The 112,657-nt window shown below is 64.6% G+C and carries 102 protein-coding genes (2 of these 102 cut by a window edge); 27 read left to right on the top strand and 75 right to left on the bottom strand.

Going from position 1 to position 112,657, the window contains the following annotated elements:
- The 5 genes from ACFPN5_RS18990 to rpsF all read right to left on the bottom strand — a co-directional run.
- Positions 1 to 408, bottom strand: the beginning of a protein-coding gene (locus ACFPN5_RS18990) for a replicative DNA helicase (protein WP_379785351.1). Its footprint begins 978 nt before the window's first position; the window shows 408 of its 1,386 coding nt (coding positions 1–408); it begins with the start codon at positions 406 to 408; its stop codon lies off the left edge, out of view.
- Positions 409 to 537: 129 nt separating this feature from the next.
- A complete protein-coding gene (rplI, locus tag ACFPN5_RS18985; protein ID WP_379785350.1) occupies positions 538 to 990 on the bottom strand; it encodes a 50S ribosomal protein L9 in 453 nt (150 codons plus the stop codon).
- Between the two features lie 38 nt (positions 991 to 1,028).
- Positions 1,029 to 1,319: a 30S ribosomal protein S18 gene (rpsR, locus tag ACFPN5_RS18980; RefSeq protein ID WP_379726590.1), complete on the bottom strand. Its 291-nt coding sequence runs from the start codon at positions 1,317 to 1,319 to the stop codon at positions 1,029 to 1,031.
- Between the two features lie 37 nt (positions 1,320 to 1,356).
- The gene (gene priB, locus ACFPN5_RS18975) at positions 1,357 to 1,650 is read right to left on the bottom strand and encodes a primosomal replication protein N (protein WP_379785349.1); all 294 of its coding nucleotides are present in this window, start codon (positions 1,648 to 1,650) and stop codon (positions 1,357 to 1,359) included.
- Between the two features lie 33 nt (positions 1,651 to 1,683).
- Positions 1,684 to 2,079, bottom strand: coding sequence for a 30S ribosomal protein S6 (gene rpsF, locus ACFPN5_RS18970; protein ID WP_379785348.1), 396 nt, complete (start codon positions 2,077 to 2,079; stop codon positions 1,684 to 1,686).
- Between the two features lie 242 nt (positions 2,080 to 2,321).
- Here rpsF and lexA point away from each other — a divergent pair, with 242 nt between their 5' ends.
- Positions 2,322 to 2,963: a transcriptional repressor LexA gene (lexA, locus tag ACFPN5_RS18965; RefSeq protein WP_379785347.1), complete on the top strand. Its 642-nt coding sequence runs from the start codon at positions 2,322 to 2,324 to the stop codon at positions 2,961 to 2,963.
- An 87-nt stretch (positions 2,964 to 3,050) separates the two neighbouring features.
- On the opposite strand, the gene ACFPN5_RS18960 is transcribed toward lexA, so the two are convergent.
- From ACFPN5_RS18960 to ACFPN5_RS18865, 20 genes are all read right to left on the bottom strand, one after another.
- The gene (locus tag ACFPN5_RS18960; protein WP_379785346.1) at positions 3,051 to 3,791 is read right to left on the bottom strand and encodes a tetratricopeptide repeat protein; all 741 of its coding nucleotides are present in this window, start codon (positions 3,789 to 3,791) and stop codon (positions 3,051 to 3,053) included.
- 26 nt (positions 3,792 to 3,817) lie between these two features.
- Entirely contained in the window at positions 3,818 to 5,059 is a 1,242-nt protein-coding gene (locus ACFPN5_RS18955) for a cystathionine gamma-synthase family protein (protein ID WP_379785344.1), read from the bottom strand.
- A 19-nt stretch (positions 5,060 to 5,078) separates the two neighbouring features.
- Positions 5,079 to 6,605 (bottom strand): amidophosphoribosyltransferase, encoded by a 1,527-nt coding sequence (purF, locus tag ACFPN5_RS18950; protein WP_379785343.1) that lies wholly within the window; start codon positions 6,603 to 6,605, stop codon positions 5,079 to 5,081.
- 50 nt (positions 6,606 to 6,655) lie between these two features.
- Positions 6,656 to 7,144, bottom strand: a complete 489-nt coding sequence (locus ACFPN5_RS18945) for a CvpA family protein (protein WP_379785342.1) — start codon at positions 7,142 to 7,144, stop codon at positions 6,656 to 6,658.
- A gap of 45 nt (positions 7,145 to 7,189) precedes the next feature.
- Positions 7,190 to 8,182 (bottom strand): SPOR domain-containing protein, encoded by a 993-nt coding sequence (locus ACFPN5_RS18940; protein ID WP_379785341.1) that lies wholly within the window; start codon positions 8,180 to 8,182, stop codon positions 7,190 to 7,192.
- Positions 8,183 to 8,192: 10 nt separating this feature from the next.
- Positions 8,193 to 9,491 (bottom strand): bifunctional tetrahydrofolate synthase/dihydrofolate synthase, encoded by a 1,299-nt coding sequence (gene folC, locus ACFPN5_RS18935; protein ID WP_379785340.1) that lies wholly within the window; start codon positions 9,489 to 9,491, stop codon positions 8,193 to 8,195.
- Between the two features lie 78 nt (positions 9,492 to 9,569).
- Positions 9,570 to 10,442 (bottom strand): acetyl-CoA carboxylase, carboxyltransferase subunit beta, encoded by an 873-nt coding sequence (gene accD / locus ACFPN5_RS18930; protein WP_379785339.1) that lies wholly within the window; start codon positions 10,440 to 10,442, stop codon positions 9,570 to 9,572.
- An 82-nt stretch (positions 10,443 to 10,524) separates the two neighbouring features.
- Positions 10,525 to 10,812, bottom strand: a complete 288-nt coding sequence (locus ACFPN5_RS18925) for a hypothetical protein (protein WP_379785338.1) — start codon at positions 10,810 to 10,812, stop codon at positions 10,525 to 10,527.
- A gap of 127 nt (positions 10,813 to 10,939) precedes the next feature.
- Positions 10,940 to 11,755, bottom strand: coding sequence for a tryptophan synthase subunit alpha (gene trpA / locus ACFPN5_RS18920; protein ID WP_379785337.1), 816 nt, complete (start codon positions 11,753 to 11,755; stop codon positions 10,940 to 10,942).
- A gap of 133 nt (positions 11,756 to 11,888) precedes the next feature.
- Entirely contained in the window at positions 11,889 to 13,169 is a 1,281-nt protein-coding gene (trpB, locus tag ACFPN5_RS18915) for a tryptophan synthase subunit beta (RefSeq protein WP_379785336.1), read from the bottom strand.
- Positions 13,117 to 13,854, bottom strand: a complete 738-nt coding sequence (locus ACFPN5_RS18910) for a phosphoribosylanthranilate isomerase (RefSeq protein WP_379785335.1) — start codon at positions 13,852 to 13,854, stop codon at positions 13,117 to 13,119. The genes trpB and ACFPN5_RS18910 overlap by 53 nt, the downstream gene beginning before the upstream one ends.
- 20 nt (positions 13,855 to 13,874) lie before the next feature.
- Positions 13,875 to 14,675, bottom strand: a complete 801-nt coding sequence (gene truA, locus ACFPN5_RS18905; protein ID WP_379785334.1) for a tRNA pseudouridine(38-40) synthase TruA — start codon at positions 14,673 to 14,675, stop codon at positions 13,875 to 13,877.
- 8 nt (positions 14,676 to 14,683) lie between these two features.
- Entirely contained in the window at positions 14,684 to 17,731 is a 3,048-nt protein-coding gene (locus ACFPN5_RS18900; protein ID WP_379785333.1) for a motility hub landmark protein FimV, read from the bottom strand.
- A gap of 322 nt (positions 17,732 to 18,053) precedes the next feature.
- A complete protein-coding gene (gene asd / locus ACFPN5_RS18895) occupies positions 18,054 to 19,181 on the bottom strand; it encodes an aspartate-semialdehyde dehydrogenase (RefSeq protein WP_379785332.1) in 1,128 nt (375 codons plus the stop codon).
- A 61-nt stretch (positions 19,182 to 19,242) separates the two neighbouring features.
- Positions 19,243 to 20,316, bottom strand: coding sequence for a 3-isopropylmalate dehydrogenase (gene leuB / locus ACFPN5_RS18890; protein WP_379785331.1), 1,074 nt, complete (start codon positions 20,314 to 20,316; stop codon positions 19,243 to 19,245).
- A gap of 13 nt (positions 20,317 to 20,329) precedes the next feature.
- Positions 20,330 to 20,977 (bottom strand): 3-isopropylmalate dehydratase small subunit, encoded by a 648-nt coding sequence (leuD, locus tag ACFPN5_RS18885; protein WP_379785330.1) that lies wholly within the window; start codon positions 20,975 to 20,977, stop codon positions 20,330 to 20,332.
- Positions 20,978 to 21,014: 37 nt separating this feature from the next.
- Entirely contained in the window at positions 21,015 to 21,137 is a 123-nt protein-coding gene (locus tag ACFPN5_RS18880) for a lipoprotein (RefSeq protein WP_379785329.1), read from the bottom strand.
- A 40-nt stretch (positions 21,138 to 21,177) separates the two neighbouring features.
- Complete coding sequence (gene leuC, locus ACFPN5_RS18875) at positions 21,178 to 22,578, bottom strand: 3-isopropylmalate dehydratase large subunit (RefSeq protein ID WP_379785328.1); 1,401 nt, start codon at positions 22,576 to 22,578, stop codon at positions 21,178 to 21,180.
- 252 nt (positions 22,579 to 22,830) lie between these two features.
- On the bottom strand, positions 22,831 to 24,714 hold the full coding sequence (locus ACFPN5_RS18870; RefSeq protein ID WP_379785326.1) for a chemotaxis protein CheA: 1,884 nt from the start codon (positions 24,712 to 24,714) through the stop codon (positions 22,831 to 22,833).
- Complete coding sequence (locus ACFPN5_RS18865) at positions 24,714 to 25,559, bottom strand: protein phosphatase CheZ (RefSeq protein ID WP_379785325.1); 846 nt, start codon at positions 25,557 to 25,559, stop codon at positions 24,714 to 24,716. Before ACFPN5_RS18865 ends, ACFPN5_RS18870 begins: the two co-directional genes overlap by 1 nt.
- Before the next feature lie 434 nt (positions 25,560 to 25,993).
- On the opposite strand from ACFPN5_RS18865, the gene ACFPN5_RS18860 reads away from it, so the two are divergent.
- From ACFPN5_RS18860 to ACFPN5_RS18850, 3 genes are all read left to right on the top strand, one after another.
- Positions 25,994 to 26,461: a universal stress protein gene (locus ACFPN5_RS18860; RefSeq protein WP_379785324.1), complete on the top strand. Its 468-nt coding sequence runs from the start codon at positions 25,994 to 25,996 to the stop codon at positions 26,459 to 26,461.
- Between the two features lie 83 nt (positions 26,462 to 26,544).
- Complete coding sequence (locus ACFPN5_RS18855; protein ID WP_379785323.1) at positions 26,545 to 27,189, top strand: response regulator; 645 nt, start codon at positions 26,545 to 26,547, stop codon at positions 27,187 to 27,189.
- A 471-nt stretch (positions 27,190 to 27,660) separates the two neighbouring features.
- Positions 27,661 to 28,461, top strand: coding sequence for a Crp/Fnr family transcriptional regulator (locus tag ACFPN5_RS18850; RefSeq protein WP_379785743.1), 801 nt, complete (start codon positions 27,661 to 27,663; stop codon positions 28,459 to 28,461).
- 96 nt (positions 28,462 to 28,557) lie between these two features.
- On the opposite strand, the gene ACFPN5_RS18845 is transcribed toward ACFPN5_RS18850, so the two are convergent.
- The 23 genes from ACFPN5_RS18845 to ACFPN5_RS18735 all read right to left on the bottom strand — a co-directional run bounded on the left by ACFPN5_RS18845 (position 28,558) and on the right by ACFPN5_RS18735 (position 59,765).
- Entirely contained in the window at positions 28,558 to 29,688 is a 1,131-nt protein-coding gene (locus tag ACFPN5_RS18845; RefSeq protein ID WP_379785322.1) for a glycine zipper 2TM domain-containing protein, read from the bottom strand.
- 82 nt (positions 29,689 to 29,770) lie between these two features.
- Positions 29,771 to 30,442 carry a ligase-associated DNA damage response endonuclease PdeM gene (gene pdeM / locus ACFPN5_RS18840; protein ID WP_379785321.1) on the bottom strand — a complete coding sequence of 224 codons (672 nt, stop codon included), beginning with the start codon at positions 30,440 to 30,442 and terminating at the stop codon, positions 29,771 to 29,773.
- Entirely contained in the window at positions 30,439 to 32,907 is a 2,469-nt protein-coding gene (locus ACFPN5_RS18835) for a ligase-associated DNA damage response DEXH box helicase (RefSeq protein ID WP_379785320.1), read from the bottom strand. The genes pdeM and ACFPN5_RS18835 overlap by 4 nt, the downstream gene beginning before the upstream one ends.
- A gap of 8 nt (positions 32,908 to 32,915) precedes the next feature.
- On the bottom strand, positions 32,916 to 34,553 hold the full coding sequence (locus tag ACFPN5_RS18830) for an ATP-dependent DNA ligase (protein WP_379785319.1): 1,638 nt from the start codon (positions 34,551 to 34,553) through the stop codon (positions 32,916 to 32,918).
- The gene (locus ACFPN5_RS18825; protein WP_379785318.1) at positions 34,546 to 35,595 is read right to left on the bottom strand and encodes a ligase-associated DNA damage response exonuclease; all 1,050 of its coding nucleotides are present in this window, start codon (positions 35,593 to 35,595) and stop codon (positions 34,546 to 34,548) included. Before ACFPN5_RS18825 ends, ACFPN5_RS18830 begins: the two co-directional genes overlap by 8 nt.
- A 109-nt stretch (positions 35,596 to 35,704) precedes the next feature.
- Complete coding sequence (locus ACFPN5_RS18820) at positions 35,705 to 37,393, bottom strand: RecQ family ATP-dependent DNA helicase (RefSeq protein WP_379785317.1); 1,689 nt, start codon at positions 37,391 to 37,393, stop codon at positions 35,705 to 35,707.
- Positions 37,394 to 38,237: 844 nt separating this feature from the next.
- The gene (locus ACFPN5_RS18815; RefSeq protein WP_379785316.1) at positions 38,238 to 39,794 is read right to left on the bottom strand and encodes a hypothetical protein; all 1,557 of its coding nucleotides are present in this window, start codon (positions 39,792 to 39,794) and stop codon (positions 38,238 to 38,240) included.
- Positions 39,795 to 39,961: 167 nt separating this feature from the next.
- The gene (ahpF, locus tag ACFPN5_RS18810; RefSeq protein ID WP_379785315.1) at positions 39,962 to 41,554 is read right to left on the bottom strand and encodes an alkyl hydroperoxide reductase subunit F; all 1,593 of its coding nucleotides are present in this window, start codon (positions 41,552 to 41,554) and stop codon (positions 39,962 to 39,964) included.
- 116 nt (positions 41,555 to 41,670) lie between these two features.
- Positions 41,671 to 42,234, bottom strand: coding sequence for an alkyl hydroperoxide reductase subunit C (gene ahpC / locus ACFPN5_RS18805; RefSeq protein ID WP_379785314.1), 564 nt, complete (start codon positions 42,232 to 42,234; stop codon positions 41,671 to 41,673).
- A 299-nt stretch (positions 42,235 to 42,533) separates the two neighbouring features.
- Positions 42,534 to 43,751 (bottom strand): hybrid sensor histidine kinase/response regulator, encoded by a 1,218-nt coding sequence (locus tag ACFPN5_RS18800; protein WP_379785313.1) that lies wholly within the window; start codon positions 43,749 to 43,751, stop codon positions 42,534 to 42,536.
- Positions 43,748 to 44,356 carry a chemotaxis protein CheB gene (locus ACFPN5_RS18795; RefSeq protein WP_379785312.1) on the bottom strand — a complete coding sequence of 203 codons (609 nt, stop codon included), beginning with the start codon at positions 44,354 to 44,356 and terminating at the stop codon, positions 43,748 to 43,750. The genes ACFPN5_RS18800 and ACFPN5_RS18795 overlap by 4 nt, the downstream gene beginning before the upstream one ends.
- A gap of 5 nt (positions 44,357 to 44,361) precedes the next feature.
- Complete coding sequence (locus tag ACFPN5_RS18790) at positions 44,362 to 45,192, bottom strand: CheR family methyltransferase (protein WP_379785311.1); 831 nt, start codon at positions 45,190 to 45,192, stop codon at positions 44,362 to 44,364.
- Positions 45,193 to 45,200: 8 nt separating this feature from the next.
- The gene (locus ACFPN5_RS18785) at positions 45,201 to 48,683 is read right to left on the bottom strand and encodes a response regulator (RefSeq protein ID WP_379785310.1); all 3,483 of its coding nucleotides are present in this window, start codon (positions 48,681 to 48,683) and stop codon (positions 45,201 to 45,203) included.
- A gap of 99 nt (positions 48,684 to 48,782) precedes the next feature.
- Entirely contained in the window at positions 48,783 to 51,374 is a 2,592-nt protein-coding gene (gene uvrA / locus ACFPN5_RS18780; protein ID WP_379785309.1) for an excinuclease ABC subunit UvrA, read from the bottom strand.
- 74 nt (positions 51,375 to 51,448) lie between these two features.
- Complete coding sequence (locus ACFPN5_RS18775; RefSeq protein ID WP_379785308.1) at positions 51,449 to 52,711, bottom strand: glycosyltransferase; 1,263 nt, start codon at positions 52,709 to 52,711, stop codon at positions 51,449 to 51,451.
- A 23-nt stretch (positions 52,712 to 52,734) separates the two neighbouring features.
- Complete coding sequence (locus ACFPN5_RS18770; protein WP_379785307.1) at positions 52,735 to 53,802, bottom strand: SDR family oxidoreductase; 1,068 nt, start codon at positions 53,800 to 53,802, stop codon at positions 52,735 to 52,737.
- Between the two features lie 103 nt (positions 53,803 to 53,905).
- Entirely contained in the window at positions 53,906 to 54,292 is a 387-nt protein-coding gene (locus ACFPN5_RS18765; RefSeq protein ID WP_379785306.1) for a VOC family protein, read from the bottom strand.
- A 39-nt stretch (positions 54,293 to 54,331) separates the two neighbouring features.
- Positions 54,332 to 54,868 carry a pyridoxamine 5'-phosphate oxidase family protein gene (locus ACFPN5_RS18760; protein ID WP_379785305.1) on the bottom strand — a complete coding sequence of 179 codons (537 nt, stop codon included), beginning with the start codon at positions 54,866 to 54,868 and terminating at the stop codon, positions 54,332 to 54,334.
- 87 nt (positions 54,869 to 54,955) lie between these two features.
- Entirely contained in the window at positions 54,956 to 55,390 is a 435-nt protein-coding gene (locus ACFPN5_RS18755; RefSeq protein WP_379785304.1) for a GFA family protein, read from the bottom strand.
- 79 nt (positions 55,391 to 55,469) lie between these two features.
- The gene (locus tag ACFPN5_RS18750; protein ID WP_379785303.1) at positions 55,470 to 55,919 is read right to left on the bottom strand and encodes a MarR family winged helix-turn-helix transcriptional regulator; all 450 of its coding nucleotides are present in this window, start codon (positions 55,917 to 55,919) and stop codon (positions 55,470 to 55,472) included.
- Positions 55,916 to 56,797, bottom strand: coding sequence for an alpha/beta hydrolase family protein (locus tag ACFPN5_RS18745; protein WP_379785302.1), 882 nt, complete (start codon positions 56,795 to 56,797; stop codon positions 55,916 to 55,918). Before ACFPN5_RS18745 ends, ACFPN5_RS18750 begins: the two co-directional genes overlap by 4 nt.
- Positions 56,798 to 57,008: 211 nt before the next feature.
- Positions 57,009 to 57,476, bottom strand: a complete 468-nt coding sequence (locus ACFPN5_RS18740; protein ID WP_379785301.1) for a cyanophycin metabolism-associated DUF1854 family protein — start codon at positions 57,474 to 57,476, stop codon at positions 57,009 to 57,011.
- A 3-nt stretch (positions 57,477 to 57,479) separates the two neighbouring features.
- Positions 57,480 to 59,765, bottom strand: a complete 2,286-nt coding sequence (locus tag ACFPN5_RS18735; protein ID WP_379785300.1) for a cyanophycin metabolism-associated ABC transporter — start codon at positions 59,763 to 59,765, stop codon at positions 57,480 to 57,482.
- A gap of 305 nt (positions 59,766 to 60,070) precedes the next feature.
- Here ACFPN5_RS18735 and ACFPN5_RS18730 point away from each other — a divergent pair, with 305 nt between their 5' ends.
- Genes ACFPN5_RS18730 through ACFPN5_RS18720 form a run of 3 tightly spaced genes read left to right on the top strand, consistent with a single transcriptional unit; the run spans position 60,071 to position 65,511 of the window.
- On the top strand, positions 60,071 to 62,245 hold the full coding sequence (locus ACFPN5_RS18730; protein ID WP_379785299.1) for a cyanophycin synthetase: 2,175 nt from the start codon (positions 60,071 to 60,073) through the stop codon (positions 62,243 to 62,245).
- Between the two features lie 45 nt (positions 62,246 to 62,290).
- On the top strand, positions 62,291 to 64,873 hold the full coding sequence (gene cphA / locus ACFPN5_RS18725) for a cyanophycin synthetase (RefSeq protein ID WP_379785298.1): 2,583 nt from the start codon (positions 62,291 to 62,293) through the stop codon (positions 64,871 to 64,873).
- 11 nt (positions 64,874 to 64,884) lie between these two features.
- Positions 64,885 to 65,511 carry a LysE family translocator gene (locus ACFPN5_RS18720; RefSeq protein ID WP_379785297.1) on the top strand — a complete coding sequence of 209 codons (627 nt, stop codon included), beginning with the start codon at positions 64,885 to 64,887 and terminating at the stop codon, positions 65,509 to 65,511.
- Here the strand turns inward: ACFPN5_RS18720 and ACFPN5_RS18715 are convergent.
- The 3 genes from ACFPN5_RS18715 to ACFPN5_RS18705 all read right to left on the bottom strand — a co-directional run bounded on the left by ACFPN5_RS18715 (position 65,508) and on the right by ACFPN5_RS18705 (position 69,752).
- Positions 65,508 to 66,143 (bottom strand): PEP-CTERM sorting domain-containing protein, encoded by a 636-nt coding sequence (locus ACFPN5_RS18715; protein WP_379785296.1) that lies wholly within the window; start codon positions 66,141 to 66,143, stop codon positions 65,508 to 65,510. The two genes, ACFPN5_RS18720 and ACFPN5_RS18715, sit on opposite strands and share 4 nt — an antisense overlap.
- A 139-nt stretch (positions 66,144 to 66,282) precedes the next feature.
- On the bottom strand, positions 66,283 to 69,279 hold the full coding sequence (locus ACFPN5_RS18710; RefSeq protein ID WP_379785295.1) for an ATP-binding protein: 2,997 nt from the start codon (positions 69,277 to 69,279) through the stop codon (positions 66,283 to 66,285).
- Between the two features lie 92 nt (positions 69,280 to 69,371).
- Positions 69,372 to 69,752: a response regulator gene (locus ACFPN5_RS18705; RefSeq protein WP_379785294.1), complete on the bottom strand. Its 381-nt coding sequence runs from the start codon at positions 69,750 to 69,752 to the stop codon at positions 69,372 to 69,374.
- A gap of 246 nt (positions 69,753 to 69,998) precedes the next feature.
- Here ACFPN5_RS18705 and ACFPN5_RS18700 point away from each other — a divergent pair, with 246 nt between their 5' ends.
- The 3 genes from ACFPN5_RS18700 (at position 69,999) to ACFPN5_RS18690 (ending at position 74,017) form a co-directional block, all read left to right on the top strand.
- Positions 69,999 to 70,229, top strand: coding sequence for a hypothetical protein (locus ACFPN5_RS18700; protein WP_379785293.1), 231 nt, complete (start codon positions 69,999 to 70,001; stop codon positions 70,227 to 70,229).
- A 159-nt stretch (positions 70,230 to 70,388) separates the two neighbouring features.
- On the top strand, positions 70,389 to 73,052 hold the full coding sequence (mutS, locus tag ACFPN5_RS18695) for a DNA mismatch repair protein MutS (protein ID WP_379785292.1): 2,664 nt from the start codon (positions 70,389 to 70,391) through the stop codon (positions 73,050 to 73,052).
- A gap of 8 nt (positions 73,053 to 73,060) precedes the next feature.
- Positions 73,061 to 74,017 (top strand): hypothetical protein, encoded by a 957-nt coding sequence (locus ACFPN5_RS18690; RefSeq protein ID WP_379785291.1) that lies wholly within the window; start codon positions 73,061 to 73,063, stop codon positions 74,015 to 74,017.
- An 80-nt stretch (positions 74,018 to 74,097) separates the two neighbouring features.
- Here the strand turns inward: ACFPN5_RS18690 and ACFPN5_RS18685 are convergent, their stop codons facing one another.
- Positions 74,098 to 74,643: an FKBP-type peptidyl-prolyl cis-trans isomerase gene (locus ACFPN5_RS18685; RefSeq protein ID WP_379785290.1), complete on the bottom strand. Its 546-nt coding sequence runs from the start codon at positions 74,641 to 74,643 to the stop codon at positions 74,098 to 74,100.
- 79 nt (positions 74,644 to 74,722) lie between these two features.
- Between ACFPN5_RS18685 and ACFPN5_RS18680 the strand changes: the two genes are divergently transcribed.
- The 3 genes from ACFPN5_RS18680 (at position 74,723) to ACFPN5_RS18670 (ending at position 76,902) form a co-directional block, all read left to right on the top strand.
- Positions 74,723 to 75,844 carry a JmjC domain-containing protein gene (locus ACFPN5_RS18680; RefSeq protein ID WP_379785289.1) on the top strand — a complete coding sequence of 374 codons (1,122 nt, stop codon included), beginning with the start codon at positions 74,723 to 74,725 and terminating at the stop codon, positions 75,842 to 75,844.
- Between the two features lie 16 nt (positions 75,845 to 75,860).
- Positions 75,861 to 76,343: a DUF7931 domain-containing protein gene (locus tag ACFPN5_RS18675; protein WP_379785288.1), complete on the top strand. Its 483-nt coding sequence runs from the start codon at positions 75,861 to 75,863 to the stop codon at positions 76,341 to 76,343.
- A 268-nt stretch (positions 76,344 to 76,611) separates the two neighbouring features.
- Complete coding sequence (locus ACFPN5_RS18670; RefSeq protein WP_379785287.1) at positions 76,612 to 76,902, top strand: hypothetical protein; 291 nt, start codon at positions 76,612 to 76,614, stop codon at positions 76,900 to 76,902.
- Between the two features lie 137 nt (positions 76,903 to 77,039).
- Here ACFPN5_RS18670 and bamC read toward each other — a convergent pair whose 3' ends face one another.
- The 7 genes from bamC to ACFPN5_RS18635 all read right to left on the bottom strand — a co-directional run bounded on the left by bamC (position 77,040) and on the right by ACFPN5_RS18635 (position 83,133).
- On the bottom strand, positions 77,040 to 78,236 hold the full coding sequence (gene bamC / locus ACFPN5_RS18665; protein ID WP_379785286.1) for an outer membrane protein assembly factor BamC: 1,197 nt from the start codon (positions 78,234 to 78,236) through the stop codon (positions 77,040 to 77,042).
- Between the two features lie 44 nt (positions 78,237 to 78,280).
- Positions 78,281 to 79,177: a 4-hydroxy-tetrahydrodipicolinate synthase gene (dapA, locus tag ACFPN5_RS18660; protein WP_379785285.1), complete on the bottom strand. Its 897-nt coding sequence runs from the start codon at positions 79,175 to 79,177 to the stop codon at positions 78,281 to 78,283.
- Positions 79,178 to 79,238: 61 nt separating this feature from the next.
- Positions 79,239 to 79,808, bottom strand: a complete 570-nt coding sequence (locus ACFPN5_RS18655; protein WP_379785284.1) for a class I SAM-dependent methyltransferase — start codon at positions 79,806 to 79,808, stop codon at positions 79,239 to 79,241.
- On the bottom strand, positions 79,808 to 80,461 hold the full coding sequence (locus ACFPN5_RS18650; protein ID WP_379785283.1) for a site-2 protease family protein: 654 nt from the start codon (positions 80,459 to 80,461) through the stop codon (positions 79,808 to 79,810). The genes ACFPN5_RS18655 and ACFPN5_RS18650 overlap by 1 nt, the downstream gene beginning before the upstream one ends.
- Before the next feature lie 184 nt (positions 80,462 to 80,645).
- Positions 80,646 to 81,269: an L-threonylcarbamoyladenylate synthase gene (locus ACFPN5_RS18645; protein WP_379785282.1), complete on the bottom strand. Its 624-nt coding sequence runs from the start codon at positions 81,267 to 81,269 to the stop codon at positions 80,646 to 80,648.
- Positions 81,266 to 82,171, bottom strand: coding sequence for a protease HtpX (gene htpX / locus ACFPN5_RS18640; RefSeq protein WP_379785281.1), 906 nt, complete (start codon positions 82,169 to 82,171; stop codon positions 81,266 to 81,268). Before htpX ends, ACFPN5_RS18645 begins: the two co-directional genes overlap by 4 nt.
- 128 nt (positions 82,172 to 82,299) lie before the next feature.
- Entirely contained in the window at positions 82,300 to 83,133 is an 834-nt protein-coding gene (locus tag ACFPN5_RS18635) for a 3',5'-nucleoside bisphosphate phosphatase (RefSeq protein ID WP_379785279.1), read from the bottom strand.
- 125 nt (positions 83,134 to 83,258) lie between these two features.
- Here ACFPN5_RS18635 and ACFPN5_RS18630 point away from each other — a divergent pair, with 125 nt between their 5' ends.
- Positions 83,259 to 83,657: a GFA family protein gene (locus ACFPN5_RS18630; protein WP_379785278.1), complete on the top strand. Its 399-nt coding sequence runs from the start codon at positions 83,259 to 83,261 to the stop codon at positions 83,655 to 83,657.
- Positions 83,658 to 83,669: 12 nt separating this feature from the next.
- On the opposite strand, the gene ACFPN5_RS18625 is transcribed toward ACFPN5_RS18630, so the two are convergent.
- The gene (locus tag ACFPN5_RS18625) at positions 83,670 to 84,548 is read right to left on the bottom strand and encodes an alpha/beta fold hydrolase (protein ID WP_379785277.1); all 879 of its coding nucleotides are present in this window, start codon (positions 84,546 to 84,548) and stop codon (positions 83,670 to 83,672) included.
- A gap of 174 nt (positions 84,549 to 84,722) precedes the next feature.
- Here ACFPN5_RS18625 and ACFPN5_RS18620 point away from each other — a divergent pair, with 174 nt between their 5' ends.
- From ACFPN5_RS18620 to ACFPN5_RS18605, 4 genes are all read left to right on the top strand, one after another.
- Entirely contained in the window at positions 84,723 to 85,247 is a 525-nt protein-coding gene (locus ACFPN5_RS18620) for a gamma carbonic anhydrase family protein (protein ID WP_379785276.1), read from the top strand.
- Positions 85,248 to 85,250: 3 nt separating this feature from the next.
- Positions 85,251 to 86,204 (top strand): Hsp33 family molecular chaperone HslO, encoded by a 954-nt coding sequence (hslO, locus tag ACFPN5_RS18615; RefSeq protein ID WP_379785275.1) that lies wholly within the window; start codon positions 85,251 to 85,253, stop codon positions 86,202 to 86,204.
- A gap of 171 nt (positions 86,205 to 86,375) precedes the next feature.
- Positions 86,376 to 86,882 (top strand): Dps family protein, encoded by a 507-nt coding sequence (locus tag ACFPN5_RS18610; protein ID WP_379785274.1) that lies wholly within the window; start codon positions 86,376 to 86,378, stop codon positions 86,880 to 86,882.
- A 246-nt stretch (positions 86,883 to 87,128) separates the two neighbouring features.
- The gene (locus ACFPN5_RS18605) at positions 87,129 to 87,764 is read left to right on the top strand and encodes a DUF1294 domain-containing protein (RefSeq protein ID WP_379785273.1); all 636 of its coding nucleotides are present in this window, start codon (positions 87,129 to 87,131) and stop codon (positions 87,762 to 87,764) included.
- Positions 87,765 to 87,774: 10 nt separating this feature from the next.
- Here the strand turns inward: ACFPN5_RS18605 and ACFPN5_RS18600 are convergent, their stop codons facing one another.
- The 7 genes from ACFPN5_RS18600 to ACFPN5_RS18570 form a co-directional block, all read right to left on the bottom strand.
- The gene (locus ACFPN5_RS18600; protein ID WP_379785272.1) at positions 87,775 to 88,254 is read right to left on the bottom strand and encodes a VOC family protein; all 480 of its coding nucleotides are present in this window, start codon (positions 88,252 to 88,254) and stop codon (positions 87,775 to 87,777) included.
- Between the two features lie 128 nt (positions 88,255 to 88,382).
- Positions 88,383 to 88,787: a DUF3224 domain-containing protein gene (locus tag ACFPN5_RS18595; protein WP_379785271.1), complete on the bottom strand. Its 405-nt coding sequence runs from the start codon at positions 88,785 to 88,787 to the stop codon at positions 88,383 to 88,385.
- A 243-nt stretch (positions 88,788 to 89,030) separates the two neighbouring features.
- Positions 89,031 to 89,300, bottom strand: coding sequence for a helix-turn-helix domain-containing protein (locus tag ACFPN5_RS18590; protein WP_379785270.1), 270 nt, complete (start codon positions 89,298 to 89,300; stop codon positions 89,031 to 89,033).
- A 5-nt stretch (positions 89,301 to 89,305) separates the two neighbouring features.
- Positions 89,306 to 89,674: a cell division protein FtsB gene (gene ftsB / locus ACFPN5_RS18585; RefSeq protein ID WP_379785269.1), complete on the bottom strand. Its 369-nt coding sequence runs from the start codon at positions 89,672 to 89,674 to the stop codon at positions 89,306 to 89,308.
- An 82-nt stretch (positions 89,675 to 89,756) separates the two neighbouring features.
- Positions 89,757 to 91,040: a phosphopyruvate hydratase gene (gene eno, locus ACFPN5_RS18580; protein ID WP_379785268.1), complete on the bottom strand. Its 1,284-nt coding sequence runs from the start codon at positions 91,038 to 91,040 to the stop codon at positions 89,757 to 89,759.
- A gap of 101 nt (positions 91,041 to 91,141) precedes the next feature.
- Positions 91,142 to 91,999 carry a 3-deoxy-8-phosphooctulonate synthase gene (gene kdsA, locus ACFPN5_RS18575; RefSeq protein ID WP_379785267.1) on the bottom strand — a complete coding sequence of 286 codons (858 nt, stop codon included), beginning with the start codon at positions 91,997 to 91,999 and terminating at the stop codon, positions 91,142 to 91,144.
- On the bottom strand, positions 91,996 to 93,681 hold the full coding sequence (locus tag ACFPN5_RS18570; protein ID WP_379785266.1) for a CTP synthase: 1,686 nt from the start codon (positions 93,679 to 93,681) through the stop codon (positions 91,996 to 91,998). Before ACFPN5_RS18570 ends, kdsA begins: the two co-directional genes overlap by 4 nt.
- Positions 93,682 to 93,946: 265 nt before the next feature.
- Between ACFPN5_RS18570 and ACFPN5_RS18565 the strand changes: the two genes are divergently transcribed.
- Entirely contained in the window at positions 93,947 to 95,662 is a 1,716-nt protein-coding gene (locus ACFPN5_RS18565; protein ID WP_379785265.1) for a methyl-accepting chemotaxis protein, read from the top strand.
- Between the two features lie 86 nt (positions 95,663 to 95,748).
- Here ACFPN5_RS18565 and ACFPN5_RS18560 read toward each other — a convergent pair whose 3' ends face one another.
- Both ACFPN5_RS18560 and ACFPN5_RS18555 read right to left on the bottom strand, forming a co-directional pair.
- Entirely contained in the window at positions 95,749 to 97,347 is a 1,599-nt protein-coding gene (locus ACFPN5_RS18560) for an FAD-dependent oxidoreductase (protein WP_379785264.1), read from the bottom strand.
- A 196-nt stretch (positions 97,348 to 97,543) separates the two neighbouring features.
- On the bottom strand, positions 97,544 to 98,878 hold the full coding sequence (locus tag ACFPN5_RS18555) for an amidohydrolase (protein WP_379785263.1): 1,335 nt from the start codon (positions 98,876 to 98,878) through the stop codon (positions 97,544 to 97,546).
- Positions 98,879 to 99,126: 248 nt separating this feature from the next.
- Here ACFPN5_RS18555 and ACFPN5_RS18550 point away from each other — a divergent pair, with 248 nt between their 5' ends.
- Positions 99,127 to 100,821, top strand: a complete 1,695-nt coding sequence (locus tag ACFPN5_RS18550; RefSeq protein ID WP_379785262.1) for a methyl-accepting chemotaxis protein — start codon at positions 99,127 to 99,129, stop codon at positions 100,819 to 100,821.
- 334 nt (positions 100,822 to 101,155) lie between these two features.
- On the opposite strand, the gene ACFPN5_RS18545 is transcribed toward ACFPN5_RS18550, so the two are convergent.
- Positions 101,156 to 101,533, bottom strand: a complete 378-nt coding sequence (locus ACFPN5_RS18545; RefSeq protein WP_379785261.1) for a COG4315 family predicted lipoprotein — start codon at positions 101,531 to 101,533, stop codon at positions 101,156 to 101,158.
- 177 nt (positions 101,534 to 101,710) lie between these two features.
- Here ACFPN5_RS18545 and ACFPN5_RS18540 point away from each other — a divergent pair, with 177 nt between their 5' ends.
- Both ACFPN5_RS18540 and ACFPN5_RS18535 read left to right on the top strand, forming a co-directional pair.
- Positions 101,711 to 102,085 (top strand): response regulator transcription factor, encoded by a 375-nt coding sequence (locus ACFPN5_RS18540; protein ID WP_379785260.1) that lies wholly within the window; start codon positions 101,711 to 101,713, stop codon positions 102,083 to 102,085.
- Positions 102,086 to 102,171: 86 nt separating this feature from the next.
- Positions 102,172 to 102,381, top strand: a complete 210-nt coding sequence (locus tag ACFPN5_RS18535; RefSeq protein ID WP_379785742.1) for a LysR substrate-binding domain-containing protein — start codon at positions 102,172 to 102,174, stop codon at positions 102,379 to 102,381.
- On the opposite strand, the gene ACFPN5_RS18530 is transcribed toward ACFPN5_RS18535, so the two are convergent.
- On the bottom strand, positions 102,351 to 103,280 hold the full coding sequence (locus ACFPN5_RS18530) for a LysR family transcriptional regulator (RefSeq protein WP_379785259.1): 930 nt from the start codon (positions 103,278 to 103,280) through the stop codon (positions 102,351 to 102,353). The genes ACFPN5_RS18535 and ACFPN5_RS18530 overlap by 31 nt on opposite strands.
- A 120-nt stretch (positions 103,281 to 103,400) precedes the next feature.
- On the opposite strand from ACFPN5_RS18530, the gene ACFPN5_RS18525 reads away from it, so the two are divergent.
- Positions 103,401 to 104,252 (top strand): pirin family protein, encoded by an 852-nt coding sequence (locus tag ACFPN5_RS18525; protein WP_379785258.1) that lies wholly within the window; start codon positions 103,401 to 103,403, stop codon positions 104,250 to 104,252.
- Between the two features lie 2 nt (positions 104,253 to 104,254).
- Here the strand turns inward: ACFPN5_RS18525 and ACFPN5_RS18520 are convergent, their stop codons facing one another.
- Positions 104,255 to 104,548 carry a hypothetical protein gene (locus ACFPN5_RS18520; RefSeq protein WP_379785257.1) on the bottom strand — a complete coding sequence of 98 codons (294 nt, stop codon included), beginning with the start codon at positions 104,546 to 104,548 and terminating at the stop codon, positions 104,255 to 104,257.
- Positions 104,549 to 104,718: 170 nt separating this feature from the next.
- The gene (locus tag ACFPN5_RS18515) at positions 104,719 to 105,459 is read right to left on the bottom strand and encodes an SDR family oxidoreductase (protein ID WP_379785255.1); all 741 of its coding nucleotides are present in this window, start codon (positions 105,457 to 105,459) and stop codon (positions 104,719 to 104,721) included.
- A 130-nt stretch (positions 105,460 to 105,589) separates the two neighbouring features.
- On the opposite strand from ACFPN5_RS18515, the gene ACFPN5_RS18510 reads away from it, so the two are divergent.
- Both ACFPN5_RS18510 and ACFPN5_RS18505 read left to right on the top strand, forming a co-directional pair.
- Entirely contained in the window at positions 105,590 to 106,522 is a 933-nt protein-coding gene (locus ACFPN5_RS18510; protein ID WP_379785254.1) for an AraC family transcriptional regulator, read from the top strand.
- 155 nt (positions 106,523 to 106,677) lie between these two features.
- Positions 106,678 to 107,103, top strand: coding sequence for a DoxX family protein (locus ACFPN5_RS18505; RefSeq protein WP_379785253.1), 426 nt, complete (start codon positions 106,678 to 106,680; stop codon positions 107,101 to 107,103).
- A 93-nt stretch (positions 107,104 to 107,196) separates the two neighbouring features.
- On the opposite strand, the gene ACFPN5_RS18500 is transcribed toward ACFPN5_RS18505, so the two are convergent.
- On the bottom strand, positions 107,197 to 108,402 hold the full coding sequence (locus tag ACFPN5_RS18500) for a DUF819 family protein (RefSeq protein ID WP_379785252.1): 1,206 nt from the start codon (positions 108,400 to 108,402) through the stop codon (positions 107,197 to 107,199).
- 288 nt (positions 108,403 to 108,690) lie between these two features.
- Here ACFPN5_RS18500 and ACFPN5_RS18495 point away from each other — a divergent pair, with 288 nt between their 5' ends.
- Positions 108,691 to 109,857 (top strand): YjgN family protein, encoded by a 1,167-nt coding sequence (locus tag ACFPN5_RS18495; protein ID WP_379785251.1) that lies wholly within the window; start codon positions 108,691 to 108,693, stop codon positions 109,855 to 109,857.
- 4 nt (positions 109,858 to 109,861) lie between these two features.
- Positions 109,862 to 110,947, top strand: a complete 1,086-nt coding sequence (locus tag ACFPN5_RS18490; RefSeq protein ID WP_379785250.1) for a M48 family metallopeptidase — start codon at positions 109,862 to 109,864, stop codon at positions 110,945 to 110,947.
- Here ACFPN5_RS18490 and ACFPN5_RS18485 read toward each other — a convergent pair.
- On the bottom strand, positions 110,944 to 112,657 hold the 3' portion of the coding sequence (locus tag ACFPN5_RS18485; protein WP_379785249.1) for an error-prone DNA polymerase. The gene runs 1,463 nt beyond the window's last position; 1,714 of the gene's 3,177 nt are visible here — the last part of the coding sequence; its start codon lies off the right edge, out of view; the stop codon is at positions 110,944 to 110,946. The genes ACFPN5_RS18490 and ACFPN5_RS18485 overlap by 4 nt on opposite strands.

The following is a 112,657-nucleotide window of genomic DNA, read 5'->3' as shown; positions in this document are numbered from 1 at the left end:
ATTGAACGCATTGCCCGAGATTTCGTCGGCAACGGTAATGAGTTTGCGCAGGATGCCGCGGTCACGCACGATTTCGGCGTAACGGCGGATGTTGGCGGCGGACGGCGTGTTCTGCGCCATCGCGTTCAGGTATTGCAGGCCGCCTACGTCCTCGGCCTTGCCAAGCGACACCATGGCCTCATAGACGGTAATCACGTCGGCCGGCTTGCCGCTGTTAATCAGGCGCACCATCTGTTCGAAGATGATGCGGTGGTCGTAGCGGTAGAAATCGTCCGCGTGCATGAAGTCGGCAATGCGGTCCCACGCCGCATTATCGCGCAGGAGGCCGCCGATGACGGACTGCTCTGCTTCGATGGAATGCGGGGGAATGCGTAGCGACTCGATCTGCGGATCTGCGGGGGTATTCATGACCGGCATTATAACCTCTCCTGTCATGCGACTGAAATAATTGGGAAGTTTCCGGGCGTAAAAAAAGCCGGGCGAACCCGGCTTTTCCCTTTAAACAACAGCCCTTGACGAGCGTGTTATCTGACCTGCTTAAGCTGCTTCGCCAACAACCGCGATGGTGATTTCGACCACGACGTCGGTGTGCAGTGCGACGGCAACAGGGTGCTCGCCGGTGGTCTTCAGCGGACCGGTCGGCAGGCGAACTTGCGCCTTTTCAACTGCGAAACCTTGCTTGGTCAGCGCTTCGGCGATGTCGAAGTTGGTGACCGAACCGAACAGGCGGCCGTCAACGCCGGCTTTCTGGCCGATGGTGATGGTCATGCCGTTCAGCTTTTCGCCCTGGGCTTGCGAAGCCGACAGCTTTTCAGCTGCTGCTTTTTCCAGCTCGGCGCGCTTGACTTCGAACTCGGCGACAGCCGACGAGGTCGCGCGGCGGGCCATCTTTTGCGGAATCAGGAAGTTACGTGCGTAACCGTCCTTGACCTTCACCACGTCGCCCAGGTTGCCGACGTTAACAACTTTTTCCAAAAGGATAACTTGCATATTTTTCTCCAGAAAATTCTGACTGTACGGCGCTTGAATTAAGCGTTGTGCAGGTCGGTGTACGGCAGCAGCGCGAGGTAGCGTGCGCGCTTGATCGCGGTGTCAACCTGGCGCTGGTAGTGCGCCTTGGTGCCGGTCAGGCGTGCCGGCATGATCTTGCCGTTTTCCTGGACGAAGTCCTTCAGGGTGTCGACGTCTTTGTAGTCGACCTGTTCCACGTTTGCAGCGGTGAAGCGGCAGAACTTCTTACGCTTGAACAGCGGGTTTTGCTGTTTGCGCTTCTCTTTGAGCTTTGCTTTGTTTTTGTCGAACTTTTTACCGAATGCCATTTGAGGCTCCTGTATCTAAAAGGTGGGCCGCTAATTCTTAAGCGGCGGCACTGAAATCAATGATGTGAAACACCAGGGCTTTGCTGTTGCGATTCTTCCTGGCCAAAAATCCCGTGAACTGGTGCGCGGCGCCCAACTCGGCGCTGGCGAAGCGGCCCGAAATTTCTCCCGCGGCGAACGCGGTGATTTCGAACTCGACCAGTCTCGAGACACCTGCCTCGACCTGCTGCGAACTGTGCATCAGGATTGCCGAAACGACCGGCACGCCGGCGGGGGTGTAGCGCAGTACGTCGCGTTCAGCGATGGTAGCGACGACTTCTAACTGGTTCACTTCAAGCTGTTCAGGATTCCTGGCGAAAGAAAATCAAGCAGCAGCTGGGGCCGGGGCTGCAGCAGCAGCCGGGGCTTCCGAGCGGTGGCTCTTGGCTGCGTCTTCGCGCTGGACCGACTTCATCATTGGCGACGGAGCGGTTTCAGCCTTCTTCATTTTCACGGTCAGGTGACGCAGCACGGCATCATTGAACTTGAATGCGGTTTCCAGCTCGACCAGGGTCTCGTTGTCGCACTCGATGTTCATGCAGATGTAGTGTGCCTTCGGCAGCTTCTGGATCGAGTAAGCCATCTGGCGACGGCCCCAGTCTTCGACGCGATGGATGTTACCGCCGCGTGCGCTGACGCTGGCCTTGTAACGCTCGATCATCGCCGGGACTTGCTCGCTTTGGTCCGGGTGGACGATAAAAACGATTTCATAATGACGCATGCAACACTCCTTAAGGACGTTTAAACAAATGCCCACCTCGGCGTCAAGACGAGTGTGGGAAGGGAAAGCCGGCAATTATAGCGCGATTGGGGCGGCAACACAATGACCCATGGCCTTGGCCGGGGCGTCGCCCCGGCGCCACAGGCTCCTGACGGGAAATCGTTAAATTTTGGCGATTTCCCTTGCATTCGCCGAAATACTGTACAAAAATACAGTCTGAATCATTAACCCGTGGCAGATCCATGCTCAAGCTCACTGCAAGGCAACAACAGATCCTTGACCTGATCAAGGAAGCGATCGACAACACCGGCTTCCCGCCCACGCGCGCCGAGATCGCCAAGGAATTGGGCTTCAAGTCGGCCAACGCCGCCGAGGAACACCTGCAGGCTCTCGCCCGCAAAGGCGCCATTGAAATCGTCTCCGGCACCTCGCGCGGCATCCGCTTGATTGGTACGTCGGTACATGCACCCGCGCCGGTGCCCCACGTTCCGGCAGCCCTCCTCATGTCGCTGCCGCTGGTCGGCCGCGTCGCCGCCGGCTCGCCGATCCTGGCGCAGGAACACGTCGAGGCCACCTACAACGTCGACCCGGCCATGTTCGGCGCCCGTCCCGACTTCCTGCTGAAAGTACGCGGCTGGTCGATGCGCGACGCCGGCATCATGGACGGCGACTTCCTCGCCGTGAAGAAGATCGACAGCGCCAAGAACGGGCAAATTGTCGTCGCCCGCATCGGCGAAGACGTGACCGTCAAGCGCTACCGCAAGACGGGCGAACTGATCGAGCTGCTGCCGGAAAATCCGGACTTCAAGGTCATTCGCGTGGAACCGGGCGACGAGTTCGCGCTCGAGGGACTGGCGGTAGGACTGATGCGCAGCTGGCACTGAGTTGCGACTCAGGTGCCACTAGGCAGGAATGAAAAAGGCCGCCGATGCGGCTTTTTTTGCATGTGTCGCGTCAAGGAGAGGACAACCTTACTTGGTACGCACCGAATCGTCCTTTGGCATCTTCTGGATGATTGCATTGTGCTCGCCGACATACGCCTCGGTCGCGCTGCGCCAGACGCCGACGTCGGCCAGCACCAGCTTCGCGCCCACCTTCGCCTCTTGCGAGATGTTTTCCTGCACCTGCGCCAGGTGCTTCTTGGCGCGCTCCAGCTCGGATGCGTTCATGAGCTTGGCGATGTCGGCAGGAATGCGCTCGCTCAGGGGCGACACGGCGTTCAGGTTGTTCACGAAGCCGTTATAGCAGTCCTGCCATTTGGCGATGGCGTTCGACACGCGTTCGATCTCTGCGGTCTGCTTCGAGATCGCGGGAATCCGCGGGGCCGGGCAATGGAATTTGCCCGACTTCAGGTCGGCCCCGTCGTAGCGGCTGACCCAGTGGTCGATTTCCGCGCGGCGCTCGCCGCGCTGCTTCATGATGTCGAGCGATGCGGCCGCTACCTTGTTGCCCTTGCCTGCAGCCTTCTGGAACCACAGCTGCGCCTTCGCCTCGTCGACCGCGCCGGCCTCGCCGTACCAGTACATCTGGCCCAGGTGTTGCTGGGCCTCGGGGTTGCCGGCATTAGCCAGCTTCGTGTACAGCTTGAGCGCTTCCGGATACTTCTTCTGCTCGAACAGCGCCTTCGCGTCTTCGAGTTCGCCTGCGTGGACGCTACCTGCCAGCAGCAGGCCAAGCAGCACGCCGTACAGCACCTTCGTGTTCTTTTTCATGGGTCCCCGTTATTCAAAACGCCTGCTCAGGAAGACAGGGCCGCCCGGAAGTCTTCCAGCAAATCGTCCGTATCCTCGATGCCGACCGATACCCGGATCAGCGACTCGGCGATGCCCATGCTGGCGCGGCGCTCGGCACCCATCTCGAAGAAGATCGTGTGCGCCACCGGAATGACGAGGGTGCGGGTGTCGCCGAGGTTACTGGCCGGAATCGCCAGCTTCAGGCGGTTCAGGTAATCGAAGCAGTCTATCCCATCGTTGAGCTCAAAACTCAGCAGCGAGCCGCCTGCCTTGAACAATTCGCGGGTGATGCCGTGCTGCGGATGGGATGCCAGTCCCGGGTAATGGACGGCCGCGACGCGCTCATCGGCTTCGAGCATGGTCGCCAGCGCCAGCGCGTTCGCACAGGTGCGCTCCATGCGCAGCGCCAGTGTCTCGGCGCCGACGGCGATGTGGTGCGCCGCTTCCGGGCCGAGCGCCGCGCCGAAGTCGCGCAGCGCTTTCGCCCGCAGTTGCGCCATGCCCTGGGCCTGGGACGGCTGCTTGCGGAAGTTGTCGGCGATGTTCGGGAAGGCGCTCCAGTCGAACAGGCCGGTATCGGTCAGGGCGCCACCGAGCGCAATGCCGTGCCCGCCGATCGATTTGGTGAGCGAGTTCACGACCAGGCCGGCGCCCACCGCCTTCGGGCGGAACAGCCAGGGCGTGGTCATGGTGTTGTCGACCACGTACAGGATGCCGCGCTCGCGGCACAGCTGGCCGATGCGCGCCAGGTCGGCGACCTGGGTGCGCGGGTTGGCGACCGTCTCGACGAACACGAGACGCGTTTCCGGGCGCAGCGCGGCCGCAACCGCGGTAACGTCGGTGGCGTCCACCATGTCGACCGCGACGCCCTGCCCCGCCGCCGTCTGCCACAGGCTGTTGGTGTTTCCGAACAGGAAGGAGGACGACACGATATGATCGCCTTCGCGCAGCAGCGCCTGGAACAGCGCGCCGATGGCGGCCATGCCGGTGCCGAAGCACAGGCTGGCAACGCCGTCTTCCATCTTCGTGATCTTGTCTTCCAGCGCCGCGACCGTCGGGTTGCCCTGGCGGCCGTAACGGAAGCCCGGTTCCTTGCCCTGGAACACGGAGGCGAGCTGGCGCGCGTCGCCGTAGCCGAAGGCCACCGAAGTGTGGATCGGCTTGTGCAGCGAGCCCTGCTCGATCGCCTTGCGGCGGTCGTTGTGCAGGATGGTGGTGGTGAAACCGTAGTTTCTCTGTTCGCTCATGGGTAGGCGCAAGGATGCGTTATTCGGCGGCGACCGCCGGATTCAGGTTCAACTGGGTGCGTACGACGTCCTCCTGCGAGACACCCTTGCCGCCATTGTGACGCGCCGTCTCCAGGTTGTCGAGGTAAGCCGGGGTCACGTCGCCGGTTACATAGATACCGTCGAAGCAGGAGGCCTCGAAATTGGTCAGCGCCGGATTCACGTCCGAGATCGAACGCTTCAGCGCATCGATGTCCTGGTACACCAGGCGGTCGGCCGTAATTTCCGCGCACACCTCTTCCACCGTGCGGCCGTAGGCGATCAGTTCCTCGCGGGTCGGCATGTCGATGCCGTACACGTTCGGGAACAGCACCGGTGGCGCGGCCGAGGCGAAGAACACCTTGCGCGCGCCCGCTTCACGGGCCATCTGCACGATTTCGCGGCTGGTCGTGCCGCGCACGATCGAATCGTCCACCAGCAGCACGTTCTTGCCCTTGAACTCGGAGCCGATGGCGTTGAGCTTCTGGCGCACGGATTTTTTCCGCATCCCCTGCCCCGGCATGATGAAGGTGCGGCCGATGTAGCGGTTCTTGATGAAGCCTTCGCGGTACTCGACGCCGAGTTTCAGCGCGAGCTGGATCGCCGCCGGGCGCGAGGAATCGGGAATCGGCATGACGACGTCGATTTCCTCGACCGGGATTTCCTTGCGAATCTTGTCGGCCAGGTACTCGCCCATTTTTAGGCGCGTCGCGTACACCGAGGCGCCGTCGATCACCGAGTCGGGGCGCGCGAGATACACGTACTCGAAGGCGCAGGGGTTGAGCGACGGGTTCTCGGCGCACTGGCGCTCGTGGAAACTGCCATCCTCGCCGATGAAGACCGCCTCGCCCGGCGCGATATCGCGCACGAAGCGGAAACCGATGCCTTCCAGGGCGACCGACTCGCTGGCGACCATGTATTCGACGCCGTTCTCGCCCTCGTTCATGCCCAGGCACAGCGGACGGATGCCGTACGGATCACGGAAGGCCAGCATGCCGTGGCCGGCGATCTGGGCGACGACGGCATAGGCGCCGCGCACGCGGCGGTGCACAATACCGACCGCCTTGAACACGGCCTCGGCGTCGAGCGAATAACCGTTCGCCGCTTCCTGGATCTCGTGGGCCAGTACGTTAAGCAGCACTTCCGAGTCGGAATTGGTATTGATGTGGCGGCGGTCGTTACGGAACAGCGCCTCTTTCAATTCGGCCTGGTTGGTCAGGTTGCCGTTGTGCGCCAGGGTGATGCCGAACGGGGCATTGACGTAGAAGGGCTGCGCCTCTTCCTCGCTCGACGAGCCGGCGGTCGGATAGCGGCAGTGGCCGATGCCGGTATTGCCCTGGAGGGAACGCATGTTACGGGTGCGGAACACGTCGCGCACAAGGCCATTGGCCTTGTACATCGAGAACATGCTGCTGTGATTGGTTGCAATGCCCGCAGCGTCCTGGCCGCGGTGCTGCAAGAGCAGCAACGCGTCATACAACAGCTGGTTGACGGGAGTTTGCGAGACGACGCCGACGATGCCACACATGGTGCGCTCCTAAGAACTGAATGCAGTTACAAAATGTAAAAAATGAGACTTCAAAACTTTACATGCTGCGCGAAGGCAGCAGGAAGAAAGGGCTTGACAGTGCGCGCTCCGGTCTCGGCCAGCGGGGACAATAGCGCGTCTTTCCAGAATGCTTGTTGGGGGATGGAGGTCATGGAACACAATATGACGGCGGCGAGCACGATGACAACTCCGCGCGCCAGGCCGAACACGCCACCGAGGCCGCGGTCAGCCAGCGACAGGCCGGATGCCTCGACCAGTGCGCCGATCGCCAGCGAGAGCAGGCCCATCAGGATACGCACGCCAAGGAACAGGGCGATGAACGCCACGATCAGGCGGACTGTCTCGCCGGGGATCATCTCCGGCAGCATTGGCCCGAGCTGCGCGCCATACATATTGGCCACGACGAAGGCCACGATCCAGCCCAGCAGCGACAGGATCTCCTTGACCAGGCCGCGCAAGGTGCTGATCACGACCGAGGACACCAGCACGAACAATACCAGATAATCGAAAATCGTCACGTCGCCTCAGTTACTTGACCCAACCACCCGCCTCGACCATCGGGCTCACTCCGCCACCAGGTTGCCGCCGAACTTGGCGCGCGTCTTTTCGGCTTCTTCGCGGCTGGCGAAGGGGCCGACGCGGACACGGATCAGGGCGCCCGACTTCTGGGTGTACGAGCTGACGCCGGCAGCGCGCAGGCGCGACTGGAGCTCCGCCACCTTTTCCTGGGTCGCCAGGGCGGCAACCTGCACCACGTAGCGCTGAGCAGCTTCCGGCTTCTTCTCCGGCGGCTCCGCCTTCTCGACTGGCTTGGCAGTGTTCTTGCCCTCGAGCAGCGCCAGCGCGCGGGCGGCTTCCGTCGCCTTCGGGTGCGTCGTGTCCGGCTTGGCTTCAGGTTTCTTCGGCGCCGGCTTGTCGACCGGCTTTTCAACCGGCTTTTCAACCGGTTTTTCGGCGACCTTGCGCTCGGGCTTGGATTCTGGCTTCGGTTCAGGCTTGCGCGCGGCCGGCTTCGTTTCCGGCAACGTGCGCTTGACTTGCGGTTCCGTGTACAAAGGCGCGTCGTCCGTCATGATCGCCACCGGTCCAGGGTCTTTTGCCGGCGGCGTCACGGTGGAAGCACGCGGCGCAGGCGCGCCCAGCGGCGGGGCGGTGATGACTTCTTCGTCCTCGTCGACGCTGTCGGCCGGCACCGGGCTTGCCGGCATCGGCAGCGGGGGCGCTTTTTCTTTCGAAGGGATCTGGATGGCGATGTCGCCGGCCAAAGGACGTGGCTCGGAGTCGAGCAGCATCGGCAGGCCGACGGCGGCAGCGAGGGCCAGCGCGATGGCGCCGACCAGGCGGCGGCGCGCGCGCTTCTTCTCCGGCAGCATCGGGTCGCCGCCGCTGCGGCTGCGGCGAGACCCTCCACCGCCGCTGCTCCCCGCTTCGTTCGCATGCGACGCGCGCTTGGCGCGGGCCTGCTGCCCGAAGTCGTCATCGTCGCGGGAAAAACGGCCACTGTCCTGGGCGGTGCTGTCTTGCTTGTTTTTACTAAAAATCGAGAACAAGCCCATGCGTCTTATGTCAGTGAAGTGAGTTTTTTCGGGCCGCCATCACGCCGGCGACGGTGTAGAACGAACCAAAGACCACAATTCTATCATTCTCCTCAGCACGGCTCACCGCATTTGCGAACGCCGCGGCCGGGTCAGGGAAAGCGGTGACCGAAAAATCGCCCTCTTTCGCCCCCGCGGGACGCAGCGCGGCGACTTTTTCGGCCAGGTTCGCGCTGGCCGCCGAGCGTGGGGAATCCAGGTCGGCCACGCACCAGTGGTCGATCAGCCCGGCCATCGGGGCGAGCACGCCGTCGATGTCCTTGTCTTCCATGATGCCGAATACGGCATAGGTGTAGCGGTGAAAGCCCATGTTGCCGAGGTTCTGCGCCAGCGTGGCGGAAGCATGGGGATTGTGGGCGACGTCGAGCACCGTCGTCGGGCGGCCCGGCAACACCTGGAAGCGGCCCGGCAGTTCGACCAGGGCCAGGCCGGTGCGTACTTCCTGGGCGCCGGCCGGCAACTGCATGCGCAAGGCTTCCAGCGCGGCCAGCGCGGCCGAAGCATTCAATAGCTGGTTCGCGCCGCGCAGCGCCGGATAGGCCAGCGAATTGCGGCGCTGGGTGCGCCCGCCATAGCTCCACTGCTGCTGGTCGCCCTGGAAGTTGAAGTCGCGCCCGATCAGCCACAGGTCGGCGCCGATGTCGGCCGCGTGCTGGATGAGCGACTGCGGCGCCAGCGGATCGCTGCAGATCGCCGCTTTGCCCGGCCGGAAGATGCCGGCCTTCTCAAAACCGATCGCTTCGCGCGTGTCGCCCAGGTAGTCGCTATGGTCGATATCGATGCTGGTGACGATGGCCACGTCGGCATCGACCACGTTCACCGCGTCCAGGCGCCCGCCCAGGCCCACCTCGAGGATCGCCACGTCGACGCCGGCCTTCGAGATCAGGTGCATGATCGCCAGCGTCGTGAACTCGAAATAGGTGAGCGACACGTCGCCGCGCTGCGCTTCCACATAATCGAAGGCCTCGACCAGCATGGCGTCGCTCGCCATCTCGCCATTGATACGGGCACGCTCGTTGAAGTCGAGGAAATGCGGCTTGATGTAGAGGCCGACGCGGTAGCCGGCGTGCAGCAGGATCGACTCGAGCATCGCGCAGGTCGAGCCCTTGCCGTTGGTGCCGGCGACCATGATGACCGGGCATTCAAATTGCAGCTGCATGCGCTCCTTGACGGCGCGTACGCGGTCCAGGCCCATGTCGATATGGGTTTCGGCATGGCGCGACTCGATCAGCGCCAGCCAGTCGGGCAAGGTGGTGGGGAGATTGGGCATGGTCAGTGTGAAGCTTGAAAAAAGAAAGGCCGGCGACCCGCAGTGCGGACGGCCGGCCGGAGCCTATTCAGACGACAATCAGGCGATGACTTCGGCTGGCTGGTTCTGCAGCAGCGCCAAGAGACGGGCGATTTCTTCGCGCATCTTGCGGCGGTCGACGATCATGTCAACGGCGCCCTTTTGCACCAGGAATTCGGCGCGCTGGAAGCCTTCCGGCAGCTTTTCGCGCACGGTGTTCTCGATCACGCGCGGACCGGCAAAGCCGATCAGCGCCTTCGGTTCCGCAATCACGACGTCGCCCATGAAGGCGAACGAGGCCGACACGCCACCCATGGTCGGGTCGGTCAGCACGCTGATGAAGGGTAGTTTCTTTTCCGACAGCTTGGTCAACATGGCCGTGGTCTTGGCCATCTGCAACAGCGACAGCAGGCCTTCCTGCATGCGGGCGCCGCCGGTAGCGGTGATGCAGATGAACGGCACTTTCTGTTCCAGTGCGACCTGGGCGCCACGGGCGAAGCGTTCGCCGACGACGGAACCCATCGAGCCGCCCATGAATTCGAACTCGAAGCAGGCGACGACGACCGGCAGGCTCATGATCGAGCCGCCCTGGACGATGAGCGCGTCGGTTTCGCCGGTGGCCTCCATTGCCGCCTTGAGCCGGTCAGGATACTTCTTGCTGTCCTTGAATTTCAGGGTATCGACCGGCAGTGCTTCCTGGCCGATTTCATAGCGGCCGCCTTCGTCGAGCAGGCCGTCGAGGCGGCTGCGTGCGCGGATGCGCATGTGGTGGTCGCACTTCGGGCAGACATGCAGGTTCGATTCGAGGTCGGCGCGGTACAGTACCACTTCGCATGATGGGCACTTGACCCACAGCCCTTCGGGCATGGTCTTGCGGTTGGCGACATCGGAGCGCTGGATTCGGGGGGGCAGCAGTTTTTCCAACCAACTCATGTTCTCTCCTTTGCGGCAATTCTTGAATGGGGCGTAGTGTAGCCGCTGGCGCCCGGCTTGTCACCGCTTGTGTGTCTGGCAATCAATCCTTATGGACAACGCCATCGACCTCGCTCGTTGTGAACTCGAATCCGCCGACGCGCGCTGCAATCCCGTTATACACCCAAGCGCCAAACAGCGTGAGCACGAATCCAAACGCCAAGTAGAGCACGGGCAGCAGGATCACGAGCAGCAACGAAGCGCCTGCCCCCTCCTGCATGAGCGTGGGAATAGTCATCAGAATGACCAGGGGAATGGAGATGACGAAGTAAAGGGCCGCCATGAGTTTGGCGTTATGCAGGACCGATACGCTGACGATTTGCTTTTTCACGATGTGTCTTCCATGCAAGATTAATTGCGCTTAATGTACCGCACCGATAGCAAGGCGACAAGCAAGAAGTAAGAAAGCCGGCAGCGCATAAATCCGCTGCCGGCTTCCCTGTGAAGGCGCAGGCGCTTTATCGCACCTCTTGCTCCCGGCTGTCGAGCGCGGCCCGGATACCGGCCACGAAGGACTGCACGGCCGGCACCGCCGCCTGCGGGCCCGCGTTCTCGATCTCCTGGATGATGCGGCTGCCGATCACGACCGCATCAGCCACCGAGGCGACCGCCCTGGCCGTCTCGGCGTCGCGAATGCCGAAGCCCACGCCGATCGGCAGGCTGACGTGCTCGCGGATGGCGGCCACACGGCGCGCCACATCGGCCGTATCGATGGTGCCGGCGCCGGTCACGCCTTTCAGCGAGACGTAATAGCTGAAGCCGCTGCCATAGCGCGCGACCTGCCGGATGCGCTCGACCGTGGAGGTCGGCGCCAGCAGGAAGATCAGGTCGAGGCCGTTGTCGCGCATGGCGTCGGCAAAGGCTTCGCACTCTTCCGGCGGATAGTCGACGACGATGGCGCCGTCGGCGCCGGCGTCTTTGGCGCAGCGAATGAAGTTGTCGGGGCCGATGCGCTCGATCGGATTCGCGTAGCCCATCAGGACGACCGGCGTATCGGCGTTCGTCTTGCGGAACTCGCGCACATAGTTGAAAACGTCGGGCAGGCCGATGCCGAATTTCAGGGCGCGTTCACAGGCGCGCTGGATGACCGGGCCCTCGGCCATCGGGTCGGAAAACGGGACGCCCAGTTCCAGGACATCGGCGCCGCCCGCGACCAGCGCGTGCATCAGCGGGACGGTGAGGTCGGGGCCGGGATCACCGGCGGTGATGAAGGTGACGAGGCCGGTCTTGCCTTGCTGGCGCAGGGCGGCGAAGGTGGATTCGATTCGGGACATGATGTGTTCGTTATTTGAATGTCAAATGTGAGGTCGCGGTTTGCATGAATCCGTTGAACGCGTGGACGGGGTAATTTCGGCCAATGGCCGGAATTACGTCCACGCGTTCAACCTGCATGTGCCTACAAAAGGATCAGCTGAAATCCAGCCCCATGCGCTGCGCCACCGTATGCATGTCCTTGTCGCCGCGGCCCGACAGGTTGACCAGGATGAGCTGGTCCTTGGGCAACGTGGCCGCCAGTTTCACGCCGTAGGCAATCGCGTGCGAGGATTCGAGCGCCGGGATGATGCCCTCGATGCGGCAGCAGTCGTGGAAGGCCTGCAGCGCCTCGTCGTCGGTGATCGACACGTATTCGGCGCGCGCCGAATCCTTCAGCCAGGCGTGCTCCGGGCCGACGCCGGGATAGTCCAGGCCCGCCGACACCGAATGGGTCTCGATGATCTGGCCGTTCGCATCCTGCAGCAGATAGGTCCGGTTGCCGTGCAACACGCCCGGGAAACCCGCCGTCAGCGAGGCCGAGTGCTTGCCCGAATCGAGTCCCTCGCCGGCCGCCTCGACGCCCACGAGCTTGACGCCCGGCTCGTCGATATACGGATAAAAGATGCCCATCGCGTTCGAGCCGCCGCCGATGCAGGCCACCACGTAGTCGGGCTGGCGCCCGGTCATCTGCGGCATCTGCACCCGGCATTCCTCGCCGATCACCGACTGGAAGTCGCGCACCATCATCGGGTAAGGATGCGGGCCGGCCACGGTGCCGATGATGTAGAAGGTGTTTTCGATGTTGGTGACCCAGTCGCGCATCGCTTCGTTGAGCGCGTCCTTCAGGGTCTTCGAGCCGGATTCGACCGGGACCACGGTCGCGCCCAGCAGCTTCATGCGGTAGACGTTCTGGGCCTGGCGCTTGACGTCCTCGCTGCCCATGTAGACCACGCACTCGAGGCCGAAGCGCGCGCAGATGGTGGCAGTGGCCACGCCGTGCTGGCCGGCGCCGGTTTCGGCGATGATGCGCTTCTTGCCCATGCGCCGCGCCAGCAGCGCCTGGCCGATGACGTTATTGATCTTGTGGGCGCCGGTGTGGTTCAGGTCTTCGCGCTTGAGGAAAACCTGGGCGCCGCCGGCCAGTTCCGACCAGCGCTTGGCGTGGTAGACCGGCGACGGGCGGCCGACGAAATGGGCCAGCTCGTAGCGGAATTCTTCGAGGAACTCGGGGTCGACGGAATAACGGGCGTAGGCTTCGTTCAGCTCGGCCAGCGCATGGGTCAGTGTCTCGGCAACGAAACTGCCGCCGTAGGGGCCGAAGTGGCCCCGGGCGTCGGGGAACTGGTATTCAAGGGTCTGGAACAAGGCGGCAGGGCCGCGCTCAGCTTGTGCTTCCTGGGTGACTTCCAGGGCTGCTTCCTGAATCGGTTTCATGGGTTTGGCTTTCAATGGTGGCATCGGCGGTGGTATCGGCAACCCTGACCGCCGCAATGAAACCGGCGATCTTGCGGGCGTCCTTGATCCCCTTGGCCGCTTCGACACCACTGCTGATGTCGACGGCCCAGGGGCGTACGCGTGCTACCGCCTCAATGGCGTTTTGCACGCTCAAGCCACCACTCAAAACGACCCGAGGCGCGAGCTCTTTTGGAATAACTGACCAATCGAAGACCTTTCCGGCGCCGCCGTAGGCGTCCACATGGGTGTCGAGCAGGAGGCTTGAAAACCAGGGACTGGCGGCGCGGTATGCGAGTTCGCATTCTAGCAGTTCAAAAGGCGTCGTGTCCGGCTTGACGCGGTAGGCGCGCACGAACGGGCGCTTCACCGCGGCGGCGATCCGTGCGCACTCTTCCATTGTTTCGTCGCCGTGGAACTGCAGCAGCGCGACCGGGGCCGCGTCCGTCACCGCCCTCACCTCTTCCAGGCTGGCGTTGACGAACAGGGCCACCGAACTGACATACGGCGGCACCAGGGCGCCGAGCGCGGCAAATTGTTCCGGCGCGAGGTAGCGCGGGCTTTTCGGGTAGAACACGAAGCCGAGCGCGTCGGCTCCGAGCGCGACGGCTGCGCGCAGGTCTTCCTCGCGGGTGATGCCGCAGATTTTAATACGGGTACGATTCATAAGGATTCCCAGGACCTGCCTTACAGCCAGGGCAGCGGCGGGGCCGCCTCCTGCGGCAGTCCCCACCGTGGATCGTAATCGATTTTGGCGAGGTACAGGCCATCGGGCATGAAGGTGGGCGCGGCGGCGTCGCGGTCGCGCGCCAGCAGCACCTCGGCCATCCATTCCGGCTCCTGGCGCCCGAGGCCGACATAGACCAGCGCCCCGACCAGGTTGCGCACCATGTGGTGCAGGAAGGCGCTGGCGCGCACGGTGAAGACGATGATGTCGCCGCGCCGCTCGATGCTCAGCTCCTGCATGTCCTTGATCGGGGTATTCGCCTGGCAGCTGGCGGCGCGGAACGAAGAAAAGTCGTGGGTGCCGATCAGGTGGCGCGCGGCGGCGCGCATGCGCTCGACATCGAGCGGGCGAAACACCCAGCCGGCGCGCCCGGCCAGCAGCGCCGATGGATTCGGATTGTTGTACAGGACGTAATGATAGGTGCGCGCCCGGGCCGAGAAGCGCGCGTGGAAGTCCTGGCCGTCGAGGTTCGGCGCGACTTCCAGCGCCCAGCGCACGGTGATCGAATCGGGCAGGAAGGCATTCGTGCCGCGTACCCAGCTTTGCGCGGGGCGGTTCAATTCGGTGTCGAAATGGACCACCTGCTCGACCGCATGCACGCCGGCGTCGGTGCGGCCGGCGCAGGTGGTGGCAAGCGGGGTGCAGGCGAATTTTTCGAGCGCGATTTCAAGCGCGTCCTGGACGGTGTCGCGCGAAGGCTGTTTCTGGTATCCGCTCCAGTCAGTGCCGATGTACTGGAGCCCGAGTGCGATTCGGGTCACGTGCGGCGTCACGCCAACTGCGCGCGCATGGCGCTGGCACGGCTGGACTGTTCGACGTTACCACCCTTGATGACTTCGTCGAGCAGCTCGCGCGCACCCTCCTTGTCGCCAATCTCCTGGTAGGCGATCGCCAGGTCCAGTTTGGTCTCCATCTCCATCTGCGCGGCCGTCAGCTCGGCGCTGCCGCTGCCCGATTCATCCGCCACCGCATTGGCCGAATCGTTGCCCGACTCATTGGACAACTCATTGGACAATCCCTGGAGCGGCTCGGCCGCCAAGTCGAACTCGTGCGCCGGCAGGTCGAGGTCGAGGCCGGACATGTCGAACTGCGGCGCCGGGGTGCCCGGGGTCGGGGTCGCCGGCCGCACCGACTGGCCGAAGTCCATCATGTCGAGGTCGAACAGCGGGTCCTTGTCGGTCTGGGCCGCCGCAGCCGGGGCGCTCAGGTCGAGGTCGGTCGAGCCGAAGTCGAACACCGGCTCCTCGCGTACGGCAACCGGGGCTGCAGGCGTCGTATCGACCAGGCCGAAGTCCATTGCGTCGAGGTCGAACAGCGGATCCTTGAGGTCGCTGGCCGGCTCGGTGGCGGACTGGACCGCAGGCGCCTCCGGCAGCGGCGGCAGCTCGAATTCACGGGCCAGCTGGGCCATGTCGATATCGGTGTTCGGGCCGGTCTTCGACAGGTCGAGGACAAACGCGTCGTCTTCGTCGACCGGTTCGAGTGGCGTGGTCGCCGACGCAGCGTCAGGCGCCGTATCGGATGCCCCAAAATTCATGTCGAAAGCAAGGTCGTCCAGGCTGTCGCTGGACACGGGCTCGGTTGCCAGCGGCGTGCCCGACGCCGGGTCGAGCGGCGCGAACGGCGCCATGTCGAACTGGAGGTCGGGCACGGCCGTCTCGTCGGCGCGCGTGCCGAAGGTCGGCTCGACCGTGGACACGGGCTCGAAGCTCAGGCCGCCGAGGTCGAAGTCGAGCGAATTGTCGTTCTGGCCGGCGGCCGGCGCGCTGTCGTGCAGCTGCGGCAGCGCGGTGGCGTCCTGGCCCAGCCCGAGGCTGTCGAGGTCGAAATCGCTCCCTGCCGGAGCGCCGGTGACGGCGTCCACGGTCGATGCCGGTTCGATGATCTCGGGCGTCTCGCCGCGGCTGCGGAAAGCCTGCTCCAGCTGTTGCGACAGCATGGTCTGCGGGCCGGCATCATGCGTGAGCGCGGCGGTGGCGACACCTGCGGCAGCACCCGCGGCAACACCTGCACCCGCGGCGCCGGCGGCAACGGCTGCGCCGCCTCCGAAACCGGCGCCGGCGGCTTGCGCATACATCGGGTTGGCCGGGTCAAGCGTGTGGCCGAGCGCGGCGGCTTGCGCCCACTCGTCCCCCTTGCCGCCGGTGAGGCTGTACAGTTCGGTCGCCTGGGTTTCAAAGGCGCGCACGTCCTTGCGGGCGGCGTAGATCTCGAGCAGCTTCAGGCGCACCGGGTGGCGCAGCGCATCGTTGCGCAGGGCTTCCTTCAGGATGTCTTCGGCCTGGGTGTCGAAGTTATAGGCCAGGTACAGCTCGGCCTCGGCCAGCGGATCGACTTCATTGGTGTCCAACTGGCTGGCCGACGGCGCGAAGCTGGAATTGAACACGCTGTCGTGGGTATCGACGTTCTGCCCGCCCGTCTCTGCAAACAAGGACTGCGACGGCTGGGCGGCGGTGCCGAGGATGGTCGGGACGGAGGGCACCGGCCTGGGCGCCGCCGCTTTCCTGCGGCGCTGCGACAGGCCGAGCGCGGCCAGCAGCAGCACGGCCGCACCGGCGCCCAGGATGGCGATGTTGTCCATCAGGGTGTCGGCAAAGCTGGTCTCGGCAGGGGCGGCAGGCGCCACTTGCGGCGCGGGTTTGATCTTCGGTGCCGGTTGCGCCGGCGCTGGCGCCGTCGCAGTTACCGGTGCCGGGGCTGGCGTGGCCGCCGCCGGTGGCTGGGTGGCGGCGGCGCCGGCCTGGCTCTTGACGGTGACCAGGCTTTCCAGCTCGCTGACGTTCTTCTCGAGTTCCTTGACGCGCTGCTGGGCGTCGGCCAATTCCTTCTCGCGGGCGACCAGGTCCTCGGCGGCGGCGCCACCGGCTGCCTTCGCAGGCAGGGCCTTGGACAGGCGCAGCTGGTCGGCCGACTCGTTGGCGGCAGTCGGGCGCTCCTCGACCTTGGCCGTGATGCGGCCGGTCGCGCTCTGCCCTGCCTGCGCCTCGCGCGCCGGGGTGCTGGTGGCCACCTGCCCGGCCAGCTTGGCGCGGTAGGCATTGAAGTCGGCCGCGTGCGCGACGACCGTGCCGTGCGCGTCGCCGGCGTCGAGGCCGCGCATCGAATCGGCGCTCGGCACCGACAGGATCTGGCCCGACTTCAGGCGGTTCATGTTGTTGCCGATGAAGGCGTCCGGGTTGGCGCGGTACAGGGCCACGAGCATCATGTCGAGCGAGATGTCGACCGGCTTGATGCGGCCAGCGATGCGGCTGAGCGTGTCGCCGCTGCGCACGCGGTACTTGGCGCCTGCACGGGCGCCGGGCGCCGCTTCGCCTGCGATGTCGGCGCGTGCGCTGCGCTGCGACCTGGCCGTCCCTTCGGCTGCCGGCGCGGGCGCTGAAGTTGACGCCGGGGCTGCGGCCGTGCCGCGTGGCGCACGGGCGCCTGCCGGGACTGGCGCCACCTGCGCCGACTGGGTCGCGCGCAGTTCGGCCGGGTCGAGCAGGAAGGTGTATTCGCGCACCAGGCGGCCGTTATTCCACGACAGTTCGAGCAGCAGGTCGACGAAAGGCTCGTTCAGCGGCTGCGGCGAGGTGATGCGCACGAAATGGCGGCCGCCGCGCTGCTCGACCGCGAAGCGCAATGCCAGCAGGGCCGGATTGAGATCGATGTTGGCGGCGCGGTAGGCATCGGCGCTGGCGAGTTTCGCCACCAGGCCGGACGCTTCGTCGGCGGACACGGCGTTCAGTTCGATCTCGGCGCGCAGTGGCTGGCCGAGGGCAGACAGCACGGTCAGCTTGCCCAGTCCCGCCGCCGTGGCCGCCGAAGTCAGCAGCACTGCACTTGCGACCGCTGCGGTAAGCGTTTTCAACGCGGACGACATGATCTGTGGGCGGCGGGTCAGTGGCATAGTTGGGGAGGAGAAGGTTAGCTGAGGGAAATGACGGTTTCCTGGAAGTCTCAACATAACATCATGCACTACGGCACGCAAGGTCCACGGGGCGTAGCGAGATCAAACTGTGGGCTTGATGAGTGATCGATAACGATTCGATATCGACATTGAGATTGTTGAATTATCTCGGGATTAACGATCGTGGATGAATCGTCAAGATGCGGTGATGCGGGGGCGCGCCGCAACCTTGTCGCGGCGCAAACTTCGATTACTTCTCCAGCACGATCCGCAGCATACGGCGCAGCGGCTCGGCCGCGCCCCACAGCAGCTGGTCGCCGACGGTGAAGGCAGACAGGTAGCCCGGCCCCATCGACATCTTGCGCAGGCGGCCGACCGGAATGGTCAGGCTCCCGGTAGTGGCCGCCGGCGACAGGTCGCGCATCGATGCTTCGCGTGTATTCGGCACCACCTTCACCCACTCGTTGTGCGAGGCGATGATGTCGGTGATTTCGTCGAGCGGCACGTCCTTGTTCAGCTTGATCGTCAATGCCTGCGAGTGGCAGCGCATGGCGCCGATCCGCACGCACAGGCCATCGACCGGGATGGCGCTGGTGCCAAAGCCTTCGCCGCGGCCGAGGATCTTGTTGGTCTCGGCGCCGGCCTTCCACTCTTCCTTCGACTGGCCGTTGCCCAGGTCCTTGTCGATCCACGGAATCAGGTTGCCGGCCAGCGGCACGCCGAACTGCTTCGTTTCGTCGGCGGAGAGACCGTGCTGGGTCGCCAGCACCGCGCGGTCGATCTCGAGGATCGCCGAAGCCGGGTCGTCCAGCAGTGGCTTGACCGCGCCGTTGATCGTGCCGAACTGGGTGAGCAGTTCGCGCATGTGCTGGGCGCCGCCGCCGGACGCTGCCTGGTAGGTCATGGAAGTCATCCACTCGACCAGCCCCTGCTCGAACAGGCCGCCCAGGCCCATCAGCATGCACGACACCGTGCAGTTGCCGCCGACGTAGTTCTTCACGCCGCGCGACAGCGCGTTCTTGATGACGTCGAGGTTGACCGGGTCCAGCACGATGACGGCGTCATCGTTCATGCGCAGGGTCGAGGCGGCGTCGATCCAGTAGCCGTCCCAGCCGGCTGCGCGCAGCGCCGGGAATACTTCCGTCGTGTAGTCGCCGCCCTGGCAGGAAATGATGATGTCGCACTTCGCCAGCGCCGCGATGTCGTGCGCGCTCTTCAAGGTGGTTTCGTTCTTCGCCATTTTCGGCGCGGCGCCGCCCGGGTTCGAGGTGGTAAAGAACACCGGCTCGATGTGGTCGAAATCGCCCTCGTCCTGCATGCGCTGCATCAGGACCGAACCCACCATGCCGCGCCAACCTACCAAGCCAACTAACTTCATCTTTGATTCCCTTTAACTGTGATCATCGTTCCAGCGTGGGCTTAAAAGCCCACCCTACGAATTAATGTGCCAGTGCCCGCACCACCGCGTCGCCCATCTGGGACGTGGAAACGCGCTGCGTGCCATCCTCGAATATATCCGCTGTGCGCAGTCCCTGCTGGAGGACGCTCTTGACCGCCGATTCGATGCGGTCGGCCTGTTCCGGTTTGCCGAGCGAAAAACGCAGCATCATCGCGGCGGACAGGATGGTCGCCAGCGGGTTCGCAATGCCCTGCCCGGCGATGTCCGGCGCCGAGCCGTGCGACGGTTCGTACAGGCCCTTGTTGTTGGCGTCGAGCGAAGCCGAGGGCAACATGCCGATCGAGCCGGTCAGCATCGCGGCGGCATCGGACAGGATGTCGCCGAACATGTTGCCGGTGACGATAACGTCGAATTTCTTCGGCGCGCGCACCAGCTGCATTGCCGCGTTATCGACATACATGTGTTCGAGCTCGACGTCCGGGTATTCCTGATGGACATCGGTAACGATGTCGCGCCAGAACTGGAAGGTTTCCAGCACGTTGGCCTTGTCGACGCTGGTCACCCGGCGGCCGCGCTTTTGCGCCGCCTGGAAGGCCACATGGGCGATGCGGCGGATCTCGCCTTCCGCGTAGCGCATCGTGTCGAAGCCCTCGCGCTGGCCCTTGAACGGGCCGTCGGGGCACTCGCGCACGCCGCGCGGCTTGCCGAAATAAATATCGCCGGTCAGCTCGCGGATGATCAGGATGTCGAGACCCGACACGACTTCGGGTTTCAGGGTCGAGGCGCCGGCCAGCTCCGGGTACAGGATCGCCGGGCGCAGGTTGGCGAACAGGCCGAGTTCGCGGCGCAATCCGAGGATGGCCTGCTCGGGACGCAGCGCGCGCTCGAGCGTGTCGTACTTGTAGTCGCCGACGGCGCCGAACAGCACGGCGTCGGCTTCCTTGGCCAGCTTCAGGGTCGCCTCGGGCAGCGGGTGGCCGTGGGCGGCATAGCCGGCGCCGCCGACTTCCGCGCGTTCCGTCTCGAAGGATTCGCCGAGCGCGTCCAGCACGCGTACGGCCTGTTCCATGATTTCGGGGCCGATGCCGTCGCCCGGCAGGATGGCAATCTTCATGCGTGCTTTCTTCTTAAATAACGTTGGCCAGCCAGGGCTGGCGTGCGAGGTGGCGTTCTTCGAAGGCGCGGATCTCGTCGGCGTGGCGCAGGGTCAGGCCGATGTCGTCCAGGCCGTTCAGCAGGCAGTACTTGCGGAAGTCGTCGATTGCAAATTCAAAAGCGATGCGCCCGTCGGCCGAACGCAGCACCTGGTTTCCGAGGTCCACAGTCAATTTGAAACCAACAGAGGCCTTGACTTCGTTGAACAGCTGCTCGACCTGCGCTTCGGTGAGCACGATCGGCAGCAGCCCGCTCTTGTAGCAATTATTGAAAAAGATGTCGGCGAAGCTCGGCGCGACGATGGCGCGGAACCCGTACTGCTGCAGCGCCCACGGCGCGTGCTCGCGCGAGGAGCCGCAGCCGAAGTTTTTACGCGTGAGCAGGATCGAGGCGCCCGCGTAGCGCGGCTGGTTCAGCACGAAGTCCGGGTTCAACGGGCGATGGGTGCAATCCTGACCCGGCTCGCCATGGTCGAGGTAGCGCCACTCGTCGAACAGGTTCGGGCCGAAGCCGGTACGCCGGATCGACTTCAGGAACTGCTTCGGGATGATCGCGTCGGTATCGACGTTTGCGCGGTCGAGCGGCGCTACCAGCCCTTCGTGTACGATGAATTTGTCCATGTCCCCTGCCTTCCTTCCTTCGGCTGTCGCCTGTTGGTTAGCGGCCGCCGGCGCCGGTCACGACCTGGCCGACTTTCTGCACGTCGCGGCCGATGCCGGAGATGGTGTTGCAGCCGGTCAGGACGACGGCGGCGAGGGCAAGGGCGAATACTTTTTTCATGTTGTTCCTGTCGTTCGGTGGTTCAAAAAAACGTTTTATTCTAGAGTGCGCGCACATCGACGAAATGGCCGGCAATGCCCGCCGCTGCCGCCATCGCCGGCGACACCAGGTGGGTACGTCCGCCCTGCCCCTGGCGGCCCTCGAAGTTGCGGTTCGAGGTCGAGGCGCAGCGCTCGCCCGGTTCCAGGCGGTCGGCGTTCATCGCCAGGCACATCGAGCAGCCCGGTTCGCGCCACTCGAAGCCGGCCGCCTTGAAAATCTTGTCGAGCCCTTCGCGCTCGGCCTGTTCTTTCACCAGGCCCGAGCCCGGCACGACCAGGGCCAGCTTCACGTTCGCGGCACGCTGGCGCCCGCGCACCACAAGCGCGGCGGCGCGCAGGTCTTCGATGCGCGAATTCGTGCATGAGCCGATGAAGACCTTGTCGATGCGGATGTCTTCGATCGGGGTATTCGGCGCCAGCGCCATGTAGACCAGCGCCTTCTCGATGGCGTCGCGGCGCACCGGGTCTTTCTCGAGGTCGGGATCGGGCACGCGGCCGTCGATCGAGGTCACCATCTCGGGCGAGGTGCCCCAGGTGACCTGCGGGCGGATCTGGGTCGCGTCCAGCGTCACGACCAGGTCGAAGCGCGCGCCCGGGTCGGTGTGCAGCGTGCGCCAGTAAGAGATGGCCTGTTCCCACTGCTCGCCCTTGGGCGAATACGGGCGGCCCTTGACGTAGTCGATCGTGGTCTGGTCCACCGCGACCATGCCGGCGCGGGCGCCTGCTTCGATCGCCATGTTACAGACCGTCATGCGCCCTTCCATCGACAGCGCGCGGATGGTCGAGCCGCCGAATTCGATGGCGTAGCCGGTGCCGCCGGCGGTGCCGATGCGCCCGATCACGGCCAGCACGATGTCCTTCGCGGTGACGCCGGGCGGCAGCAAGCCGTCGACCTGCACCAGCATCGCTTTCGATTTCTTGGCCAGCAGCGTCTGCGTCGCCAGCACGTGCTCGACTTCCGAGGTGCCGATGCCGTGCGCCAGGCAGCCGAAGGCGCCGTGGGTGGAGGTGTGCGAATCGCCGCAGACGACCGTCATGCCAGGCAGGGTCGCGCCCTGCTCCGGCCCGATCACGTGGACGATGCCCTGGCGCCGGTCGTTCATGTTGAAATAGGTGAGCCCGAAGCTCTTTGCGTTGGCGTCGAGCGTTTCGACCTGCAGACGCGAGGTCAGGTCGGCAATGCCGTCGCGGCGGTCGGTGGTCGGCACGTTGTGATCGGCCACGGCCAGGTTGGCGGACGTGCGCCACAGCGGACGGCCGGCCTCGCGCAAGCCCTCGAAGGCCTGCGGGCTGGTCACTTCATGGACGAGGTGGCGGTCGATGTAGAGCACCGTGGTGCCGTCGGCATCGGCACGCACAACGTGCGATTCCCAGAGTTTGTCGTACAGCGTTTTGAGCATACTTGATCCCGATGATATATCCGGTGGAACGACCGCTTGAAGAGGGCGCTTTTGATTATGCCATAATTGTGCACTGCGGCAGAAGAGGGGCCGTTTTGCACGATTATGCTAATGGATAAGTATTTTACTTAATTATATTTGCACAATGCATTCGCCATTCAAATAAAAAAAGCCCGCACATGCGATGCGCGGGCTTTTATTGCAAGGACCCTCAAGGCCCTTTTTCACCAGAAAAGTGCGTCGGCCGGAAATTTACGCGGCCAGGCGCACCGTACTGCGGCAGCCATCCATCAGGAACGACAGCCCCACCACCAGCACCAGCTCGCCCTCGGCCGAGCGCGCCGTGCCGGTCACGCCTTCGACGGTCAGCGCGGTCATCGGCTTGATCACGAGGTCGGCCGTGCCGTCGACCGCTTCCACCGCCAGTATATAGGGCTGCGGGGCGTTGATGACGATGCCGACGCGTTCCGGCGCTTCCTCGTAACCGAGGGCGCCGGCCAGCGAGCGCACCGGCAGCGGACGGCCCTGGTCTTTCAGCACCGGGGCGCCGCCGACCTGCGAGAAGTTCTCGGGCAGCTCGACCACGCGCTCGACGACCGCCATCGGCAGCGCCAGCGAAGCACCCGATGTGGAGACCAGCATCGTCGGCACGATCGACAGTTCGATCGGCAGGCGGATCGCGAACTTGGTGCCGTGGCCGAGCGAGGAATCGATGCGGATCGCGCCACGGTTCTTTTCCACCGCCGTCTTGACCACGTCCATGCCCACGCCGCGGCCCGAGACCGAGGACGCCACTTCCTTGGTCGAGAAGCCCGGCAGGAACACCAGCTGGTAGGCATCCTCGTCGTTCTGGGCGGCGGTCTCGCCGATCAGGCCCTTCTCGATGGCTTTCTTGCGCAGCTTGGCCGGGTCCATGCCCTTGCCGTCGTCCTGCAGCACGATCATGACGCTGTTGGCTTCCTGCCAGGCTTTCAGCAGGATGAAGGCCTTGGCCGGCTTGCCGGCGGCGATGCGGTCCTGCGGCGACTCAACACCGTGGTCGAGCGCGTTGCGCAGCATGTGCACCAGCGGGTCGTACAGGCTGTCGACGACGACGCGGTCGACTTCGGTTTCGGCGCCTTCGATGGTCAGCTCGACATCCTTGCCCAGGTCTTTCGCCAGTTCGCGCACCAGGCGCGGGAATTTCTGGAACAGACGACCCACCGGCTGCATGCGCGTGGCCAGCGTGGCGCGCTGCAGTTCGGCCGAGTAGCGCGAGGCGCGCTCGAGCGTTTCGGTCAGCGTGGCCATCAGGGTGGCGGCCTGACCTTCGAACTTGAACTGCGCCAGACGTTCCAGCAGCACGGCAGCCTGGTTGGCGGCCTGCACCGATTCGCCGGCCACTTCCAGCAGCGCGTCGAGTTTTACCGCGTCGATACGGATGCTTTCGTCCTTGGCGGGGGCGGCGACGGCAGTCTTGCTGTCGCCGGCGCGGCGGTCGACGCCGTCCCAGCCGGCCTTGGCTGCCGGGGCCGCGGCTGCCTCGGCCGGGGCGGCAGCGGGAGCCGCCGGGGGCGCCACGGCGGCGGCAGCGGCGGCCGGCGCAGCGGCAGTCGCGATGGCGAAGCCGGCCGGCACGACGGCGTTGTACATGGCTGGCCAGTCGAGGCCGTCGTCGCCGGCGGCGGCAGCCGCGACCGGCGCAGCAGGCGCGGTGACTGGGGCGACCACGGCAGGTGCGGCAACTACAGGGGCCGCAACAGCGGCCTCGGCCTTGCCTTCGATCGCGTCCGTCAGGATGCGTTCGAGGTCTTGCGGCATCGGGGCCAGCTGTTCCGGCGTGGCGCCGTTGTTCAGGTCGTTCAACTGGTCGGCCACGAAGCCCGAAGCCTGCAGCGCCGCTTCGATCGATAGCGGCGTGACCGGCGCGGCGCCCGTGCGCAGCGCGTCGAACAGGTTTTCGGTCAGGTGGCAGGCCGCCACGAGCGCGGGCAGGCCCATGAAGCCGGCCCCGCCCTTGATCGTGTGGAACGAGCGGAACACTGCGTTCAGCGTTTCCTTGTTGTCCGGATCGCGTTCGAGGCGCAGGAGGTGCTCTTCAACATTGACTGCCAGATCCATCGCCTCGACGACGAAGTCCTTGAGCATATCGTCCATTAGAATCCCAGATCGGCAAGAAGATCGTCCACATTGTCCTGGTCCAGCGCCGCGGACGGCACGGACGGCCCCGACATCAGCTGCACCGGAGCAGCTTCCTTTTCGGCCAGCTTGGCGCGCGTTTCTGGCGGCGCGTTGTCGCGCAGCAGCTGGGCCAGCTCGTTTTCCACGGTCTTGGTAATCGCGACCACTTTCTTGATCAGCTGGCCGGTGATGTCCTGGAAGTCCTGGGCCATCATGATTTCCAGCAGGCGCGCCTTTTCGGCTTCGGTCGCGTCCGAGACGGCCTGGGCGAACTGGCGCGAATCGCCGGCCAGCGCCTTGAACTCGTCCAGGCTGAGCTTGCCGGAGAACAGCGCATCCCAGCGGCCCGACATGTCCTGGGCCTGCTTCGAGAGCTTGTCCTGTGCCGGCATGCCTTCGTCGAGCGTGTTGAGCACCTTGTTGGCGGCCTGTTCGGTCAGCGTGGCCACGTATTCCAGGCGGTCCTGGGCGTCGCTGATCTGCGACGAGGCCTCGGTCAGCGCGCGGTCGTAGCCGAGTTCGCGCAGCGAGTCGTGCAGCAGGCGCACGATACCGCCGAGGCGCTCGTACATGTTCTTGTCGCCTTCCACGCCCTCGCCCGCGCCCGCCACGGGAGGAAGGGAAACGGCGCTGGAAGTCATGCCAATGCTTGCCGCCGGCATGGCGGCCTGGCTCGCTGCCTGGTCGAACAGGGCTTCCAGGTCGTCTTCCTCGGCAACTGCGGGCGGGGCGGCCGGGGCCGCCGCAGGGGCCGGCGCACTGGCGCGCTGGGCTGCCACTTCCTCGAATAAGGCGTCGAAATCGTCGGCGGCGTCGGTCATAATCCCTGCTTCTCCATAATAAAAATGTCGCGGTTGTTACGTGCGTTGGTGCGTGCGCTTGTTGCGTACGTTTATTACGTACTGCGCGGTCTGATGCGGACTGCCGCGCGCGTCGTGCGCGATGCCGGAAGCCCAAAAATCATTCAGCGAGTGTAGCAGCGTAGTTGCCGTAGGTAAATGTCGGAAAAGACGGTACGTTGAAATGGACAACGAAACTTAATTCCGCGACAATAAAATTGTGCGGTTCCTGATTGTTTTCACAAGCCAGGTGTTGTTTTTACAGTCGCGTCGATCGTGCATCGTTTTTTTCCCGTTCGGGCGACCGGGTCTTGTTGAGGCGAGCTCATGTTTGACCAAAGTCAACAGCTTGCGCTATGACAAGCAATCAGCGCACACTAGGAGCCACAATGGCGTGGCGTTTCGGAGGAATCATCATGTACCGGAAAATCCTGATCACCACCGACGGTTCGACCGTGTCCCAGCAAACGGCCTGTGCCGGCGTGAAGTTCGCGCAACAGATGGGGGCCGAGGTGCTGGCGCTGTTCGTCGCACCCGAATACCAGTACCCGGTGTATGTCGAAATCATTCCGCCCTCGTATCCGAGCGAGGAGGAATACATCGAACAGATGAAGCGTACCGGCGCAGACCACATGAGCCGCATCATGCGCTCCTGCGAAAAGGCCGGGCTCGCCCATGGCTGCATGACGGCGTTCTCCGACGCCACGGCGCTCAAGATCGTCGACGTCGCCGAGCAGGAGGGCTGCGACCTGATCTTCATGGGCTCGCATGGGCGCAGCGGCTGGGGCCAGATCCTGCTGGGCAGCGTCACGAATAAAGTGTTGTCGCATACGACCAGGCCAGTGCTGGTGCACCGCCTGATCAACGAGCCGGTCGATTCGTAGGTCCGGCACCGGCACGCCGCGCGCGGCGTGCATCTATATAGAAGACGCTGCGGCGGGCCGTGGCGCTGGGGAGAAACGCATCTATGATAAGAATCGTCATTGCAGATGACCACACGATCATGCGCGAGGGCCTCAAGCGCATCCTGGACGGCGCGCTCGATGTCGAGATCGTCGGCGAAGCCACCAACGGCTTCGAAGTGCTGTCGCTGGTGCGCCAGGGCGGCTTCGACCTGCTGCTGCTCGACCTGTCGATGCCCGGGCGCAGCGGGGTCGACCTGATCCGCCAGGTGCGCAGCGAAGCGCCCAAGCTGGCGGTGCTGATCCTCACGATGCATGAGGAAGAGCAGTACGCAGTGCGTGCCATCCGTGCCGGCGCCCAGGGTTACCTGACCAAGGAAAGCGCGGGCACGCAGCTGGTGGGGGCGATCCGCAAGGTCGCCTCGGGCCGTCCCTACATCAGTACCGAAGTGGCTGAACAGCTGGCGCTGAACATCATGGCGCCGAATGAGCAATTGCTCCACAAACAGCTGTCGGATCGCGAATTCGAGGTGTTTTCGCTACTGGTGGGCGGGAAATCGATCACCGAGATCGCCAACAACCTGCACCTGTCGGTGAAGACGGTCAGCACCCACAAGACGCGCATCATGCAGAAGATGGGCATGACCTCGCTGTCGGAAATGGTCCAGTACGCCGTGGCGCACCGCCTGCTGTCGCCGCTGAAGGCCTGATCGAAGGAAATGAAGCTTCGGCCTCTGGCGCCTGCCGGAGGCCGAACGCCAAGGCGGAGCGCCAGGGCGATAAGATGTTTGACAGTGTATTTGCCCCGTTTGTGCCATACCCGCCACGCGCCTCCCGGTGCACTAGCGTGCTCATCCGAAAACAGGTTTTGCCCCCTTCATTCGGTGACGCCCCGCATTAGTAAGAATATTCCTACACTCGTAGCAGCCGTCCTACCTACACATTCAGCCATTGCTGATACCAATGCCGAACTCGTGTTGGCATACTGAATTCCAGCGTATCGACTTGCTTGCGATCTAATTTCTCTCCGTAAGCCAAGCCTGCCGCTTGATGAATCCTATTGAAGCACCCGGCAGCGGTTCCTGAATGAAGCCGCGCCAGACAGATTTCTTCACTGGAGAAAAAGCATGCAGTCCCAGCCAGATCAACGCAACGCAAGCTCGACCATGCATTCCACCCCGATGGAAGCAGGCCGCCAACGCCAGGGCCGCCTGTGGTCCAACCTGAAAGAAGTCTGCGACCTGCTCCACATCCCAGCCGCCGTTTCGGTCAATTCCGAAGAGTTGCTGTTCCAGCACGTCCAGTTCAAGACAGGCCAGCGCGTCCACACCATCGGCCAGGCCTTCGACACCCTGTACATCGTCAATTCCGGCTTCCTGAAAACCGTGCTGATCGACGAGTTCGGCAACGAACAGGTGCTGAGCTTCCCAATGAAGGGCGACATGCTCGGCGTCGACGGCATCCACACCCGCCACTACGCCTCGGAAGCAGTCGCCTTGTCCGACTGCGACCTGATCCTGCTACCGTTCAAGAAGCTGACCGCTCTCGGCCGCGTGCACATGGAACTCGAAAACCTGATGTACGGCGTCATGAGCCGCGAACTGGTGCGCGAACAGGCCATGATCGGCATGCTCGGCGCCCTGTCAGCCGAAGCCAGGGTCGCACGCTTCCTGGTGTCGCTGGCCGATCGTTTCGCCGCGATGGGCTACTCGAGCAAGCTGTTCAACTTGCGCATGACGCGCCACGAGATCGGCAGCTACCTGGGCCTGACGCTGGAAACCGTGAGCCGCACCCTGTCGGCCTTTAACGAAATCGGGCTGATCACGGTCGACCAGCGCACCATCGGCATCAAGGACGCCGAAGCGCTCAAGACCCTGCGCCGCCTGCCACCCTCGCGCTCGCGCACGAAAGGTGCCGGCGCCAAGCAGAAGGCCGAGATGGACGCGGCCGGCGACGACCAGGTGCTGGCGACGACGGCGTAACTGGCTGGATCGCCGGGTGAGCCCGGCAAAGAAAAACGGCTCCGACATGAGGGTTTCAGTTGAAACCCTCATGTCAGAGCCGTAGTCGTTTCCGCCTTATTGATCCCGCGACAACACCCCATTATTCACCCGCACCGCATCCCCGGCACGGAAGCCCGGATCGTTCTCAAACTGCAGCGTCTGCGTCGCGCCATTGCCGGCGTAGCGCACGACCACCTCATAACGCTGGCTGCGCCGTGAATTGCGCTCGATGTTGCGCCCGACCACACCGCCGCCGACCGCCCCTGCGACGGTCGCCGCCGTACGGCCGCTGCCGCTGCCGACTTGGTTGCCCAGCAGGCCGCCGACCACCGCGCCGCCCACGGTACCAAGGTAATTGCCCTCGCCGCTCACTTCCACCACGTTCACCGCTTCCACGACCGCGCAGTTGGTGCAATAGCGCGCGGTTCGGGGAGTCGTGCTACCGGGCGCCGTCGTTGCCACCGGGCGCGGCGAGGTGCCGGCCAGCAGGGGCCGGCCCAGCACCTGCGTGGTATAGCGTCCGTTGGCACGGATCGTCGCCGTCACGCGGGCGTCGGGGTTGAGGCGGTCGTCGCGGCGGATCGTGTAGTCGGCCGAATATTCGCCGCGGCGCACTTCCGGCAGGAAGAACACGCCGCGCGCGCCGGTAATCGCCAGCTCGACGCGGGCGCCGGGGGTGCCGAAGACGGTGAAACCGATGTCGTTGCCTGGCGCCAGCTCATCGCTGCCGCGCACCTCGAAGCGTTCGATGCGCGGCACCGAGGCCAGGTCGCCGCGGCGATCCGGGCGCGGGGCGCCGTCGCGCACCACCGACTCGCTGAGCACGCCCGTCGCCACGCGGTTGCCAACGCGCAGGTTGGCGGTCACGGCGCTGCCGTTCCTGATCCGGTCATGGTTGCCGATCGTATAGGTACCGACATACTGGCCGGGTTCCGTTTCCGTCATGTGGACGTTGCGGGTGGCGCCATCGATGCGCAGCGTCGCGTTGCCGCCGGGCGTGCCGTACAGGTCGAAATGCAGCTCGACACCCGGCGCCAGGCGCCGCACTTCATTGACGTTGAAGCCGCGGATGCTCGGGGCCGGCAGATTGCCGCGCTCATATTGGCGCTCATATTGCTGGGCATGGACAACTGTCGGCGCCAGCGTCAGGGTGCACAGCGGCAGCAACGCGGCAAAGGTCGCGCACAGGGAGTGGCGAAGTTTCATGATGGGGTCTCCTCGATAGTGGGCCGAACAATTGTTCAGGTGTACTGACAAGGTACGCCGGTGCCCCCGCGGCATCAGTACGCTAGCGAACGCTGTGTACGGCCTCGCCCGAGGTGACGAAAATGGTGTCGCCCGCTTCGCGCTTGACGGTATGCCCGCCCGTGAAGGAACCGAAGGACGGCAGGATCATGCGATGGCTGCCAACCACGAAGCACGGCAGGCGCAGCGAATCGAAGCGCGTCGCCAGCACCCAGGCCGGATGCACGTGCCCGGCCAGGGCGTAGGCTGCATTGCTCTCCATGTCGAGGTCCGGATGGTGGCAAAAGGCGAACGGCCCGATCTGGTGCGGCTCGTCGACCAGTTCGATGCCGAGCGCTGCCGCCGGGTCGCCGGCGCGCTTGTCGTGGTTGCCGCGCACCAGGGTCAGGCGCAAGTCGCGCCGGGTGTTGCGCCAGGTCAGCATGGCCAGCTGGGTGCTGGACGCGTGCGCTGCCCGCGCGTGCAGGAAGTCGCCCAGGAAAACGACATGGCGCGCGCCGTGCTGCTCGATCAGGGCGTCGAGCCCGGCCAGGTTTTCAGTGGTGGTGCCGCGCGGCACCGGGACGCCCAGCGCGCGGAACGAGGCTGCCTTGCCGAAATGGATGTCGGCAATGATCAGCATGCCCTGGGCCGGCCAGAACACGGCCTTTTCGGGCAACAACAGTAATAACTCATTTGCCACATGCACTGCCACACTTACGCTTGATACGGTCATACAGCAGCAGCCTTCTCCAGTTCGCGCACCATGCGCGCGACGCGGTCGTTCAGTTTTTCGGTACTCACCTTTTCGCGGAAGCGCTCCACCATCAGCGCAAAGCCAAAGGGCGTAGCGCGCTTGACGACGCGGTAGGCGATTTTACGCGCATGCAGCTCGACCAGCGTGTCGCGCAGGCGGGTGAGCTCGAGCTCCTGTTCCAGCACTTCGCGCTGGGCTTGCGTGAGCAGCAAATTCCCCGAATCGTGCTTCCGGAACACCTCGAAAAACAGCGACGACGAGGCCTGCACCTGGCGGTTCGATTTCGGCTGGCCCGGATAGCCCTGGAACACCAGCCCGGCAATGCGCGCCACTTCCCGGAAACGCTGCTGCGACAGCTGGGTCGCGTTCAGGCTCTCGAGCACGTCTTCCAGCAGGCGCTCGGTATCGAACAAGGGGACATCCAACCCGGTGGCCCCGGCGAATTCCGCTTCCCAGTCGACCGGTTCCGGCGCCATCAGCTCGAAGCCGTAGTCGTTGATCGCAATCGAGAAGGTGATCGGCTGGCGCCGCCCGATGCGGTAAGCGAACAGGGAAGCGAGGCCCATGTGCACCGAGCGGCCCGCGAACGGATACACGAACAGGTGGTAGCCTTCGCGGCTTTTCATCGATTCGAGCACCAGGGTGTCGATCGTCGGCAGCGCCGACCATTTCTGCTGGATCTCCAGCAGCGGGCGGATCGCCTGCATCTCCGGCCCCTCGAAGCGCCCCTCGGCGGCCTGGCGCAGCTGCTCGAGCGCGGCGTGGGCGAGCTCGGACGACATCGGCATCTTCGCCCCTTGCCAGCGCGCGATCGCGCCGCGGCTGCCCGTCGCGCGTTTCACGAAAGCCGTCATCTCGTGCACGCGGATAAACTCGAGGATGCGCCCGCCGAACAGGAAATGGTCGCCCTGCTTCAGGCGCGAGATGAAGGATTCCTCCATGCTGCCGATGCGCCCGCCGCTCATGTACTTGATCTGGATGGTGGCGTCGGACACGATGGTGCCGATGCCCATCCGGTGCCGTCGCCCGATGGCGGTATCCGGCACGCGGTACACGCCCTCCTCGTCCGGCAGCACGCGCCGGTATTCCGGATACACGGTCAGGCTCTGGCCGCCGCGCGCGACGAAGTCCAGGGCCCACTGCCACTCTTCCTCGTTCAGGTTGCGGTACGACCAGGCGCGCTTCACTTCCTCGAACAAGGCCTCCGAGCGAAAGCCTCCGCCCAGCGCCACCGTCACCAGGTGCTGCACCAGCACGTCGAAGGGTTTGTTGGGCACATACCGGCCCTCGATCCTGCGCGCGGCCACCGCCACCTTGGCGCCGGCCGCCTCCAGGATCTCCAGGCTGTTGGTGGGCACCAGCGTCACGCGCGACACGCGCCCCGGCGCATGGCCGCTGCGTCCGGCGCGCTGCAACAGGCGTGCGATGCCTTTCGCGCTGCCGACCTGCAGCACGCGCTCGACCGGCAGGAAGTCCACGCCGAGATCCAGGCTGGCGGTGCAGATCACGGCTTTCAGCTCGCCCTTTTTCAGCCCCATCTCGACCCAGTCGCGCACCTCGCGCGCGAGCGACCCGTGGTGCAGCGCGATCACGCCGGCCCAGTCGGGGCGCGCCTCGAGGATGTTCTGGTACCAGATTTCCGATTGCGACCGCGTATTTGTAAACACCAGCGTCGCGTCGTAATGCTCGATCTCGTCGATCACGGGTTTGAGCATCTGCAGGCCGAGGTGTCCGCCCCAGGGAAAGCGCGACACGTCCTTCGGGATCAGGGAATCGACCTGGATCTCCTTCTTCGTGTTGCCCTCGACGATGGTGCCCTGCCCGTCACCCTCCACGGCGCCCAGCAGGACCTGGCGTGCGAGATCCAGGTCGCCCATCGTGGCCGATACGCCCCAGACCACGAGTCCAGGGCGCCAAACGCGCAGCCGCGCCAGCGCCAGCTGCACCTGTACGCCGCGCTTGCTGCCCATCAGCTCGTGCCACTCGTCGATGACGATCATGTCGAGGTGCTTGAACTGCTCCTGCGCCGCCGCGTGACTGAGCAGCAGCGACAGGCTCTCGGGCGTCGTCACCAGGCAGGTGGGCCAGCTGCGCGACTGGCGCGCGCGCTCGGCCGAGCCGGTGTCGCCGGTACGCGCGCCGATGGTCCAGCCGGGCGCCAGCTCGGCGCTTGACTCCTCGAGCGCGCGCTGGGTGTCCGCGGCCAACGCGCGCATCGGCGTAATCCACAGCACGCGCAGGCCGCTCAATCTTCCTTTGGCGAGCGCGCCGCGCTGCAGGGCGGCGAACCAGACGGCGAAGGTTTTACCCGCGCCGGTGTTCGCATGCAGCAGGCCCGAGTGCCCGGCGAGCGCCGCCTTCCAGACTTCGCGCTGGAACGGGAAGACCTTCCAGCCGCGCGCGGCGAACCAGTCCTTTACGACGGTTGGCGTCGGGCCGCTCATGGACGGGCTCATGCAGCGGCCGCGGCCAGCAGGCCTTTCAGGGTATCGAGGGTGTCCGCATCCTCCACAGGCTTGTCGTCGCGCCGGCGCAGGATGCGCGGGAAGCGCACCGCGATGCCGGCCTTGTGGCGCGAGGACAGCGCAATGCCCTCGAAGCCGATCTCGAACACCATCGTCGGCTTCACCGAGCGCACCGGGCCGAATTTCTCGATCGTGGTCTTGCGGATCGCATTGTCGACCTGGGCAATCTCGGCGTCCGTCAGGCCGGAATAGGCTTTCGCGAACGGCACCAGCTTGCGCTCGCCATGTCCTTCGTCGTCCCAGACCGCGAAGGTATAGTCGGTGTAGAGCGAGGCGCGCCGCCCGTGGCCGGCCTGGGCGTAGATCAGCACGGCGTCGATCGAATACGGGTCAATCTTCCACTTCCACCAGGTGCCCACGTCCTTGGTGCGGCCGACGCCGTATTGCGCGCTCTTTGCCTTGACCATCATGCCTTCGACGCCACGTGCGCGCGACTCGGCGCGGAGCAGGGCCAGCGCTTCCCAGGAATCGGCATGGACCAGCGGCGAGATCTTCAGTTGCGGCTGGTCACAAGCTGCCACCTGCGTTTCCAGCAGCGCGCGCCGCTCGTGCTGGGGCAGCGCGCGCAGGTCGACGCCGTCGAGCTCGAGCAGGTCGTAGCAGACCAGCACCGCCGGCAACTCCGCCAGCAGCTTGCTTGACAGGGTCTTGCGGCCGATGCGGCGCTGCAGTTCGGCGAAGGGCGCGGGGGCATCGATGGCGTGGTCCCATACCAGCACTTCGCCATCGACCACCGTGCCTTCGGGCAGGCGCACATTGCACAATTCCGGGAAGCGCTCGGTGATCAGGTCTTCGCCGCGCGACCACAGGTAGTTCTGGGCCCCGCGCCGCACCAGCTCGGCGCGGATGCCGTCGTATTTCCACTCGACCTGCCAGTCAATCAGCTCGCCGAGCGCGCTTGGGTCGCCCTGCAATTGATGGGCGAGGAAAAAGGGATAGGGCTGGCCGCCGCGCAGCTTGTGCTCATCATCGGACTGCGCCGCGATCAGTTGCAGGAAGCCGGTGGCGGTCGGGCGCACGCTGCCGTCGGTCCAGCCCATCAGCCGCTGCGCGATCAGCTTGCTGTCCACGGCCGCAATATTCGCCAGCGCCCGCGTGACGAGCAGGCGCGACACGCCGACGCGGAAACCTCCGCCGATCAGTTTGCAGAACAGGAAGCGCTCGCGCGTATCGAGTTCGTTCCAGTAGCTGAACAGGGCTTCGCGGATGACGACCGGGTCCGCCCCGCGCAGCGGACCGATGCGTTCCGTCATCCATTCGGCCAGGCCCACGTCGCTGCGCTTTTCCGGGGGCGGCAGGATGTGGGCGATGGTTTCGGCCATGTCGCCGACGGCGTGGTAGGACTCGTCGAACAGCCACTCATCCAACACCGCGTATTCGATCGCATACTGGCGCAGCAGTTTGGTCGGCACCGCCTGGCGCGGCTTGCCGCCGGCCAGGAAATACACGGCCCAGGCGGCGTTCTCGGGAGAAGCGGTGGAAAAATAGGTTTGCAGGGCCTCGAGCTTGCGGTTGGTGGCGGTGGTTTCGTCGAGCTCGGCGAACAGGCGGGCAAACTCACGCATCCTTTACCTCCTCCTGCGCCTGCGCCACTTCGGCCGGCTGGGGAGCGATGCCGACGTCGTCATCGTCGTCGCCATATTCTGTGTCGAAGCCGGCCGCGTCCAGCCCCTGCTGGCAGAGCCAGCGCACCATCACGGGAATCGAGCCGTGGGTGACAATGATGCGCTCGGCGCCGGTGGCGGAAATGGCCGACATCAGGCCCGGCCAGTCTGCATGGTCCGACAGCACGAAGCCGCGGTCGACGCCACGCCGGCGGCGCGCGCCGCGCAGCTGCATCCAGCCACTGGCAAAAGCGTCGCTGTAGTCGCCGAAGCGCTTCATCCAGGGCGAACCGGAGGCGGACGGCGGCGCCACCACGATCGCGCCTTTCAAGGCGGCCTTGTCGAGGTCGCTCACCATCAGGGTCGGCGGCAGCATGATGCCGCCTTCGCGGTAGACGCGGTTGAGCGGCTCGACCGCGCCATGGCAGACGATCGGCCCGATCGACGGGTCCAGGCCGGACAGGATGCGCTGGGCCTTGCCGAAGGAATAGCCGAACACGACGCTGCAGCGCCCCTCTGCCGCATTCTTGCGCCACCAGGCGTTCATGTCGTCGAAAATCGACTGCTCCGGCTCCCAGCGGTAGATGGGCAGGCCGAAGGTGGATTCGGTAATGAAGGTGTGGCAGCGCACGGGTTCGAAGGGGGCGCAGGTTTTATCCGGCTCGATCTTGTAGTCGCCCGAGGCGACCCAGACTTCGCCCCCGTATTCCATGCGTACCTGGGCCGAGCCCAGCACATGGCCCGCCGGGTGCAGCGAGATCGTGACGCCATTGTGGACCGTCGTTTCGCCGTATTCGAGGCCATCGACCGAGATCTCGCCAAGGCGCGAGCGCAGTACGTGCATGCCGCTGGCAGCGGTGAGATAACGGCCGTGGCCGACCCGCGCATGGTCGCCGTGGGCATGGGTAATCACGGCCCGCTCCACCGGCCGCCAGGGATCGATATAAAACCCGCCAGGGACGCAGTACAGCCCCTCCTTGCGCACTACGACCATGTCTCCCATGCAGTCCTTTCCCGGTTGGCGCGCCTAAAAACATCCTCATGGCGGCGTTGCATCGTCTCGCCGTACTGGCGTACTGTCTTCGACGCTGCGCCTTGCCCTGAGGCTGTTGTTAGGCGCTTGTTGGTTCCACAAAGTCTGCCATGAAACTACGATGCTCGCCGTCCGGGAAGTCGATCCCGATTTGGTCGCCCGCGACTGTGCTTACCACGCCCGCGCCGTACTTCGGCACTTTGACCTGCATGCCGACTTCGAAATGGGGACCTGTCGCTTCCGGTTCCGGCGTACGGTCAAACTCGTCGTCACGAATCTCGATGTCGTCCAGGTTCATCGACGGTGGATTCTTGCAGTTGTCGCACTTGCAGCACTTCTCGAAACCCTCGACTTCATCCGCGAAGTAATCGAGCATCAGCTTCCAGCGGCAGAAGCCGCTCACAGCATAACCCACCATCTTCTCGAGCGACTCGCGGTCGTGGTCCTGCTTCTGTATATAGACTTCGGCCAGCGACTCGAAATGGGACGCTTTCGGTTCCATGGCGGTGACGACGAATTCGAGCTTGCGGTTCTGCCTCACCAGCTTGCCGTCTTTCAGCAGCTTCAGGCAGACCTTGACCTTCGCCTCGTTCAGCTCGACCAGCTTTTCCTCGATGCGTTCGGTGGTGACCGTCCCCGCCTCGGCCAGTTCGCAGGCCGCGTCGTAGACCGTGCGCAGCTCGGCGGCATCGGGATAATGCTTGGCGAGGAAAAATTGCTGGAGCCGCTTGTCGTCCTGCAGGAAGAGCAGCGTGCAGCTGGCGTCCTTGCCGTCGCGCCCCGCCCGGCCGGATTCCTGGTAGTAGGATTCGAGGTTGGCCGGAATCTGCAGGTGGACCACGAAACGCGTATCGCTCTTGTCGATGCCCATGCCGAACGCATTCGTCGCCACCATGATGCGGCGCTCGTCGTTCATGAACAGGTCCTGGTTGGCGCGCCGCTCGCCGGCCGGCAGCTTGCCGTGGTAGATCGTCACCGATTCGCCGGCGTCCTCCAGGATGCGGTGCATTTCCTCGGCGGCCTTGACGGTGGCCGCGTACACGATGCCCACCCCTTCGGTCTCGGCCACAATGCGGCGCGCCTCTGCGTATTTCTGGTCGGGATTGGTCACCTGCACCACGCCGTAGTGCAGGTTGGGCCGGTAGATACCGGTATTGATGACGTTCATGCGCGGCCGGTTCAGCTGGCGGCCGATGTCTGCCATCACTTCCTCGGTCGCAGTGGCGGTCAGCGCCAGCACCGGCGGCTGGCCGAGCGCGGCAATCGCGGCCGCCATTTCAATATAGGCCGGCCGGAAGTCATGCCCCCACTGGGAAATGCAGTGCGCTTCGTCGACGGCCACCATCACGATCTTCACTCCCTTGAGCACGGCCAGGAAGTCGGGCGAGGCCAGGCGCTCTGGCGTGCAGAAGACGATTTCGCATTCGCCGGCAGCAATGGCGTCGAGCGCGGCATGCTCCTCTTCGGCATTCAGGCTGCTGTTGACCTGGCAGGCGCGGATGCCGAGCTCCTCGAGCTTCTCCAGCTGGTCTTTCATCAGCGAGATCAGGGGCGAGACGACGACCGTCGTGCCCTTCAGGATGTGCGCCGGAATCTGGTAACACAGCGACTTGCCGCCGCCGGTGGGCATGATCGCCAGCGTGTCCTTGCCGTCCAGGACGCTGTCGATCACGCGTTGCTGGCCTTCACGCAGGCGTTCGATACCGAACACGGAGCGCAGCAGCTTGCGAATGGTATTGCGGCGCACCGCGAGGAGGCCGTTATGCATGAGTTGGGGGTCGTGTCGGGTCATGGAATTACTATAATGACCACGTACGGACCGGACTATAGGACGCACGCTAGAGCCCCCGTAGGAGCGCCACCAAGCGGCCCTTCCTACCGCTGAGACAGGACCGCAAGGCCTTTTCCTACAGATCGGCGGAGTCCCCGCCGATGTTGCGCAATGCGCAGCCAGCTTAAGATGGCACCATACCGAACGAAAACACAACGACGAAGACCGGAGAACCCATCATGCGCTCGATCCCTACCACCCTCACTGCACTCCAACTTGCCCTGGCCGCAGCAGCTGCATGGCTGGTCTATGAGACGAACACGCTGCAGGGTGCGGCAGTGCTGATGTTTCACTGAACATAGCTGCTGTTGGCCGCATGAAGCGGCCGTGATGTAGGTATTTTACTCAGCCGCGGCAAAAAGCCGCGCACGATTACGAAAGCGCCGTACCACTGAAGTGGCACGGCGCTTTTTCTTTGCGGTCAGGGTTTTCGTAGCGTGGGCACTTTCGTTGGCATCAACTAATCGCTACGCGGCGTCGCTTGAAACGAAACGCGGAAATATACGCCGTTCGATTTAGACATGCGGGGGGCTGTTTGCATACCCTACCCTGCAAACAAAACACCATCCCGTCCTAGGAAGGAATGATGTTCCTTTTCGATTACTCATCTGCTCGGCAACAACCGGAGACACACTGTTCGCGCGCCGCTAAGCTAGTCGGCGCCCTAGAGGATCTGCTGTAACAGACGAAATCAATAAGATTAAACTCTTATTTAGCCCGATGCTATCTAACGATTTCTTCAAAACATGAATAACCATCAGCTACTCGGCGTATGTGAAGCTCATTCCCGCTTAGGAAGCTTCTTAACCGCAGCTGCCAGCTCATCCAAGGACCTATCGCCCTGCAAAATACCGTTTAAAAAGAACTCTAATACGTGATCAAAATGCGAGTTATTGATGGGCGAATTATGAGGAGCGATGATGAAGTTATACGGGGTTGTATAGCGACATCTCAACTGCGTACGCCCTGAGATATCTTGCAAAATACCATTGATTACTGCAGCCCCATCGTCATACTCTCCTCGAGTTACTAGATGTTGTCCATCTACCAAGCCGTACTCTTCCCAATAATATCCAAAAGCCCCTGTTCCTGGCTTGAACTCTGAAATTCCTTGTTCCGCACTTGGATAAAGCCCTGTAGGGCTCATTGCATCAACCTCCACATAAACAAATGAGCGATAATACTGCCCGCCATGAACAGCGGCAATTTTTGAAATCCTCAGCTCATCATTATTCATGAGGTAGTTACCGTTATTCTCCCTCACAAACTTTTCAATCTGTAGATTACCATTACGCCACCACCAAATTGGGGTCGTATCAGAGAACTCAATAGGTTCGCAGAGCAGCCGCTCTAACCGAACCTGAATTTCGTCTGGTTTATCAAACCATTGGACGCCTCTATTTCCAGGGAAAGCCTGAGAGAACCGCTCAGCAAAAAATACTGCACTATCGGGCGAGGTAAACTTCGGAAGTTCTGCAATAGTCTCTATACCAGCACTACCTTCTGCAGCAACAGCGGAGGAATTGAAAGAGATTGCCGAATCCACTATTATTTCCGACAGCAAGAGTTGCTGAAATGGAGAAATTTTAGACGCAGTACCACGCGCCCCTCGCCTCACTGAAACGGCATTATGCAATTCCTGATATTCGCTACTTATAGTTTCGAAATCATACAAATAACGCGTCAAATAGTCGAGGCCACGTTGAGTATCGGTGTCCGCACCTGGTATCGAAGTTGGCTTAGCCAACTGTCGAGCCATCGCAGCATAGCGCATAACATCTTTTGGAAGAGGATCCTCACCATCAAATTCTTTTACCCGCTCACTACCGTTCGCTGAAACAGCTAGGAATTCATTTCGCTTCTTCTGAGCAAATTTAAAACACTCGACTACTAAGCGCGCAGGTTGAAAACCCGTCTTTACCGCTGGGAGTCCTTGCAAACTAATATCGTTTAGTAGATCATAAAAGATATTTTCAGAAAAGAAGCCAACAGCGCCATCTTTGTGAACATTCGCCTCAATGTCAAGTTTGCTTGCTACCACGATACTAACAATCGGCTGACGACTGTCTCGAGACAATAGACGCATTAGATCCACTTCTAATTGTGACTTCAAATTGTGCAGATCGACGATCCAATGTACTCGATCCATTGGCGTAGTTTTAGTACTTGGGATCTGAATTAATAAATCCACATCACTCTGATCATTGAATTGAGCCCCTTCGTTATGTACTAAACTACCAAATACGTAAACTCCTTCAGTTTGAATAGCGTCATGAGTGGATTTCGACCACTCTTTTAATTTCTCAAATAGTTTTTGGATCGGCCGATTCGTAGACATTGCAAGACTCCTGTAACGGAAAGTGTATCGCGTGATTCTACCTATAAAATACCGTTACAACAATGTCCACGAGGTGTAGTCGGCTACTACTTAAAAAAAACGCCACCGATCGGTGGCGTTATGCAATTCGAATCAAATCTAGAACAATATAATCTTCATAGCCTCCCTCAGGCAGCCTTCGCTTCCATATCCACCGCATCCGTCTCTTCGGTCGGCAGGCGCATCATGTAATCGAACGCGGCCAGCGATGCCTTGGCGCCCTCGCCTACCGCAATGACGATCTGCTTGAACGGCACGGTCGTCACGTCGCCGGCGGCAAACACACCCGGGATCGAGGTCTCGCCACGCGCGTCGACTTCGATCTCGCCGTACGGGGACAGCTCCAGCGTGCCCTTGAGCCATTCGGCGTTCGGCACCAGGCCGATCTGCACGAACACACCCGCCAGCTCGACCGTCCTGACTTCGCCGCTGTTGCGGTCGCGGTAAGAGATGCCGGTGACCTTCTTGCCGTCGCCATGGATTTCCGTGGTCTGGGCACTCTTGATCACGTCCACGTTCTTCAGGCTGTAGAGCTTGCGTTGCAGGACCGCGTCGGCGCGCAGGTCGGCGCCGAATTCGATCAGGGTCACGTGCTCGACGATACCGGCGAGGTCGATTGCCGCTTCCACGCCCGAGTTACCGCCGCCGATCACCGACACGCGCTTGCCCTTGAACAGCGGACCGTCGCAGTGCGGGCAATAAGCCACGCCGTGGTTCTTGTATTCCTTTTCGCCCGGCACGTTGATTTCGCGCCAGCGGGCGCCGGTGGAGATGATCACCGACTTCGATTTCAGCACAGCGCCGTCTTCGGTCGTCACTTCGAACAGCTTGCCGTTTTTCTCCAGCCTGGCGGCGCGCTGCAGGTTCATGATGTCGACCTCGTAGTGCTTGACGTGCTCTTCGAGCGAGACGGCAAAGCGCGGGCCTTCGGTTTCCTTCACCGAGACAAAGTTCTCGATCGACAGCGTGTCGAGTACCTGGCCGCCGAAGCGGTCCGCCACCACGCCGGTGCGGATGCCTTTACGTGCGGCATAGATTGCCGCGGCCGCGCCGGCAGGACCGCCGCCGACGATCAGCACATCAAAAGCTTCTTTCTTCGAGAGTTCAGCAGCTTTGCGCTTGCCGGCGCCGGTATCGAGCTTGGCGAGGATTTCCTCGGCGCTCATCCGGCCCTGGCCGAAGTGCTCGCCGTTCAGGAACATCATCGGCACGGCCAGGATCTGGCGCGACTCGACTTCATCCTTGAACAGGCCGCCATCGATGGTCGTGACCTTGATGCGCGGGTTGATGATCGACATTGAGTTCAGCGCCTGCACCACTTCCGGGCAGTTATGGCAGGACAGCGAAATGAAGGCCTCGAACACATAGTCGCCATCGAGATTCTTGATCTGTTCGATCACGGCCTCGTCGAACTTGATCGGATGGCCGCCGACCTGCAGCAGCGCCAGCACCAGCGAAGTGAACTCGTGGCCGAGCGGGATGCCGGCGAAGCGCACGCCGACATCGGTGCCGACACGGTTGATGGCGAAGGATGGCTTGCGAACGCTGGCATCAACGCCTTCGACATACGAAATCTTGTCGCTCAACGAGGTGATTTCCCGGAGCAGTTCTTCCATTTCCCGCGCTTTTGGCGAGTCATCGAGCGACGCAACGATCTCAATCGGCTGCACCACTTTTTCCAAATAGGCTTGTAATTGCTTCTTGAGGGTTGCTTCGAGCATGATGTTTTTCCTTGAATTCTGTGAGGTGGACACTGACCGCCCTTGCGCGGGCCAGTGTCCGGGTACTGCTGTTACTGCTTATCGACTACGGTGCTGCTTGTTGCTACCGATCCTGCTTAGATCTTGCCGACCAGGTCGAGGGACGGGGTCAGGGTTTCAGCGCCTTCGGTCCACTTGGCCGGGCAGACTTCGCCTGGGTGCGAAGCGACGTACTGGGCAGCTTTCACCTTGCGCATCAGTTCCGATGCGTCGCGGCCGATGCCGTTGTCATGCACTTCCATGACCTTGATCTGGCCTTCAGGATTGATGACGAAGGTGCCGCGCAGTGCCATGCCTTCTTCTTCGATCATGACCTGGAAGTTGCGTGCCAGGAGGCCGGTCGGGTCGCCGATCAGCGGGTAGTTGACCTTCTTGATCGCGTCCGAGGTGTCGTGCCATGCCTTGTGGGCAAAGTGGCTGTCGGTCGAAACGCCGTAGACCTTGACGCCCATCTTTTCGAATTCAGGCTGGAAATCAGCCAGGTCTTCCAGTTCGGTTGGGCAGACGAAGGTGAAGTCGGCCGGGTAGAACATCAGGATGGACCAGGTGCCTTTGAACTGCTCTTCAGTCAGGTCGATGAACTTGCCAGCGTGATAGGCGGTGGCTTTGAACGGCTTGATTTCGGTATTGATAAGGGACATGGAAGCTCCTGTTGTGTGTGAATCAAAAGTTGATGAAGGCAAGTGTAAAGCCCTTGCTCATGCTTGTAAAATTAATTGATCAGATGAGAACGATTAATTTCTACTATCGAGAGGACGAAGCAAACCCTGCGTGGCAGGGATGTCGGTCTCGCAAGAGACCTGTCAGTGTGATGGAAACGCGCACGCTTTGCAACCGCGCGCGCAATACAGCGCCGTCGAGTGAAGGAAGGTAGGGTGGGCTCTTGAGCCCACCCTACGGGTCTGTGCCTCCGTTTCGACGCGAGACACGTCGACGAGTATCAGGCAGGCGCACCCACACAAGCCGGCGCCAGGACGTCGCAAGGCAGCGCCAGGCTGAAGGTCGAGCCCTGCCCCGGAACGCTGGTCACGGACAGCTCGCCGCCGTGGGCGACGGCGAGCTGGCGCGAAATGTACAGGCCCAGGCCCAGGCCCTTTGGCTCGCCGTTGCGGGCGCCCCGTTCAAAGGGCTGGAAGATGCGTTCGATGTCGTCCGGCGAAATACCCTTGCCCTTGTCGGCCACGTCGATGCGGGCGCACTTGCCCTCCACCGCCACGCTCACCTCGACATCGCAGCCGCCGCCATAGCGCAGCGCGTTCGTGAGCAGGTTGACCACCACCTGCTCGATGCGGAACTCGTCCCAGCAGCCCATCACCGGCGGGTGCGGCACCAGCGTGATGGCGCAGCCGCTGGCCGCGGCCTGCAGCGACAGGTCGCTCACCACGCGCTCGAGCATGCCGACCAGCTCGACCTGGGCCGGGCGCACCGACAGCGTGCCATTCCGCATGCGGGTGACGTCGAGCATGTCGTCGATCAGGCGGATCATGGCCTTGATCTGGCGCTCGTCGCGCCGCACCATGGCGCTCATCTGTTCCCCGGCAAAGGCCTGCAGGTTGCCGCGCTTGATGTGCAGCGTGCGCATCTGCGTTTCCAGGAACAGGGTGTTGAGCGGCGTACGCAGCTCGTGGGCAACGAGCGACATGAACTCGTCGCGCATGCGCAACGAACGCTGCAGTTCGGCCTGGGTCGCGTTCAGCTCCTTGAGCAGGGTTTCCTGCTCGCGGCGGCTCTTCTCCAGCGCCTCCATCTGGCGCCGCGTCTCGCGCCGCTGCTGGTCAAGCGCGACGAACACGTTGACCTTGCCGCGCACCGCGTCCGGGTCGAGCGGCTTGTAGAGGAAGTCCACCGCTCCGGTCTCGTAGCCCTTGAAGGCGTAGTTCAGCTCGCGCCCGGCGGCGGACACGAACACGATCGGGATGTTGCGGGTGCGCTCGGTACCGCGCATGAGTTCGGCTAATTCAAAACCGTCCATGCCCGGCATCTGCACGTCGAGGATGGCCAGCGCGAACTCGTGTTCGAGCAGCAGGGCCAGTGCCTCGTCACCGGAATGGGCGTGGAACACCAGCCGCTGTTCGTCGCGGATCAGGGCGTCGAGTGCGCGCAGGTTGTCGGGAAGGTCATCGACGATCAGCAATTTGCTCAGGGTATGGTCGCTCATGTTGTCTCCAGCAGGGGCAGCAGCTCGCGGATGGCGGCCAGTGGCAGGACCAGGTGCGCGTCGCACCGGCGGATGGCTTCGCGCGGCATCGTCGGCGCCTGTGCTTCGCGCGGGTCCTGGACTACCGTCAGGCCGCCGCGCTGCCTGATCTTTTGCATGCCTGCGGCGCCATCGATGTTGGCGCCAGTAAGTAAAATTCCGGCCAGTGCCGGGCCATAGGCGTCGGCGGCCGATTCCATCAACACGTCGATGGCCGGACGCGCATAGTGCACGGGCGGCTCGCAGCTGAGGGAAAATACGCGGTCTTCTTCGATCGACAGGTGGTAGCCGGCGCCGGCGAAGTACACGGTGCCCGGTTCCACCGGCTGCTTGTCCATCGCCTCGAATACAGGCAAGGCCAAGCGCGCGGCAAACAGCTCGGCGAGGCGGCTTTCGCGGTCGGCCGGCACGTGCAGGATGCAGACCGTGGCCGGGCCGAAATCTTTCGGCAGCACCGGCAACAGATCGATCAGCGCATCGACGCCGCCGGCCGAGGCGCCGATCACGACGGCCTCGATGCGGCGGCTGGCCAGCGCCTCGATCACGGCTTCCGGAAGGATACCCATCGCGTTCATTCGGCGGCCTTGCGGAAGATGCGCTCGCGCTTGGCGACCGGCTCGAAGCGCGTGGCATGGCTGGAAAAGTCGATGCTTTCCTTGCTGCCCAGCGCCAGGAAGCCGCGGTGGCAGAGCGACTCGTGGAACAGCCCGAGCACCCGGTTCTGCAGGCGCCGATTGAAATAAATCATCACGTTGCGGCAGCTGATGAAATGCGTTTCCGAAAACACCGTATCGGTCGCCAGGCTGTGGTCGGCAAAGGTCACGTTCTCGACCAGGGAGCGCTCGAACAATGCCCCGCCATAGGCCGCCGTGTAGTAATCGGAAAACGCACGCTTGCCGCCAGCCTTCTGGTAGTTCTCAGTGTACAGGCGCATGCGGTCGAGCGGGAATACCCCGCGCCGGGCGGCGTCCAGGGATTCCGGATTGATGTCGGTGGCATAGATGATGCTGCGCTCGAGCAGGCCTTCCTCGTGCAGCAGGATCGCCAGCGAATAGACTTCCTCGCCCGTGCTGCAGCCGGCCACCCAGAGCTTGAGCGAGGGGTAGGTTTCCAGGTGCGGCACGACCTGGCTGCGGATCGCCGCGTAGAACTCGGGGTCGCGGAACATTTCGGTGACGGGGATGGTCAGGTATTGCAGCAGCTGGGCAAAGGCCTCGGGCCGGTGCAGCACCTTCGCCTGCAGGTCGGAGACGGTCTCGCATTCCATTGCACGCATGGCGACGATCACCCGGCGCTTTTGCGAAGCGCCAGTGTAGTCGCGGAAATCGTAGTTGTACTTGAGGTAGACCGCCTCAACCAGCATCCGCAATTCGATGTCGATGTTTTCCGGGGGCTGCTTCATAAGATCACTCAAACGCGCTCCATCGTCGGCATCCAGACCCGCAGCAGCGAGTACAGGCGGGCCAGGTCGATCGGCTTGGCCAGGTAGTCGTTGGCGCCGGCCGCGAGGCATTGCTCCTGATCATCCTTCATCGCCTTGGCCGTGATCGCGATGATCGGCAGGCGGTTGAAGCGCCCGTCCGCACGGATGCGGCGTGTCGCTTCCAGGCCATCCATACCCGGCATCATGATGTCCATCAGCACCAGGTCGATGGCCGGCACCTCGTCGAGTTTCGCAATGGCTTCAAAGCCATTCCGGCCGACTTCGACATTCGCACCCCGCTGCTCCAGGGCACTCGTCAATGCGAACACGTTGCGCACGTCATCGTCGACCAGCAGGATGGTCCGTCCCTCGAACACGCGGTCGCGGCCGCGCACGGTTTTCAGCATGTGCTGGCGTTCGGTCGAGAGCTGCGATTCCACTTTGTGCAGGAACAGCGTCACCTCGTCGAGCAGGCGCTCGGGCGAGCGCGCGCCCTTGATGATGATCGAGCGCGAATACTTCATCAGCTCCGCCTCCTCGTCACGCGTCAGGTTGCGGCCCGTGTACACGATGACGGGCGGGAACGACACCAGTTCTTCGTGCGACATGCGCTCCAGCAATTCCTTGCCCTGCATGTCGGGCAGCTTCAGGTCGATGATCATGCAGTCGAAAATCTCGCTGCGCAAGAGGTTCAGGGCCTCTTCGCCGGACGCGACGGCGTCGATCTTGACGTCCTCGTCGGCAATCAGTTGCACCACGCTGTCGCGCTGGCGCTCGTCGTCCTCGACCAGCAGCACGCGCTTGATCTGCTGCGAGCTCTTTTCCTGCAGCTTGCGGAACACGGCTTCGAGCTGCTCGCGCGAGGTCGGCTTCAGGGCGTAGCCGATGGCGCCCAGGTGCAGCGCCTCGCCGGCATTGTCCATGCTCGACACCACGTGGACCGGGATATGGCGCGTGGCCGGGTTGTCTTTCAATTGTTGCAGGACCGACAGGCCCGAGCTGTCCGGCAGGCGGATGTCGAGCAGGATCGCGTCCGGGCTTTCGCTGGCGGCCAGGCGCAGGCCTTCGCCGGCGGTCAGGCCCACCAGGCAGCGGTAGTCGAGGTCGTGCGCCAGGTCGTACAGGATGCGCGCGAAGTCGGGCTCGTCCTCGATCACGAGCACGGTACGCCTGCCGAGCGCCTCCTTGTCGCGGTCGTCCGGGAACGCGGTCTTCGCAGGCAGCTCTTCGGCAGCCGGTTGCGGTTCCGGCACAGGCTCCGGAGCGAACGTCGGCTTGGGTGGGCGCGGCGCTGGGGCAGCCGCGCGCGGGGCCGGCGGCGAGGCGGTCACGGTGCCATTCTTCGGCATGCTCAGGGTAAAGGTACTGCCCTGGCCCGGCGTGCTCGCCACGACCAGCGAACCGCCCAGCAGGTTGGTCAGGTCGCGCGAGATCGACAGGCCGAGACCGGTGCCGCCGAAACGGCGGTTGGCGGTGCCGTCCGCCTGGTGGAAGGCCTCGAAAATGCGTTCCTGCTGGTCCTGGGCGATGCCGATGCCCGAGTCCGTCACGGTGAATTGGATCCAGCCCTCGTCGGTGGCGCTGACGTTCATGTGCACTTCGCCCTGCTCGGTGAACTTGACCGCGTTCGACAGCAGGTTCTTCAGTACCTGCTCCAGGCGCTGGCGGTCGGTGTGCAGGGTCGGCGGCACATTCGGTTCGACCGTGACGGAGAAGCGCAGCGCCTTTTGCTTGGCCAGCGGCTCGAAGGTGCGGCCCAGGCCCTCGACCGTACGGCGGATCGGCAAGTCTTCCGGCAGCAGCTCGAGCTTGCCGGCCTCGACCTTGGAAATGTCGAGGATGTCGTTGATCAGGTGCAGCAGGTCGTTGCCGGCTGAATAAATGGTCTGGGCAAAACGCACCTGCTCCGGGTTCAGGTTGCCCGGCACATTGTCCGCCAGCAGCTTGGCGAGGATGAGCGAGCTGTTCAGCGGGGTTCTCAGCTCGTGCGACATGTTGGCCAGGAATTCCGACTTGTAGCGGCTGGCGCGCTCGAGGTCCAGCGCACGCGCGCGCAACTGTTCCTGGGCTTCGGTCAAGGCCGCGTTCTTCATGTCGAGATTGAGCGCCTGCTCGGCCAATTGGTCGTTGGTCTGCTCGAGTTCGGCCTGCTGGTTTTCCAGGCTGGTCTGCGATTCTTCGAGCGCGCGCGACTGTTCCTCCAGCTCTTCGTTGGCGGTGCGCAGTTCTTCCTGCTGCACTTGCAGTTCTTCGTTCATGGCCTGGCTTTGTTCCAGCGCGTCCTGCAGGCGCTGGCGGTAGACGACGGCGCCCACCGAGGCGCCGACGGCGTCGCCCACCAGCTTCAGGAATTCGATGTCGCGCTCGCGCACGGGGTGCAGGAAACCGATTTCCATCACACCCTTGACCTTGCCGAAATTCGTGAACGGGGCAATGACCACTTCGCGCGGCGACGCTTCGCCCAGGCTCGACCCCACCTTGATATAGTCGCTTGGCAATTCCCTGACGCGCAGCAGGCGGTTTTCGTTGGCGGCCTGGCTGGCCAGCGAGGCGCCGGGCTGAATGATCTTCGCGTGCTCTTCGTCCTCGTTCGAGAACCCGAACGCGCCGATGCGGCGCAGCACGCCGTCCTCGGAACGGAAATACATCGCCGCGACTGCTCCGCCAAGGTAGCGCACCACGTGGTCGAGCACGGTTTGCGCCAGCGCCTCGAGGGAATTCTGGCCGATGCTTTTCGCCGCCAGTTCGGTCTGGCCGGTGCGCAGCCAGCTCAGGTGGCGCAACTCGGCATTGTGGTCGTTTTCGTGCTTGAGCACGTCGTTATAGGCGTTCGAGAGGCGCACCAGTTCGCGCCGGCCTGCCGCTGCCAGCAGGCCGCCGACGATCAGTGTCAGCAACAGGTAGGAACCGACCGACCAGGTGATCACCGAGCGCGCCTCGCCGCCGCGCGCCTCGAGCAGCGCGCGTTCGCTGGCGACAAAGGCCGCGAACTGGCTGCGCATGTCGTCGGTCAGGCTTTTCCCGCGCCCGCTGCGGATCGAATCGATCACATCGTCGCCGCCGCGGCGGCGCGCGATGATCTCTTCGGTGAAGCGGATCCACTCGCCGTGCGCGCCACGCACCCGGTTCAGGCGATCGGCCTGGGCCGGGTTGTCGCCAACGAGGCGCAGCAGCGCGTTCATTTCGACCTCGACCTTCGGCTTGGCCACCGTATAGGAACCGAGAAAGCTTTCTTCGCCCGAAATGACGTAGCCGCGCATGCCGGCTTCCATGTCGGAGAGGAGTTTGCTGATCTCGTTGGCGTTGCCGATCACCTCCTGCGAATGCTCGACCCGGTTCAGCACGCTGACGAGGTAGGCGATGATCGCAACGAACACGACCGCGCTCAGGACGCTGAGGCTGAGCGGCAGCGCGATATTGCGCGTGAGGATGCGGCGAAACTGGTTGTTATCGAGCGATGTGCCGGTCATGTCTTGCGATTATTTCAAGGAAAAATATCCCAAGTGTAACGCAATGACCGGTTTTCAGGTGCTTTCAACTGTGCGCTGGCACACCCTCGCCCGAGAGGGTCAAGACGCCAGGCAAGCCCGTAAATACGCCGCGGTACGGCTGTGCTTTGCGCGCGCCACCGCCTCCGGCGTACCGGCGGCCACCACGGTGCCGCCCTCGTCCCCGGCGCCGGGGCCGATATCGATCACCCAGTCGCAGGCAGCCACCACGCGCATCGTGTGCTCGACCACGACCACCGTGTTGCCGGCGTCGACCAGACGCTCGAGCTGGTTGACGAGGCGGTCGGCATCCGACGGGTGCAGGCCGGTGGTCGGCTCGTCGAGTATATACAGGGTGTTGCCGCGCCCGGCGCGCTGCAATTCGGTCGCCAGCTTGATGCGCTGGGCTTCGCCGCCGGACAGTTCGGTGGCCGGCTGGCCGAGGCGCAGGTAACCCAGGCCGACTTCGCGCAGCACTTCCAGCGAGCGCTCGACCAGCGGTTCGCCAGCGAAGAACTCGGCGGCCGCGTCCACCGTCATGCCCAGCACTTCGGCGATGTTCCGGTCCTTGTAGGTCACCTCCAGCGTTTTCGCGTTGTAGCGCGCGCCTTCGCAGGTCGGGCACGGCGCGTACACGCTCGGCAGGAACAGCAGCTCGACCATCACCGAGCCCTCGCCCGCGCAGGTCTCGCAGCGCCCCTTGGCCACGTTGAACGAAAAACGGCCGGCGTCGTAGCGGCGCGCCCTGGCCATCTTGGTGGCGGCGAAGAGTTTACGCACCTGGTCGAACAGGCCGGTATAGGTGGCGAGGTTCGAGCGCGGCGTGCGCCCGATCGGCTTCTGATCGACCCGCACCATGCGCCGCAGCGATTCCATGCCCGTGACGATGCGGCCCTGCGTCGGGATGGCGGCTTCCTGTTCGAGGTCGTCGGCTTCGTCAAGCTCCGGCGCCGGCGCGCCCTGCCCTAGCTCGGTTGCGACGAGGTCGACCAGCACCTGGCTCACCAGGCTCGACTTGCCCGAACCGGACACGCCGGTGACGGCCGTGAGCACGCCGAGCGGGAATTCGACCGACAGGTTGTCCAGGTTGTTGCGGGTGACGCCTTCCAGGCGCAGCCAGCCATTCGACTCGCGTCGTGCGCGTACGGCCGGCGGCGCATCGTCGAACAGGTAGCGCCGCGTCTGGGAAGCCTCGATTTTTTTCAGCCCTTCGGGTGGCCCGCTGTAGAGCACTTCGCCGCCGCGCTCACCGGCGGCCGGGCCGACGTCAACGATCCAGTCGGCACGCCGGATCACATCGAGCGCGTGCTCGACCACGAAAAGCGAATTGCCCGAAGCTTTCAATTGGTCGAGCGCGACCAGCAACGCCTCGGTGTCGGCCGGGTGCAGGCCGGCCGAGGGCTCGTCCAGCACATACACGACGCCGAACAGGTTCGAGCGCACCTGCGTCGCCAGGCGCAGGCGCTGCAGTTCGCCGGGACTGAGCGTGGGCGTGCTGCGCTCGAGCGCGAGGTAACCGAGGCCGAGCGCCAGCAGCACGTCCAGGCGCGCCACCAGGTCTTCGGCGATGCGCTGGGTGACGATCATCTGCTCGGGATGGAGCTTGGCGCGGCGCTTGTCGCTCGCCGTCTTGCCCCCCTGCGCCTTGCCGCCCGCGTAGGGCTGGAGCATCGCATGCAGGCGCGCCAGCGGCATGCGCGAGATGTCAGCAATGTCCGCACCGGCAAAGGTGACGGACAAGGCTTCCTGGCGCAGGCGCTTGCCGCGGCACAGCGGGCATTCGGTACTGACCATGTAGCGCGCCACCCGCTTCTTCATCGACGCGCTTTCGGTGTTGGCGAAGGTCTGCAACACATAGCGCCGCGCGCCGGTGAAGGTGCCCTGGTAGCTCGGCGTGTCCTCGCGTTTCAGGGCCGCGCGCGTTTGTTCGGGAGTCAGGCCGGCGTAGACCGGCACGGTCGGTGTTTCGTCGGTGTACAGGATCCAGTCGCGGTCCTTTTTAGGCAGGTCGCGCCAGGGCGTGTCGACGTCGTAGCCCATCGTCACCAGGATGTCGCGCAGGTTCTGGCCATGCCAGGCCGGTGGCCAGGCCGCCACCGCGCGTTCGCGAATGGTCAAACTGTCATCCGGTACCAGCGACTGTTCGGTGACCTCGTACACGCGGCCCAGGCCCGAGCATTCGGGACAGGCGCCTTCCGGAGTATTCGGCGAAAACGATTCGGCGTAGAGCAGCGCCTGGCCCGCTGGATAATCACCGGCCCGCGAATACAGCATGCGCAGGGAATTCGACAGCGTGCTCACACTGCCGACCGACGAGCGCGTGGTGGGCGAGCCGCGCTGCTGCTGCAGGGCGACCGCCGGTGGCAGGCCGTCGATCTCGTCGACTTCCGGCACCGGCATCTGGTGGAACAGGCGGCGCGCATACGGCGATACGGATTCGAGATAGCGCCGCTGCGCTTCCGCATACAGCGTGCCGAAGGCGAGCGAGGACTTGCCGGAACCGGACACCCCCGTAAACACCACCAGCGCATCGCGCGGGATGTCGAGGCTGACGTCCTTCAGGTTGTGCTCGCGCGCCCCGCGCACGCGCACGAAGCCGGGGCGGCCCTGGCCACCGACGATTGGCTCCGCCGCCGCACCTCCGACTTCACCCGCTTCTGTTTTCCTGCGCATCGGCTATCCCGCTCATCGCTATCGATGCTTGCATTAGACCGTGCTCAGGAAACATTGACGGTGCGGTGACACACTCACCTCGCCAGCACCTCCAGCGCCGCCACCACATCTTCCACACCCGGATCCCGCTCAAAATTCGCCGCTACCGCCCTGCACCGCGCCGCCAGACCCTCATCGTCCAGCAAGCCACCCAATTTCTTCAACAAGCGCCCCGTGCTCAGGCGCGTGGCCGGCAAGCCGACCCCCACCCCCAAAGCCTCCACCCGCGCCGCATTGTCGAACTGGTCATGCGCCAGCGGCACCACCAGTTGCGCCGTCCCGGCATGCAGCGCCTCGGCCGTCGTGCCGATGCCGCCGTGGTGTACCAGCACGCACACATGCGGCAACAGGGCGCGCAGGGGCACGTACTCCTGCCACAGCACGTAGCGCGGCAGCTCGGCAGGCAGCTGGTCGCGGTGGGGCGTGAGGAAAATGGCCCGCTCGCCCAGCAGGCGTGCCGCCTCGGCCGCATGCTCGAAGTAGGCCCGCGCCTGGCGGTTGCCGGTGCCCGGCGTGAACACCAGCGGCCTGCCGCCCTTCCCCAGGAAATGCAACAGCTCAGGGGGCAGCGCCGCCTGCGGGTCAGGATCGTACAGGGGAAAGCCGCCGCGCACGAGGGGCTGCGGCCAGTCCGGCTGGGTCGGCGCGAACCAGTCGGGAAACAGCGCGATCGACAGGTCGGCAATCGAAAACATGGTTTCGATCAGCGCGCCGGCGGGTGCCAGCCCGGCCTCGCGGCGCGCCGCATTCACGCTCGGCAGCGCGATGGGATCGATGAAACGCGCAGCGAGAACGCGCATCAAGCGCTTGCGCGCGCCCTGCGGCAGCCAGCGCGGCACGCGCCACGGCCCCAGCATCAGCGGGTCGTGCAGGGTCGGCAGGTTGGACGGGGCCAGGAAGGCCGCCGCAATCGACAGGCCCGGCCGCGCGGCGCGGCACAGGTCCGCTTCCGGCAGCGCCAGGGGATGGACCAGCATGGTGCATTTTTCGTCGGCCGGAAGCGCGCGCATGAAGGCCGGCACCTCGGCCATGGCCGGCCGCGTCGCCTGCCAGACGACGCCAAAACCCCGCGTCGGATGCCACAGGTCGGGATGGTCGAGCACGGCCGGGTCGGCCGGCAAGCCATGGAAGGGCAGCCCGGCCGCGCGCACGAAGGGTTCGTGCTGGTGCGGGCCGAGAAAGCTGATGCGGTGGCCGGCCTCGCGCAAGGCCAGCGCCATGCGCATGAAGGGAAACAGGTCGCCCGCCGAGCCGATCGTGACCACCACAATGTGCAGTGGCTTGCGGGCGGCATCCATATCGCCTCGCGTCCTGTTCCTCGTTACGGAATCAGGCGCTCAGCGCGCAGGCGCGCGAACAGGTCGAAGAAGGACGCATCGGTGGCCTGGTAGCCCGTGAAGCCGAGGCGGCGGCTGTTGGCCATGTCGGTCATCACTTCAAGCGGGCGGCCGAGGTCGAGGTCGGTGTGCCAGGCCGAGGCAAGGCGGTCGAGGTCCGGCTCCACCAGGCCGTGGCGGGTCGCGATCTCGCGCCAGAGCGGGCCGTCGTTCGCCATTGCCGGTTCGAGCGGCTGGATCTGGCCGCTGTAGCCGGCCGCCTCCACGCCGAACCATTCCGCCAGCTTCGGCCACAGCCAGCTCCAGCGGAAGACGTCACCGTTGACGATGTTGAAGGCTTCGTTCTTGGCCGCATCTGTATCGGCGGCCCAGACCAGCTGTTTGGCCAGCATGCGCGCGTCGGTCACGTCGGTCAGGCCCTTCCACTGTGCCTCCGAGCCGGGGAACTGGAACGGACGCCCGGTTTCCTTGCACAGGGTGGCGTAGACGGCCAGCGTGGTGCCCATGTTCATGGCGTTGCCGACGGCCAGGCCAATGATCGAGTGCGGACGGTGCACGCTCCAGGTGAAGCGGTCGCGCGCGGCGGCGGCATAGACTTCGTCTTCCTGCGCGTAATAGAAGTTTTCCAGCGGCAGGCGCGGCTGGCTTTCGCGCAGCGGCGTGTCGGGCAGCGTGCCTGAGCTGGCATAGGCTTCGAACGGTCCCAGGTAATGCTTGAGGCCGGTAACCAGGGCCACGTGGCGCACGCTCTTTTGCGGCGACAGCGCGTCGAGCAGGTTGCGCACCAGGGCGGCGTTGACGCGGATATTTTCCTGCTCCGTATCCTGGCGCATCCAGGTGGTGATGAAGACGTGGGTCGGCGCCACGTCTGCCAGCGCAGGGCCAAGCGCTGCGGGGTCGAGCAGGTCGGCGGCGACGTGGCGCACGCCCGGCAAGTCGGCCGGCGCGCGGCGCGACAGGCCGACGACGTTCCAGCCATTGGCCAGGAGTTCACGCGCAACGTGGTTGCCGCCAATACCCGTTACACCCACTACCAGAGCGGTTCGTTGCATTCGATTTCCTTCGCATTCGGTCAAAACCCATTCTAACCGGGTGCGAAAAACCGCGTGCACGGGTGGAAAAAACGGCAATCGTGCGCAGGTCTGTGCCCTGCAATCAAGACGACTGGCGCGCGTAGCTGACCGTCAGGATCTCCCAGCGATGCCCATCCGGCTCGTCCCAATACACATTCCGTCCCCCGGCCATGGTGCCGACCTGGCGGTCGTTCGGGCCCTGCGGGGTGGCACGCCAGCCGATGTTCGCAGCGTCGAGCCGTTCGAGAATAGCGTCGAATTCGGCATCTCCCACGCGAAAGGCGAAGTGTTCGACAGGAAATGCCTCATCGGTCGTGATGAACTCCAGGGTGAGGCCGTCGTTGACATAGACCGGCGCAAAGACGCCGAGCGCGGTCGGCTCCCATGGCACGCCCAGCAGGCCCGCCAGCTGGCGGGCCGCTGCCACCCGGTCGCGGCTTGCAACGATGACGTGGTCGAGTTCGATCATGGTGCGTTCGCGCGGCGTTTCCCGCGCCCTCCTCCGGCATCAGATGATCAGCCTGCCCTCGATGGAATCGTCGAGCGTCTTGCCGATGGCGGCGCCGACTAGCATCTTGGCGCCGGCGATGGCCTGGCCGTGCTTGTTGTCCCAGTAGTAGCCGCCTTTCGGAATCACCTGAATGACGGTAATGCGCGGATCGTCCTCGCCTCCGGTGAACCAGGTCTTGAGCATAAAGTCCCACAACTCCTTGATCTTCGCCTTGTCCTGCGAGACGACCGCCGTCGCGTCGAGTTCCATGAAGCCGGCGTGGGTGCTTTCCTGGAAAAACAGCTTGACGTGCGGATTGGCGGCCAGCTCGGCGTTCTTGTGGCTGTCCTTCGCGCTCATGAACCAGAGGTTGCCGGCCTCGTCCGCCTGGAGCAGGCTCATCGGCCGCACGCCACCGTCGGCTCCCGTGCCGCCTTCGGTGCAGAAGAAGCAGGTCTTGGCCTCTTCGGCCATTTTACGGATGCGCTCCAGAGCTTGCGCGCCATGCAGGTCGCGGTGGTTTTCTTCGGGCTGGTTCTTGTTGATCGAATCCATGGAAGTCTCCTTGTGGCCTCGCGGCCGGTCAGCCCACTCTACGTCGATGCCAGCGCTGTGTATGTTGGCGGACTCACGCTGGCGGCATCAGATCGCGTCGGCGATACCCGGCCCCGCCGCGTCCTGCCCGCTACGGGTGCGCGCGTATTCGGGCAGTCCATCGGCCATGTGCATCCAGCCGAGCCGTTCCTGGACGAAGGTGTGGTCCTGCGGCGGCAGGCTTTCCGGATCGTCGAGGCTGGCGGTGGCGATGTCGATTTCGTCGGGATAGCGGTCGTCCTGGTAGGTCAAGGTGGTGCCGCAGGTCGGGCAAAAGCCGCGCAGCACGTGCGCGCTGGAGCGGAAGGTGGCGGGATTGCCTTGGGAAAAACGCATCTCGACGGTGTGCGCACTGAACCAGGCCACCGCCGGCGCACCGGCGGTGCGGCGGCAGTCGCGGCAATGGCACAGGGTGCTGTGGAAGGCCTCGCCATCGACGACATAGCGCACCGCGCCGCAGTAACAGCCGCCTTGCAACATCATGATTGCCTCCAATGGATAAACGGATTCCTGCTTGGATTCCAGCATAGGCCAATCATGGCGAGCGCTCAAGCGGGGTCCTTCAGGGCTCGCCATCCTCGTCAGACAGCACGGCGGCGGCATGGTTCAGCCAGCGCGCCACCAGCGCCAGCTCGTCAGGCGTGAAACCTGCAAGCAGGCGCGCGTTGAGTTGCTCCAGCACCGTGTGGGCCGTCGCGCTCGCCGCGCTGCCGGACGACGTCAGCCGCAGCCGCGTCAACCTGCCGTCGCGGGCATCGCCCACACGCTCGACCAGATTGGCCGCCTGCATGCGCTTGGACAGGTTGGTCACGGCCGCCGGCGCCACGCCAAGTGCCTGCGCGATGTCGCCGACCGGGGCCTCGTCGCGCGCCGACAGCAGGAACAGCAAGCCCACCTGCGCCGGGCTGATGCCATCCCAGGCTTCGGGACGGCGCTCGATCCAGCGCCCGATCGCCCGCTGCGCGCGAGTGACGAGGTGGACGAAGCGCGGCGCCTTTGCCGGCGGCGTCATGATGCCTCGCTCCCCTGCATGGCACCGGCGCGCGCCAGCAGCCATTCGCCGACCTGGGGCCAGAGCGCGGCGCCACAGCGCTTGCGGAAAAATCCCATGTGCCCGATGCCGGGCAAGCCGGCATCGGCAGGCCGGACCTGGCGGCGTTCGATGGCCGCCCCGGTCACGCCCGACAGCAGCAGGTCCATTGCATGCGGGTTGGCCCATGGATCGTCATCGAACCCGAGCACCAGCAAGGGCGTGCGCAGGCTGGCTGCGCGGCGCGCCGCATCGACTGCCGGGTCGTCGTAGAAATAGCGCGGCAAGGTCGTCCAGCGGCTCCATTCGAGCATGACGCCGCGCGGCAGGTCTTCTCCGAGGCCAATGCGCTTTCCCGGCATGTAGCCTGCGAGCCCGCACAACAGCGGCGCCAGCAGGCGCATGACGAGCCAGACGCGGGCACGCTCGGCCGCGCCGCGGATGGTGGCGGTGACGCCCGCATGCGAAGCGACCAGCACGGCGGCGCGCACCGGCCCGCCGCCGCCCAGGATCAGCGCATGCCCGCCGACGCTGTGGCCCACCGCCAGCAGCGGCACTCTCGCGAAGCGCGCGGCGGCCCAGCGCGTCACGGCCGGCACGTCCTCGTCCATCCACCCGGCCATCGTGACCGTCTCGCCGCGCAGGGTGGCGCCGCGCGAGCGGCCGGTACCGCGGTAGTCATAGGTCAGCGCGCTCATGCCGAGGCTAGTCAGGAAACGCGCAAAATGTTCGTAGAACGCCTGCGTCACGGCGGTGGCAGGATGGATCAGCACGACTGCGCGCGCTTCATGCGCGGGCCAGAGCGTGGCGGCAATGCAGCCCTTGCCTGCAACGGGGATGGTGATGGATTCGGGTGTCATGGCGGCGGATGTCGTTAACGTGTTAACGACATTAGCACCCCTGTGGCCAACCAGGCGCAAAACGGCGCGCCGATTAGAGGGAGCACTCGAAAGGGAGCTTTACGTAGGGTGGGCACTTGTGCCCACGCGGCTTCACAGTCGAGCATTCAAGAAGGTACCGCGTGGGCTCGAGAGCCCACCCTACTCCTCGCGGCAGACTTGACCCTCGCTCTTACAGGAACCGGTCCAAAATCTTCCGGCTGTGCTTGTCGATCCTGAACATATCGCGCACCAGGAAGTTGATCCCGTGGTTGTCCGAGATGAGCAGCGACGCCTCCCCCACCCGGCGGATGTCTTCGTCGACCTTGAGCACGAATTCGGTGTCCCCGCGGTCGGTCTTCACGCTCCAGGTGCAGGGGGTGGCGAAGCTCGACACGCTGCGGATGTGCTCAATTTCTGGAATGAATTCGCGCCCCTCGAGTTCTTCGGTCACGAGCGCGCGGATCCCCTCGGGCGCGCTGGCGAGATCGTCGATCCAGGCGACTTCCTTGCCGCCGTCGCGCACCAGCGAAATGCCGCGCGTCGGCGCTTGAATGGGAAAGGCGCGCACCGGGATCACGCCGGCCACGTCGACGCCGTCCTCGCCCGTGAACACCAGTTTGCCGAAGCTGTCGCGGCGCAGTTGAAATGGGGTGGTCATCACTTAGTCGTCCTTGCCGTCATCATCCATGTCCTGGTCCACGTTGCGCGCCTGCGCTTCGTAGAGGCGGTGGTAGGCGCCTTCGCGCGCCATCAGCACATCGTGGCTGCCCTCTTCCACCACCACGCCCCGGTCCAGCACCACCAGGCGATCCGCCCGGTGCAGGGTGGACAGGCGGTGCGCGATGGCGATCGTGGTGCGGCCCTGCACCAGGTTGTCGAGCGCCTTCTGGATTTCCTTTTCGGTTTCCGAGTCCACCGAGGACGTCGCTTCGTCCATGATCAGGATCGGCGGGTCGATCAGCAGGGCGCGCGCGATCGAGATGCGCTGGCGCTCGCCGCCCGACAGGCCCTGGCCGCGCTCGCCGACCATCGAATCGTAGCCCTGCGGCAGGCGCAGGATGAATTCGTGCGCGTGCGCGGCGCGGGCAGCAGCGATGATTTCCTCGCGCGTCGCATCCGGCTTGCCGTAGGCGATGTTCTCGGCAATCGTGCCGAAGAACAGGAAGGGTTCCTGCAGCACCAGGCCGATGTTGCGGCGGTAGTCGGCCACGGCGAACGAACGGATGTCGACGCCATCGAGCAGGATCGCGCCTTCGGCCACATCGTAGAAGCGGCAGATCAGGTTCACCAGGGTGCTTTTGCCGGAGCCGCTATGGCCGACCAGGCCGACCATCTCGCCGGCCTTGATATTCAGTGAAATGCCGCGGTTCACGGCGCGGTTACCGTAGCGGAAGCCCACTTCGCGCAGTTCGATATTGCCCTGGACCTTCGGCACCTTGACCGGGTTGACCGGGTCCGGCACGCTCGAGACGTGATCCAGGATGTCGAAGATGCGCTTGGCCGCCGACGCCGATTTTTGCGTGACCGAGACGATGCGGCTCATCGAATCGAGGCGCACGTAGAAGCGGCCGCTGTAGGCGATGAAAGCGGACAAGGTGCCGACCGTGATCTCGCCGCGCGAGACCTGCCAGATGCCGAAGCACCAGATCACCAGCAAGCCGAGTTCGGTCAGGAAGGAGACGGTCGGCGAGAACAGCGACCACACCCTGTTCAGCTTGTCGTTGACGGCCAGGTTGTGTTTGTTCGCTTCGCGGAAGCGCACCGCTTCGCGCTTTTCCTGGGCAAAGGCTTTCACGACGCGGATACCGGGAATCGTATCGGCCAGCACGTTGGTCACTTCGCCCCAGACGCGGTCGATCTTCTCGAACCCGGTGCGCAGCTTGTCGCGCACGACGTGGATCATCCAGGCGATGAAGGGCAGCGGCGCCAAGGTCACCAGGGCCAGCCACGGGTTGATCGTGAACAGGATCACGCCGGTCATGATGATCATCAGGACGTCGGACAGGAAGTCGAGCAGGTGCAGGGACAGGAAAACGCAGATCCGGTCCGAGCCACTGCCGATGCGGCTCATCAGGTCGCCCGTGCGTTTGCCGCCGAAGAATTCCAGCGAGAGCTTCAGCAGGTGTTCATAGGTCGTCGAGCGCAAGTCCGCACCCATGCGTTCGGACACCAGCGCCAGCACATAGGTCTTGGCCCAGCCCAGCGCCCAGGCCAGCACGGCGGACGCCAGCAGGCCGCCCATGTACAGGTAGACCAGGCCGGTGTCGATCTTCTGGCCGTTCTGGTACGGGATCAGGACGTTGTCCATCAAGGGCATCGTCAGGTAAGGCGGAATCATGTGCGCGGCCGTGCTGCCCAGCATCAGCAGGAAACCCAGCAGCAGCTGGCCCCGGTAGGGCATGGCGAAACGCCACAGGCGGAACAGGGTCCAGGTCGAGGGCGGCGTGTGCAGCACCTTGGTGCAAATCGGGCACTCCTCCTGGTCGGGTTCCAGCGGCGCCTTGCAGCTCGGGCAGGTGTGCTGCTCGGGCAGCAGCACCGGCAGGCCGGTCTCGACGCTTTTCACTTGCTCGGCAAAGGCATCGACCACGCGGATCGCGTGCAGGTTCTGGCCCAGCGTGAAGCGCCAGCTTGCCAGCAGGCCGTGTTCGTCGACCAGTTCGAGGTGGCCGACGCCGGCGTGGTCGTGGTGGCGCAGCGCCAGGCCCGGTTTGATGGCCCAGTCGCGCCAGCCTGACTCTCCCGGTGCGCGCGACAGCAGGCGGCGGTTGGTGACGACCAGCACGCCCTTCGTAAAACGTAATTTTGCGTCGAGGTCAACCTCCACGCCGGTCAGCGCGTTTTCCCCTAGTGCAAGCTGTTTCCGAACGTCATCGTGCCAGCCATCAGGCAGGAAGCCGGCGGCAAGCGCCAGCGACGTCGGAGAAGCAAGTTGTTGAGTTGTCATTAAGGTGCCACTGAGTTGCTGCCCGTAAGGGGCATGTTCTGGATAGAGGGGGTAACGCGGTAACCGGCTCAGCGGTTTACATGGATTGCAGGAAAATCTGAGTGACGGAAGCTGCTGCGGTGGCGAGAGCGACAGAGCCGGAGTGCCATTTGGCAGAAATCGACACGGCACTGTAAGCTTCGGCCCGGCAAGTATATAACATGTGTGCTGCATAACCGCATTTGGGTGCGGTAGCGCACAGGCAGGCAAACATAGGCAACGCCATCATGGTGAACGAGCGGATACCGATGGCAAGACATCATTACATGACAAAGAAGAAAGACATCCAGTTTCTCCGTGTAACCCACCTGCGCGGTCCGAATATCTGGACCTACCGACCGGTGATCGAAGCCTGGCTCGACATCGGCGAGCTGGAAGACTTCCCCTCGAACAAACTACCCGGATTCACCGAACGCCTGACGCGCTGGCTGCCCGGCCTGATCGAGCACCGCTGCGGCGTCGGCGAGCGCGGCGGCTTCCTCGAGCGCCTCGAGTGCGGCACCTGGGCGGGCCACATCCTGGAGCACGTCGTGCTCGAGTTGCAGAACATGGCCGGCATGAAGACCGGCTTCGGCAAGACCCGCTCGACCGGCGAACACGGCATCTACAAGATGGCCTTCCGCACGCGCGACGCCATCGTCGGCCGCGCTGCACTGCAAGCGGGCCATCGCCTGCTGATGGCGGCCATTAACGACGAGCCCTTCGACATGGCGGGCACCGTGGCGGACCTGACCGAGCTGGTCGACCGCTACTGCCTCGGCCCCTCGACCGCCCACATCGTCGATGCCGCCACCGACCGCCGCATTCCGTCGATCCGCCTGACCGAAGGCAACCTCGTGCAGCTCGGCCACGGCGCGGCGCAGCGCCGCATCTGGACTGCCGAAACCGACCGCACCAGCGCGATTGCCGAAAGCATCGCCAGCGACAAGGACTTGACCAAGAACCTGCTGGCGTCCTGCGGCGTGCCGGTACCGGAAGGCACCCTCGTGCGCAGTGCGCAAGCCGCCTGGGAAGAAGCGCAGGACATCGGCCTGCCTGTCGTGGTCAAACCCGTCGACGGCAACCATGGCCGCGGGGTGACGCTGAACCTGATGACCGAAGCCGAGGTCATCACCGCCTATGCGATTGCCGCCGAAGCCGGCGACAGTAGCGCCGTGCTGGTCGAGCGTTTCGTCCCCGGCAACGAGCATCGCCTGCTGGTGGTGGGCAAGCAAGTCGTGGCCGTGGCGCGCGGCGAGTCGCTGTGGGTGACGGGCGACGGCCACTCCAGCGTGACGGAGCTGGTCGCCAGCCAGATCAACACCGACCCGCGCCGCGGCGAGACTGAAGAACACCCGCTTGGCCGCGTCAATCCCCAGGACAGCGAAATCCTGCTCGACCTGAAGCGCCAGGGCCTAACGCCTGATTCCGTGCCACAGGCCGGACAGAAGGTGCTGATCCAGGTGAACGGCAACGTCTCGGACGACGTCACCGACCTGATCCACCCGGAAGTGGCGCATGCAGCAAGCCTGGCCGCGCGCGTCGTGGGCCTGGACATCGCCGGCATCGACCTCGTCTGCGACGACATCTCGCGTCCGCTCGCGGAGCAGCGCGGCGCGATCATCGAAGTCAATTCGAGCCCGGGCCTGCTGGCCCACATCAAGCCGGCCAGCGGCCAGCCGCGCGAGGTCGGCGCCGCCATCGTCGACCACCTGTTTGCCGAAGGTGAAAACGGCCGGATTCCGCTCGTCGGCATCACCGGCACGCTCGGCACCAGCCTGATCGCGCGCCTGCTCGGCTGCCTGCTGAACGCGGCCGGCAAGCACGTGGGCGTGGCCAACGGCGAGGGCCTGTACCTCGACGGCCGCCAGGTGCAAAAAGGCGACTGCACCGGCTTCGCCTTTGGCGAGCGCCTGCTGATCAACCGGAATGTCGAAGCGGCCGTGTTCGAATCGAACGCGCGCAGCATCCTCGCCGGCGGCCTGCCCTACGACCGCTGCACGGTGGGCGTGGTAACCGACATGGGCAGCCTTGCCGAGGTCGACGAATTCCATGTGCGCGATGCCGAGGCGCTGGCAACCGTGGTGCGCAGCCAGGTCGACGTGATCCTGTCGAACGGCGCGGCCGTGCTGAACGCAGCCGATCCGGAGGTGGTCGAGCTGGCCGAACTGTCCGACGGGCGCGTGATCTTCTATGCGATGGACGAGTTCAATCCGGTCCTGGTCCGGCACCGGGCGAGCGGCGAGCGCGTGGTTTTTGCGCGCAACAACCACATCGTGCTGGCCGAAGGGAACGAGGAAACGCCCCTGCTCGACCTCGGCAAGATCAAGCCGGCCACCGTCAAGCACCCGGCCAGCGTGCTGGCCGCCACGGCTGCGGCCTGGGCGCTCGGCCTGCAGCACGACCTGATCTGCGGCGGCCTGCGCGCTTTCGACGCCACGCCCAAGAAAACGAATTATTAAAAAGCGTCCCGGCCCACCGGGATGACGACAAAGGAATACAGCTTTATGGAAGTATCTCGCGTACGGGCCCTGCGCGGCCCTAACCTCTGGAGCCACCACACCTCGGTCGAGGCGATCGTCGCCTGCCTCCCGGAGGAAGAATCGATCGCCGCCCTGCCCGGCTTCGAGACGCGCCTGCGCTCGCGCTTTCCGCAGCTCGGCCAGTTGCAGCCGCTCGGCCACGAAGAAGACGCGCTCGACCCCGTGCCGCTGGCCGAAGTGCTCGAAATCGTGGCGCTGGCCCTGCAGGCCGAAGCCGGCTGCCCGGTCACCTTCTCGCGCACCACGGCTACCGTCGAACCGGGCATCTACCAGGTCGTCGTCGAGTATTCGGAAGAAGACGTCGGCCGCCTGGCGCTGGACCTGTCGCAGCAGCTGATCGACGCCGCCCGGAACGATGCGCCCTTCGACCTGCAGGCAGCCCTCACCCAGCTGCGCGACCTCGACGAAGACGTACGCCTCGGCCCCTCGACCGGTTCGATCGTGCAGGCCGCCATCGAACGCAACATCCCCTTCCGCCGCCTGACCGAAGGCAGCCTGGTCATGTTCGGCTGGGGCAGCAAGCAGCGCCGCATCCAGGCCGCCGAGATCGACGCCACCGGCGCGATTGCCGAGACCATCGCCCAGGACAAGGAACTGACCAAGCGCCTGCTGGATGCCGCCGGCGTGCCGGTGCCGCTCGGGCGGGTCGCGATCGACCCGGATGACGCCTGGGCCGCCGCCCAGGAAATCGGCCTGCCGGTCGTGGTCAAGCCGAAGGACGGCAACCAGGGCAAGGGCGTGACGGTCAACATCACGACGGAGGAGCAGATCACCGCCGCCTTCCACTCCGCCAGCGAATTCCGCGACGACATCCTGGTCGAGCGCTACCTGCCGGGCCACGATTACCGCCTGCTGGTCATTGGCGACAAGCTGGTCGCCGCCGCGCGCCGCGATCCGCCGAACGTGGTCGGCGACGGCGTGCACACCGTGCGCGAGCTGGTCGACCAGGTCAACCTCGACCCGCGCCGCGGCAACGGCCACTCGACCTCGCTCACCAAGATCCGCTTCGACGACATCGCCCTCGGCAGCCTGGCGAAACAGGGCCTGCAGGCCGATTCCGTGCCGGAAAAGGGCCGCCGCGTCATCCTGCGCAACAACGCCAATCTCTCCACCGGCGGCACGGCCACCGACGTGACCGACGACGTGCATCCGGAAGTGGCAGCGCGCGCGATCGCCGCCGCGCACATGGTAGGCCTCGACATCTGCGGCGTCGACCTGATGTGCGACAGCGTCCTGAAACCAATCGAGCAGCAAGGCGGCGGCATCGTCGAAGTGAACGCCGCGCCGGGCCTGCGCATGCACTTGTCCCCATCGTTCGGCAAGGGCCGCGACATCGGCGGCGCAATTGTCGACATGATGTTCAAGGAGGGCGACGACGGCCGCATCCCGGTCGTTGCCGTCACCGGCACGAACGGCAAGACCACGACCGTGCGCCTGATCGCGCACCTGTTGACCGCCTCCGGCCTGCGCACCGGCATGACCAATACCGATGGCGTGTACATCGAAGGGCGCCGCATCGACAGTGGCGACTGCAGCGGCCCGCGCAGCGCGCGCAACGTGCTGCTGCACCCGGACGTCGACGCGGCCGTATTCGAGACCGCGCGCGGCGGCCTGCTGCGCGAAGGCCTGGCTTTTGACCGCTGCCAGGTGGCGGTGGTGACCAACATCGGCGCCGGCGACCACCTTGGCCTGAACTACATCACCACGCTGGAAGACCTCGCGGTCCTGAAGCGCGTGATCGTGCAGAACGTGGTCGAAGGCGGCATGGCCGTGCTGAACGCGGCCGATCCGGTGGTGGCCGCCATGGCGGAAAACACGAAAGGCGACGTGACCTACTTTGCCCAGGACGGCGGCCATCCCCTGATGGCCATGCACCGCGCCCAGGGCCGCCGTGTGGTGTACGTCGACAACGGCTGGCTCGTCTGCGCCCAGGGCAAGAACGAAACCCGCATCACGTTGCAGGAAGTGCCGATCACGCGCGGCGGCGTCGTCGGCTTCCAGGTCGAGAACGTGATGGCCTCGGTGGGGGCCGCATGGGCCGTGGGCCTGGACTGGGACAAGATCCGCCTCGGCCTGAAAACCTTTGTCGGCGAAAGCGACAATGCACCGGGACGCTTCAACGTCTTCGATTACCGGGGCGCGACCCTGATTGCCGACTACGGCCACAATCCGGACGCGATCGCGGCGCTGGTGTCGGCGGTCGAGAACATGCCGGCCAAACGGCGCTCGGTGGTGATCAGCGGCGCGGGCGACCGCCGCGACCAGGACATCACCCAGCAGACCGAAATCCTCGGCGCGGCGTTTGACGACGTGCTGCTGTACCAGGACCAGTGCCAGCGCGGCCGGCCGGACGGCGAAGTGGTCGCCCTGCTGCGCCAGGGCCTCAGCGGCGCCACGCGCACCAGCCATGTCGAGGAGATCAACGGCGAGTTCATCGCGATCGACCGCGCGCTCGAGCGTTTGAACGAGGGGGACTTGTGCCTGATCCTGATTGACCAGGTGGATGAGTCGCTGGCGCATATTGCCAAAAGGGTCGCCGAGGCTTGATATAAAACCCCATGCTCGCACCCGAACAATTCCTTGGCTTCCTGCTGGCCGCCATCCTGCTCACCGCCTCCCCCGGTCCCGACAACCTGATGGTGCTGGGCCTGGGCATGTCGAAAGGCCGCAGGCAAGGCATGGTGTTCGGCCTGGGCTGCGCGCTGGGCTGCCTGAGCCACACGCTGCTGGCGGTGATCGGCGTGAGTGCAGTGATTGCCGCCTCGCCGGTGGCGTTCACGGCGCTGCGCGTGGGCGGGGGCTTGTACCTGGTCTGGCTGGGATATAACGCGCTGCGTAGTACCGGTGGACAGTCCGCGGCTGGCGCGGCAGCGCCGCCCCAGCCGCTGCGCAGCCTGTTCATGAAGGGCTTGCTGGCGAACGCCATCAACCCGAAGGTGGTGCTGTTTTTCCTGTCGCTGCTGCCGCAGTTCGTGATTCCCGCCAACGGCGACGTCCCGGCGCAGATGCTGGCGCTGGGCGTGACCTTCACGGTGCAGGCGGCGATCCTGTTCGGGCTGCTCGGTTATTTCGCCGGCGCGGTCGGCGGCTGGCTCGAACGCAAGCCGGACGCCGGTAAATGGCTCGACCGGCTGGCGGGAGGCGTGTTCATTGCCCTGGGCGTGAAGCTGATCGTCTCGCGCTAGTTCTTCCGGCGCACCGCGCCGAGCCCCAGCAATCCCAGGCCCAGCATCGCCAGCGTGGCCGGCTCCGGCACTGGCGCTGGCTCGAAGGCCATATCCAGCTGCGCCGAGAAGAATTCGAGCGGGTCGCCGCGGCCGAAGTCGCGCAGGTAGAGCGTCCAGCTGCCGAACATGTCCATGCCGTCGAAGGCCGACAGCGCCCGGGCCGGACGGAAGCTGCCTTCGCGTACGCGCGGGCCGGCGGCGCTGGCCGCTTCGTCGTCGAAGGTCACGCTGACGCGGCCAGCGCCGGAGTTCGGCGCGCCTGCCGTGTAGGTCGAGAAGGCATCCACCAGTTCGACGCTCTCGCCGTTCGGCCCGATCAGCCGCAGGCTGAATTCGTTTTCGAACGGCGAGCCGGTGCCCAGGCAACGAGTGCCGGTCGGGCCGATCGGCGGATCGTCGCATTTCGAGAATTCGACCGTGATGTTCAGGTCAGTCACCGTGCCGCGGGTGGTGACGTTCAAGGCGCGCGTTGCCTCGCGGCCGTCGATATTGCCATACTCCGTGTTGGTGGCGACCACCGCAGCGCAGGCGCCGGCGGAAATCAGGAAGGTAAAGATTGCGGCAGCAAGACGGCGTGCAGCGTGGCTCATTTGTCCTCCTTGTTAGTGATATGTGCAATTAAGCAAGTTTTGCGCCATGCAGCAAATCTTCTGCAAAATCAGGGGCTTACTGCCGCGTATGCAGGCGGGATGAGGCAGGTGTAAGAACCGTCGACACGGCGTGCGCGCCTCAACAGCGCGCCACGCGCTCCAGCAGCGCCGCCACCTCTTCCGGCACTGCCGGCTTGAGCAGGTGCTCGTCGAAGCCGGCCTCGCGCGAGCGGCGCCGGTCGTCCTGCGCGCCCCAGCCGGTTAGCGCCACGAGCGGCACCGCTTCCAGGCCGGGGAGCGCCCGGATCGCACGGGCGGCGCCATAACCATCCAGGCGCGGCATGCCGATGTCGAGGAAGGCGATGTGCGGAAGAAACTGCGCGGCGAGCCGAACCGCTTCCTCGCCGTCGTGGGCCACGCGCGTAAGGTGGCCCGACAACTCCAGCAAGGCACGCAGCGTGTCGGCGGCATCGACGTTGTCGTCGGCCACCAGCACGCGCAGGCGCCGGGACGGCAGGGTGCCGGCGCTGCGCGCCACACCCGATTGCAAGTCCGCCGGCACATTGGCCTGCACCGGTTCCTGCGCTTCGCCAAGCGGCAGGCGCACCGTAAAGGTGCTGCCCTGCCCGGGACCTGGGCTGGCGGCACTCACGCTGCCGCCATGCAGCTGCACCAGGTGACGCACCAGCGCCAGCCCGATCCCGAGGCCTCCCTTGGAGCGGTCGATGCTGCGCGCGACCTGGGTGAACATCTCGAACAGCATCGGCAGCGAGTCGGCCGCGATGCCGATCCCCGTGTCGCTTACCGCGATCGCGACTTCGCTGCCAGATCCCCGCACTTTGATGTCGATCCGCCCGCCCTGCGGCGTGTACTTGGCCGCGTTCGAGAGCAGGTTGCTCAGCACCTGGCTGATGCGCACGGCGTCGATGTCGAGCAGCAGCGGCGCCTCCGGCATCGCATTGGGCCACTCTACCGCCAGGGTATGGCCGGCCGCCTCGAGCAGCGGCAGGCTGGTTTCCACCGCGCTGCCGACCACCGCCTGCAGGGCGACGCGCTCGATCCTGAGCACCACCTTGCCGCTGGAAACGCGTGCGATGTCGAGCAAATCGTTGATCAGGTGGACCATGTGGCCAAGCTGGCGCTCCATCATCGCGCGCACGCTGGCCTGCAGTTCCGGTTTAGTATGCGACAGGCGCAGGATCTCGAGGCCGTTGCGGATCGGCGCCAGCGGGTTGCGCAGCTCGTGAGCCAGCGTAGCCAGGAATTCGGACTTGCGGCGGTCGGCCTCGACCAGCGCCGCGGCTCCCCGCACCCGTTCGATGTGGGCCCAGCAGCGCTCGACCACCGCTTCGATCAGGGCCACCTCCTCCCCGGTCCAGGCGCGCGGGCCGCTCTGGTGCACCGCCATCATCGCCACCAGCTTGCCGCCTTTGACCAGCGGGCAGCACACGATGGCCTTGATGCCGATGGCGTTGAACATCCCCGCCCCGTCCTCGGGGGCCAGCTCGCGGTCGACGTCGCCCACCACCAGGTTGCGGCCGACGCGCAGGTTCGAGGTGGCGCGCGAGCCGAACAGGTCGAGCGAATACACGCCGGCGGTGCTCATCGCCCCGGGGACGTGCCAGTCGTGGCGGATCGTGAAGCGGTCGTTGTCGGGTTCCAGGTCGGCGTAGGCCACGCGCGTCACGCCCAGGTGCTCGCCGAGCAGGCGCGTTGCCTCTTCCATGATCGCCTTGGGATCGGCCGCGATGCGGGTCGCTTCGCCGATCGCGTCCAGCAGGCGCAGGCGCTCGCCGGCGTGGTGCTGTTCGGTCACGTCGACCCCGGTCGCGGCCACGAACAGGATGCGCCCGTCATCGCCGCGCACCGGGGCGAACATGATGTTGGTGCGGCGCTCGCCGCCGGCGGCGACGAAGTACGGCAGCGCGCGCCGCACGGTCTCGCCGCCGGCGGCCGTCAGCAGCAGCGCGCGCACCTCGCCGGCCAGCGTGTGCGAGGGGCTCCACCAGCCGCAGTTCCAGAACGGCCGGCCGCGCACGTCCTCGCGCACGACGCCCGCCGCGTCCAGCGACACGCGGTTGACCTCGACGACGACACCATCGACGGTCATCAGCGCGGCGAAATTCGTGGCCTGGTCGAAAAAGGCGCGGAACTTGGCATTCGCTTCGGCCGCCGCCAGCGCCTCGCGCGCGGCAAGCTGGGCCTGCGCCTCGGCTTCCTTGCGCTGCGTGATGTCGAGCGTGGCGCCGACCATGCGCTGCGGCTTGCCGTCCGCATCGAAGAACAGGCGGCCGCGTACCCCGATCCAGCGCACGGCACCGTCCTCCGGCCCGACCGCCCGGTACTCGCCGCGGTAACGGCCGTCCGCGGGCGGCGCGGCCAGCATGGCCGCGAGCTCGCCCTGCACGCGTTCGCGGTCCTCCGGATGCACGGCCCGGCCGAGCGTGCCGGCGTCAACCGGCGCGTCAGGAGTCAGGCCGAAGTGGGCCCGGGCGGTTGGGCTCCAGCTGGCCACGTCCCTTTTCACGTCGTGCTCGAACAGGCCGAACTCGGCGGCGTCGGCCGCAATCTCGAGCGTTTCCTTGCTGGCCGCCAGTTCGGCCAGGGCGGCATCGCGTTCGCGTTGCGACCTGACCGTGTCAGTGGTATCGGCGCAGGTGCAAAACACGCCGACGATAACGCCCGTCTCGTCGCGCAACGGCGTCGCCGAAAAGCGCACATGGATCTGCTCGGGACAGCCATTGTGGTGCACGATGAACGGATGATCGTCGGCCCAGCTTGGCTCGCCGCGCAGGGCGCCTTCGAACATCGGCCCGACGATGTCCCAGATCTCGGGCCAGACCGCGCGGAAGGGCTGGCCCAGGAGGCGCGCCGGATCGCTGCCGCGCGCGCCGAGCATGGCGCGGTAGGCGTCGTTGAACAGCAGGTGCAGGTCCGGCCCCCAGGCCACGAAGCCCGGCTGCCCCATCCCGAGCATGATGCCGACCGCGACGCGCAAGGCCGGCGGCCACGCGTCCATCGGTCCGAGGCCGGTCCCGGACCACGCCGTTTCACGCAGCAAGGCTCCCATCTGGCCGCCACCGGACGCGAAGGCAAGGCTGGAGGCGGGACTGGAGGGAGCGGGAACGTCGAACATGGGTGGCCTGGGATGATGACTTGCGTAAAGGATTCCGCAGGCCAAACGATAGCATCTTCGGCAACGTCTTGTGCGATCGGCCGGGCGACTACTCAGCTGCCAAAATAACGGAGATCGAAATCCAGCACCCACTGGACCCGGGACGGTGACCAGGGTTCGGCGATGGTCGCATCGCACTCGGCATGCCAGGGTTCGTTGGCGGCGCCCGCCCCGCCTGCGTTGATGCCCACGAGGGCGCTTCCCGGCGCGACGCTGCGCAATTGCCGGATGAAGTGCCGGGCCGCGCCGTCATCGCTGCCGGACAAGCCTGTGAAAATGACATCGAAGCGCACCGTTCCCAACAGGTTCAGCGCGGCCTTTTCCTGCGCGACGGTCACGGCGGTATGGCCCAGGTTCGCCAGCAAACGACGGATTTCCGCCGGATCTTTTGCCGATGGATGGATGACGAGAATGGTTTTTCGCTGAATTTGCATACTACTGGGGTTATGCCGCATCCCGATAAATCAAGACCTCACCGCTGGTTTATTTTCGTGCCGTGCCTGGAGGAAGTTTTTCCACGCCACCAGCGGCCGGCCATGACGAAGCGTGTGCGTCGGCACCCATCTCATCTATACAATAGGAGCAACAGGAACGCTGCGCCAGGGGCACGACAGGCGGAAAAACCGGCACCGCGCCGCGTCTTGTAGTGTATTTTTGAACCTTCTACCAGGAGATCGTCCATGACCCACATTCAATTGGAACGCCGCAACGACCTCCATCGCGAACACCTGATCGATGTCGGACTCGGGCTCAAGAAGGCCCACGGTGCCGAGCTGGCGCGGGATTACCTCGAGGAGGTCGCTGTTCCGGAAAAAATCATCCTGCGCATTCTTTCGGGGGCCAGGACCCGGGATACCGAGCCGGACGACGAGCCCGATGACATGGGTCTCGACTGGCTGAAGCCGCGCTGAAGCGCATTGCCGTTCGCACGATTGTTCGCAAGAGCGCATCCCGTGGCGGCGCACCCCGCGCCGCCAATGTGTGCCACTCCGTCAGCCCCAGCCCAGCCGATAGGGTTAAAATGTCGGTCCTGGCTCGGCAACTGCCCTGCCTTAGCGAACACGACAGAAATGACCACCGTCCCCACCGAAATCAACGCCGCCGCAGCCAAGAGCAGCGTATCCGAAAAAGTCACCCCAATGATGCAGCAATACCTGCGCATCAAGGCCGACTACCCGACCATGCTGGTGTTCTACCGCATGGGCGACTTCTACGAGCTGTTCCATGAAGACGCCGAAAAGGCCGCGCGCATCCTCGGCATCACGCTGACCGCGCGCGGCGCCTCGAACGGCAACCCGATCAAGATGTGCGGCGTGCCTTTCCATTCGCTCGACGGCTACCTCGGCAAGCTCGTCAAGCTCGGCGAATCGTGCGCGATCTGCGAGCAGATCGGCGACCCGGCGCTGTCCAAGGGACCGGTCGAGCGCAAGGTGGTGCGCGTGGTCACGCCGGGCACGCTGACGGATTCCGACCTGCTGCCCGAAAAGGCCGAGCGCTCGCTGCTGGCCGTGTGCATGCTCGCCAACCGCAAGACCGTCACCACGGGCCTGGCCTGGCTGTCGCTCGCCAGCGGCAACCTGCGCCTGATGGAGTTCTCCGGCGACGCCGTCGCAAGCGCGGCGCGCCTGGCGCAGGAACTCGAGCGCATCGCGCCGGCCGAGATCCTGCGCGCCGATGATGGCGACATGTTCGAAGAGAATCCCTTTGCGCATACCCAGCGCGTGCCCGACTGGCATTTCGACGTGGTCAAGGGCCATCGCGCCCTGCTCGAGCAGTTGAACGTCGCCACCCTCACCGGCTTTGGCGCCGATGGCCTGGGCGCCGCCTTTGGCGCGGCCGGCGCGCTCCTGCGCTATGCGCAGGCAACGCAAGGGCGCGGCCTGCAGCACGTCAACAGCCTGGCGGTCGAAAGCGAGAACGAATTCATCGGCCTGGACGCGGCCACCCGCCGCAACCTGGAGCTGACCGAAACCATCCGCGGCCAGGAGTCGCCAACGCTGTTTTCCCTGCTGGACAGCTGCCGCACGGCGATGGGTTCGCGCCTGCTGCGCCACTGGCTGCACCATGCGAAGCGCGACCAGTCGGTTGCGCGCTCGCGCCACGAGGCGATCGAAGCGCTGGCCCAGGGCGATGCGGCACCTGGCTTGTCCAGCACCCTGGCCCAGGTGCCCGACATCGAGCGCATCACCACGCGCATCGCCCTGTCCTCGGCGCGCCCGCGCGACCTGGCCTGCCTGCGCGACGGCTTGAAGCAACTACCGGCGCTACGCCAGCAGGTGGCGCGCTGCTTCATCCCGGGCGACTCCTGCCTGCTGCGCGCGCTGCACGACGCGATTGATACGCCAGTGCCTTGCCTCGACTTGCTCACGCGCGCCGTGGCCGAGGAGCCCAGCGCGATGGTGCGCGACGGTGGCGTGTTCGCACGGGGTTTCGATGCCGAACTCGATGAGTTGCGTGCGCTGTCGGAAAACGCGGGCCAGTTCCTGGTCGACCTGGAGACGCGCGAGCGCGCCCGCACCGGCATTGCCAACCTGCGTGTCGAGTACAACAAGGTGCACGGCTTTTATATCGAAGTCACCCATGGCCAGACCGACAAGGTGCCCGACGACTACCGCCGCCGCCAGACGTTGAAGAACGCCGAGCGCTACATCACGCCGGAACTCAAGGCTTTCGAGGACAAGGCCCTGTCGGCCCAGGACAAGGCCCTGGTGCGCGAAAAGGCGCTGTACGAGGAATTGCTGGCCTGCCTCGCGCGGCACATCGGCGACCTGCAGCGCGTCGCCTCGGGCATCGCACAGATCGACACCCTGGTGGCCCTCACCAGCCATGCTTCGGCGAATAACTGGTGCGCCCCGCAACTGGTCGATGCGCCCTGCCTCACCATCGTTGAAGGCCGCCACCCGGTGGTGGAAAAGCAGATCGAGCGCTTCATCGCGAACGACTGCAAGCTGTCCAACGAGCGGCGCCTGCTGCTCATCACCGGCCCGAACATGGGCGGTAAATCGACCTTCATGCGCCAGACCGCGCTCATCGTGCTGCTGGCGTATGTCGGCAGCTATGTGCCGGCAAGCAGCGCCACCATCGGCCCGATCGACCGCATCTATACCCGTATCGGGGCGAACGACGACCTGGCTGGCGGACGCTCGACCTTCATGGTCGAGATGACCGAATCGGCTGCGATCCTGAACGGCGCCACCGAGCATTCGCTGGTGCTGATGGACGAAGTCGGCCGCGGCACCTCCACCTTCGACGGCCTGGCGCTGGCCTGGGCGATCGCGCGCCACCTGATCGACAACAGCCGCAGCTTCACCCTGTTCGCGACCCACTATTTCGAGCTGACCCAGCTGCCCGAGACCCACCCGAGCGCGGCCAACGTGCACCTGTCGGCGGTCGAGCACAAGGACACGATCGTGTTCCTGCACGCGGTGCAGGACGGGCCGGCCTCACAGAGCTATGGCCTGCAGGTGGCGCAGCTGGCGGGCGTGCCGCCCACGGTGATCAAGGCCGCGCGCAAGCATCTCGCGCGGCTGGAGTCGCAGGCGGTGGGAACGACGCCGCAGCTCGACCTGTTCGCGCTGCCGTGCGAGGAAGCAGAGATGGAAGCGCAGCCGGCCCAGGCTGCGCCCGCGGTATCGTCCGAGCTGCTCGACGCCCTGGCCAGCATCGACCCGGATGCGTTGACGCCGCGCGAAGCGCTCCAGCAGTTGTACGAACTCAAGCGTCTCGCCGCCTGATGCGACTGATGCGTGTATACCCCGCCGCCGCCCTTCTGTTGGCGATCTGCCTGGCCCCGGCCCTGTCCGCGGCCCGCGACGGCACACGCAACCCCGGCGACAGCAACGATCACCGCTTCGGCGTCATCGGCCACAGCTTCGCCGCGCCGGGCGACGAGCGCTTCAAGGAAGCGCTGGCGGAGACGGCCGACAAGTCGATCGCCTTCGTGGTCGTCACCGGCATCAAGGCCTCGACCGAACCCTGCGGCGACAAGCTCTACCAGGAACGGCGCGACCTGGTCGACAAGGTCAGGCGGCCGGTCATCGTCCTGCCTGCCGGCAGTGACTGGACCGAGTGCCGCAATACGGCCGGGCGCACGAATGCCGTCGAGCGCCTGAACCGGATGCGCGAACTGTTCCATGGCGAGCCGAGTTCGCTCGGGGTGAAGAAGCTGCCGCTCACGCGGTTGTCGATGAGCCCGCGTTTTCGCAGCTATGCCGAAAACGCGCACTGGAGCGTGGACAAGGTGCTGTACGCCACGGTGAACATGCCGGCAAATAACAACCACTACCTGGCTGCGGCCGGGCGCAACAGCGAATACGAAGACCGGCTGGTGGCGAACCGCTTCTGGCTCAACCGCCTGTTCACGCTGGCGCGGCGTGACAAGGCCGACGCGATCGTACTGTTCTCGGAAGGCGACCTCAAGCCGCTGCTGGCCGAACCGACCGGTTTTCGCGGCCTGCTGCGCCGCACGCCGGCTACCCAAGACGGCTTCTCGTCGATGCGCAAGCAGGTGCAGGCGCTGGCGCAGCGATTCAAGGGCAAGGTGCTGCTGGTGGACAGTGCGGCCCTGCCGAAGAAGGGGCAGCCGGCGATCGAGTGGCGCGGCAATGTCGGCCACGTGTCGGTGGGCGGCGAGGCGGTCGAGGTGAAGGTGACGCCGGGGGCGAAGGCCTTGTTTACCCTGAAGGATGCGGGGGAGTAGCATGCCGCGCGGGCACGCAAATGCAAACCGGGAGCGTGATGCCGGCATCAAGCCAGCCCCACCCCCGGTAATCAAACCAATTAATGCAGCGGCTGGCTACGGAAATGGTCGCCTGCTTCGCTGTCGTCGCCTTCGTCTTCACCGTGGTGGTGACCGTGGGCGCCGTGCACGTGGCCGTGGGCGATTTCTTCGGCAGTCGCTTCGCGCACGTCGATGACATTCAGCTCGAAGCGCAGCGCCATGCCGGCCAGCGGGTGGTTACCGTCCAGCACAACCTTGTCGTCGGCGATTTCGGTGACGGTGAAGATGGTCGGCTCGTCGTCCGGCGCGCCGTCGGCCATGCCTTCGAACTGCATGCCCACTTCGAGCGGCTCCGGCAGGCGGTTGCGCTCTTCGACCTTGACCAGCTCGGCGTCGTAGTCGCCGAACGCGTCTTCCGGCTCGACCTGCAGGGTCGTCGAATAGCCGGCTTCCTTGCCGTCGAGTTCTTCTTCGATCTTCGGCAGGGTGTTCTCGTAACCACCGTGCAGGTAGACCATCGGCTGCACGCCTTCTTCGATCAGGTTGTTCTGCGCATCCGACAGTTTGTAGTTCACCGTCACGACCGTATTCTGGGCAATCTTCATCACATTTCCTTTCGTTGTAATAGGCCGATTATAACCTCTGCCCCGCTGCCGCCTGGAGTGGCGCCCGTTATAATGACGCATGAAAAAATTACAGCTCCTGGGGAATATTACTCCCGCCCAGTTCCTGCGCGACTACTGGCACAAAAAGCCGCTCCTGATCAAGGGCGCGATCCCCGGCTTCAAGCCGCTGCTCAAGCTCGACAAGCTGCTCGAGGCGGCCGCCCAGAACCATGTCGAGTCGCGCCTGGTGACGCATGTCGACGGCGAGTGGAACATGCAGCATGGCCCGCTCACCGAACTGCCGCCGCGCACCCAGCGCGAGTGGACCTTGCTGGTGCAAGGCGTGAACCTGCTCGATGAGCGCGCCGAGGCCCTCTTGCGCGAATTCCGTTTCATTCCCGATGCGCGCCTGGACGACCTGATGGTCAGCTACGCCACCGATGGCGGCGGCGTCGGCCCCCACTTCGATTCCTACGACGTGTTCCTGCTGCAGGCGCAGGGCAAGCGGCGCTGGAAAATCAGCGCCCAGCAAGACCTGTCGCTGGTCGAGGGCCTGCCGCTGAAGATCCTGTCGAACTTCGAGGCCGAAGAAGAGTTCGTGCTGGAACCGGGCGACATGCTCTACCTGCCGCCGCAGTACGCGCACGACGGCGTGGCCGAGGGCGAATGCATGACCTATTCGATCGGTTTCCGTTCGCCCTCGTTCCAGGAACTCGGCGAAGCCTTCCTGCAGTTCATGGCCGACTCGATCGACCTGCCCGGCCGCTACGCCGACCCCGAGCTGCAGCCGGCGAAGAACCCGGCCGAGATCCCGCGCGAGATGCTGGCGAACATCACCGAAGAACTGAACAAGGTGCGCTTCGATGAGGAAGACGTCACCATCTTCTTCGGCGAGTACATGTCCGAGCCGAAGCACAACGTGTTCTTCACGCCCCCGGCCAAGCCCCTGACGGTCGGGCGCTTCATGGAGGCGGCCGCCAGGCGCGGCCTGAAGCTGTCGCCGAAGACGCTGATGCTGTACCGCGGCAAGCACGTGTTCATCAATGGCGAGTCGTTTGCCGTCGGCCGCGCCGATAAGGTGGTGCTCGACGTGCTGGCCAACGAGCGGCGCATCGATGGTGCGACGCTGGCCAAGGCATCCGACGACGTGCTCGACGCACTCTACACCTGGTATGCGGACGGCTGGGTTGAACTCGTCTGAGCTGGCCTGAGGCGAGATGAACAGCGAGCCAGCAATCGTCCACTTTGACACGCGGCGCGAGCTCGAGGCGCAGTGGCGCGTGCTGCTGGCGCGGGCGCACAGGCGGCTCGACCTGTTCGATCCCGACTTCGCCAGCTTCCCGCTCGGGGCTGTCGACGTCGAGGCGCTGCTGCGTACCTTCTTGCGTGGCGGCGGCGTGCTGCGCCTGGCCCTGCACGACCCGGCCCACATCGAACGCCACTACCCGCGCTTTCTGCGGGTGCTGCGCGATTACGGCCACCTGGCGCAGTGCCGCCAGACGCCGAAGTCGCTGCGCCACCTGCCCGATTCGTTCACCCTGGCCGACGAGGTGCACGTCGTACGGCGCTTTCACAGCGACCACATGCGCGGCGAAGCGGCCTTCGAGGCCCCGACTGTTGTTGAACTGCCTGCCCAGCGCTTTGCTGCCTTGTGGGAAGAGTCAAAACCGTCCTTGCAATCCACTGCCACCGGGCTATAATTTTGTAGATATTTCAATAGGTTGCAGCATTTTTAGGCGCCGGTTGCATCTTGTAACAAAATGAAGCTTATCAAGTCACAAAATACTTCCATTCTGGCATGTGTTTTCTATTGCGATTAGGTAAATTTGGCTATAATATCGGGTTAGGAAGGTTCCGTTGTCTATCAAGCACTGTTACCAGTATGAAAGCCACACGAGAATTCCAACGAGCGATAATTACCGGTAATTATTCATCGCAACAAGCACTTACTTAATTAAGGAAAAAACCATGAAAAAATCCCTGCTGATCGTCTCCCTGATGGCTGTTGCTCTGGCTGCTTGCTCGAAAAAAGAAGCTGAAGTCACCACGACCACCACCCCAGCTGCTACCGAAGCACCTGCTGCAACGACCACCACCACCACCGACACCACCGTTGTCGCTCCAGCTGCTGACGCAACCGCAACCACCCCAGCTGCTGACGCTGCTGCTGCTGCTGCTACCGCTTCGGCTGCTGCTGCTGATGCTGCTTCGGCCGCTTCGACCGCTGCTGACGTCGCTGCTGACGCTGCCAAGAAGTAATCAGGTTCTGCCTGATTCGGAAGACCGGCCTGCGGGCCGGTTTTTTTTCGTCCGTACGTTTGGAGCATGGGTTCGAATCCAAAACGACGGACGTAAAAAAACCGGCCGGGGCCGGTTTTTTGATTCCACCTGCTGAATTACTTCAGCTCGTCATTCAGCAGCGACAGGATCTTCACCGCGGTCGGCGACGTATCCGGCTTGCCGGTGCTGTCCTGGACGGTCACGGAGCTGACGCTGGCGTTCGGCTCGGCCTTCACCAGCACGCGGTAGCGCTGGGCTTCCTTGGCCTTTTCCGAGTCGCCGAAGCTGAACAGGCGCTTGATGAAGCCTTCCTTGTTGGTGCCGTCAGGATCGACGTAGCGCACGAAGTAGATGCCCTGCACGCGGTCGCGGTCTTCGACGGTGAAGCCGACGCGGTCGAGCGCGAGGCCGACGCGGCGCCATGCGCGGTCGAAACCTTCGTCCACTTCCACGCGGTCGCCCAGCAGCTTGGCGTGCTGTGGCGCCACGACGGCGTTGGCGACCGTCGCCTCGGCGGCTTTCACCGCGGTCGGCTCGGTGGCGCCGGTCAGGCGCGCCACCAGGCGGCCCAGGAACTGGGCTTCCAGCATCGGGTCGTTCGGACGCACGGTCCAGACGGTGGTTTCCTTTTGCGCGCCGGTCAGCACTTCTTCGGCGCCGCGGTGGCTGATGTAGATCTCGGTCGAGCCGTCAGGCAGGCGCTCGAGGCGGGTGCGGTACTTGTCGCGCTCGCCGGTCGAGTAGGCGCGGTCGAACACGCGGCCCAGGGTGCGGCGCAGCATGTCCTGCGGGATCTTCGAACGGTTCTCGGCCCACTCGGTTTCCATGATGCCGGTCGTGCTCGACTCGCTTGCCAGCGTGAAGCCGGCGTCCAGCCAGAACTGGCGCACTTGCGGCCACAGCTGCTCGGGAGCCTGCTTGACCACGACCCAGCGCTGGTCGCCGGAACGCTCGACGCGCACGGCGTCGGTCGCGACCGGGCCGATCGGGGCCGCCGACGCCGCAACATCGGTTGAACCTGCTACTGCGCCCGCGCCTGCTGCCGCAGTGCCAGCGCCCGCCTGCATGCCGGAAGCGGTGGCCACGCCGCGGCCTTCGGGCGCAGCATAACGGTTGTCCTTCTGGAGCTGGGTCAGGTCCGGCGGCACTTCGAGCGGAGCTGCTTTCTTGGATCCCTTGTAATCAACCTTGTCGGATTCGAAGATGGTGGTGCAGGCAGTCAGGCTCAGCGCCAGCGCGCTTAAAGCCAGGACGCGCGCGGCAGGTGTGGAAACGTCTGCAAGCGGGAAAGTCGTTTTGTTGCTTTTAGTCATATCGTTGCGATTTCAGATCTGGAAAACCAACACCCTTGCGGGACTCAGGATTGCGGGACGAGGCCGGCTTCGCGCAGCGCGGCGCGAACGGTGTCGTGGAACGGGTTCGACAGGGGCGCCAGCGGCAGGCGCAGGCCGCCCGGCATCCTGCCCATTTCCGCCAGTGCCCATTTGACCGGCACCGGGTTCGGCTCGATGAACAGTTTGGCGTGCAGTTGCAGCAGGCCGTTGTTGATCTCGACGGCGCGCGCAATGTCGCCCGCCATGGCCGCCACGCACAGCTCGTGCATGGCGCGCGGGGCGACGTTGGCGGTAACCGAAATATTGCCGGCGCCGCCGCAGAACATCAGCGCCATCGCGGTCGGGTCGTCGCCGGAATAGACGGCGAATGACTTGTTACCCGAATCGGCGACCATGCTCAGCAGCTCGATGCCGCGGCCGATGTTGCCGGTCGCATCTTTCACGCCCACGATATTCTCGATCGGCGCCAGGCGCGCGATGGTCTCGTTGCTCATGTCGGCAACGGTACGGCCCGGCACGTTGTACAGGATGATCGGCAGGTCGACCGCTTCGGCAATCGCCTTGAAGTGGCGGTACATGCCTTCCTGGGTCGGACGGTTGTAGTACGGAACCACCTGCAACGAGGCGTCGGCGCCGACTTCCTTCGCGTGGCGGGTCAGCGCGATGGCTTCGACGGTCGAGTTGCCGCCGCTGCCGGCGATCACGGGGATGCGGCCGGCGGCGTGGTCCACCGCCAGCTTGATCAGCTCGACGTGCTCTTCCGGGCTCACCGTCGCCGATTCGCCCGTGGTGCCGACGATGACGATGCCGTCAGTGCCTTCGGCAACGTGCCAGTCGATCAGTTTGCGCAGACTATCCCGGTCGAGACTGCCGTCTTCAAACATGGGAGTGACGATTGCTACAATGCTGCCCTTAATCATAATCAGTGGTACGTGCCGAAAAAGAAAAATCTGATTGTAGCGGATCGTCCGCCAATATGGTTCATTCCCGACCAGATAAATGGTCGAGCTTCGCCTCGGTTTGCGCGAACCCGCGCCCGCCCGCGCACAGGCGCTGCACCCGCGCCGCCTTCGGATCGGTGACGACACCATCTTCGTAAGCAAGCACCTTCAAGCCGGCCGCCGCGGCCATGTCCAGCAGCTCGCCGGGGCGCAGCAGGAAGGCCGGATTCGACGGTTTGCCGAAGGCTTCGTTACCGAGCGCAAAGGTTTCGTAGATCAGCACGCCGCCCGGCGCCAGGCTGGCGCACAGGTCTGCCAGCAGCGGCCGGTGCAGGTAGTTGGTGACCACGATGCCGGCAAACCGCCCGGCCTCGAAGGGCCACGGCGCGCGGTCGATTTCCAGGTCCGCCTGCAGCGTCACGATGCCGGGAGCCGCCGTTGCCGCCAGCGCATCCGGATCGCGGTCGACCGCCGTCACCGGGTGCCCGAGCTGCGCAAACAGGCGCGCATGGCGCCCGCTGCCGCAGGCAAGGTCGAGCACCTCCCCTGCCGGGACAATGGGTGCGAAGCGGCGCACCCAAGGTGAAGCGAAGCTGGCCGGCGCGTGCATCAGGTCAGCAGGAAGGTGAATGGCAAGGTGACCAGCTCCACCATCTGGGCGCCCAGCCACATCATCGGCCGCACCCAGAAGGAAAGCACGCCGAAGTAGAGCAGCGCGAGCAGGACGAAGAAACCGTAGGGCTCGATCTTCGCGAACTTGAAGGCGAGGCGGTTCGGCAGCATGCTCGTCAGCACGCGCCCGCCGTCGAGCGGCGGCAGCGGGAACAGGTTGAATGCGAAGATCAGCAGGTTCGTCACCAGGCCCGCCTGCGCCACCGCGTGCGGGAACTTCTCGTTCACGTCCAGGGCGGTGAGCAACACGGCGAAGACCACCCACATCACGGCCATCACCAGGTTCGCCAGCGGCCCTGCCAGCGCCACCCATGCCATGTCGCGCTTCGGGTTGCGCAGGTTGCCGAACTGGACCGGCACCGGCTTGGCATAGCCGAACACGAAACCGCTCATCGCATACAGCGCGATCGGGATGATGATGGTGCCGAACAGGTCCACGTGCACCAGGGGATTGAGCGTCATGCGCCCTTGCGCATAGGCCGTGTTGTCGCCGAAATGACGGGCGGCATAGGCGTGGGCGGCTTCGTGCAGGGTGATCGCGAAAAGGACGGGCAGCGCATAGACTGCGATGTTGCGAATGATTTCATCCATAGGGGAACGATTCTAGCAGAGCCGGGCCCAAGGGCCCGGCAGGTGGGAGGTGGGCGTAGCCTACCGGAAGCTCGAGGAACCGTAGCGAGCGGAAGGAGTTTTGGCCGAGAAGCGCAGCTGTACGGCTGTACAGCGAGCCTCGCAGGCCAAAAATCCGACGCGCAGTAGGTTCATCGAGCTTCCGTCAGAGTCCGAACAGGGAAGGATCACCGCGGCCTTCGCGCACCAGCACCGGCTCGGAACCGGTGAGGTCGACGATCGTGGTCGCTTCCAGCGTGCCGGCGCCGCCGTCGATCACCAGCTCGACCAGCTTTTCCAGGCGGTCACGGACTTCGTCGGGGTCCGACAGCATGTGCTCGTCGCCCGGCAGTTGCAGCGTGGTGCCGATCAGCGGCTCGCCCAGCTCCTCGAGCAGCGCCAGCGTGATGAGGTTTTCTGGGACCCGCAGGCCGATGGTCTTGCGCGACGGGTGCGACAGGCGGCGCGGCACTTCGCGCGTCGCTTCCAGGATGACGGTGTACGGGCCCGGCAGCGTTGCCTTCAGCACGCGGTACTGGCTGTTGTCGACGCGCGCGTACTGCGCGATCTCGGACAGGTCGCGGCACAGCAGCGTCAGGTGGTGCTTGTCGTCGATGCCGCGGATGCGGCGCAGCTTCTCGACGGCGCTTTTATCATCCAACTGGCACACGAGCGCATAGGCCGAATCGGTCGGCAGCGCGACCACGCCGCCGGAGCGGATGATCTGCGCTGCCTGCTTGATGAGTCGTGCTTGCGGGTTCTCTGGATGGATCTGGAAGAATTGGCTCATCGTGCACCCGCCTGCGCGGAGGAGGACCTGAGCGCCTGCAGGGCTGCGATGCGCTCCTCCATCGGCGGGTGGGTCGAGAACAGCGCACCCCAGCCGCCACCGCTGCCGGAGATGCCCGAAGCGCTCATCGACGACGGCAGTGCACCCGGCTGCAGGCCGCCCAGGCGGGCCAGCGCGTGCTGCATCGGCACCGCGCTTCCGAGCAACTGGGCCGAACCGGCGTCGGCGCGGAACTCGCGCTTGCGCGAGAACCAGGCCACGATGATCGAGGCCACCAGACCGAACAGGATCTCGCAGACGAATACGGTCACCATGTAGCCGATGCCCGGGCCGCGGTCTTCGTTACCGCGCAGCAGCACCTTGTCGACAAAGAAGCCGACCACGCGCGCCAGGAACACGACGAAGGTATTCACCACGCCCTGGATCAGCGTGAGCGTGATCATGTCGCCGTTGGCGATGTGCGCCACTTCATGGCCGAGCACGGCTTCGACCTCGTCCTGGCTCATGCCTTCCAGCAGCCCGGTCGACACGGCGACCAGCGCTGAATTTTTAAAAGCGCCGGTGGCGAAAGCGTTCGGCTCGCCGTCGTACACGGCCACTTCCGGCATGCCGATGCCGGCCCGGTCGGCCAGGCGCCGTACGGTATTGACGAGCCAGAGCTCGGTGGAATTCTGGGGATGCTCGATGACGCGTGCGCCGGTCGACCATTTGGCCATCGGTTTGCTCATCAGCAGCGAAATGATCGAGCCGGTGAAGCCGACCACCAGCGAAAACACGGCCAGCGCGCCGACGTCGATCCCCTGCGCGCTCACCGCACGTCCGACCCCGAGCAGGTTCAGGACGACCGTCAGCACCAGCACAACCGCGAGGTTGGTGGCCAGGAACAGGACTATGCGCTTCATGGAAGTGCCTCCGGAGGAGAAATGACGTTAACAGGCTGCCAAGATAAGGGTGCCAGTCGGAAAATTCAAGGGTGGAGGCTTATGGTTGGCTTAAGGGAGCCGGGAACGCCCACCCTACCAATCCCGGATCAAAACCAGTCGTGCCAGACGGGCTTCACGCTCGCCGGCAAAGGCGGCAAGGCATCGAACTCGACCCGCGCCTCGCCCGGCGCATGAAAGTCCGTCCCGCGCGAGGCAAGAAACCCGTAGCGGCGCGCCACTTCGGCATAGGTCGCGTACTGGTCGGGCGTGTGGCTGCCCGTGACGACCTCGATCGCGTTGCCGCCCAACTGGCGGAACTCGTCGAATAGCACGTCCTCGGCCGTTTGCGTGAACTTGTAGCGCCCGGGGTGGGCAATGACGGGAATGCCGCCGGCGCTGCGGATCCAGCCCATCGCATCGGCCAGCGTGGCCCAGCGGTGCGGCACATAACCCGGTTTGCCTTCGGTGAGGAACTTGCGGAAGACTTCGGTCGTCGTATCGCACTTGCCGCATTCGACCAGGTAGCGGGCGAAATGGGTGCGCGACAGCAAATCCGGATTGCCGACGTATTTCAGCGCGCCTTCGTAGGCGTCCGGAATACCGACGGCATCGAGCTGGGCCGCGATCTCGCGTCCGCGTGCATCGCGCCCGCTGCGGGTTGCCGCCAACCCGGCCAAAAGGGCCGGGTGGTCTTCATTGACCTGCAGGCCGACCAGGTGAACGGTCTGGTTGGCCCAGGTGACGGAAATCTCGACACCGGGCACGAAACGCATCCCCTGCTCCGCAGCAGCCACGCGCGCGGCCTTGATGCCTTTGATTTCGTCGTGATCGGTCAGCGCCCAGACATCGACCCCACCCTTGCGCGCGTACGCGGCCAGGGGAGCGGGTGCGAGCACACCGTCGGAAACGTTCGAATGGCAGTGGAGATCGACTTTCAACATGGCGCGCTAACAGGTTCCTGGACGAGCAAACATTGTACGCCGCAATGCCAGGTGAGGCGCAGCCGGTTACCGGGACCGTTACCGATTGCCGCCATGCTAGAGTTGCTGTCTCAACAGGAAAGAATATGAAGACTTGCCAAGGCAGCTGCCATTGCGGCGCGATACGTTACGAGGCGGACATCGACTTGTCCGCAGGCACGATCAAATGCAACTGCTCGATTTGCACCAAGATGCGCTTCTGGGCGTTCGTGGTGCCGCCGTCACGGTTTCGCCTGATCAAGGGCGGCGACGCCGTCAGCGAATACCGCTTCCACACAAAGCGCGACGGCCACTGCTTTTGCCGGCACTGCGGCATCCACGTCTGGTCGACCGGCGACGCACTGCGTACCGGGCCGTTTTACGCGGTCACAGTGGCCAGCCTGGACGACCTGCCGGTCGATGCGCTGATGGCGGCGCCGATCCGCTACATCGACGGCCGCAACGATAACTGGGTGACGCCGCCGAGTGAGATTCGGCACCTGTAGCCGGTCACCCGATCAACGCCCCAAAAACCCCTCGATCAACCCCGCCAGCACCTCCGGCTGGTCGTGGTGCAGCATATGCCCCGCCTCCGGCACGATATGCTTCTCCACCCTGGCAAAATGCGCCAGCCGGCGATCGACCTCCGCGCGCATCTCTTCCTGCGGCCCCATCCACTTCCACATCTCCGTTTCCGCCGCCTCGACCCACAGCACTGGCGCCGTGATGCGGCGCCAGGAGGCGATCATCTCGTCGAGGTGATACAGCAGCGGCCCCGGCATCTTGTGCGCCGGGTCGCCCAGGATCTCGTACTCGCCTGCCGCATTGCGCGCCGACCAGTGCTTGGCCAGGAAGGCCGCGCGCTCGCCCGGCAGGCGTGGATTGGTTTTCTGCAGGCGCCCCGCTACCTCTTCCAGGCTGGCATAACCGCGCATCACGGGCGGCGTGCGCAGCTCCTGCAGCCATTTCGCGATGCGCTTGGGCGCCTGCTCGGGTTTCGCGCCCATCAACCCGATGCCTTCCAGGTTGATCAGCTTGCCGACGCGCTCGGGACGCACGCCCGCATAAATGCTGACGATGTTGCCGCCCATGCTGTGCCCGAGCAGGTTCACGGGCTGGTTCGGCGCGTAATGCTCGAGGATAAAGTCGAGGTCGGCGACATAGTCCGGGAACCAGTAGGTATCCGAAGGTGTGCGCTCGGTGAGGCCGAAGCCGCGCCAGTCGAACGCGATCACATGCCAGTCCCCCTGGAGGGCATCGACGATGAACTGGAACGAAGCGGACATGTCCATCCAGCCGTGCGTCATGAAAATGGTCGGCGCGCCCTCGCGGCCCCAATGGCGCACGTGGGTGCGCAGGCCACGCACGGTCAGGAATTCGGATCGGGACGGTTTCATAGGAAGCTCAAAAGAAATAAAAAAGTACGACCGTTCGCAACGGATGGGCAATTATATGCCGACGGTTGAATTCCTGCCGGTCATCCCCATTTCCCCTCATTGGCGGCGATGTGCAACCCCAGCGGGCGCGAGGGCGTAAAATAGCGTCATCTCACCCCTTTCGCGAGCATATCCATGGCTATTTACCAGCTGGGCGAACATGCGCCCGAGATCGATGCGTCGGCCTTCGTCGCCGACTCGGCCAACCTGATCGGCAAAGTGACCGTCGAGGCGAACGCTTCAGTCTGGTTCGGCGTCACGATTCGCGGCGACAACGAGCGCATCACGATCGGGGAAAACAGCAACGTCCAGGAAGGCACGGTGATGCACACCGACATGGGCTACCCGCTGACGCTCGGCAAAGGGGTGACGGTCGGCCACCAGGCCATGCTGCACGGCTGCACGGTGGGCGACGGTTCGCTCATCGGCATCCAGGCCGTGATCCTGAACGGCGCAACGATCGGCAAGGGCTGCCTGGTCGGGGCCGGCGCCCTCGTCACCGAAGGCAAAGCCTTCCCCGACAACTCGCTGATACTCGGTACGCCCGCGAAAGTGGTGCGTACCCTCACGGAAGAAGACCTGCTGCGCCTGCAAGGCAATGCCGCCAGTTATGTAGAACGCGGCCAGACATTCAAGGCGCAGCTCAAGAAAATCGGATAGACAATGACAGTAGACACCAAGGACACCCTGCAGAAATTCATCTTCGACAACGCCGCCGTGCGCGGCGAGCTGGTCGAGATATCCGACACCTGGCGCGAGATCCAGGCCCGCCACGGCTACCCGAAAGCCGTGCGGTCCATGCTCGGCGAAATGGTGGCGGCAAGCGCCCTGCTGTCGGCCAACCTGAAATTCAACGGCTCGATCGTGATGCAGATCCACGGCCATGGACCGGTGCGCCTGATGGTGGTCGAGTGCGACGCCGACTTGCGCATCCGCGCCACGGCAAAACTGGCGCCGGACGCCGAGGTGGCGGACGACGCCACCATGACCGAGCTGCTCAACGTCAACCGCCTCGGGCGCTTCGTGATCACGCTCGACCCGCTCGAGAAGATGCCGGGCCAGCAGCCCTACCAGGGCATCGTGCCGCTCGACGGCGACGACATCGCGACCGTGATCGAAAACTACATGCTGCGTTCGGAACAGCTGGACACGAGGCTGTGGCTGGCGGCCGACGACCAGGTCTCGCGCGGCATGCTGCTGCAAAAACTGCCGCGCCACAGCGGCAAGGATGACCAGACCGCCCAGGCCAGCGCCGAGGAAGACCTGGAAACCTGGAACCGCGCGGTCGTGCTCGGCAGCACGCTGAAACGCGAGGAACTGCTCAGCACCGACATCGAAACCCTGCTCAACCGCCTGTTCTGGGAAGAGACGATCCGTGTGTTCGACCCGGCGCATCCGCAATTCCATTGCGGATGCACGCGCGAAAAAGTCGGCAACATGCTCAAGATGCTGGGCCAGCCGGAAGTCGAATCGGCCCTGGCGGACCTGGGCGAACTGGGCATCAACTGCGACTTCTGCGGCAAGCATTATTCCTTCGACAAGGTCGACTGCGCGCAGCTGTTTGCCAGCGATGTCCCGGTCGAAACCATGCTCCCGCCCAGCGGCAGCATCAATTAAGCATCAGTAGGAAGGGAACGCGCGCCGGGAAACTGGTTGCGCGTCGCTCCGCTGTCCCGGGATTGAACCGGGGCGCCGTGTCACAAGTTTTTTCGCCAGTGCTAAGCTGTTGCATCATCAGCAGTGTTGTTATTTCCACCAAACACTGACACTTACCACTGGAGAAATGCAATGCACATGGATACTGGAATCAGCACCGAAGACCGCGCCAAAATCGTCGAGTCGCTCTCGACCGTCCTGGCAGACGCCTACATGCTTTACCTGAAGACGCACAATTTCCACTGGAACGTCACCGGTCCGATGTTCTCGACCTTGCACGTGATGTTTGAAGAGCAATATACCGAACAGTGGAACGCCCTGGACGACATCGCCGAGCGCATTCGCGCGCTGGGCCATTTCGCACCGGCTACCTACAAGCGCTATGCCGAGCTGTCGAGCATCTCGGAAGAGCCGGACGTGCTCTCGGCCAAGGAAATGATCCGCCAGCTGGTCGACGGCAACGAAACCCTGATCCGCACCCTGCGCGCCGGCGTGAAGATCGCCGACGAGCTCGACGACTACCCGACCGCCGACATGCTGACCACCCGCATGGAAGTGCACGAGAAGAACGCCTGGATGCTGCGCTCCTTCCTCGAACAGGGCGCCGGCTCGACGCAGGGCGAGGCCTCGTCGGACTAATTCGACACCGGCTTGCCGCGGCCGGCATTTGATCGACCGCGGCGAGCTCGACATTCACAAGCACGAAATCGTCGGCTTCGCCGGCGAGACGAGCTGCTCGCACTTCAGTTTCATTCCCTTCCGAATCTCATCCTCGTAAGCGTGCAGGTTGCCAAACCCGGCAATGCAAGCCTGCGCTTTTGAATAAACTATTGATCACAGGCAAATCAGCTACTACACTATTCTCATCTGAACGACAGGAATAGCATGATGAGAGGCAACCCAACGCCCCGATACCAAGGAAAGATAACGTCCTGGAAGGATGATCAGGGATTCGGTTTTATTTCCCCGAATGGTGGCGGGCCAGCCGTCTTTGTCCATATCAAATCGTTCGCCAACCGAGGGCCCCGCCCCGCAAATGACGATATCGTCACGTATGAACTGGGCAGCAACGAGAAGGGGCAGCCACGCGCCGAGCATGTCTCATTCGCTCGTGCCCGGGCATCACGTCCAACTGCCCCCCGTCCAAGTGGGGGATCGCTGGTGACGGCAGCCGGTTTCCTTGCACTCGTTGCCGCTTTCGTCGTTACCGGAACATTGCCGCCCGTGGTCCTTGGCGCCTACCTTGGCTTGAGTGCCGCTGCTTTCATCGCCTACGCGTTCGACAAATCCGCGGCGCAGAATAACGAGTGGCGAACCCCGGAAAGTACCTTGCACATGTTCGGACTCGTCGGGGGATGGCCAGGCGCTCTGTTGGCGCAACAGCTACTTCGGCACAAGTCGAAGAAAGAATCCTTCCGCACGATGTTCTGGCTGACGGTTGCCGCCAACTGCGCCGCACTCGGCTGGCTGTTGTCCCCGTCCGGATCCGACGCATTACGATCGATTCTCGCGTCGGCTTGACCCCTCAAGGTCAGCCGCGCCGGGCCGCTTCGATCGCGGCAATGTCGATTTTCCCCATCTGCATCATCGCCTCGAACGAGCGCTTCGCCACCGCCGGGTCCGGATCGGTAATCGCGGCAACCAGGGCGCGTGGCGTGATCTGCCACGACAGCCCCCACTTGTCCTGGCACCAGCCGCAGACGTTTTCCCGGCCGCCGTTGTCGATGATCGCATTCCACAGGCGGTCGGTTTCCTCCTGGTCGTCGGTCGCTACCTGGAAGGAGAAAGCCTGGCTGTGCTGGACGCCCGGTCCGCCGTTCAGGCCGAGGCAAGGGATGCCCATCACTGTAAACTCGACCGTCAGCACATCGCCCTGCTTGCCCGCGGGGTAGTCGCCAGGGGCGCGATGGACCGCCGTCACGGCACTGTCGGGGAAGGTTGCTGCGTAGAACTGCGCGGCCTCGAGGGCCGTGCCGTCGAACCAGAGGCAAACCGTATTTTTGCTGGCCATGTCATTTCTCCGATGTGTAATGGAGCTTGGACCGGTCAATGCCGGCGGCGATCCACGCGACCGCGCCAGGAATCGCGACCGGGATCAAGAACAGGAGCGGTACTGCGAGGGCTGGACGCGTCGCAGGCTCACAGTTCCGGCAAGATGTAATCGAACTCGTAGAAGTGGTTGCGCTCCTCGATGCGGATGCGCATGGTGCCGCTGAGGCCTGCCAGCTCGTCGGTGCCGGAATCGGGCACCACGGTAATCGACAGCTGCTGCGCGCCGCGCGCCATCGTGCCCGAGTGCTGAAGGACGAAGCTGCCGGTGCGCCCGTGCAGCGTGCCCGTCACCCGTTCGATCGCCACATAGCCGGCCGAGCCCTCGGTGATGGTCAGGGCCGACAGCATTTCGCCGGAACCGCGCCCGTTCAGGTCGCCGTGGTAGAGCTTGTCGATTGCCATGCGGCCGGTCGTGGCGCCATTCAGGACAGTGGGCTCGCCTTGCGGGGTGAGGGTGACGTCGAAGGGTCCGGCGGCATGTTGCTGGCTCATGGTGCGCTTCCTTTGTGGTGAAAGATAGCGAACATTCTAGGCCATTCTGGTTGGCAGATCAGCGATTTATCAGGCAAGCGTAGGTTGGTCGGCTATACCCGGGAAGGTGCGTACCTGCTCCACATGCGCCGCCCACGCGTTCAACGCACGGGTGATATGGCGCGGAGCATGGTCGAGTTGATGCCAGCAATGGTTGAACGCGTGGACGGCAGAGCCGTCCACCCTACGGGTTCAGGCAGGACTTTAGTGCGGTGTGCCCGGCATGTGCAGGTCGATCACCTTCATCACCGCCAGCGTCGTGGCCATGCTCATTTCGCCGGTGGCAAAGGCGTGGCGCAGTTCGGCTTGCGGCAGGCCGGCAGCGGCGGCCAGGTGGGCCGTGCCTTCGGCATGCGCGGCAACCGCGAGCGCCTCGGCCAGCGCGGCGCCGTCGCCGCTGTCGAAGGCGGCGGCCAGGTAGGCGGTCAGTGCTTCGAGCGTCGTCAGCGAGGCGGCAGGATCAGGGTGCGTCATGGATATCAGTGGGTAGGCCCGGCGGCGGCGGGCTTGCCGTCCTTGCCCGGCTTCGGTGGCGGCGGAGGCGGCGGCACGGTCATCGATTCGAGCGGCTGCTCGTCCTTGCGCAGCACCTGAACAAAAATTTCGTTCTGCTTGATCATGCCCAGTTCCAGGCGCGCGCGTTCCTCGACGGCGCCGGTGCCTTCGCGCAGGTCGCGCACTTCGGAGTCGAGCTTGGCGTTGCGCGCCTTGAGCGCGTCGGTGCGCAGCTGTGCCATGGTGAGCTGGCCCTTCAGGTCGGAAACAGCCAGCATGCCGCCCTTCCCCAGCCATAACGGGTATTGGATCAGCAACAGCAGGGCAGCAAGGGCGAGGGTGATGAGGCGCATGGGGGGAGGTTATATCGCAGGACCGCCAATCTGGCGAGCCCGCGATATTTACTGATAACAACTATGTTGACTTACTTCAAGCTTACTTCAAATTGTAGAACGCGTCACGGCCAGGGTAGCTGGCGACGTCGCCCAGGTCTTCCTCGATGCGCAGCAACTGGTTGTACTTGGCCATGCGGTCCGAACGCGACATCGAGCCGGTCTTGATCTGCAGGGCGTTCAGGCCAACGGCGATGTCGGCAATGGTCGAGTCCTCGGTCTCGCCCGAACGGTGCGAAATCACCGCGGTGTAGCCGGCGCGCTTGGCCATCTCGATGGCGGCGAAGGTCTCGGTCAGGGTGCCGATCTGGTTGATCTTGATGAGGATCGAGTTGGCGATGCCCTTCTGGATGCCCTCTTTCAGGATCTTGGTGTTGGTGACGAACAGGTCGTCGCCGACCAGCTGCACGCGCTTGCCCAGGGCGGCGGTCAGCGTGGCCCAGCCTTCCCAGTCGCCTTCATGCATCGCGTCTTCGATCGAGATGATCGGATACTTGTCGACCCAGGTCGAGAGCATGTTGGTGAAGTCGGTTGCGGTGAGCTGCAGGCCTTCGCCTTCCAGGTGGTACTTGCCGTCCTTGTAGAATTCGCTCGCGGCGCAGTCCAGGCCGATGGCGATCTGGGTGCCGGCTTCATAGCCGGCTTCCTCAATCGCCTGCATGATCAGCTTGATCGCTTCTTCATGGTCCTTCACGGATGGCGCAAAGCCGCCTTCGTCGCCGACCGCGGTGGACAGGCCCTTCGAGTGCAGGATCTTTTTCAGGGTGTGGAACACCTCGGCGCCGTAGCGGATCGCTTCCTTGAACGACGGGGCGCCGACCGGGATGATCATGAATTCCTGGATGTCCAGGTTGTTGTCGGCGTGCGCGCCGCCGTTAATCACGTTCATCATCGGCACTGGCATCTGCATCGCGCCCGAACCGCCGAAATAGCGGTACAGCGGCAGGCCGGCTTCTTCAGCGGCGGCTTTCGCAACGGCCATCGAGACGGCCAGCATGGCGTTCGCGCCCAGGCGGCTCTTGTTCTCCGTGCCGTCCAGGTCGATCAGGGTGCGGTCGAGGAAGGCCTGTTCGTTGGCGTCCAGGCCCATGATTGCTTCGCTGATTTCGGTGTTGATGTTCTCGCAGGCCTGCAGCACGCCCTTGCCGAAGTAACGCTTCGGGTCGCCGTCGCGCAGCTCGATCGCTTCGCGCGAGCCGGTCGAGGCGCCCGACGGCACAGCCGCGCGGCCCATCACGCCCGATTCGAGCAGCACGTCGCATTCGACGGTCGGATTGCCGCGCGAGTCAATGATTTCGCGGCCGATAATATCAACGATAGCACTCATGGTTTTTACACTCCAGATAGGTAGAAAATCCTGTCGCACATGCAAGTCGAGGCGCCTATGAGGGCGCCTCGACTTGCAAGCTTAATAATCTCAATAAGCAATTATGCCTTGAAACTGGTCTCGAGGAAGCCCGCACGCTTAACCACGCGGTCGAGTTCGACCAGGGTGGTGAGCAGCTCCTTCATGCGGCCCAGCGGCACCGCGTTCGGGCCGTCGGACAGGGCATTCGCCGGGTCCGGGTGGGTTTCCATGAACAGGCCGGCAATGCCGGCTGCCACCGCGGCGCGCGACAGCACCGGGATGTGTTCACGCTGGCCGCCCGAGGACGTGCCCTGCCCGCCCGGCAGCTGCACCGAGTGGGTGGCGTCGAACACCACCGGGCAATTCGATTCGCGCATGATGGCGAGCGAACGCATGTCCGAGACCAGGTTGTTGTAGCCGAACGAGGCACCGCGTTCGCAGGCCATGAAGTTGTCCTGATTCAGCCCAGCGGCAGCTGCGGCCGCCCGTGCTTTATCAATCACGTTCTTCATGTCGCCCGGGGCCAGGAACTGGCCCTTCTTGATGTTCACCGGCAGGCCCGAACGGGCGCATGCGTTGATGAAATCGGTCTGGCGGCACAGGAAAGCCGGAGTTTGCAGCACGTCGACGACACTTGCCACTTCAGGAATCTCTTCCTCGGTGTGGACGTCGGTCAGCACCGGCACGCCCAGCGTCTTCTTCACGTCGGCCAGGATCTCCAGGCCCTTCTCGCGGCCGGGGCCGCGGAACGAGGTGCCCGACGAGCGGTTCGCCTTGTCGAACGACGATTTATAGATGAACGGGATGCCCAGCGCCGAAGTGATCTCTTTCAGCGTGCCGGCGACGTCCATCGCCATCTGGCGCGATTCGATCACGCAGGTGCCGGCGATCAGGAAAATTGGCTGGTCCTGGCCTACTTCAAAGCCGCAAAGTTTCATGCTGCATCTCCTTGCAATGCGGGCGCATTGGCGGCTGCCGGCGTGTTTTCCGACTGGTGCCTGAGCGCCGCCTGGATGAACGACGTGAACAGCGGGTGGCCGCTGCGCGGGGTCGACTTGAATTCAGGGTGGAACTGCACGCCCATGTACCACGGGTGCGAATTCGCTCCGGTGCGCGGCAATTCCATGATTTCGCACAGGTCTTCGTTCGGGGTACGCGCCGCGACGACGAGGCCGGCCGCTTCCACCTTCGGCAGGTAGTGGTTGTTCGCTTCGTAGCGGTGGCGGTGACGCTCGGTGACGACGCTGCCGTAGATCTCGGCGGCCAGCGTGCCCGGGTTCACCGCGCAGGTCTGGGCGCCCAGGCGCATGGTGCCGCCCAGGTCCGAGTTCTCGTCGCGCTGCTCCACTTTACCGTCGTGGTTCTGCCACTCGTTGATGAGGGCGACTACCGGCTGGTCGGTGTCGAGGTCGAACTCGGTGGAGTTCGCGTTCGGCAGGCCGGCCATGTGGCGCGCGTATTCGATCAGCGCGACCTGCATGCCCAGGCAAATGCCGAGGTAGGGGATCTTGTTTTCACGGGCATAGCGCGCGGCCATGATCTTGCCTTCCACGCCGCGCTTGCCGAAGCCGCCGGGAACGAGGATCGCATCGTACTTGGACAGGTGATCGCAGCCCTTCGATTCGATTTCTTCCGAGTCGAGGTATTCGATGTTGACGCGGCTTTCGGTGTGGATGCCGGCGTGGCGCAGCGCTTCGGTCAGCGACTTGTACGATTCGGTCAGGTCGACATACTTGCCGACCATGCCGATCGTGACTTCGCGCTTCGGGTTTTCCAGCGTGTAGATCAGCTTGGTCCACATCGACAGGTCGGCCGGCGGCGCCTGGATGTCCAGCGCTTCCAGGATGATGTCGTCCAGGCCCTGGTCGTGCAGTACCTGCGGCACCTTGTAGATGGTGTCGACGTCCCACACGGAGATGACGGCCTGCTCTTCGACGTTGGCGAACAGCGAAATCTTGGCGCGCTCGTCGTCGGGAATCGGGCGGTCGGCACGGCACAGCAGCGCGTTCGGCGAAATGCCGATCTCGCGCAGCTTCTGCACGCTGTGCTGGGTCGGCTTGGTTTTCAGTTCACCGGCCGAGGCGATGTAGGGCACCAGGGTCAGGTGCACGAACGCGGTCGACCTGCGGCCCGAGCGCAGCGACAGCTGGCGCGCCGCTTCCAGGAAGGGCAGCGATTCGATGTCGCCGACGGTGCCGCCGATTTCGACCAGCGCCACGTCGACGCCTTCGGCGCCGCGGCGGATGTAATCCTGGATTTCGTTAGTGATGTGCGGGATCACCTGCACGGTCTTGCCGAGGTACTCGCCGCGACGTTCCTTGCGGATCACCGATTCGTAGATCTGGCCGGTGGTGAAGTTGTTCACCTTTTTCATGCGGGTGCTGATGAAGCGCTCGTAGTGGCCGAGGTCGAGGTCGGTCTCGGCGCCGTCGTCGGTCACGAAGACTTCGCCGTGCTGCATCGGGCTCATCGTGCCCGGATCCACGTTAATGTAGGGATCGAGCTTGAGCATGGTGACTTTGAGACCGCGCGATTCGAGGATCGCGGCAAGAGAAGCGGCCGCGATTCCCTTGCCCAGGGAAGAGACGACGCCGCCAGTGACGAATACAAATTTGGTCATTGTGCTGAAGGTGCCGAACGGCACGCGCGGGAAATAGAAATTATACCTTAAAAGGCCGGGTACTTCTTCACATCAAGGCGCCCCGTGCGGCAACGGAAGGGATTTCTCACGCAAAGCCAACTTCCAGTCGGCAATTTTTCAGTATTGATAACGACTGTTGGAAAGTTGCCGCACAACATCTCAAGAAATGAATTAAAGAAATAGATATTTCCCTTAATCAATGTAACATCGGCGCTTTCCTTCACCTGTTTGTACAAAGAGCGCTATGGGTTTCTTTAATAATTTGAACATCGGCAAACGGCTGGCCATCGGCTTCGCCCTGACACTGGCCATGTCCGTCCTCATGGCCGCGGCAGGCGTCTGGCGCCTGAACAAGGTCGCTGCCGACACCGAGAACATTCTCGCCCAGCCCCTTGCCAAAGAGCGCATGATTACCGAGTGGTACACGCAGATCTTCGCGGCGGTGCGCCGCACGGCGGCGATCGTCAAGAGCAGCGATCCGTCGCTGGGCCCGTATTTCAAGGAAGACGCCGCCGCTACCGGCAAGGTGTCGGCCGAACTCGTGAAGCAGATCGAACCCCTGATCGAAGGACCTGAGGAAACCGCGCTGTTCAAGAAGATCAGCGAGCAGCGCAAGCGCTATGGCGAGGCGCGCGACAGTGCCGTCAAGGCCAAGGCCGATGGCGATCAGGAACTGGCCACGAAAATCCTTGACGACTCGTTTACCCCGACTGCCAAGGCCTACCAGGAATCGGTGCGTCAACTGGTGCAAATGCAGCACGACCACATCAGTGCCACGGCACGCGGCATCAAGGCCACGTCCGACTTCGGCACCACGCTGATGATCGGACTGGCCGCCGTGTCCGTCCTGCTTGGCGCGATCGTTTCGTGGCTGCTCACGCGCGGCATCGTGCGGCCGATCCGCCAGGCCGTCACTTTGGCTGAAACCGTTGCCAGCGGCGACCTGACCCGGTCCATCGACGCCACCGCGAAGGACGAAACGGGCGCCCTGCTGCGCGCCCTGTGCCACATGAACGACAGCCTGGTGCGCATCGTCACTGAAGTACGCGGTGGCACCGACACCATCGCCGGGGCATCGAGCGAAATCGCCGCCGGCAACCTCGACCTCTCGAGCCGCACCGAGCAGCAGGCAGCTTCGCTGGAAGAAACCGCCGCCTCGATGGAAGAACTGACGACGACCGTGCGCCAGAACGCCGACAACGCGCGCCAGGCGAACCAGCTGTCGATCACGGCTTCCGAAGTCGCGGCGCAGGGCGGCGCGGTGGTTGGCCAGGTCATCACGACCATGGGTTCGATCAACGAATCGTCGCGCAAGATCGTCGACATCATCGGCGTCATCGACGGCATCGCCTTCCAGACCAACATCCTGGCGCTGAACGCCGCCGTGGAAGCGGCGCGTGCCGGCGAACAGGGCCGCGGCTTTGCCGTGGTGGCGTCGGAAGTGCGCAACCTGGCCCAGCGCTCGGCCGCCGCCGCCAAGGAAATCAAGGTGCTGATCGGCGACTCGGTGGACAAGGTCGACGCCGGCGCGAAGCTGGTCGACCAGGCCGGCGCGACGATGGAACAGGTGGTGGAATCGATCCGCCGCGTCACCGACATCATGGCCGAGATCACCCACGCCAGTGCCGAGCAGACCGGCGGCATCGAGCAGGTAAACCAGGCCATCGGCCAGATGGACGAAGCGACCCAGCAGAACGCCGCGCTGGTCGAGGAATCGGCGGCAGCGGCGGCCTCGATGCAGGACCAGGCGGCCAAACTGGCGCAGGCTGTCGGTGTGTTCAAGCTCGACGGCGCCGCAACCGCCGCATTACAGGCCGCGGTTGTGCCAACGCGCGCCGTTGCGGTACGTCCTGCGCTGGCCGCGCGTGCGGCAGCAGCGCCGGCCGGGCCGGCCGTCAAGCGCGTCGTCCAGCCAGCGTCGCGCGCGAAGGCGACAGCCGACGAATGGGAAGCGTTTTGATCAGGTAAAAAAAGCACGAAAGCCGCCCGGCTCATCGCTGGGCGGCTTTTTTTTTGCTCGCGGCAGTTTGCCGTAACGGCAGCGACTTACCCTGGTGGCGGCCGCCGCTCCTGCGCTGGTCCCTGCCCGGCGCCTCCCGGCACACTCCCGCCGGCTTCGCGCTCGACCCTTTCCAGCGCCCGCGCCGCCGGGCCATGCAGCACCCTGCCCTCCACGTCGAAGCGCGAGCCGTGGCAGGGGCAGTCCCACGAGCGCTCCGCCGAGTTCCAGTGCACCACGCAGCCCAGGTGCGTGCAGGTGGCCGACAGCGCGTGCAGGTCTCCCGCCGCGTCCCGGTACATGGCCAGCTTGTGCATGCCTTCGCGGACGATCGCCCCCTCGCCCGGCGCGATAGCGGCGGCCGATTCGACCTCGCCGCCGGTGAACCAGTCGCCATACTGCGTCATGATATTCGCCTGCTCCGCAACGAAGTCACGGATGCCGTGCACGCCCTTGCGCCCGGGATCGTAGATGGCCTGCCATGGATTCGCCCGCCCCGCGATCAGGTCCGTCACCAGCATCGCGCCCGCCGTGCAGTGGGTCATGCCGTTACCGGAGTCGCCCGTGATCAGGTAACGGTTCCTGCCGGCCGTGGGATCGCGCCCGAGGTAGGCCATGCGGTCGTTCGGTTCCATCACCTCGCCGGACCAGCGGTAGGCGACCTCCTGCGCCATCGGGAAGTGCACGCGCACCCAGCGCTCGATCTCGTCGTAGCGGTGCTCGGGATGGCTGTCCTGCCCGACCTTGTGGTCGGCCCCGCCCACGATCAGGAGCTCGTGCGTGCTGTCTGCGCCGAGGGTCGCGAGGCGCACATAATAGTAGGGGTCGCCCGTATCCCAGAGCAGGATGCGCGGGACCGCGCCTTTCGGCACCCGCAAGGCGACGACATAGGTACGGTAGCCGGCCTGCTTGGTATGCATCACGACCCGGTGGTTGAACGGCGTGTTGGTCGCCACGACCACCGCTTCGGCGCCGATCGTGCCGCGGCTGGTCATGACGAGCTGGGTGGTGCCCGATCCGCGGATGTCATGGGCGAGCGTGCCGCCATGGATCGCGCCGCCCATGCGCACGACAGCGTTCGCCAGCCTGGCCAGGTACTTGAGCGGGTGGAACTGGGCCTGGCCCGGATAACGCACGCAGAATCCCGTGTCGAAACCGAGGCCCGGTACGCGCGGCAGCAGTTCGGCCTTCACGCCCGCACGCAGCGCCGCATCGCGCTCCTTCTCGAAGTCCTTGAAGCCGTTGCCGGGCAGTGCATACAGGAAACCATCGATGCGCTCGAACTCGCAATCGATGCCCTCTTTTGCGACGATCGACTCGACCAGGCTGGTTGCGGCCGCGTAGCTGTCGGCGACGAGCCTGGCGGCATTGGCGCCGAACGATTCTTCCAGCCCGGCATACCACTCGTCCGGCGGAAAGAAATGGGCCGTGGTGCGGCCGGTTTCGCCGGCCCCGACCCCGTAGGCGTCGATCAGGATGACCTTCCTGCCCTCGCGTGCCAGCAGATAAGCGCTGGTGAGGCCCGCGATGCCGGCGCCGATGACGCACACGTCGGCGGCGGCGTCCGCCTGCAGCGGCGGATATTCCGGAACGGACGCGGTGGCCATCCAGGCCGACGTCGAACTACCGTTTGTATTCAGCAACATACATCCCCCTTCTTTGTCGGATAAAGGAATAGCGTTGTGCCAAAGCTGAATATAGTCCTCATTGCGCGCAGCGGGCGCTGTGTAGGTTGGCGCATCTCCCGTCGATAACGATGCGTCGACCGCCAACCACAAACAGCAACGCCGGCATTGCGCCGGCGTCCCTTACTACCGCCCCACACGGGGGCGCCCAACTACATTACTTCTGACCCGGCTTGAGCAAATCCAGCAGGATCGCCGTTTCCGCCGTGATGAACGAGCGCACGGTTGGCTTGAATTCCGGCGCCCACTGCGGCGAGTGGGTGCCCGGCGGGTACTTGCCTGCCGCGCGCGCTGCCGCCAGCTTCTTCGGCTCGACCGCGCCCACGTGCAGCAGGACCGACTTGATCCCGGCCTGGCCGAAGTTGGCGAAGTCTTCCGACGTCATCTTGGCCGGCATCTCGACCACGTTCTCGGTGCCCAGCGCGCCCTGCATTGCCGTCACCGCGCGTGCCACCAGTTCCGGATCGTTGTAGACCGAATCGGCGCCCGGCACGATGTCGACCTGCGGCTTCTTCGGTGCGCCGGCGGCCTGCGCCGTGCCTTCAACTTCACGCACGATGCTGGCCAGCACGCGCTTGCGCACTTCCGGCTTGTAGGTACGCACCGTCAGCAGCAGCTTGACCTGGTCGGGCACGATGTTGGCCTGGGTGCCGCCGTTGATGGCGCCGACGGTGATCACGACCGGGTCGGCCGGGTTGTTCTCGCGCGAGACCAGGGTCTGCAGCGCCATCACGACACGTGCCGCCATGACGACCGGGTCGCGCGTTTCCTGTGGCGTGGCGCCATGGCCGCCCTGGCCGTGGATGGTGATGGTGACCGTATCGGCCGAGGCGCGGAAGTGGCCGGCGCGGTAGCCGACCTGGCCTGCCGGCAGGGTGCCTTCGTCATGCATCGAGAGAGCATAGTCAGGCTTCGGGAAGCGCTTGAGCAGGCCGTCCTTGATCATCGCGGCCGAACCCTTCAGCGGTTCCTCGGCCGGCTGGCCGACCAGCATCAGGGTGCCGCTCCACGCCTTGCGGTTTTCCGCCATCAGTTTCGCCGTGGCGTACCAGGCCGCCATGTGCACGTCGTGGCCGCAGGCGTGCATCACCGGCACGGTCTCGCCGGCCGCGTTCTTGCCGGTCGCGGTGCTGGCGAACGGCAGGCCGGTCTTTTCCAGCACCGGCAGCGCATCGAGTTCGGTGCGCAGCATCGCGACCGGGCCCGGGCCGTTCTTCAGGATCGCGACGATACCGGTGCCGCCCACGCCGGTGGTGACTTCAAAACCGAGGGCCTTGACGCGTTCAGCGAGTTTCTTTGCGGTCTGGTGTTCGTTGAAGGCCAGTTCCGGGTTGCGGTGCAGGTCCTGGTAGAGGGCTTCGATGGCCGGATAATCCTTGTCGAGCTGGGCCGTGAATGCGGGCGGCAGCGCTGCGGCGTGGGCGGCGTGGGCGGCGCCGCCGATGACGCCAGCCAGCAGGAGCGATTGAACGAGTCGGACAGATGATTTCATGATTTTTTTCCAAGGGCGCGACGTGGCGCGGGTGAGACAGAATCTAGTGCAGATCCACGAGGGCCGCAAGCCTAACAAATTCATTGCTGCAACGCAATATTTAACAATTAACGTGGCAAGACTAATCAGCAAAAGTGTCGTAAAAATTTCCTTGCATCAATTTTTTACTAGCAGTAACAGTTGCCGACGACTTAGAATCCGCTACCTCCCCGACCTCCAACCCCAACAAAACCAGAAGGAATGCTGTAATGGGCTTCATCTCCAACATCAAGATCGGCAAGCGCCTCGGTCTCGGCTTCGCGCTCATCCTGGCCATGACCGTGCTGATCGCCTGCGCCGGCATCTGGCGCCTCAACGAAGTGGCCGAGTCCACCCGCACCATGATGGCCGCGCCGCTGACGAAAGAGCGCCTGATTACCGACTGGTACAGCCTGAACTACGCCTCGATCCGCCGCACCGCCGCCATCGTCAAGAGCACCGACCCGGCGCTGGGCCCGTATTTCAAGGAAGACGCGGCCGCCTCGGTGAAGAAGGCCGCCGAGCTGCTGAAGCAGATCGAGCCGCTAGTCACGGGCGAGCAGGAAAAAGCCCTGTTCGCGAAGATCCTCGACCAGCGCAAGATCTATAGCGCCTCGCGCGACGGCGCCGTCAAGGCCAAGGCCGAGGGCAACGAGGAAGAAGCGGCGCGCCTGCTCGACCAGGGCTTCACCCCGGCCGCCAGGGTGTACCAGGAACTGCTGCACGAGCTGGTGGTCATGCAGCGCAGCAGCATCGATGCGACCGCCAAGGCAATCGACGCCACGGCCGAGCGCAGCACCGCCATCATCGCCGCGCTGACCGCTTGCGCGGTGCTGCTCGGCGCCATCCTGTCGTGGCTGCTCACCACCGGCATCACCCGTCCGATCCGCGCCGCCCTGGAACTGGCGGAAACCGTTGCCGGCGGCGACCTGACCCGTAGCGTCGATGCCGGCGCCAAGGACGAAACCGGCGCCCTGCTGCGCGCCCTGCGCCACATGAACGACAGCCTGGTCGCCATCGTGACCCAGGTGCGCAACGGTACCGACACGATCGCCACCGGCTCGGCCGAAATCACGGCCGGCAACCTCGACCTCTCGAGCCGCACCGAACAGCAGGCCGGCGCGCTGGAAGAGACCGCCGCCTCGATGGAAGAACTGACGACGACCGTGCGCCAGAACGCCGACAACGCGCGCCAGGCGAACCAGCTGTCGATCACGGCTTCCGAAGTCGCGGCGCAGGGCGGCGCGGTGGTCGGCCAGGTCATTACGACCATGGGTTCGATCAACGAATCGTCGCGCAAGATCGTCGACATCATCGGCGTCATCGACGGCATCGCCTTCCAGACCAACATCCTGGCGCTGAACGCCGCCGTGGAAGCGGCGCGTGCCGGCGAACAGGGCCGCGGCTTTGCCGTGGTGGCGTCGGAAGTGCGCAACCTGGCCCAGCGCTCGGCTGCCGCCGCCAAGGAAATCAAGGTGCTGATCGGCGACTCGGTGGACAAGGTCGACGCCGGCGCGAAGCTGGTCGACCAGGCCGGCGCGACGATGGAACAGGTGGTGGAATCGATCCGCCGCGTCACCGACATCATGGCCGAGATTACCCACGCCAGTGCCGAGCAGACCGGCGGCATCGAGCAGGTAAACCAGGCCATTGGCCAGATGGACCAGGTCACCCAGCAGAACGCGGCACTCGTCGAGGAATCGGCGGCAGCGGCGGCTTCGATGCAGGACCAGGCGGCCAAACTGGCGCAGGTGGTCGGCGTGTTCAAGCTGGCCGGCCCGGCGCTGGCGGCGCCTGCTGCCCAGCCGAAGCGTGCGGTTGCCGCCCGCCCTGCCCCGGCCCTGCGCGCTTCCAGGCCAACTGCGCCGGCAGCGCCGAGCCGCCAGGCGAAGCGGGTCGAGGCGGATGAATGGGAAACCTTCTGATCGGCGCCAACGCGTCGTAAAGAGCCGCCCGCTTTGCCGGGCGTTTTTTTTTGCGGTTGGCTTCGCCGATGTTCACAGGGTCAGACCGCGTGGGCGGAGCCCACCCTACAAGGGCGGGCCGTTAACGCTCTTTTGCCACGGGAACGATGCACTGGCGTAGGGTGAGCTCCGCCCACGCGGTCTCAGCCTACGCCAGTGCATCGTGGCACCACAGGGCGGCCGCGACATCGGCCCCGTTGGCCGGATCGACATAGCCGGCCGCGAGGCGCTCGGCGCCCTCGGGCAGGCCGCCCTCGAGTGCCTGCGCACAGAAGCCAACGGCCGTCGACCTACGTCAGTCGGTCACCACATGCCAGACGTCTTTGACCTTGTCGCCCTTGCGCTCGCCGGGCTTGCCGTCCTTGGCAAACAGGTAGAGCGGCTTGCCCTTGTAGGCCAGCTGCTTCATACCGTCGTGGCGCGTCACGACCGAGTAAGGCGAGGCCACGCGTTCATCGCTGACAGGCACCGGTGGCCACATCTTCGCGCAGCCCTCGTTGCAGGCGCTCTTTCCCGAGCCGACCGTATCCTTGTCGAAGGTGTAGACCGTCATGCCTGCGGCGTCGACCAGCACGCCATCGGCCTTTTTGAAGCCGGACTGGGCCAGCGCACCGGCCGCTGCAAACAGGAGCGCGGCAGCAAGGGTTGCGCGGACAGGATGCATCGCTTTCATGGCAATCTCCCAGGGAAGGGTGAATCCCGAGTATAGGCCTGCATGGGCGGCACAGTGCTTCTTGCTGCGTGGCAGAGCGGCGTAGAAACAACGGCGCACGGCCCGGGCACGGCTTGCCTGACGTGCACCCGGACCGGAGCGGCAGGGGTTATAATGCCGTCCTTACAAAAGGCTTTCATGACCTCCAAGATCCTGATTCTGAACGTGGACGACTACGACCAGGCGCGTTACATAAAAACACGCCTGCTGCAGAATGCGGGCTTTCTTGTCGAGGAAGCGAGCAACGGCGTAGAAGCGCTGGAGATGGCCGCGCGGCTGCATCCGAGCCTGGTGCTGCTCGACGTCAGGCTGCCGGACATCGACGGGCGCGAAGTCTGCCGCCGCCTCAAGGCCGACCCGGCCACCAGCGGCATGAACGTCATCCACACCTCGGCCGCTTTTATCTCAGAGCAGGACGCGCGCGAGGGGCTGGAAAGCGGCGCCGACCGCTACATCGCCGTGCCGTTCGAGCCGCAAGACCTGATCGCCGCCGTGCGCGCGGTGCTGCACTGAGATTGCTTCCCCCAGCCACCGCTTGAGGCCAGCCGGCCAAGCCTGGCGCGGATGCCTGCCCGGCGCGCGGCCCTTACGGCACCAGGATTGCCGCGCCATGCATCATCAGCGGGCGCCACGTCGACAGCGGCGCCCTGGTGCGGGTGCTGGACGACTGGGATGCCGCCCCTATCCCCATCTACATCGTCTACCCTGCCAACCGCCACCTCAGTGCCCGCGTGCGGGTCTTCGTCGACTGGATGCTGGAACTCTTCCGCGCCAGCCCCTACACGCTGCCGCCTGGCCCTGCCGCCTGATTTTCCGCCTGGCCCGCACGCAAGCGCTGCACGAACCAGCGCCCGGCCGGCCCCGGCGGCTGCTCCTTGCGGTGGATCGCGTGCATGGAAAAACCCGACCCCAGGGTCGGGCTGGTTTCGATCTTGATGCGCACCAGTGTTCCCGCATCGAGGTCGGCCTGCACCATGTGCAGCGGCATGTGCCCCCATCCCAGACCTGCACGCAGGAAGGCGTGCTTGGCGCCGAGATCGGCCAGGCGCCACACATTCGCTGACACCACCCCGAAGTTGCGCCCCGCGGTCAGCGTCGAGCGGTCGGTCAGCACCAGTTGCACGTGCTGCCCGAGCACCGAACGCAGCACCACACCGGACACCGCCGCCAGCGGATGCTGGGGCGACACGACCGTCACCGCCGGCACGTCGAGCAGGTAGGCGGAAACGCAGTCGGGTGGCACCTCGGGCAAGGAGCCGATGACGGCAATGCGGCACTGACCCGCAAGCAGCGGCTGTACCACCGCGCCGAGCGCTTCCACATACAGGCGTAACGGCGTTGTCGGAAACTGCTGCTGAAAACCCTGGACAGCGGCCGTCAGGGTCTCGATCGGAAACATGACGTCCACCGCCACTGCCAGTTCCGGCTCCAGCCCCTCGGCCAGGGTGCGTGCCCTGGCCTTGAAAGCGTCCATGCTGCCCACCGCGATCCGGGCCTGCTCCAGCAGGGCCTGGCCGGCATCGGTCAGCACCGGATAGCGGCCGGTACGTTCGAACAGGGGAAACCCGACCTGCAGCTCGAGGTTCGCCAGGGTATGGCTGACCACCGATTGCGCCCGCCGCAGCCGACGACCGGCCGCCGAAAAGCTGCCCTCCTCCGCGGCCGCGATGAAGGTGCGCAACTGGTCCATGGACATCGCGTCGAGCATGTATCTACTCCCTAGATAGTATTGATCGAATTATATAGGCTATCCGCATCGATCAACCCTTCGTAAGATGCATCCATACCCGATGCACGACCGCCGACAAGGCACACGAAAGGATTCACCATGAACACCATCGCGGAACCCACTCCCGCCAGCGCCGCTTCCCTGCAGCGTCCGATCATCCATCGTACCCGCGGCGCCACCCGGGGCGGCGTGACCCGCCTGATCAGCCCGGCTGGCGCGAATAAACTCATCAAGCCCTTTGTCTTCCTCGACCTGTTCCATCTCCAGTCGGACAAGCACAAGATGGGCATGCATCCCCATTCCGGCATCGCCACCGTGACCGTCCTCCTGGACGGGGCGCTGGCCTACCGCGAAACCACGGGCAGCGAAGGAACGCTGCCGGCCGGCGGCGTCGAATACATGAGCGCCGGCGGGGGCGTGTGGCACGAGGGCGGCCCGGTCGAGGGTGGCGCGGTGCGCGGCTTCCAGCTGTGGCTGGCGCTGCCGCCGGAAGACGAACTGGCCCCTTCGCACAGCCTGTACCTGGCGCCGGAACGGGTGGCGCAGGCGGGGCCGGCGCGGGTTATCATCGGCAGCCATGGCGGCGCCAGCAGCGCCATCGAGCCGCGGGCGCCGATCAACTACCTGCACGTGACGCTGGAGGACGGCGAACGCTGGCGCTACACGCCCCCGTCCGGGCACGACGTGGCCTGGGTGGGGGTTGCCGACGGTGTGCTGGAGACGGCCGGCGCGCAGCTCTCCGGCGAGCTTGGGGTATTCCAGCAGGGCCAAGGCAGGCTCGACTTCGTCGCCCGGGGCGCTACCCAGTTCGTGCTCGGCTCCGCTGCTACCCACCCGCATCCGCTGGTGACGGGCTACTACTCGGTGCATACCAGCCAGGCGGCGCTGGAAAAAGGCGAAGCGGGGATTGCGCGCCTGGGAACCGAACTGCGCGCCGCCGGGAAGCTGTGAGTCTAGCGCCCCAGCCCAATGCCAATGCCTATGCCGGAACCACGGCCCCCGCTGCCCCAACCGCCAAAGATGGACGTCGATACGCCGCCATAGTTGGCGCCGTTCTTTGCCGCTAACTGGACAACACAATTACGCCAGGGATCCGAGTTCGCCGTAAAGCCCAGCTGCGTGCATGCCGGTCCGTATTCGGCGATCATGCGATCCATCTCAGCTTGTTGCTTCAGTGCTTTTTCTTGAGGTGTGGCACATCCAAGCAAGCAACACACGCTCGCGGTCATCAACATCAAAGTGCGCATGGCGGTTCTCCTAAAGCGATGAGTCGAATTAGCCTGAGCCTGGCAGGCGTTGAAGCGATCATACATCTCAATCGAATTGGCCGACTTACGCCGGCCGCTACAGGAAAAAGGCTTACCGCCAGGTCACTGATCGAGCCGGCTTGCGATACCGGGGGATGAAGCTGCGCCAGTCAGAACGGGCTTGCCGTCGGGCGCACGATGATCTCGCTGACATCGACGTCGGCCGGCTGCGCGATAGCGAAATCGACGGTGCGCGCCACGGCTTCCGGCTTGATCGCGACCTGGCGGAAAGTGCGCATCTCCTCGCGCCCGGCGGCGTCTGAAATCGACTCGGCCAGCTCGGACTCGACCACGCCGGGCGAGACCACGGTGACGCGGATATCGGCGCCGACCTCCTGGCGCAGGCCTTCCGAAATCGCGGCCACGGCAAACTTGGTGGCGCAGTACACGGCCGCGGTCGGGCTGACGGTATAGGCGCCGATCGAGGCCAGGTTGATGATCTGCCCGCTGCGCTGGCGCTGCATCACGGGCAGGACCGCCGCGATCCCGTGCAGGACGCCGCGCACGTTCACGTCGATCATCCGGTTCCATTCGTCCACCTTCAGTGCTTCGAGCTTCGAGAGCGGCATGACGCCGGCATTGTTGACGAGAACGTCAATGCGGCCGTGCCGCTGCAGCGCGACATCGGCGAACTGCTGCATGCTCTCCAGGCTGGTGACGTCGAGGGTGCTGACCACGGCCGAGCCGCCCTCGGCGCGGATGCGCTCCGCGAGGGCCTCGAGCCGCTCCGTGCGGCGCGCCCCCAGGACCAGGTGCATGCCGCGCGCGGCGAGGTAGCGGGCCGTGGCTTCGCCGATGCCGCTGCTGGCGCCGGTGACGAGGACGACTTTCTGTTCGGTGCTTGCGCTCATGATGCTTCTCCCATGTCGGTTGTGGATGGGGGAAGTATGCTGGGCATGCGTGCCGCCGGAAATATCGGATAGTATGCCCGTATTGCCTAATCCTCCAGAATCGCCGATCCGAGCTCGACTTGCCCCCGCCATGAGCGACTCCCGCCAGCAACGCATCGTCCACCTGCTGCAAGCGCTTGCGCCGGCGCAGGGCTATACCCTGTCCGCGCTGGACGGTGTGCGGTTCATGCGCGCCGATGTGCCGATCGCGCGGGTGCCGGTGCTGTATGAGCCCTCCATCGTCATCGTCTGCCAGGGGCGCAAGCGCGGTTTTCTTGGCGACGCCGTCTATACCTACGATCCGCAGCACTGCCTGGTGTTGTCGGTGCCCTTGCCCTTCGAGTCGGACACGCTGGCGAGCACCGAGGAGCCGCTGCTGGCGGTGGCGGTATCGATCGACCTGAAGCTGGCGGCGGAGCTGGTGCTGGCGCTCGATGCGCGCCACCGGCAGCAAGCCTCGGCAGCGGCCGGAATCTGCTCCGCGCCCTTGAGCGAGGCGATGAGCGACGCCCTGCTGCGCCTGCTGCAGGCGCTCGGTTCGCGCGAGGAAGCGCAGATGCTCGGGCCGGGGATCGTGCGCGAACTCCTGTACCGCGTGCTGACCGGCCCGCAGGGCGGCGCAGTGCACGCTGCCTTGAACCAGCACGGCCATTTCGGCAGGATCGGCAAGGCGCTCAGGCGTATCCATGCGAGCTTCGCGCAGCCGGTCGACGTGGCCACCCTGGCCGGCGAAGCCGGTATGAGCGTCGCCGCCTTCCATGCCCATTTCAAGGCGGTCACGCGGACGACACCCATCCAGTACTTGAAAACGACGCGCCTGCACAAGGCGCGCCTGCTGATGGTGCAGGACGGCGTGAGCGCGGCCAGCGCCTCGCACCTGGTGGGATACGAAAGCCCTTCCCAGTTCAGCCGCGAGTTCAAGCGCTTCTTCGGGCGCACCCCCGCGCATGAAGCCAGCACGATGAAAGACGCCCTGGCCCAGTTCCCGGCGCAGCTGGCGACGGCCTACGTGACGGTGCAGTAGGCCGCAGCGGCAACGCTAGCACGCCAACTTGCCCATCGAATCGATCGATGGATTCCATCTATTTATATAGGCTTCTCAGATGGGTTGTGGTCACCTAAGATGGTTTCATGCCGGGCGACACCGGAGCCCATCAACCCACTCTGAGAGGATTCATCATGAAAAACGCAATCGACAACAATACCGCCATCTTTGCCGCCATCGGCCGCGTCCTGCTGGCAACCATTTTCATCTTCAGCGCCCTGGGCAAGATCGCGGCACCCGCCGCCACCATCGGCTATATCGAATCGATGGGCCTGCCGTTCGCGACGGCCGGACTGGCCATCGCCGTCGCCGTTGAACTCGGCGGAGGACTGCTGCTGGTACTGGGTGTGAAGACCCGCCTGGTGGCGGCGGCCCTGGCGGCGTTCTCGATCGTGACCGGCCTCGTCTTCCACAATGCGATCGGTGACCAGAACCAGCTGATCCACCTGTTGAAGAACATTGCGATGGCGGGCGGCCTGCTCCAGGTCGTGGCATTCGGTGCCGGCGCCTTCAGCTTCGACGGACGTACCGGCCGCCAGGCGGCAGCGCACACAGCCTGAGATGCCGCTAACGAAAAAGGCCGTGCATGCCGGGAGGCTGCACGGCCTTTTTGGTGGATGAGTACAGGACAACTGTACGCACCGCGCCTTGCCTCAGGTCGCCAGCATGCGCAGCAGCAGGCCGGTGATATAGGCGCCATAGGTGCCGAGGGCATAGCCGAGCACCGCCAGCAGTACGCCGACCGGCGCCAGCGCGGGGTGGAAGGCGCTGGCCACGACCGGTGCCGACGCCGCCCCGCCGACATTGGCCTGCGATCCGACCGCCATGAAGAACAGCGGCGCGCGAATCAGCTTTGCCATCAGCAACAGCAGGCCGCCGTGCACGGAAATCCAGATAATCCCCAGCAGGAACAGCCACGGCCTGTCCACCAGTGCGTTGAGGTCCATCTGCATGCCGATGGTGGCGACCAGGATGTACAGCATGGCCGAGCCGATCGTCGAGGCGCCGGCGCCCTCCAGGCTGCGCGCCCGGGTAAAGCTGAGCAGCAGGCCGAAGGTCGTGGCGAACACGACCATCCAGAAGAAGGCCGAGGTCAGGCTGTAGTCCTTCAGGCGCCACTCCTGCGGTAGGCTGCCGATCCAGTCGAGCACCGGGCCGGTCAGGGCATGCGACAGGCCGGTGACGCCGAGGCCCACCGCCAGCACGATCATTACGTCGGTCAGGGTCGGCACACGCGCATGCACGGCCTGGTAGGTTTCGATGCGGGACTTGAGCGCGTTGATGGCGGTGAGGTCGGCGCCGGTCCAGCGATCGAAGGCATCGGCGCGGCCTGCCAGGAACAGCAACACGGCCATCCACAGGTTCGCCACCAGCACGTCGACGGCGACGAACTGGCCGAACAGGGTGGCGTCGACCTCGAACACTTCTTTCATCGCCGCCTGGTTGGCCCCGCCGCCGATCCAGGCGCCGGTGATCGTGGTCATGCCGCGCCAGGTGTCGCCCGCCACTGTCTCCGGATGGATGAGGCGCATGACTTCGAACGACACCAGTGCGCCCAGCATGATGCCGGCGGTCCCAGTCAGGAACATGATGATCGCCTTCGGGCCGAGCCGCACGATGGCGCCGAAGTCGATCGCCACGCACAGCAGCACCAGTGCACTCGGGAGCAGGAAGTCGCGCGCGACCGGATACAGCTTCGACAGGCTGCCGTCGATGACGCCGAGGGTATTGAGGATGGCCGGGACCAGGTAACACAACAGCAAGGCCGGCACATAGGTATAGAACTTCTTCCAGAAGCCTTCGGGCCGCGATGCGGTCCAGAAAACGGTGCCGAGGATCGCCGCGAGTATGCCGAGCACGACGGCGTCATTGGTTACGAGAGGAACTGAAGTCTGCATCGGAATAATCGTCCAGGGTTGTCATGGCCGGGTACCCAGGTCGGCACCAGGCACGGGGCTCTTCGCCAGGCCTTGCCCTGCGGAGCCTGTTGCGAGGAAAGGCATTCTACATTCTTGAAAGAAAAACCTGCCCGTTTACGGTACGCATCCGCCTTCGGCAAAATCCCTGCAGTCGGTCGCAAATAAAATAGTTGACAGACGTTCCAGAAAAAAGCGACATTGCTCGGCGTTACGTTTTCACCTTACGTCATGCTTCCTGCCGATCTTCCTGTACCCAGCGCCTGCCCGTGCGAACACGCGGGCGCAGGTGCAAGCGCCGCGCTGCACCCCGGGCCGCGCACGTTCATCTTCCGTTTCACGGGCAGCGGCCATGAGTACTTCCGCATATGGGTCGTCAACCTTCTGCTGAGCCTGGCAACCTTCGGTATCTATTCGGCCTGGGCCAAGGTGCGGCGCCTGCAGTATTTCGACCGGAATACGTCGCTTGCCGGTGCGACCTTCGATTTCCACGGCAGCCCGAAAGCGATCCTGCACGGGCGGCTGCTCGCCCTGGCCCTGCTCGCTTCTTACCAGTATGCGATCGGTTTCTCGGCCGGCGCCGGCCTGGCGATTGCCGTCGGGCTCCTGCTGGCGGCGCCCTTCCTGATGCGCGGCGCCCTGCGCTTCCGGCTCGGGCACACGAGCTACCGCGCCATCCCGTTCGCGTTCACGGGTTCCGTGCGCCACGCCTACCTGGCCTACATGGCGCCGGCGATCCTGTTCGTGCTGCCGGGCGTGATGATCGCGGTATTCGGCGAGGCTGCCTGGACTGCGCTGGCCCTGCTGCTGTATGCGGCCTGGCCGCTGATGTCCGGCCTGATGAAACGCTACCAGTATGGGCATGTGCGGTATGGCGACCTGGCGTCGTCGACCAGCCTGCCGCTGCGCGGGTTCACCGGCATCTACCTGCTCGGTGCCGTGTGGATGGCCGCCGCGTGCGCCCTCGTCGTCTTGCTGGTCTTCTGCGCGGCCGTCGTGGTCGCCCCCCGCACGACCGGCGACCTCGTCATGTGGATCTTCGGCGCCACCACCTTGCTGATCATCGGCGTGCTCGCCTACCTGATGCTGGGCCCCTACCAGCAGGTGCGCGTCCTCAATTTTTGCCTGGCGCGCACATGTTTCCCCGGCGTGCGCTTCGTCTCCACGCTCAGCCTGAGGCCGTACATGCGCCTGCAGTTGAGGAACATGGCGCTCACCATCCTGAGCCTGGGCCTGTACCGCCCGTTCGCCGTGGTCGCCGCCTACCGCTACCGCATGGAACACCTGGCGGTGCGCTGCGAAGGCGACATCGACGCCATCCTCGCCGGCGCAAGCCGCCCGCAGGGCGCGGCAGGCGACGGTGCCACCGACTTCTTCGGCATCGACCTCTCGTGGTGACGCCATGCTGAGCGCCCACTACTTCGATGGCCGCAGCGCGCGCCTGCACCTGGCCCAACTGTGCATTGCCGACGGGGTAATCGCCCTGCAGGGCGATGTCGACAAGACCTACCGCGTGACGGAGACCCGGCTCGCCGAGCCGTTCTCGCAGGCGCCCGCGGTCCTGTATTTCGCCGACGGTGCCCGCTGCGAGATCGCCGGGCCACGGCCGGACCGGCTGCTCGAAGAGGCGCTGGGCTACCGCCGGTCGTGCGTGGTGCGCTGGCAGCATCGGATCCGCGGGGCGCTCGCGGCCCTGCTCCTGCTGGTAGCGCTGCTCGTGTGGAGCGTGGGCTGGGGCATCCCCCTGCTCGGCGCGCGGATCGCCGACGCGACGCCGCCGTCGGTCGACCAGGCCTTCGGCGAGCGCGCCCTCGCCGGCCTGGAGAAAAGCGGCATCTTCAGGCCGAGCCGCCTCGACTGGCGGCAGGTTGCGGCCCTGGCCGAGTTGCTGCCCGAGGTCGCGCCAGCGGACATGCGCCTGCGCCTGCTCGTGCGCGATTCGCCCTACACCGGCCCGAACGTCTTCGCGCTGCCCGACGGGACCATCGTGGTGACGGACCTGATGGCGCGGCTGGTGTTCGGCCAGGCCACGGCATTGAACGACTACCAGCGCGTCGCCCTGAAGGGCGTGCTGGCGCATGAAATCGCCCACATCCAATTGCGCCACACGGTGCGCGAAGTCGCCAGCTCCTCGTTGACGGCGGCGCTCTCGTCGGCCCTGCTGGGCGACTTCAGCGGCGCCTCGGCAATCCCCGCGACGCTGGCCAACCTGAATTTCTCACGCGAGATGGAAACCGAAGCAGACGAATTCGCCATCCGCCTGCTGCGGGAAAAAGGCATGTCGACGCTGCCCATGGCTGACCTGCTCGACTGGTTCCAGAAGAGGCAGGACGAGATCGAGGGAGAGGACGACGAGGGCTTGCCGGGCTGGTTCAGTGGCTCGGGCGCGAATTTTTTCGAGACGCATCCCTTGACGGCGGAGCGCACCGGGCGCCTGCACGCGGCAGCCCGCCAGCAAGAGCGCCTGACAAAGATAAAGGCGCCCTAGCAAAAATCCCGGCTGTTGGTTGTCAACCGGCCCAGCAGGTGCGACATGTCCACCAGCCGCTTGGCCACCAGGTGGCGCACCTGTCCCTGGCTCTGCCAGATGCCGTACACGCCGAGCAGGTGCGCGCCCAGCACTTCGCGGCGCTGCTGCTCGACCAGGTCCGGCCAGACGATCACGTTCACATTGCCCGTCTCGTCTTCCAGCGTCACGAACAGCACGCCATTCGCAGTGCCGGGCCGCTGGCGCACGGTAACGATGCCGCAGCCGCGCGCGAGCTGGCCATCCTGGTATTCATTCAATACCGAAGCCGGCATGAAACGCTGCTTGAGCAGTTGCTTCCTCAGCAGCGCCACCGGATGACGCCCCAGTGTCAATCCTTGCGCGCGGTAGTCGCCGACGATCTCGTCGCCCTCCGAGGGGGCCGCCAGCGCCGGCATCTCCTCGCTAGGGGTGGTCGGGCGCAGCAGGTCCTTGTCGGGCACGGCGCCCACTGCCTGCCACAGGGCTTCACGGCGGTGGCCGGCGAGCGTGCGCAGGGCATTGGCGCCGGCCAGCACCTGCAGGTCGCCTCTAGCCAGCCCTGCCCTTCTCGCCAGGTCGGCCACGCTCTCGAAGGGGCGGATCGCGCGCGCGTCCTCGATGCGCGCGGCGGCTTCCCGGCTCATGCCGCGCTGCAGGGAAAGCCCCAGCCGCACCGCGGGCTGGCGCGTGGAGTCGTGGAGCTCTTCCAGGGTGGACTCCCAGCCGCTGATTGCAATGTCCACCGGCCGCACCTCGATGCCGTGGCGCTGCGCGTCCTGCACCAGTTGCGAAGGGCTGTAGAAACCCATCGGCTGGCTGTTCAGGAGCGCGCACAAAAACGCCGCCGGCTCGTGGCACTTCAGCCAGGAGCTGGCGTAGGCCAGCAGCGCGAAACTGGCCGCGTGCGACTCGGGAAAACCGTATTCGCCGAAGCCCTGGATCTGGCTGAAGATGGCCTCCGCAAACGCGAGTTCATAACCGCGTTCCAGCATGCCGCGCACGATGCGGTCGTAATAGTGTTCGAGCCCCCCTTTCCGCTTCCAGGCCGCCATCGCACGCCGCAACTGGTCTGCCTCGCCGGGCGTAAAACCGGCGCCGAGGATCGCCACCTGCATCACCTGCTCCTGGAAGATCGGCACGCCCAGCGTGCGCCCGAGTGCCTGCTTCATCTCCTCGCTCGGATACACCACGGGCTCGAGGCCCTGGCGCCGCCGCAGATACGGGTGCACCATGCCGCCCTGGATCGGGCCGGGGCGCACCACCGCCACCTCGATCACGAGATCATAAAAAACGCGCGGCTTCATGCGTGGCAGCATGCTCATTTGCGCGCGCGATTCGATCTGGAACACGCCCACCGTGTCGGCCGCGCAAATCATGTCGTAGGTGGCCTTGTCGTCGGGCGGGATGTCCTGCATCTCGAACAGATTCCCGTGGCGCAGGCTGACCAGCTCCAGGGCGCGCCGCAGCATCGACAGCATGCCCAGCGCCAGCACGTCGACCTTCATCAGGCCGAGTTCCTCGAGGTCGTTCTTGTCCCACTGGATGACGCTGCGTTCCGCCATGGTCGCGTTCTCGATCGGCACCAGGCGCGACAGCTTGCCCTGGGCGATGACGAAGCCGCCGGGGTGCTGCGACAGGTGGCGCGGGAAGTTCAGGAGCTGCTGCGCCAGCGTCGCCCACTGGCGCGAC

This window comes from Massilia niabensis, from assembly GCF_042655085.1.
Taxonomy (GTDB): domain Bacteria; phylum Pseudomonadota; class Gammaproteobacteria; order Burkholderiales; family Burkholderiaceae_D; genus Telluria; species Telluria niabensis.
The sequence above is the reverse complement of the archived record's forward strand: the minus strand, read 5'-3'. Positions and strand labels throughout refer to the sequence as shown.

What these genes read in the sequence shown, in the direction of transcription:
- rplI (WP_379785350.1), bottom strand. Translation starts at nt 990, where the DNA reads ATGCAAGTTATCCTTTTGGAAAAAGTTGTTAACGTCGGCAACCTGGGC.
- rpsR (WP_379726590.1), bottom strand. Translation starts at nt 1,319, where the DNA reads ATGGCATTCGGTAAAAAGTTCGACAAAAACAAAGCAAAGCTCAAAGAG.
- rpsF (WP_379785348.1), bottom strand. Translation starts at nt 2,079, where the DNA reads ATGCGTCATTATGAAATCGTTTTTATCGTCCACCCGGACCAAAGCGAG.
- lexA (WP_379785347.1), top strand. Translation starts at nt 2,322, where the DNA reads ATGCTCAAGCTCACTGCAAGGCAACAACAGATCCTTGACCTGATCAAG.
- ACFPN5_RS18960 (WP_379785346.1), bottom strand. Translation starts at nt 3,791, where the DNA reads ATGAAAAAGAACACGAAGGTGCTGTACGGCGTGCTGCTTGGCCTGCTG.
- ACFPN5_RS18955 (WP_379785344.1), bottom strand. Translation starts at nt 5,059, where the DNA reads ATGAGCGAACAGAGAAACTACGGTTTCACCACCACCATCCTGCACAAC.
- purF (WP_379785343.1), bottom strand. Translation starts at nt 6,605, where the DNA reads ATGTGTGGCATCGTCGGCGTCGTCTCGCAAACTCCCGTCAACCAGCTG.
- ACFPN5_RS18940 (WP_379785341.1), bottom strand. Translation starts at nt 8,182, where the DNA reads ATGGGCTTGTTCTCGATTTTTAGTAAAAACAAGCAAGACAGCACCGCC.
- folC (WP_379785340.1), bottom strand. Translation starts at nt 9,491, where the DNA reads ATGCCCAATCTCCCCACCACCTTGCCCGACTGGCTGGCGCTGATCGAG.
- accD (WP_379785339.1), bottom strand. Translation starts at nt 10,442, where the DNA reads ATGAGTTGGTTGGAAAAACTGCTGCCCCCCCGAATCCAGCGCTCCGAT.
- trpA (WP_379785337.1), bottom strand. Translation starts at nt 11,755, where the DNA reads ATGTCCCGAATCGAATCCACCTTCGCCGCCCTGCGCCAGCAAGGCAAG.
- trpB (WP_379785336.1), bottom strand. Translation starts at nt 13,169, where the DNA reads ATGAAACCGATTCAGGAAGCAGCCCTGGAAGTCACCCAGGAAGCACAA.
- ACFPN5_RS18910 (WP_379785335.1), bottom strand. Translation starts at nt 13,854, where the DNA reads ATGAATCGTACCCGTATTAAAATCTGCGGCATCACCCGCGAGGAAGAC.
- asd (WP_379785332.1), bottom strand. Translation starts at nt 19,181, where the DNA reads ATGAAGTTAGTTGGCTTGGTAGGTTGGCGCGGCATGGTGGGTTCGGTC.
- leuB (WP_379785331.1), bottom strand. Translation starts at nt 20,316, where the DNA reads ATGAAGATTGCCATCCTGCCGGGCGACGGCATCGGCCCCGAAATCATG.
- leuD (WP_379785330.1), bottom strand. Translation starts at nt 20,977, where the DNA reads ATGGACAAATTCATCGTACACGAAGGGCTGGTAGCGCCGCTCGACCGC.
- ACFPN5_RS18880 (WP_379785329.1), bottom strand. Translation starts at nt 21,137, where the DNA reads ATGAAAAAAGTATTCGCCCTTGCCCTCGCCGCCGTCGTCCTGACCGGC.
- leuC (WP_379785328.1), bottom strand. Translation starts at nt 22,578, where the DNA reads ATGCTCAAAACGCTGTACGACAAACTCTGGGAATCGCACGTTGTGCGT.
- ACFPN5_RS18870 (WP_379785326.1), bottom strand. Translation starts at nt 24,714, where the DNA reads ATGGACGATATGCTCAAGGACTTCGTCGTCGAGGCGATGGATCTGGCA.
- ACFPN5_RS18865 (WP_379785325.1), bottom strand. Translation starts at nt 25,559, where the DNA reads ATGACCGACGCCGCCGACGATTTCGACGCCTTATTCGAGGAAGTGGCA.
- ACFPN5_RS18860 (WP_379785324.1), top strand. Translation starts at nt 25,994, where the DNA reads ATGTACCGGAAAATCCTGATCACCACCGACGGTTCGACCGTGTCCCAG.
- ACFPN5_RS18855 (WP_379785323.1), top strand. Translation starts at nt 26,545, where the DNA reads ATGATAAGAATCGTCATTGCAGATGACCACACGATCATGCGCGAGGGC.
- ACFPN5_RS18850 (WP_379785743.1), top strand. Translation starts at nt 27,661, where the DNA reads ATGGAAGCAGGCCGCCAACGCCAGGGCCGCCTGTGGTCCAACCTGAAA.
- ACFPN5_RS18845 (WP_379785322.1), bottom strand. Translation starts at nt 29,688, where the DNA reads ATGAAACTTCGCCACTCCCTGTGCGCGACCTTTGCCGCGTTGCTGCCG.
- pdeM (WP_379785321.1), bottom strand. Translation starts at nt 30,442, where the DNA reads ATGACCGTATCAAGCGTAAGTGTGGCAGTGCATGTGGCAAATGAGTTA.
- ACFPN5_RS18835 (WP_379785320.1), bottom strand. Translation starts at nt 32,907, where the DNA reads ATGAGCGGCCCGACGCCAACCGTCGTAAAGGACTGGTTCGCCGCGCGC.
- ACFPN5_RS18830 (WP_379785319.1), bottom strand. Translation starts at nt 34,553, where the DNA reads ATGCGTGAGTTTGCCCGCCTGTTCGCCGAGCTCGACGAAACCACCGCC.
- ACFPN5_RS18825 (WP_379785318.1), bottom strand. Translation starts at nt 35,595, where the DNA reads ATGGGAGACATGGTCGTAGTGCGCAAGGAGGGGCTGTACTGCGTCCCT.
- ACFPN5_RS18820 (WP_379785317.1), bottom strand. Translation starts at nt 37,393, where the DNA reads ATGCATAACGGCCTCCTCGCGGTGCGCCGCAATACCATTCGCAAGCTG.
- ACFPN5_RS18815 (WP_379785316.1), bottom strand. Translation starts at nt 39,794, where the DNA reads ATGTCTACGAATCGGCCGATCCAAAAACTATTTGAGAAATTAAAAGAG.
- ahpF (WP_379785315.1), bottom strand. Translation starts at nt 41,554, where the DNA reads ATGCTCGAAGCAACCCTCAAGAAGCAATTACAAGCCTATTTGGAAAAA.
- ahpC (WP_379785314.1), bottom strand. Translation starts at nt 42,234, where the DNA reads ATGTCCCTTATCAATACCGAAATCAAGCCGTTCAAAGCCACCGCCTAT.
- ACFPN5_RS18800 (WP_379785313.1), bottom strand. Translation starts at nt 43,751, where the DNA reads ATGAGCGACCATACCCTGAGCAAATTGCTGATCGTCGATGACCTTCCC.
- ACFPN5_RS18795 (WP_379785312.1), bottom strand. Translation starts at nt 44,356, where the DNA reads ATGGGTATCCTTCCGGAAGCCGTGATCGAGGCGCTGGCCAGCCGCCGC.
- ACFPN5_RS18790 (WP_379785311.1), bottom strand. Translation starts at nt 45,192, where the DNA reads ATGAAGCAGCCCCCGGAAAACATCGACATCGAATTGCGGATGCTGGTT.
- ACFPN5_RS18785 (WP_379785310.1), bottom strand. Translation starts at nt 48,683, where the DNA reads ATGACCGGCACATCGCTCGATAACAACCAGTTTCGCCGCATCCTCACG.
- uvrA (WP_379785309.1), bottom strand. Translation starts at nt 51,374, where the DNA reads ATGCGCAGGAAAACAGAAGCGGGTGAAGTCGGAGGTGCGGCGGCGGAG.
- ACFPN5_RS18775 (WP_379785308.1), bottom strand. Translation starts at nt 52,711, where the DNA reads ATGGATGCCGCCCGCAAGCCACTGCACATTGTGGTGGTCACGATCGGC.
- ACFPN5_RS18770 (WP_379785307.1), bottom strand. Translation starts at nt 53,802, where the DNA reads ATGCAACGAACCGCTCTGGTAGTGGGTGTAACGGGTATTGGCGGCAAC.
- ACFPN5_RS18765 (WP_379785306.1), bottom strand. Translation starts at nt 54,292, where the DNA reads ATGATCGAACTCGACCACGTCATCGTTGCAAGCCGCGACCGGGTGGCA.
- ACFPN5_RS18760 (WP_379785305.1), bottom strand. Translation starts at nt 54,868, where the DNA reads ATGGATTCGATCAACAAGAACCAGCCCGAAGAAAACCACCGCGACCTG.
- ACFPN5_RS18755 (WP_379785304.1), bottom strand. Translation starts at nt 55,390, where the DNA reads ATGATGTTGCAAGGCGGCTGTTACTGCGGCGCGGTGCGCTATGTCGTC.
- ACFPN5_RS18750 (WP_379785303.1), bottom strand. Translation starts at nt 55,919, where the DNA reads ATGACGCCGCCGGCAAAGGCGCCGCGCTTCGTCCACCTCGTCACTCGC.
- ACFPN5_RS18745 (WP_379785302.1), bottom strand. Translation starts at nt 56,797, where the DNA reads ATGACACCCGAATCCATCACCATCCCCGTTGCAGGCAAGGGCTGCATT.
- ACFPN5_RS18740 (WP_379785301.1), bottom strand. Translation starts at nt 57,476, where the DNA reads ATGACCACCCCATTTCAACTGCGCCGCGACAGCTTCGGCAAACTGGTG.
- ACFPN5_RS18735 (WP_379785300.1), bottom strand. Translation starts at nt 59,765, where the DNA reads ATGACAACTCAACAACTTGCTTCTCCGACGTCGCTGGCGCTTGCCGCC.
- ACFPN5_RS18730 (WP_379785299.1), top strand. Translation starts at nt 60,071, where the DNA reads ATGACAAAGAAGAAAGACATCCAGTTTCTCCGTGTAACCCACCTGCGC.
- cphA (WP_379785298.1), top strand. Translation starts at nt 62,291, where the DNA reads ATGGAAGTATCTCGCGTACGGGCCCTGCGCGGCCCTAACCTCTGGAGC.
- ACFPN5_RS18720 (WP_379785297.1), top strand. Translation starts at nt 64,885, where the DNA reads ATGCTCGCACCCGAACAATTCCTTGGCTTCCTGCTGGCCGCCATCCTG.
- ACFPN5_RS18715 (WP_379785296.1), bottom strand. Translation starts at nt 66,143, where the DNA reads ATGAGCCACGCTGCACGCCGTCTTGCTGCCGCAATCTTTACCTTCCTG.
- ACFPN5_RS18710 (WP_379785295.1), bottom strand. Translation starts at nt 69,279, where the DNA reads ATGTTCGACGTTCCCGCTCCCTCCAGTCCCGCCTCCAGCCTTGCCTTC.
- ACFPN5_RS18705 (WP_379785294.1), bottom strand. Translation starts at nt 69,752, where the DNA reads ATGCAAATTCAGCGAAAAACCATTCTCGTCATCCATCCATCGGCAAAA.
- ACFPN5_RS18700 (WP_379785293.1), top strand. Translation starts at nt 69,999, where the DNA reads ATGACCCACATTCAATTGGAACGCCGCAACGACCTCCATCGCGAACAC.
- mutS (WP_379785292.1), top strand. Translation starts at nt 70,389, where the DNA reads ATGACCACCGTCCCCACCGAAATCAACGCCGCCGCAGCCAAGAGCAGC.
- ACFPN5_RS18690 (WP_379785291.1), top strand. Translation starts at nt 73,061, where the DNA reads ATGCGTGTATACCCCGCCGCCGCCCTTCTGTTGGCGATCTGCCTGGCC.
- ACFPN5_RS18685 (WP_379785290.1), bottom strand. Translation starts at nt 74,643, where the DNA reads ATGAAGATTGCCCAGAATACGGTCGTGACGGTGAACTACAAACTGTCG.
- ACFPN5_RS18680 (WP_379785289.1), top strand. Translation starts at nt 74,723, where the DNA reads ATGAAAAAATTACAGCTCCTGGGGAATATTACTCCCGCCCAGTTCCTG.
- ACFPN5_RS18675 (WP_379785288.1), top strand. Translation starts at nt 75,861, where the DNA reads ATGAACAGCGAGCCAGCAATCGTCCACTTTGACACGCGGCGCGAGCTC.
- ACFPN5_RS18670 (WP_379785287.1), top strand. Translation starts at nt 76,612, where the DNA reads ATGAAAAAATCCCTGCTGATCGTCTCCCTGATGGCTGTTGCTCTGGCT.
- bamC (WP_379785286.1), bottom strand. Translation starts at nt 78,236, where the DNA reads ATGACTAAAAGCAACAAAACGACTTTCCCGCTTGCAGACGTTTCCACA.
- dapA (WP_379785285.1), bottom strand. Translation starts at nt 79,177, where the DNA reads ATGATTAAGGGCAGCATTGTAGCAATCGTCACTCCCATGTTTGAAGAC.
- ACFPN5_RS18655 (WP_379785284.1), bottom strand. Translation starts at nt 79,808, where the DNA reads ATGCACGCGCCGGCCAGCTTCGCTTCACCTTGGGTGCGCCGCTTCGCA.
- ACFPN5_RS18650 (WP_379785283.1), bottom strand. Translation starts at nt 80,461, where the DNA reads ATGGATGAAATCATTCGCAACATCGCAGTCTATGCGCTGCCCGTCCTT.
- ACFPN5_RS18645 (WP_379785282.1), bottom strand. Translation starts at nt 81,269, where the DNA reads ATGAGCCAATTCTTCCAGATCCATCCAGAGAACCCGCAAGCACGACTC.
- htpX (WP_379785281.1), bottom strand. Translation starts at nt 82,171, where the DNA reads ATGAAGCGCATAGTCCTGTTCCTGGCCACCAACCTCGCGGTTGTGCTG.
- ACFPN5_RS18635 (WP_379785279.1), bottom strand. Translation starts at nt 83,133, where the DNA reads ATGTTGAAAGTCGATCTCCACTGCCATTCGAACGTTTCCGACGGTGTG.
- ACFPN5_RS18630 (WP_379785278.1), top strand. Translation starts at nt 83,259, where the DNA reads ATGAAGACTTGCCAAGGCAGCTGCCATTGCGGCGCGATACGTTACGAG.
- ACFPN5_RS18625 (WP_379785277.1), bottom strand. Translation starts at nt 84,548, where the DNA reads ATGAAACCGTCCCGATCCGAATTCCTGACCGTGCGTGGCCTGCGCACC.
- ACFPN5_RS18620 (WP_379785276.1), top strand. Translation starts at nt 84,723, where the DNA reads ATGGCTATTTACCAGCTGGGCGAACATGCGCCCGAGATCGATGCGTCG.
- hslO (WP_379785275.1), top strand. Translation starts at nt 85,251, where the DNA reads ATGACAGTAGACACCAAGGACACCCTGCAGAAATTCATCTTCGACAAC.
- ACFPN5_RS18610 (WP_379785274.1), top strand. Translation starts at nt 86,376, where the DNA reads ATGCACATGGATACTGGAATCAGCACCGAAGACCGCGCCAAAATCGTC.
- ACFPN5_RS18605 (WP_379785273.1), top strand. Translation starts at nt 87,129, where the DNA reads ATGATGAGAGGCAACCCAACGCCCCGATACCAAGGAAAGATAACGTCC.
- ACFPN5_RS18600 (WP_379785272.1), bottom strand. Translation starts at nt 88,254, where the DNA reads ATGGCCAGCAAAAATACGGTTTGCCTCTGGTTCGACGGCACGGCCCTC.
- ACFPN5_RS18595 (WP_379785271.1), bottom strand. Translation starts at nt 88,787, where the DNA reads ATGAGCCAGCAACATGCCGCCGGACCCTTCGACGTCACCCTCACCCCG.
- ACFPN5_RS18590 (WP_379785270.1), bottom strand. Translation starts at nt 89,300, where the DNA reads ATGACGCACCCTGATCCTGCCGCCTCGCTGACGACGCTCGAAGCACTG.
- ftsB (WP_379785269.1), bottom strand. Translation starts at nt 89,674, where the DNA reads ATGCGCCTCATCACCCTCGCCCTTGCTGCCCTGCTGTTGCTGATCCAA.
- eno (WP_379785268.1), bottom strand. Translation starts at nt 91,040, where the DNA reads ATGAGTGCTATCGTTGATATTATCGGCCGCGAAATCATTGACTCGCGC.
- kdsA (WP_379785267.1), bottom strand. Translation starts at nt 91,999, where the DNA reads ATGAAACTTTGCGGCTTTGAAGTAGGCCAGGACCAGCCAATTTTCCTG.
- ACFPN5_RS18570 (WP_379785266.1), bottom strand. Translation starts at nt 93,681, where the DNA reads ATGACCAAATTTGTATTCGTCACTGGCGGCGTCGTCTCTTCCCTGGGC.
- ACFPN5_RS18565 (WP_379785265.1), top strand. Translation starts at nt 93,947, where the DNA reads ATGGGTTTCTTTAATAATTTGAACATCGGCAAACGGCTGGCCATCGGC.
- ACFPN5_RS18560 (WP_379785264.1), bottom strand. Translation starts at nt 97,347, where the DNA reads ATGTTGCTGAATACAAACGGTAGTTCGACGTCGGCCTGGATGGCCACC.
- ACFPN5_RS18555 (WP_379785263.1), bottom strand. Translation starts at nt 98,878, where the DNA reads ATGAAATCATCTGTCCGACTCGTTCAATCGCTCCTGCTGGCTGGCGTC.
- ACFPN5_RS18550 (WP_379785262.1), top strand. Translation starts at nt 99,127, where the DNA reads ATGGGCTTCATCTCCAACATCAAGATCGGCAAGCGCCTCGGTCTCGGC.
- ACFPN5_RS18545 (WP_379785261.1), bottom strand. Translation starts at nt 101,533, where the DNA reads ATGAAAGCGATGCATCCTGTCCGCGCAACCCTTGCTGCCGCGCTCCTG.
- ACFPN5_RS18540 (WP_379785260.1), top strand. Translation starts at nt 101,711, where the DNA reads ATGACCTCCAAGATCCTGATTCTGAACGTGGACGACTACGACCAGGCG.
- ACFPN5_RS18530 (WP_379785259.1), bottom strand. Translation starts at nt 103,280, where the DNA reads ATGCTCGACGCGATGTCCATGGACCAGTTGCGCACCTTCATCGCGGCC.
- ACFPN5_RS18525 (WP_379785258.1), top strand. Translation starts at nt 103,401, where the DNA reads ATGAACACCATCGCGGAACCCACTCCCGCCAGCGCCGCTTCCCTGCAG.
- ACFPN5_RS18520 (WP_379785257.1), bottom strand. Translation starts at nt 104,548, where the DNA reads ATGCGCACTTTGATGTTGATGACCGCGAGCGTGTGTTGCTTGCTTGGA.
- ACFPN5_RS18515 (WP_379785255.1), bottom strand. Translation starts at nt 105,459, where the DNA reads ATGAGCGCAAGCACCGAACAGAAAGTCGTCCTCGTCACCGGCGCCAGC.
- ACFPN5_RS18510 (WP_379785254.1), top strand. Translation starts at nt 105,590, where the DNA reads ATGAGCGACTCCCGCCAGCAACGCATCGTCCACCTGCTGCAAGCGCTT.
- ACFPN5_RS18505 (WP_379785253.1), top strand. Translation starts at nt 106,678, where the DNA reads ATGAAAAACGCAATCGACAACAATACCGCCATCTTTGCCGCCATCGGC.
- ACFPN5_RS18495 (WP_379785251.1), top strand. Translation starts at nt 108,691, where the DNA reads ATGCTTCCTGCCGATCTTCCTGTACCCAGCGCCTGCCCGTGCGAACAC.
- ACFPN5_RS18490 (WP_379785250.1), top strand. Translation starts at nt 109,862, where the DNA reads ATGCTGAGCGCCCACTACTTCGATGGCCGCAGCGCGCGCCTGCACCTG.